This is a genomic window from Streptomyces sp. NBC_01549 (assembly GCF_026339955.1).
Taxonomy (GTDB): Bacteria; Actinomycetota; Actinomycetes; order Streptomycetales; family Streptomycetaceae; genus Streptomyces.
Genome location: NZ_JAPEPW010000002.1, coordinates 2161617 through 2276959, shown reverse-complemented (window position 1 = coordinate 2276959; position 115343 = coordinate 2161617). Strand labels below are relative to the sequence as shown.

99 protein-coding genes and 6 pseudogenes (2 of these 105 cut by a window edge) are annotated in these 115343 nt (G+C 70.1%); 60 read left to right on the top strand and 45 right to left on the bottom strand.

From position 1 onward, the window contains the following. The 4 genes in view from OG819_RS45580 to OG819_RS45565 are tightly spaced (at most 35 nt apart) and all read left to right on the top strand, a layout consistent with a single transcriptional unit that may run on beyond the window. On the top strand, nt 1-911 hold the 3' portion of the coding sequence (locus OG819_RS45580) for an extracellular solute-binding protein (RefSeq protein ID WP_266655260.1). Its footprint begins 487 nt before the window's first position; 911 of the gene's 1398 nt are visible here — the last part of the coding sequence; its start codon lies beyond the left edge, outside the window; its stop codon occupies nt 909-911. A 2-nt stretch (nt 912-913) separates the two neighbouring features. Further along, nucleotides 914-1840 carry a carbohydrate ABC transporter permease gene (locus OG819_RS45575; protein ID WP_266630446.1) on the top strand — a complete coding sequence of 309 codons (927 nt, stop codon included), beginning with the start codon at nt 914-916 and terminating at the stop codon, nt 1838-1840. Continuing rightward, nucleotides 1837-2772 carry a carbohydrate ABC transporter permease gene (locus OG819_RS45570; RefSeq protein WP_266655258.1) on the top strand — a complete coding sequence of 312 codons (936 nt, stop codon included), beginning with the start codon at nt 1837-1839 and terminating at the stop codon, nt 2770-2772. Before OG819_RS45575 ends, OG819_RS45570 begins: the two co-directional genes overlap by 4 nt. Nucleotides 2773-2807: 35 nt before the next feature. Continuing rightward, nucleotides 2808-4955: a beta-galactosidase gene (locus tag OG819_RS45565; protein WP_266655256.1), complete on the top strand. Its 2148-nt coding sequence runs from the start codon at nt 2808-2810 to the stop codon at nt 4953-4955. 151 nt (nt 4956-5106) lie between these two features. Here the strand turns inward: OG819_RS45565 and OG819_RS45560 are convergent. Next, nucleotides 5107-6021: pseudogene (locus OG819_RS45560) on the bottom strand (RNA-guided endonuclease InsQ/TnpB family protein); the annotation flags it as partial. 31 nt (nt 6022-6052) lie between these two features. Between OG819_RS45560 and OG819_RS45555 the strand changes: the two are divergent. Continuing rightward, on the top strand, nt 6053-6199 hold the full coding sequence (locus tag OG819_RS45555) for a hypothetical protein (protein ID WP_266630452.1): 147 nt from the start codon (nt 6053-6055) through the stop codon (nt 6197-6199). A gap of 319 nt (nt 6200-6518) precedes the next feature. Here OG819_RS45555 and OG819_RS45550 read toward each other — a convergent pair whose 3' ends face one another. Next, nucleotides 6519-6914, bottom strand: a complete 396-nt coding sequence (locus OG819_RS45550) for a ribonuclease domain-containing protein (protein ID WP_266655254.1) — start codon at nt 6912-6914, stop codon at nt 6519-6521. Nucleotides 6915-7256: 342 nt separating this feature from the next. Between OG819_RS45550 and OG819_RS45545 the strand changes: the two genes are divergently transcribed. Further along, the gene (locus tag OG819_RS45545; RefSeq protein ID WP_266655599.1) at nt 7257-8486 is read left to right on the top strand and encodes a histidine kinase; all 1230 of its coding nucleotides are present in this window, start codon (nt 7257-7259) and stop codon (nt 8484-8486) included. Nucleotides 8487-8510: 24 nt separating this feature from the next. Here OG819_RS45545 and OG819_RS45540 read toward each other — a convergent pair whose 3' ends face one another. Continuing rightward, complete coding sequence (locus OG819_RS45540) at nt 8511-9539, bottom strand: aldo/keto reductase (protein WP_266655252.1); 1029 nt, start codon at nt 9537-9539, stop codon at nt 8511-8513. 114 nt (nt 9540-9653) lie between these two features. Between OG819_RS45540 and OG819_RS45535 the strand changes: the two genes are divergently transcribed. Both OG819_RS45535 and OG819_RS45530 read left to right on the top strand, forming a co-directional pair. After that, complete coding sequence (locus OG819_RS45535; RefSeq protein WP_266630458.1) at nt 9654-10325, top strand: response regulator transcription factor; 672 nt, start codon at nt 9654-9656, stop codon at nt 10323-10325. 41 nt (nt 10326-10366) lie between these two features. After that, nucleotides 10367-11539, top strand: a complete 1173-nt coding sequence (locus OG819_RS45530; RefSeq protein WP_266655250.1) for a cytochrome P450 — start codon at nt 10367-10369, stop codon at nt 11537-11539. Nucleotides 11540-11585: 46 nt separating this feature from the next. On the opposite strand, the gene OG819_RS45525 is transcribed toward OG819_RS45530, so the two are convergent. Then, on the bottom strand, nt 11586-12596 hold the full coding sequence (locus OG819_RS45525) for a Gfo/Idh/MocA family oxidoreductase (RefSeq protein WP_266655248.1): 1011 nt from the start codon (nt 12594-12596) through the stop codon (nt 11586-11588). Between the two features lie 128 nt (nt 12597-12724). On the opposite strand from OG819_RS45525, the gene OG819_RS45520 reads away from it, so the two are divergent. From OG819_RS45520 to OG819_RS45485, 8 genes are all read left to right on the top strand, one after another. Continuing rightward, on the top strand, nt 12725-13462 hold the full coding sequence (locus tag OG819_RS45520) for a GntR family transcriptional regulator (protein ID WP_266591542.1): 738 nt from the start codon (nt 12725-12727) through the stop codon (nt 13460-13462). A 343-nt stretch (nt 13463-13805) separates the two neighbouring features. Beyond that, nucleotides 13806-14810, top strand: a complete 1005-nt coding sequence (locus tag OG819_RS45515; RefSeq protein WP_266428788.1) for a sugar ABC transporter substrate-binding protein — start codon at nt 13806-13808, stop codon at nt 14808-14810. Further along, a complete protein-coding gene (locus OG819_RS45510; protein WP_266655246.1) occupies nt 14807-15868 on the top strand; it encodes an ABC transporter permease in 1062 nt (353 codons plus the stop codon). Before OG819_RS45515 ends, OG819_RS45510 begins: the two co-directional genes overlap by 4 nt. 17 nt (nt 15869-15885) lie before the next feature. After that, on the top strand, nt 15886-16710 hold the full coding sequence (locus tag OG819_RS45505; protein WP_266655597.1) for an ATP-binding cassette domain-containing protein: 825 nt from the start codon (nt 15886-15888) through the stop codon (nt 16708-16710). A 173-nt stretch (nt 16711-16883) separates the two neighbouring features. Continuing rightward, complete coding sequence (locus OG819_RS45500) at nt 16884-18029, top strand: ROK family glucokinase (protein ID WP_266428782.1); 1146 nt, start codon at nt 16884-16886, stop codon at nt 18027-18029. After that, nucleotides 18026-18607, top strand: a complete 582-nt coding sequence (locus OG819_RS45495; protein WP_266630467.1) for a sugar kinase — start codon at nt 18026-18028, stop codon at nt 18605-18607. The genes OG819_RS45500 and OG819_RS45495 overlap by 4 nt, the downstream gene beginning before the upstream one ends. 106 nt (nt 18608-18713) lie before the next feature. Next, a complete protein-coding gene (locus tag OG819_RS45490; protein ID WP_266655595.1) occupies nt 18714-21572 on the top strand; it encodes a DEAD/DEAH box helicase in 2859 nt (952 codons plus the stop codon). A 26-nt stretch (nt 21573-21598) separates the two neighbouring features. Next, nucleotides 21599-23683, top strand: coding sequence for an SWIM zinc finger family protein (locus tag OG819_RS45485; RefSeq protein ID WP_266655593.1), 2085 nt, complete (start codon nt 21599-21601; stop codon nt 23681-23683). Between the two features lie 47 nt (nt 23684-23730). Here the strand turns inward: OG819_RS45485 and OG819_RS45480 are convergent, their stop codons facing one another. The 10 genes from OG819_RS45480 to dnaK form a co-directional block, all read right to left on the bottom strand. Continuing rightward, nucleotides 23731-25239, bottom strand: coding sequence for a CoA-acylating methylmalonate-semialdehyde dehydrogenase (locus OG819_RS45480; RefSeq protein WP_266630469.1), 1509 nt, complete (start codon nt 25237-25239; stop codon nt 23731-23733). A gap of 228 nt (nt 25240-25467) precedes the next feature. Next, complete coding sequence (locus OG819_RS45475) at nt 25468-25995, bottom strand: hypothetical protein (protein WP_266655244.1); 528 nt, start codon at nt 25993-25995, stop codon at nt 25468-25470. Nucleotides 25996-26065: 70 nt separating this feature from the next. Beyond that, complete coding sequence (locus tag OG819_RS45470; protein ID WP_266630473.1) at nt 26066-27853, bottom strand: FAD-dependent oxidoreductase; 1788 nt, start codon at nt 27851-27853, stop codon at nt 26066-26068. Beyond that, nucleotides 27853-28116, bottom strand: a complete 264-nt coding sequence (locus OG819_RS45465; protein WP_067378125.1) for a UBP-type zinc finger domain-containing protein — start codon at nt 28114-28116, stop codon at nt 27853-27855. Before OG819_RS45465 ends, OG819_RS45470 begins: the two co-directional genes overlap by 1 nt. Before the next feature lie 5 nt (nt 28117-28121). Further along, nucleotides 28122-28568, bottom strand: coding sequence for a thioredoxin (trxA, locus tag OG819_RS45460; RefSeq protein ID WP_266630476.1), 447 nt, complete (start codon nt 28566-28568; stop codon nt 28122-28124). Next, nucleotides 28565-31204 (bottom strand): ATP-dependent chaperone ClpB, encoded by a 2640-nt coding sequence (gene clpB, locus OG819_RS45455; protein ID WP_266655242.1) that lies wholly within the window; start codon nt 31202-31204, stop codon nt 28565-28567. The genes trxA and clpB overlap by 4 nt, the downstream gene beginning before the upstream one ends. After that, on the bottom strand, nt 31195-31602 hold the full coding sequence (locus OG819_RS45450) for a chaperone modulator CbpM (RefSeq protein ID WP_266630479.1): 408 nt from the start codon (nt 31600-31602) through the stop codon (nt 31195-31197). The genes clpB and OG819_RS45450 overlap by 10 nt, the downstream gene beginning before the upstream one ends. Next, nucleotides 31599-32552 (bottom strand): J domain-containing protein, encoded by a 954-nt coding sequence (locus tag OG819_RS45445; RefSeq protein WP_266655240.1) that lies wholly within the window; start codon nt 32550-32552, stop codon nt 31599-31601. Before OG819_RS45445 ends, OG819_RS45450 begins: the two co-directional genes overlap by 4 nt. 6 nt (nt 32553-32558) lie before the next feature. Beyond that, a complete protein-coding gene (grpE, locus tag OG819_RS45440; protein ID WP_266630482.1) occupies nt 32559-33170 on the bottom strand; it encodes a nucleotide exchange factor GrpE in 612 nt (203 codons plus the stop codon). A gap of 8 nt (nt 33171-33178) precedes the next feature. Continuing rightward, nucleotides 33179-35071: a molecular chaperone DnaK gene (dnaK, locus tag OG819_RS45435; protein WP_266655238.1), complete on the bottom strand. Its 1893-nt coding sequence runs from the start codon at nt 35069-35071 to the stop codon at nt 33179-33181. Between the two features lie 282 nt (nt 35072-35353). Here dnaK and OG819_RS45430 point away from each other — a divergent pair, with 282 nt between their 5' ends. Beyond that, nucleotides 35354-37135 carry a helix-turn-helix domain-containing protein gene (locus OG819_RS45430; protein WP_266655236.1) on the top strand — a complete coding sequence of 594 codons (1782 nt, stop codon included), beginning with the start codon at nt 35354-35356 and terminating at the stop codon, nt 37133-37135. A 327-nt stretch (nt 37136-37462) separates the two neighbouring features. Here the strand turns inward: OG819_RS45430 and OG819_RS45425 are convergent, their stop codons facing one another. Beyond that, nucleotides 37463-37618: a hypothetical protein gene (locus OG819_RS45425; protein WP_266655641.1), complete on the bottom strand. Its 156-nt coding sequence runs from the start codon at nt 37616-37618 to the stop codon at nt 37463-37465. Here OG819_RS45425 and OG819_RS45420 point away from each other — a divergent pair. The 4 genes and pseudogenes from OG819_RS45420 to OG819_RS45405 all read left to right on the top strand — a co-directional run bounded on the left by OG819_RS45420 (nt 37571) and on the right by OG819_RS45405 (nt 39910). After that, nucleotides 37571-37951, top strand: coding sequence for an NAD(P)H-dependent oxidoreductase (locus OG819_RS45420; protein WP_266655591.1), 381 nt, complete (start codon nt 37571-37573; stop codon nt 37949-37951). The two genes, OG819_RS45425 and OG819_RS45420, sit on opposite strands and share 48 nt — an antisense overlap. Before the next feature lie 381 nt (nt 37952-38332). Beyond that, nucleotides 38333-38782, top strand: a complete 450-nt coding sequence (locus OG819_RS45415) for a DUF1931 family protein (protein ID WP_266630488.1) — start codon at nt 38333-38335, stop codon at nt 38780-38782. A 139-nt stretch (nt 38783-38921) separates the two neighbouring features. After that, nucleotides 38922-39101 (top strand): annotated as a pseudogene (locus OG819_RS45410) (aldehyde dehydrogenase); the annotation flags it as partial. 302 nt (nt 39102-39403) lie between these two features. Continuing rightward, nucleotides 39404-39910 (top strand): type 1 glutamine amidotransferase domain-containing protein, encoded by a 507-nt coding sequence (locus OG819_RS45405; RefSeq protein WP_266630490.1) that lies wholly within the window; start codon nt 39404-39406, stop codon nt 39908-39910. 127 nt (nt 39911-40037) lie between these two features. On the opposite strand, the pseudogene OG819_RS45400 reads toward OG819_RS45405, so the two are convergent. Further along, nucleotides 40038-40283, bottom strand: a pseudogene (locus OG819_RS45400) (ABC transporter); the annotation flags it as partial. A gap of 607 nt (nt 40284-40890) precedes the next feature. On the opposite strand from OG819_RS45400, the gene OG819_RS45395 reads away from it, so the two are divergent. Beyond that, nucleotides 40891-43068 (top strand): FUSC family protein, encoded by a 2178-nt coding sequence (locus tag OG819_RS45395; protein ID WP_266630494.1) that lies wholly within the window; start codon nt 40891-40893, stop codon nt 43066-43068. Here OG819_RS45395 and OG819_RS45390 read toward each other — a convergent pair. Beyond that, on the bottom strand, nt 43042-43350 hold the full coding sequence (locus OG819_RS45390) for a phosphate-starvation-inducible PsiE family protein (protein WP_266655234.1): 309 nt from the start codon (nt 43348-43350) through the stop codon (nt 43042-43044). The two genes, OG819_RS45395 and OG819_RS45390, sit on opposite strands and share 27 nt — an antisense overlap. Here OG819_RS45390 and OG819_RS45385 point away from each other — a divergent pair. The 4 genes and pseudogenes from OG819_RS45385 to OG819_RS45370 all read left to right on the top strand — a co-directional run bounded on the left by OG819_RS45385 (nt 43333) and on the right by OG819_RS45370 (nt 46125). Next, nucleotides 43333-43752, top strand: coding sequence for an STAS domain-containing protein (locus OG819_RS45385; RefSeq protein ID WP_266655232.1), 420 nt, complete (start codon nt 43333-43335; stop codon nt 43750-43752). The genes OG819_RS45390 and OG819_RS45385 overlap by 18 nt on opposite strands. Before the next feature lie 451 nt (nt 43753-44203). Continuing rightward, a pseudogene (locus OG819_RS45380) lies at nt 44204-44518 on the top strand (CHAD domain-containing protein); the annotation flags it as partial. A gap of 309 nt (nt 44519-44827) precedes the next feature. Then, nucleotides 44828-45034: a hypothetical protein gene (locus OG819_RS45375; protein ID WP_266655230.1), complete on the top strand. Its 207-nt coding sequence runs from the start codon at nt 44828-44830 to the stop codon at nt 45032-45034. A gap of 755 nt (nt 45035-45789) precedes the next feature. Continuing rightward, on the top strand, nt 45790-46125 hold the full coding sequence (locus tag OG819_RS45370; protein ID WP_266630502.1) for a MerR family transcriptional regulator: 336 nt from the start codon (nt 45790-45792) through the stop codon (nt 46123-46125). 158 nt (nt 46126-46283) lie between these two features. Here OG819_RS45370 and OG819_RS45365 read toward each other — a convergent pair whose 3' ends face one another. From OG819_RS45365 to OG819_RS45355, 3 genes are all read right to left on the bottom strand, one after another. Beyond that, nucleotides 46284-46718 carry a DUF2267 domain-containing protein gene (locus OG819_RS45365; RefSeq protein WP_266655228.1) on the bottom strand — a complete coding sequence of 145 codons (435 nt, stop codon included), beginning with the start codon at nt 46716-46718 and terminating at the stop codon, nt 46284-46286. A 112-nt stretch (nt 46719-46830) separates the two neighbouring features. Next, entirely contained in the window at nt 46831-47220 is a 390-nt protein-coding gene (locus OG819_RS45360; RefSeq protein ID WP_266630504.1) for a DUF2267 domain-containing protein, read from the bottom strand. Between the two features lie 114 nt (nt 47221-47334). Further along, nucleotides 47335-47769, bottom strand: a complete 435-nt coding sequence (locus OG819_RS45355) for an Hsp20/alpha crystallin family protein (protein WP_266655226.1) — start codon at nt 47767-47769, stop codon at nt 47335-47337. Nucleotides 47770-47895: 126 nt separating this feature from the next. On the opposite strand from OG819_RS45355, the gene OG819_RS45350 reads away from it, so the two are divergent. After that, nucleotides 47896-48546 (top strand): type III effector protein, encoded by a 651-nt coding sequence (locus OG819_RS45350; protein ID WP_266630508.1) that lies wholly within the window; start codon nt 47896-47898, stop codon nt 48544-48546. A gap of 1043 nt (nt 48547-49589) precedes the next feature. Beyond that, nucleotides 49590-49804 (top strand): annotated as a pseudogene (locus OG819_RS45345) (B/F/G family RNA polymerase sigma-70 factor); the annotation flags it as partial. 255 nt (nt 49805-50059) lie between these two features. Here OG819_RS45345 and OG819_RS45340 read toward each other — a convergent pair. After that, nucleotides 50060-50341, bottom strand: coding sequence for a hypothetical protein (locus OG819_RS45340; RefSeq protein WP_266630510.1), 282 nt, complete (start codon nt 50339-50341; stop codon nt 50060-50062). A 1250-nt stretch (nt 50342-51591) separates the two neighbouring features. Between OG819_RS45340 and OG819_RS45335 the strand changes: the two genes are divergently transcribed. Then, nucleotides 51592-51981: a hypothetical protein gene (locus OG819_RS45335; protein ID WP_266655224.1), complete on the top strand. Its 390-nt coding sequence runs from the start codon at nt 51592-51594 to the stop codon at nt 51979-51981. Nucleotides 51982-52164: 183 nt separating this feature from the next. Here the strand turns inward: OG819_RS45335 and OG819_RS45330 are convergent, their stop codons facing one another. The 3 genes from OG819_RS45330 to kdpB (OG819_RS45320) all read right to left on the bottom strand — a co-directional run bounded on the left by OG819_RS45330 (nt 52165) and on the right by kdpB (OG819_RS45320) (nt 56412). After that, nucleotides 52165-52941 (bottom strand): GNAT family N-acetyltransferase, encoded by a 777-nt coding sequence (locus tag OG819_RS45330; RefSeq protein WP_266630536.1) that lies wholly within the window; start codon nt 52939-52941, stop codon nt 52165-52167. 178 nt (nt 52942-53119) lie between these two features. Next, nucleotides 53120-53929, bottom strand: coding sequence for an SDR family NAD(P)-dependent oxidoreductase (locus OG819_RS45325; protein ID WP_266655222.1), 810 nt, complete (start codon nt 53927-53929; stop codon nt 53120-53122). Nucleotides 53930-54264: 335 nt separating this feature from the next. Next, nucleotides 54265-56412 carry a potassium-transporting ATPase subunit KdpB gene (kdpB, locus tag OG819_RS45320; RefSeq protein ID WP_266655220.1) on the bottom strand — a complete coding sequence of 716 codons (2148 nt, stop codon included), beginning with the start codon at nt 56410-56412 and terminating at the stop codon, nt 54265-54267. 704 nt (nt 56413-57116) lie between these two features. Between kdpB (OG819_RS45320) and OG819_RS45315 the strand changes: the two genes are divergently transcribed. Then, on the top strand, nt 57117-58529 hold the full coding sequence (locus tag OG819_RS45315) for a hypothetical protein (RefSeq protein WP_266655218.1): 1413 nt from the start codon (nt 57117-57119) through the stop codon (nt 58527-58529). A gap of 177 nt (nt 58530-58706) precedes the next feature. Then, entirely contained in the window at nt 58707-60401 is a 1695-nt protein-coding gene (locus tag OG819_RS45310; protein ID WP_266652478.1) for an ISAzo13 family transposase, read from the top strand. Between the two features lie 13 nt (nt 60402-60414). On the opposite strand, the gene OG819_RS45305 is transcribed toward OG819_RS45310, so the two are convergent. Continuing rightward, nucleotides 60415-61989 (bottom strand): Na+/H+ antiporter, encoded by a 1575-nt coding sequence (locus tag OG819_RS45305; protein WP_266655216.1) that lies wholly within the window; start codon nt 61987-61989, stop codon nt 60415-60417. 235 nt (nt 61990-62224) lie between these two features. Here OG819_RS45305 and OG819_RS45300 point away from each other — a divergent pair, with 235 nt between their 5' ends. The 3 genes from OG819_RS45300 to OG819_RS45290 all read left to right on the top strand — a co-directional run bounded on the left by OG819_RS45300 (nt 62225) and on the right by OG819_RS45290 (nt 67698). Beyond that, nucleotides 62225-64810 (top strand): ATP-binding protein, encoded by a 2586-nt coding sequence (locus OG819_RS45300; protein WP_266655214.1) that lies wholly within the window; start codon nt 62225-62227, stop codon nt 64808-64810. A 62-nt stretch (nt 64811-64872) separates the two neighbouring features. Then, on the top strand, nt 64873-65646 hold the full coding sequence (locus OG819_RS45295; RefSeq protein WP_266655212.1) for a DUF4118 domain-containing protein: 774 nt from the start codon (nt 64873-64875) through the stop codon (nt 65644-65646). A gap of 174 nt (nt 65647-65820) precedes the next feature. Then, entirely contained in the window at nt 65821-67698 is a 1878-nt protein-coding gene (locus OG819_RS45290; RefSeq protein ID WP_266655210.1) for an NAD-binding protein, read from the top strand. Between the two features lie 13 nt (nt 67699-67711). On the opposite strand, the gene OG819_RS45285 is transcribed toward OG819_RS45290, so the two are convergent. Beyond that, a complete protein-coding gene (locus OG819_RS45285; protein WP_266655208.1) occupies nt 67712-68269 on the bottom strand; it encodes a hypothetical protein in 558 nt (185 codons plus the stop codon). Nucleotides 68270-68483: 214 nt separating this feature from the next. Here OG819_RS45285 and OG819_RS45280 point away from each other — a divergent pair, with 214 nt between their 5' ends. The 8 genes from OG819_RS45280 (at nt 68484) to OG819_RS45245 (ending at nt 78992) form a co-directional block, all read left to right on the top strand. Further along, nucleotides 68484-68612, top strand: coding sequence for a hypothetical protein (locus tag OG819_RS45280; RefSeq protein WP_266655207.1), 129 nt, complete (start codon nt 68484-68486; stop codon nt 68610-68612). A gap of 387 nt (nt 68613-68999) precedes the next feature. Beyond that, nucleotides 69000-69089 (top strand): K(+)-transporting ATPase subunit F, encoded by a 90-nt coding sequence (gene kdpF, locus OG819_RS45275; protein ID WP_266630554.1) that lies wholly within the window; start codon nt 69000-69002, stop codon nt 69087-69089. Nucleotides 69090-69097: 8 nt separating this feature from the next. Next, the gene (gene kdpA, locus OG819_RS45270; RefSeq protein ID WP_266655205.1) at nt 69098-70762 is read left to right on the top strand and encodes a potassium-transporting ATPase subunit KdpA; all 1665 of its coding nucleotides are present in this window, start codon (nt 69098-69100) and stop codon (nt 70760-70762) included. Continuing rightward, nucleotides 70759-72888 (top strand): potassium-transporting ATPase subunit KdpB, encoded by a 2130-nt coding sequence (kdpB, locus tag OG819_RS45265; protein WP_266655204.1) that lies wholly within the window; start codon nt 70759-70761, stop codon nt 72886-72888. Before kdpA (OG819_RS45270) ends, kdpB (OG819_RS45265) begins: the two co-directional genes overlap by 4 nt. A 5-nt stretch (nt 72889-72893) precedes the next feature. Then, complete coding sequence (locus tag OG819_RS45260) at nt 72894-73562, top strand: potassium-transporting ATPase subunit C (RefSeq protein WP_266655202.1); 669 nt, start codon at nt 72894-72896, stop codon at nt 73560-73562. A 124-nt stretch (nt 73563-73686) separates the two neighbouring features. Continuing rightward, nucleotides 73687-74370: a response regulator gene (locus tag OG819_RS45255; protein ID WP_266655201.1), complete on the top strand. Its 684-nt coding sequence runs from the start codon at nt 73687-73689 to the stop codon at nt 74368-74370. A 124-nt stretch (nt 74371-74494) separates the two neighbouring features. Next, nucleotides 74495-77041 (top strand): sensor histidine kinase KdpD, encoded by a 2547-nt coding sequence (locus tag OG819_RS45250; protein WP_266655200.1) that lies wholly within the window; start codon nt 74495-74497, stop codon nt 77039-77041. A gap of 136 nt (nt 77042-77177) precedes the next feature. Next, the gene (locus OG819_RS45245) at nt 77178-78992 is read left to right on the top strand and encodes an APC family permease (protein ID WP_266655198.1); all 1815 of its coding nucleotides are present in this window, start codon (nt 77178-77180) and stop codon (nt 78990-78992) included. A gap of 31 nt (nt 78993-79023) precedes the next feature. Here OG819_RS45245 and kdpA (OG819_RS45240) read toward each other — a convergent pair whose 3' ends face one another. The 8 genes from kdpA (OG819_RS45240) to OG819_RS45205 form a co-directional block, all read right to left on the bottom strand. Then, nucleotides 79024-80673, bottom strand: coding sequence for a potassium-transporting ATPase subunit KdpA (kdpA, locus tag OG819_RS45240; RefSeq protein WP_266655196.1), 1650 nt, complete (start codon nt 80671-80673; stop codon nt 79024-79026). A 2-nt stretch (nt 80674-80675) separates the two neighbouring features. Continuing rightward, entirely contained in the window at nt 80676-81563 is an 888-nt protein-coding gene (locus tag OG819_RS45235; protein ID WP_266655194.1) for a potassium-transporting ATPase subunit C, read from the bottom strand. A gap of 2 nt (nt 81564-81565) precedes the next feature. Continuing rightward, the gene (gene kdpB, locus OG819_RS45230) at nt 81566-83644 is read right to left on the bottom strand and encodes a potassium-transporting ATPase subunit KdpB (RefSeq protein WP_266655589.1); all 2079 of its coding nucleotides are present in this window, start codon (nt 83642-83644) and stop codon (nt 81566-81568) included. Nucleotides 83645-83730: 86 nt separating this feature from the next. Next, on the bottom strand, nt 83731-83820 hold the full coding sequence (kdpF, locus tag OG819_RS45225) for a K(+)-transporting ATPase subunit F (RefSeq protein ID WP_101403875.1): 90 nt from the start codon (nt 83818-83820) through the stop codon (nt 83731-83733). Nucleotides 83821-83953: 133 nt separating this feature from the next. After that, nucleotides 83954-85342, bottom strand: coding sequence for a diaminopimelate decarboxylase (gene lysA, locus OG819_RS45220; RefSeq protein WP_266630574.1), 1389 nt, complete (start codon nt 85340-85342; stop codon nt 83954-83956). 9 nt (nt 85343-85351) lie between these two features. After that, nucleotides 85352-85768 carry an SAV_915 family protein gene (locus tag OG819_RS45215; protein ID WP_266630576.1) on the bottom strand — a complete coding sequence of 139 codons (417 nt, stop codon included), beginning with the start codon at nt 85766-85768 and terminating at the stop codon, nt 85352-85354. A gap of 534 nt (nt 85769-86302) precedes the next feature. Further along, nucleotides 86303-86839: a universal stress protein gene (locus OG819_RS45210; RefSeq protein WP_266655192.1), complete on the bottom strand. Its 537-nt coding sequence runs from the start codon at nt 86837-86839 to the stop codon at nt 86303-86305. 136 nt (nt 86840-86975) lie between these two features. Then, nucleotides 86976-87836: a magnesium and cobalt transport protein CorA gene (locus OG819_RS45205; protein ID WP_266655587.1), complete on the bottom strand. Its 861-nt coding sequence runs from the start codon at nt 87834-87836 to the stop codon at nt 86976-86978. Nucleotides 87837-88490: 654 nt separating this feature from the next. On the opposite strand from OG819_RS45205, the gene OG819_RS45200 reads away from it, so the two are divergent. Continuing rightward, a complete protein-coding gene (locus OG819_RS45200) occupies nt 88491-88673 on the top strand; it encodes a hypothetical protein (RefSeq protein ID WP_266630582.1) in 183 nt (60 codons plus the stop codon). Nucleotides 88674-88983: 310 nt separating this feature from the next. Here the strand turns inward: OG819_RS45200 and OG819_RS45195 are convergent, their stop codons facing one another. The 8 genes and pseudogenes from OG819_RS45195 to OG819_RS45160 all read right to left on the bottom strand — a co-directional run bounded on the left by OG819_RS45195 (nt 88984) and on the right by OG819_RS45160 (nt 94479). Continuing rightward, nucleotides 88984-89442 (bottom strand): hypothetical protein, encoded by a 459-nt coding sequence (locus OG819_RS45195; protein ID WP_266655639.1) that lies wholly within the window; start codon nt 89440-89442, stop codon nt 88984-88986. Further along, nucleotides 89429-90118 (bottom strand): hypothetical protein, encoded by a 690-nt coding sequence (locus OG819_RS45190; protein ID WP_266655190.1) that lies wholly within the window; start codon nt 90116-90118, stop codon nt 89429-89431. Before OG819_RS45190 ends, OG819_RS45195 begins: the two co-directional genes overlap by 14 nt. Beyond that, nucleotides 90013-90501, bottom strand: coding sequence for an ATP-binding cassette domain-containing protein (locus OG819_RS45185; RefSeq protein ID WP_266655188.1), 489 nt, complete (start codon nt 90499-90501; stop codon nt 90013-90015). Before OG819_RS45185 ends, OG819_RS45190 begins: the two co-directional genes overlap by 106 nt. 205 nt (nt 90502-90706) lie before the next feature. Next, on the bottom strand, nt 90707-91549 hold the full coding sequence (locus OG819_RS45180) for a DUF4097 family beta strand repeat-containing protein (RefSeq protein WP_266630588.1): 843 nt from the start codon (nt 91547-91549) through the stop codon (nt 90707-90709). 86 nt (nt 91550-91635) lie between these two features. Then, nucleotides 91636-92154: a toxin-antitoxin system HicB family antitoxin gene (locus OG819_RS45175; protein ID WP_266630590.1), complete on the bottom strand. Its 519-nt coding sequence runs from the start codon at nt 92152-92154 to the stop codon at nt 91636-91638. Nucleotides 92155-92525: 371 nt separating this feature from the next. After that, nucleotides 92526-92795: pseudogene (locus tag OG819_RS45170) on the bottom strand (IS5/IS1182 family transposase); the annotation flags it as partial. 263 nt (nt 92796-93058) lie between these two features. Continuing rightward, nucleotides 93059-94174: a DUF5808 domain-containing protein gene (locus OG819_RS45165; RefSeq protein ID WP_266655186.1), complete on the bottom strand. Its 1116-nt coding sequence runs from the start codon at nt 94172-94174 to the stop codon at nt 93059-93061. Then, complete coding sequence (locus tag OG819_RS45160) at nt 94171-94479, bottom strand: GntR family transcriptional regulator (RefSeq protein ID WP_266630594.1); 309 nt, start codon at nt 94477-94479, stop codon at nt 94171-94173. The genes OG819_RS45165 and OG819_RS45160 overlap by 4 nt, the downstream gene beginning before the upstream one ends. Nucleotides 94480-94708: 229 nt before the next feature. On the opposite strand from OG819_RS45160, the gene OG819_RS45155 reads away from it, so the two are divergent. The 12 genes from OG819_RS45155 to OG819_RS45100 all read left to right on the top strand — a co-directional run bounded on the left by OG819_RS45155 (nt 94709) and on the right by OG819_RS45100 (nt 106041). Further along, nucleotides 94709-94855, top strand: coding sequence for a hypothetical protein (locus tag OG819_RS45155; protein WP_266630596.1), 147 nt, complete (start codon nt 94709-94711; stop codon nt 94853-94855). A gap of 43 nt (nt 94856-94898) precedes the next feature. Then, nucleotides 94899-95075: a hypothetical protein gene (locus OG819_RS45150; RefSeq protein ID WP_266630598.1), complete on the top strand. Its 177-nt coding sequence runs from the start codon at nt 94899-94901 to the stop codon at nt 95073-95075. A gap of 863 nt (nt 95076-95938) precedes the next feature. Then, nucleotides 95939-97804 carry a molybdopterin-dependent oxidoreductase gene (locus OG819_RS45145; protein WP_266655184.1) on the top strand — a complete coding sequence of 622 codons (1866 nt, stop codon included), beginning with the start codon at nt 95939-95941 and terminating at the stop codon, nt 97802-97804. 370 nt (nt 97805-98174) lie between these two features. Beyond that, nucleotides 98175-99305, top strand: a complete 1131-nt coding sequence (gene xerC / locus OG819_RS45140; protein ID WP_266655182.1) for a tyrosine-type recombinase/integrase — start codon at nt 98175-98177, stop codon at nt 99303-99305. A 95-nt stretch (nt 99306-99400) separates the two neighbouring features. Next, on the top strand, nt 99401-100627 hold the full coding sequence (gene pcaC, locus OG819_RS45135; protein WP_266655585.1) for a 4-carboxymuconolactone decarboxylase: 1227 nt from the start codon (nt 99401-99403) through the stop codon (nt 100625-100627). A 70-nt stretch (nt 100628-100697) separates the two neighbouring features. Beyond that, the gene (locus OG819_RS45130; RefSeq protein ID WP_266630606.1) at nt 100698-101333 is read left to right on the top strand and encodes an MBL fold metallo-hydrolase; all 636 of its coding nucleotides are present in this window, start codon (nt 100698-100700) and stop codon (nt 101331-101333) included. A gap of 70 nt (nt 101334-101403) precedes the next feature. After that, nucleotides 101404-102183 (top strand): exodeoxyribonuclease III, encoded by a 780-nt coding sequence (locus tag OG819_RS45125; protein WP_266587709.1) that lies wholly within the window; start codon nt 101404-101406, stop codon nt 102181-102183. A gap of 57 nt (nt 102184-102240) precedes the next feature. Next, a complete protein-coding gene (locus OG819_RS45120) occupies nt 102241-102681 on the top strand; it encodes a DUF6278 family protein (RefSeq protein ID WP_266630608.1) in 441 nt (146 codons plus the stop codon). Nucleotides 102682-102820: 139 nt separating this feature from the next. Continuing rightward, the gene (locus OG819_RS45115; RefSeq protein WP_266428765.1) at nt 102821-103564 is read left to right on the top strand and encodes an amino acid ABC transporter ATP-binding protein; all 744 of its coding nucleotides are present in this window, start codon (nt 102821-102823) and stop codon (nt 103562-103564) included. 16 nt (nt 103565-103580) lie between these two features. Then, a complete protein-coding gene (locus OG819_RS45110) occupies nt 103581-104498 on the top strand; it encodes a glutamate ABC transporter substrate-binding protein (protein WP_266630610.1) in 918 nt (305 codons plus the stop codon). An 11-nt stretch (nt 104499-104509) separates the two neighbouring features. Then, complete coding sequence (locus OG819_RS45105; protein ID WP_266630612.1) at nt 104510-105154, top strand: amino acid ABC transporter permease; 645 nt, start codon at nt 104510-104512, stop codon at nt 105152-105154. Further along, entirely contained in the window at nt 105151-106041 is an 891-nt protein-coding gene (locus OG819_RS45100) for an amino acid ABC transporter permease (protein ID WP_266630614.1), read from the top strand. The genes OG819_RS45105 and OG819_RS45100 overlap by 4 nt, the downstream gene beginning before the upstream one ends. 48 nt (nt 106042-106089) lie before the next feature. Here the strand turns inward: OG819_RS45100 and OG819_RS45095 are convergent, their stop codons facing one another. Together OG819_RS45095 and OG819_RS45090 are read right to left on the bottom strand one after the other, a co-directional pair. After that, complete coding sequence (locus OG819_RS45095; RefSeq protein ID WP_266655180.1) at nt 106090-107658, bottom strand: CocE/NonD family hydrolase; 1569 nt, start codon at nt 107656-107658, stop codon at nt 106090-106092. A gap of 135 nt (nt 107659-107793) precedes the next feature. Then, complete coding sequence (locus tag OG819_RS45090; protein WP_266655178.1) at nt 107794-108552, bottom strand: hypothetical protein; 759 nt, start codon at nt 108550-108552, stop codon at nt 107794-107796. Between the two features lie 104 nt (nt 108553-108656). Between OG819_RS45090 and ggt the strand changes: the two genes are divergently transcribed. Further along, nucleotides 108657-110468: a gamma-glutamyltransferase gene (gene ggt, locus OG819_RS45085; RefSeq protein WP_266655176.1), complete on the top strand. Its 1812-nt coding sequence runs from the start codon at nt 108657-108659 to the stop codon at nt 110466-110468. Between the two features lie 43 nt (nt 110469-110511). On the opposite strand, the gene map is transcribed toward ggt, so the two are convergent. Further along, nucleotides 110512-111279, bottom strand: coding sequence for a type I methionyl aminopeptidase (gene map, locus OG819_RS45080; protein ID WP_266655174.1), 768 nt, complete (start codon nt 111277-111279; stop codon nt 110512-110514). 32 nt (nt 111280-111311) lie between these two features. Here map and OG819_RS45075 point away from each other — a divergent pair, with 32 nt between their 5' ends. The 4 genes from OG819_RS45075 to OG819_RS45060 all read left to right on the top strand — a co-directional run. Next, complete coding sequence (locus OG819_RS45075) at nt 111312-111584, top strand: helix-turn-helix domain-containing protein (RefSeq protein ID WP_266630624.1); 273 nt, start codon at nt 111312-111314, stop codon at nt 111582-111584. Between the two features lie 56 nt (nt 111585-111640). Further along, nucleotides 111641-113158, top strand: a complete 1518-nt coding sequence (locus tag OG819_RS45070; protein WP_266655172.1) for a hypothetical protein — start codon at nt 111641-111643, stop codon at nt 113156-113158. Nucleotides 113159-113394: 236 nt separating this feature from the next. Continuing rightward, on the top strand, nt 113395-114237 hold the full coding sequence (locus OG819_RS45065; RefSeq protein WP_266655170.1) for a nitrilase-related carbon-nitrogen hydrolase: 843 nt from the start codon (nt 113395-113397) through the stop codon (nt 114235-114237). After that, nucleotides 114234-115343, top strand: the 5' portion of a protein-coding gene (locus tag OG819_RS45060; RefSeq protein WP_266587729.1) for an aspartate aminotransferase family protein. Its footprint extends 174 nt past the window's final position; only the first 1110 of its 1284 coding nucleotides appear in the window; its start codon is at nt 114234-114236; its stop codon lies off the right edge, out of view. Before OG819_RS45065 ends, OG819_RS45060 begins: the two co-directional genes overlap by 4 nt.

Below are 115343 nucleotides of genomic sequence, written 5' to 3'. Positions count from 1 at the left end.
GCGGCGAGGTCTGGGCGATCCCCCAGGACACCGGCCCGATGGGCATGCTGTACCGCGAGGACATCTTCGACAAGCACGGCATCGAAGTCCCCGGCACCTGGGACGAGTTCGCCGCCGCGGCGCGGGGGCTCCACAAGGCCGCCCCGGACGTCTACCTCACCAACCTCGCGGCCAACCAGGTCGCCGCCTGGCACGGCCTCCTCTGGCAGGCGGGCGCCAAGCCGTATGTGACCTCCGGCAAGAGCGACATCACCGTCAGCGTCGACGACGCGGTTTCCAAGAAGCTCGGCCAGTACTGGGGCGCGCTCGCGAAGGAGGGCGTGATCGGCGTCGAGCCGGACTTCACCGACTCCTGGTACGCCGCCCTCAACAAGGGCAAGTACGCCACCTGGCTCACCGGCGCCTGGGGCCCGGCCTTCCTCTCCGGCTCGGCCAAGGCCACCTCGGGCAAGTGGCGCGCGGCCCCGCTCCCGCAGTGGGACGCCGCGAAGCCCAGCTCGGGCAACTGGGGCGGCTCGACCACCGCGGTCATCCGCTCCACCAAGAACCCGATCGCGGCAGCGGTGTTCGCGCAGTTCCTCAACAGCGACCCCGTCAGCGCCAAGATGTTCGCCACCGAGCAGTTCTTCTTCCCGGCGACCAAGGCCCTGCTCGCCGAGGCGAGTTTCCTCGGGGACGCGCCCGCCTTCTACGGCGGTCAGAAGGTCAACCAGGTCTTCGCGGACATCAGCGCCCAGGTCGACCCCGCCTTCCAGTGGCCGCCGTTCCTCGACCGGGTGGCCACGGACTGGACCGAGACCGTGGGCAAGTCCCTCGCCGACAAGTCCGACACCGTCAGCGCGCTCGGTACGTGGCAGTCGCGCATCACGACCTTCGCCAAGAACCAGGGCTTCACGGTCAAGGGAGGCTGACGATGGCCACCCCCGCAGCGACCACCCCGACAGCGGTTGCCCGCACGAAGTCGCGCCCCCGTAGCCGCCACGGCACGGCCGGAGCACTCTTCATCGCCCCGTTCATGGCGCTGTTCCTCCTGCTCTTCCTCGCCCCGCTCGGCTACGCCGCCTACCTGAGCCTCTTCCAGGAACGGCTGATCGGCGGCTCGACGTTCGTCGGCCTGGACAACTACGTGACAGCCCTCAAGGACCCTCAACTCCTCAAGGGCATAGGCCGCGTAGCACTGTTCTTCGTCATCCAGGTCCCCGTCATGCTGCTGCTGGCCCTGTTCTTCGCGCTCGCGCTGGACAGCGGCCTGCTGCGGCTCGCCCGGGTGATCCGGCTCGGCATCTTCGTGCCCTACGCCGTCCCGAGCGTGATCGCCACCCTCATGTGGGGCTACCTCTACGGCCCCGACTTCGGCCCCTTCGCCCAGATCAGCCGCGATCTCCACCTGCCGGCCCCGCACTTCCTCAGCGACGGCTGGATGCTCGGCAGCCTCGCGAACATCGTGACCTGGGAGTTCGTCGGCTACAACATGATCATTCTGTACGCCGCCCTGCGTACCATCCCCGCCGAGCTGTACGAGGCGGCCGCCATGGACGGTGCCGGAGCCTGGCGGATCGCCTGGTCCATCAAACTCCCCGCGCTGCGCCCGGCGTTGACCCTCACCCTGCTGTTCTCGGTGATCGGCAGCTTCCAGCTGTTCAACGAACCGAGCCTGTTGATGAAGGTTGCCCCGGCCGTCATCGACAGCTCCTACACCGCCAACCTCTACGCCTACTCCGTCGCGTTCATCAGCCAGCAGACCAACTACGCGGCGACGGTGTCCTTCATCCTCGGGCTGGTCATCGTGATCGTGTCGTACGCCTTCCTGCTCACGGCGAACCGCAGGAGGACCTCATGACCACCGTGACACCCACAGCCACCACCACGCCGACGGTGAACCGGCTTCCCGCCGAGGCCCGCTCGCGGCGCCGGTCGCCGGCCCACCGCCGCAGCACCCCGCTCACGATCGCCATGCTGGCCGTCCTGGCGTACTTCCTGCTGCCGCTGTTCTGGCTGCTGGTCGCCTCGACCAAGAGCACCCAGGACCTGTTCAACAGCTTCGGCCTGTGGTTCTCGCACGCGCCGCAGCTGCTGTCGAACATCAAGGCCACCTTCACCCAGGACGACGGAGTGTTCGGGCGCTGGCTGCTCAACACGGTCCTGTACGCCGGGGTGAGCGCGCTCGGCGCCGCGCTGCTCGCGGCGGCGGCCGGGTACGGGTTCGCCAAGTACCGCTTCCGCGGACACGGCGCTGCCTTCAACCTCGTCCTCGGCGCGATCATGATCCCGACCACCGCCCTGGCGATCCCCACCTACCTGCTCTTCGCCAAGGCGGGCCTGGTCAACACCCCTTGGGCGGTGATCCTGCCCTCCCTCATCAGCCCCTTCGGCCTCTACCTCATGCGCATCTATGCCGAGGACGCCGTCCCGGACAGCCTCATCGAGGCCGCCCGCATGGACGGAGCCGGAGAGCTCCGGATCTTCTGCACGATCGCGCTGCGGCTGCTGGCCCCCGGCCTGGTGACCGTCGTCCTCTTCACGCTCGTCGCCACCTGGAACAACTACTTCCTGCCGCTGATCATGCTCAACGACCCGAACCTGTACCCCATTACGGTCGGGCTCTCCTCCTGGGCCGCCCAGGCCCAGAACGGCGGCGCCGGATCCAGCAGCGACATGCTCGCCCTCGTCGTGACCGGCTCCCTGATCTCGATCGTCCCGCTCGTCCTGGCCTTCCTGATGCTCCAGCGGTACTGGCAGAGCGGCCTGGCCACCGGCGGCGTCAAGCAGTAACCCCCCAATACCCCCTGCACTCCGGAGGTTTGTCCATGGCGGATCTGCCCGCCCGCGTTCTGTTCGGCGCTGCCTACTACCACGAGTACCAGCCCGGCTACGGCCCGGACGTACGGCCCGGCGAACAGCTCAAGACCGACCTCGACCTGATGGCCGATGCCCGCTTCACCGTCATCCGGATCGGCGAGTCGGTCTGGTCGACCTGGGAACCCGAGAACGGTCACTTCGAACTCGGCTGGCTCCAACCGGTGTTGGACGGCGCCCACGAACGTGGCATCTCCGTCATCCTCGGCACCCCCACGTACGCCGTACCGCCCTGGCTGGCCCGCCAGTACCCGGAGATCACCGGCGAGCGGCGCACCGGTGAGCGCATCGGCTGGGGCGCCCGGCAGGAGGCCGACTTCACCCACCCCGCCTTCCGCTTCCACGCCGAGCGGATCATCCGGAAGGTCGTCGCCCGGTACGCCGACCACCCGGCGGTCATCGGCTTCCAGGTGGACAACGAACCGGGCCTGGAGCTCTTCCACAACCACGGCGTCTTCCAGCGCTTCGTCGACCACCTGCGGGTCAAGTACGGCGACGTCGAGACCCTCAACCGCGAGTGGGGCCTGGTCTACTGGTCCCACCGGCTGTCAACGTGGGCCGACCTGTGGACCCCGGACGGCAACGCGCAGCCGCAGTACGACGTCGCCTGGCGGGAGTTCCAGGCCCGCCAGTGCACCGAGTTCATCGGCTGGCAGGCCGACATCGTCCGCGAGTACGCCCGCCCCGAGCAGTTCGTCACGACCTGTATCTCCTACACCCGCCCCGCCGTCGAGGACGACGAGCTCACCGACCGCCTCGACATCGCCACCGGCAACCCGTACTACGACATGCAGGACGGCCTGCTCCTGCCCGACCCCACACCGGACGGGCACGAGCAGAAGTGGAAGACCACCGGCGTCTGGTCGATGTACCAGACCGCCGACTGGATGTTCTCCTCCCGGCAGGAGCCGTTCCTGGTCACCGAGACGAACGCGTCGTCCATCGGCTTCGCGTGGGACAACCGCCCCGCCTACGAAGGCCAGTGGCGCCAGGCCGCCTGGGCTCTCGTCGGCCGCGGGGCCCGCATGATCGAATACTGGCAGTGGCAGACCCTGCGCTTCGGCGCGGAGACCTACTGGGGCGGAGTCTTGCCGCACAGCGGCCGACCGGGGCGCACCTACGCCGAACTCGCCCGGCTGGGCGAGGAGTTCGAGGCCGTGGGACCGCTCGTCGCCGGTCTCGAGCCGGACGCCGACATCACGATCGTCTACTCCACCCCCAGCAAGTGGCTGATGCAGAGGCACCCGCCGCTCGCGACCCCCGACGGCGAACCGGACCCGGCCGCCTACCACCGCATCCTCGACCCCTTCTACCGCGGCGCCTTCGACGCCGGCCGCCAGGTGCGCATCGTCCACGCCCGCCAGCTGCACGACCCGCGCGACGAACGGGAGGGCATGGCGCCCGAGGAGGCCGCGCGCCGCCACCCCGTCCTCGTCGTCCCCGCCCTGTACATCGTCGACGACACCACGCTCGACTGGCTCGCCGCCTACGCCCACGCCGGCGGCCACCTGGTTCTCGGCCCCCGCACGGGCTACGCCGACCACGAGGCACGGGCCCGGCACGAACCGGCTCCGGCACGCCTGGTCGACGCCGCGGGCGTCAGCTACGACGAGTTCAGCAACCTGGCGCGTGACATCCCGGTCCGCGCGGCGCCCGGGAGCGCGCTGACTCTCCCGGAGAACGCCACGGCGACGTGCTGGGCCGACGGCCTCACCGTCGCCGACGCCGAGGTCCTCGCCACGTACGAGCACCCGCACTTCGGCCGCTGGCCCGCCGTCACCACCCGCCGCCACGGAGAGGGCCGCGTCACGTACGTCGGCACCGTGCCAGGTCGCGACCTCGCCCGCACGCTGGCCGAGTGGCTGGCGCCGACCGCCCGCAGCGGCTGGCGCGACCTGCCGGCGTCCGTCACGACGACCACCGGCACGGCGCCCGACGGACGCCGTGTGCACATCGTCCACAACTGGAGCTGGGGGCCCGCCCGCGTGGACGCGCCGGTCGACCTCTCCGACGCCCTGAACGGCACGTCCCTGCCCGCGGGCACGGCGCTGGAGCTCGGCCCGTGGGACGTACGCGTACTCGTCTCCCCCAAGGAGTAGCTGTGCAACGAAGCAGAGCGGTGAAGGCGCTGGGTACGTTCCTCGCGGCATCCGCGATACTGGCGATCCCCATGACCAGTGCGCAGGCATACAACCCAACGGTGGGACCCTCTATCAGCTCGGCAGCGAACCGTGCGTCAACTACCCGGCGCTAAAGCGACGGGCTTGCACAACGGGCATCACTGGCGGTGATGTGTCGTTTGCGTCCAGCCCCGCTCCGAGGTGTTCGGGGTGGGGCGGGGGCCGTTGACGGGGCCCCGCGTCGCCACAACTCCCGCGCACGGGCGCGGATGTTGCGGGAGCCGTTCCGGTCCGCGTGATCAACGAATCCGCAGTTCCGGCAGGCGAACCAGGCCTGGGAGACCCGGTTCGCTTTGTCTACGTGGCCGCACTCGGCGCAGGTGCGGGAGGTGTACGCCGGATCGACGTGCACCACCGGTACCCCGGCCTTGCGGGCCTTGTATGCGATGAACGCTCCCAGCTGGGCGAACGACCAGCTGGAGTGGGTGGCCCGTTGGGGCTTGCGAAGCCGTACCCGTTCGCGGATCCCTGTCAGGTTTTCCAGGGCGATTCCGCGACCGGTGCGTTCTGCCTCGGCCACCACATGCTTGGCGATCTTGTGGTTGATGTCTCTCGCCCGCCGTGCTTCCTTGCGCCGCCGTTTCTTGGCGCGGCGTTTGGCGGACGGGGTGTTCTTCTTCTGCAGCTTGGCGCGCAGGCCGCGCTCCCGGGCCCGGATGCGGTTCAGCTCGCGTCCGGCCATGATCTCGCCGTGCGAGGTGGTGGCGATGTTCACGATGCCCAGGTCGATCCCGAGGAAGTCCACAGGGTCCGGGTTCAGCGGCGCTTCGGGGACCTCGCACGTGGCGTTGAGGAACCACATGCCGTCCCGCTGCAGCAGGTCGGACTCACCCCTGCGGTACAGGGCCAGCGTGGCCAGCTGTTCCGGTGAGGCGGTGAAGGCCACGTTCTTGACCCGGCCGCTGGTGGTCCAGATGGACACCGTCCGGTCCGGGATCTGCCAGGACAGCATCCGGTCGTCGTAGGGCTGCGCGCCCTGCGGGCGCAACCTCAACCCGGACGAGCCGGACCGCATCATGGACGCCAAGTTCGGCAAGACCGACGCCGGCCGAGTGCTCCTGGAGGCCGACCTCCAGATGAGGCACGACTTCTACAAGGCCATGGACCCCGATACCGACCTCGGCAAACGCTTTTGGGCGGCCCTGCCCAAGCGGAACGGCTAGCCGTGCATGCCCGGCCTGCGTAACTGGATCGAGCCGAAGACCGCGCAGGTCCGTGAGCAGGACGGCGGCGTCCCGCTCGCGGACGATGCCGATCAGTGCGGTGACGACGGGTCGGTGTTGTCGCGGCGCCAGGAGCTGACTCGGCCGTCGGCGACGACACGACGTGCCTCGCCCCGCGGCCCATGATCGTGGGGGGGGGAGCCGCGGGGCGAGGGTGGAACCGTGGAGCAGCTGGTCGGAGCTGGAGGTCCGGGTGAGCACGGACCGGACCTCTGGCTGGTCGCGCCGTTCCTTCAGCGGTCGTGCCTGATCGGTCGGTTCAGCAGTCGAAGTCGATCAGGTCGAACGTGACGTAGTGGTCCGAGGTGTAGTAGTCCTCCTCGGACTTCTTGCCGGTGACGATGCGGCGAGCTCCGCGCGTGGACGAACCAGGCGTCTTGACCGTGTACTCGTGGTAGTAGCCGGACTGCTGACTGGGCAGGACGCCCTCCGCGTTGCGGAAGACGATCCCGTCCTGCGAGTACGGGAAGGGGCCGTTCGACGCGATCAGGCCGAGCGTGTCGTACGCCTGGGACGGCAGGTCGCCGTAGCAGATGCTGCCGACCGAGGTGGCCGCGGCCTGCGACGTGGTGGCGGTGACCGTGCCGCCCACGACGAGGGCGGACAGGAGAGCGGCCGTGGCGCCGATGCGTGTTGCGCGTGGGGGGAATCTCATGGACCCATGATGACGCGCGTAGACAGTGGCATGTCAATGACAACTTCGGAGATTTTCTCGTCAAGTCCGATGAGTTTTCGTGGAGTTAACCTGGTGCGTGACGGCTCCATGGCGGCTGGGTGTTTCGGTCGCTGGAGCTCTTGGCGCGGGTCGTCGGCGCGGTCCGGCCCTCGGAGGGCTGGAGGCCCACGGATGCTCCGCGGGACCCTCGATCTTCGATCCTCGACGCTCGACCAAAGTATGCGGCGCCGCTACTTTCGTCGGTGATACCGGCCATGGGGAGGTGCCGGCCGCCAGGGCCTCGTAGATTTGTCGACCGTGAGTGGTGACAATCCGGTGCTGATGACACCCGTTCTCCCCGGGCGGCGCTGGCTGCTGCCGTCCGCCGTGGTCGCGGAGCTCGACCCCGAGCGGACAGGGCGGGGCGGACGGCCCCGGCGTACCGCACGGGACTGGGCGGTCGACTTCGGGTGCTTTCTGCTGGCCGTCGTCATCGGGGCGATGGCCGCGCACACACTGACCCGTGACCCGAACACCCCGCACGCGCTCGCCGTCGTCGACCAGTGGCTCGGCGGACTCGCCTGTCTCGCCGTGTGGTCGCGCCGCCGCCGGCCGCTGGGGCTGGCCGTGGCGATGATCCCCGTCGGAGTGCTCTCGAACACCGCGGGCGGCGCCGGCCTGGTCGCCCTCTTCACGCTCGCCGTGCACCGGCCCCTCAAGTACGTGGGCTGGGTCGGCGGTCTCCAGCTCGCACTGCTTCCGGTCTACTTCTGGCTGCGCCCCGACCCCGAACTGCCCTACGCCGCCGCCATCGCCGTCAGCGCGCTGCTGACCGTGGCGGTCGTCGGCTGGGGCATGTTCGTACGGTCCAAACGGCAGCTCATGCTGAGTCTGCGGGACCGGGCACGGCGGGCCGAGACGGAGGCCGAGCTGCGGGCCGAGCAGGCGCAGCGGCTGGCGCGCGAGGCGATCGCGCGTGAGATGCACGATGTGCTCGCGCACCGGCTGACGCTGCTGAGCGTGCACGCGGGGGCGTTGGAGTTCCGGCCGGACGCGCCCCACGAGGAGGTCGCGCGGGCCGCCGGGGTGATCCGGGAGAGCGCGCACGAGGCGCTGCAGGATCTGCGGGAGATCATCGGGGTGCTGCGGGCGGGTGACTCCGATGACGCAGGGCGGCCGCAGCCGACGCTCGGCGCGTTGGACGCGCTGGTCTCCGAGTCGCGTGAGGCGGGGATGAAGGTGGTCCTCGATCTGCGGGTCGCCGATGCCGCGGCCGTGCCCGCGTCTGTCGGGAGGACCGTGTACCGCATCGCCCAGGAGGGGCTGACGAACGCTCGCAAGCACGCTCCGGGCGCCGAGGTCACCGTCGGCGTCTCGGGCGCCCCGGGTGACGGTCTGAGCGTGTCCGTGACCAACCCCGCCCCTCCGGGGGAGGTGCCGCATGTGCCGGGTTCCGGGCAGGGGCTGATCGGGCTGACCGAGCGGTCCACTCTGGCCGGCGGACGTCTGGAGCACGGGTCCGACGGGGGTGGGGGCTTCACGGTGCGGGCATGGCTGCCGTGGGGTGGGTGACCGTGGGGTGCGCCTGCGGAGGTGTCAGGGCTTGCGGGGGATCACCCGGTGGCCCGCGGTGCCGTACACCCAGCTCGATGTCTCGTCGATGAAGTCCGTGGGGAAGCCTGTGCGGAAGGCCGTGGCCTCCTCCAGGCGCGTCAGTATGTGGTCGGGGAGGGTGAGTTCACTCGCGCCCAGGTTGTCGGTGAGCTGGGTGACGTGGCGGGCACCCACGATGGGGTGGACGGCGGGGGAGTGCGCCATGGTCCAGGCGATCGCCACCTGGGCGGGGGAGGCGCCGAGTTCGTCGGCCGCCGACTGGACCGCTTCGGCCACGGTCCGTTCGAGTTCCCCGATCGCCTCGGGGGAGAGGCGGGTCGCCGCGCCGGGGGCCACACCGCCCGGACGCGTGTACTTGCCCGACAGAACGCCGTTCTGCAGCGGGCTCCACGCGGCCACCGACATGCCGAAGGTCTCCGCCATGGGCAGGAGTTCACGCTCCGCGTCGCGGCTGAGCAGGCTGTAGGGCACCTGGAGCGCGGCGAAGGGGGACCAGCCCCGCCACTCGGCAAGGGTGTTGGCCCGTGAGACCACCCAGGCGGGCGCGTCCGAGATACCCACGTAGAGGACCTTGCCGGACCGTACGGCGTCGTCCAGGGCGCGCATGGTCTCCTCGACCGGTGTGTTCCGGTCCCAGATGTGCACCCAGTAGACGTCGACGTAGTCCGTGCCGAGGCGCCGCAGGCTCGTCTCCAGGGAGAGGGTGAGGTTCTTGCGGTGGTTCCCGGCGGCGTTCGGGTCGGTGCCGTCGCGGGAGACGGTGTACTTGGTGGAGAGGACGAAACGGTCGCGTCGGCCCTTGAGCAACTCGCCTAAGATCTCCTCGCTGGCGCCGCCGCGGTAGTTGACGGCCGTGTCCACCACGTTGCCGCCCGCCTCGGCGTATGCGTCGAGAATGCGCGCGCACTCCTCCTTCGGCGCTCCCACACCGCCCTGCTCCCCGAACGTCATGGCGCCGAGGAACAGCTCCGAGACACGCAGGCCGGTCCTGCCCAAGAGCCGATAGCGCACTGAACTCCTCACCCCCGGGAGAGACCCCGTCGAAACCGTCCTGTCGGCCGACGGTAGTCGTTCGTCGCTGCCGAGGCGTGGGTAATGCCCCGGCGGGCACCTACGGTAGGCACCATGAATGCGATCCGGCTGCTTCTCGTCGACGACGATCCGCTGGTCAGGGCCGGCCTGTCCTTCATGATGGGTGGCGCCGACGACATCGACATCGTCGGTGAGGCGGCGGACGGGGGCGAGGTCGAGGCGCTCGTCGACCGCACCCGCCCGGACGTCGTCCTGATGGACATCCGGATGCCGGTGGTCGACGGGCTCACGGCCACCGAACGGCTGCGGGGGCGCGAGGACGCGCCGCAGGTCGTTGTGCTCACCACCTTCCACGCCGACTCCCTGGTGTTGCGGGCCCTGCGCGCGGGCGCCGCCGGGTTCGTCCTCAAGGACACCCCGCCCGCCGAGATCCTTGACGCGGTACGCCGGGTCGCGGCCGGTGATCCCGTGCTCTCGCCCGCCGTCACCCGCCAGTTGATGGAGCACGCGGCCGGTGGGACGCCGGGTGGGCGGCGCACCGGCGCCCGGGACCGGATCGGCGCGCTGGGCGAGCGTGAACGCGAGGTCGCCGTGGCCGTCGGCCGGGGCTCCTCCAACGCCGAGATCGCCGCCGAGTTGTACATGAGCGTCGCCACCGTCAAGACCCATGTCTCACGGATCCTCGCCAAGCTCGGCCTCAACAACCGTGTACAGATCGCCCTGTTGACGTACGACGCGGGACTTCTGGAGGGAGACGGGCACTGAGCACGGGGCCCGCGCGTTGAAAGGACAACGGGAGGGGGACCATGATCGATCTGGGGGAGTACGGCGCGGGATTCACGAGGGACCCGTATCCGGTCTACGCGGCGCTGCGCGAGCGCGGCCCGGTCCACTGGGTGCGGACGCCGCAACCGGGTGCGTTCGAGGGCTGGCTCGTCGTCGGGTACGAGGAGGCGCGGGCGGCCCTTGTCGACCCGAGGCTCTCCAAGGACACGAGGAAAGCGGGGCCGAGCTCACCCGAAGAGGAGCTGATGGGCCGGCATGTGCTGAGCACCGACCCACCCGAGCACACCCGGCTGCGCTCCCTCGTCACGGGCGCGTTCACGATGCGGCGGGTGGAGGCGCTGCGCCCGCGCGTCCAGCAGATCACCGACGAACTGCTGGACGAGATGCTGCCGAAGGGGGGCGCCGACCTCGTCGACTCGTTCGCCTATCCACTGCCGATCACCGTCATCTGCGAGCTGCTCGGCGTCCCGGACATCGACCGGGTGGCGTTCCGCGCGATGTCGAACGAGATCGTGACGCCGACCGACGGAGATTCCGAGCGGGGCGCCTTCCGGCAGATGGCCGCCTATCTCGATGGCCTGATCGAGGACAAGCGGTGCACGGCACCCGGCGACGACCTGCTCAGCGGCCTCATCCGCACCCGGGCCGAGGACGGCGACCGGCTCTCCCGTGACGAGTTGCGCGGGATGGCGTTCATCCTGCTGGTCGCGGGCCACGAGACCACGGTCAATCTGATCACGAACGGTGTGCATGCTCTGCTCACCCACCCCGAGCAACTCGCGGCGCTGCGGGATGACATGACGCTCCTCGACGGCGCGGTGGAGGAGGTGCTGCGCTTCGAGGGACCGGTCGCGACGGCGACGTACCGCTATGCGGCGGAGCCGTTGGAGATCGGTGGCAGGGCCATCGCGGCCGGTGACCCGGTCATGATCGGGCTCGACGCCGGGAACCGGGACGCGGCGCGCTGCCCGGATCCGGACCGCTTCGACATCCACCGCGTCCCACAGGGCCATCTCTCCTTCGGGCACGGCATCCACTACTGCCTGGGCGCACCGCTGGCCCGCCTCGAAGCCCGGGTCGCGCTGCGTTCCCTGCTGGAGAGATGCCCGGACCTCGCCCTCGACGGACCCCCTGGCGACTGGCTGCCCGGCATGCTGATGCGCGGTCGGCGCAGCCTGCCCGTGCGCTGGTGAGCGGTGGTGCGGCTCGTCGGGCGGGGAGCCGCACCACCCTTTCCGCTCAGTCCTGTCTGCCGGGGATCTCCGCCAGGTACACCGGGCGCCGCTCCAGCCGCGACAGCTCGCAGGCCTCGGCGATGCGCAGCGCGTGCAGGGCCTCCTGCCCGTCGCAGGGGTTGGCGCGTTCGCCGCGCACGACATCGACGAAGGCGGCGAGCTCGGCCTCGTAGGCGGGGCCGAAGCGCTCCAGAAAACCGGTCCACGGCTTGTCGGCGGGCGGCGGTCCGGCCAGTTCGGTGGAGGCGATCGGCGTACGGTCGTCCAGGCCCACGGCGATCTGGTCCAGCTCGCCGGCCAGCTCCATGCGCACGTCGTAGCCCGCGCCGTTCAGCCGGGTCGCGGTCGCCGTGGCGAGCGTGCCGTCGTCCAGGGTGAGGACGGCGGCGGCCGTGTCGATGTCGTGTGCCTCGCGGAACATCGAGGGTCCGGCGTCGGAGCCCATCGCGTACACCTCGACGACCTCGTGGCCCGTGATCCAGCGCAGCATGTCGAAGTCGTGGACGAGGCAGTCGCGGTACATGCCGCCGGAGATCGGGAGGTACGAGGCCGGGGGCGGCGACTGGTCGGAGGTCATCGCGCGGATGGTGTGCAGCAGTCCGAGCCGCCCCGAGCGCACGGCCTCGCGCGCGGTCGTGTAGCCCGTGTCGAAGCGGCGCTGGAAACCCAGCTGCAGGACCGTGCCGGCCGCGTCGACCTCGGCGAGTGCGGACAGCGTGCCCGGCAGATCGACGGCGATGGGCTTCTCGCAGAACACCGGGAGCCCCAGGCGTGCCGCCCGACCGATCAGTTCGCCGTGCGCCGAGGTGGCCGCCGTGATGACCACGGCGTCCACGCCCCAGGTGAAGATCTCGTCCACGCTGGGCGCCGCCGTCGCGCCCAGCCGGTCCGCGACCGCATGTGCCCTCACCGAGTCCGCGTCCGTGACGATGAGGGAGCCGACCTCGCGGTGGCGGTTGAGAACGGTCGCATGAAATGTGCCGATACGGCCCGTTCCGATAAGTCCGATGCGCATGGGAACAAGCTGAGGGCCCGCCAGGTGCGCTGTCAATGCTTTGTCCGGACAACCAAACTTCACAACTTCCCGTCAACATCTCACGGAGCTACGCTCGGCGCGTGCCGAAACCAGATGAGGATCTGACCGTGTCGCTCCAGCTCAGTGTCGACCGCAGCAGTCCGGTCCCGCTGTACTTCCAGCTGTCCCAGCAGCTGGAGGCCGCGATCGAGCACGGGACCCTGACCCCGGGCAGCCTTCTCGGCAACGAGATCGAGCTCGCCGGGCGGCTCGGGCTGTCCCGGCCCACAGTCCGCCAGGCCATCCAGTCCCTCGTCGACAAGGGGCTGATGGTGCGCCGCCGCGGTGTCGGCACCCAGGTCGTGCACAGCCAGGTCAAGCGGCCCCTGGAGCTCAGCAGTCTGTACGACGACCTGGAGGCGGCAGGGCAGCGCCCCGCGACCCGGGTGCTCGTCAACACCGTCGTACCGGCGTCCGCCGAGGTCGCGGCGGCTCTGGGCGTGGCCGAGGGCAGTGACGTACACCGGGTGGAGCGGTTGCGGCTCGCCCATGGGGAGCCGATGGCGTACCTCTGCAACTATCTGCCCCCGGAGCTGCTGGAGCTGGACAGCGAGCAGATGGAGGCCACCGGGCTGTACCGGCTGATGCGGGCCGCGGGCATCACGCTGCACAGCGCCCGCCAGTCCATCGGCGCCCGCGCGGCCACCGCGGAGGAGGGGGAGCGGCTCGGTGAGCCCGAGGGGGCACCGCTGCTCACCATGCAGCGCACCACCTTCGACGACACCGGGCGCGCGGTGGAGTTCGGCAGCCATATGTACCGTGCCTCGCGTTACTCCTTCGAATTCCAGCTCCTCGTGCGGCCCTGAATGCCGAGCAGGCGGCGAGCAAGGACAACGTCGACTTCCTGTACTCGAGCGGCAAGGAAGCGGGTGGGCAGGCCCAGCTCGTCCAGGCCGCCATCCCGGTCGTCACGATCGACTCCGGTGCCGAGTTCCTGACCAGCCCCGCCGTCATCACTGAGAAGGACGCCTCGCCCCTCGAGAAATACACCGCGCGCGGGACCCGCTGGTGGGGTGCACGATCCCCGTGTTCGATAATGGGACGTTTGGGGCCGACGAGAGGTCGGCCCCCGGGGCCTGCGGAACGGCCCTCCGGGCCGCTTCGCGGGCCCCGGCGCACCAAAGAACACAGCAAGAAGGGCACGGCCTCGTGGCACGGACTCGGACCTGGGTAAGCATCGCGCTCGCAGGGGCGCTGGGGGTGTCCCTCGCGGGATGCAGCAGCACCGGCGGGAAGCGGGCCGAGGACGCCCGTAAGGCGGCGGCGGCCCAGGGCCGGGCCGCGGTGAACACGCCCAAGTGGACCTTCGCGATGATCACCCATTCGGGCGATGGCGACACGTTCTGGGACATCGTGCAGAACGGCGCGAAGCAGGCCGCGGTCAAGGACAACATCAACTTCCTGTACTCGCACAACGCCGAGGCGCAGCAGCAGGCGCAGCTCGTCGACGCCGCGGTGGACAAGCGGGTCGACGGCATCATCGTCACGCTGGCCAAGCCGGACGCGATGAAGGCGGCCGTCGCGCGCGCCGAGAAGGCCGGCATTCCCGTGATCACGGTGAACTCCGGCTCCGAGCAGTCCAAGGCGTTCGGCGCGCTCACCCACATCGGACAGGACGAGACGATCGCCGGTGAGGCGGTCGGCGACGAGCTGAACAAGCGGGGCCGCAAGAAGGCCCTGTGCATCCTGCACGAGCAGGGCAACGTCGGTCACGAGCAGCGCTGCGCGGGCGTCAAGAGCACCTTCCACGGCACCGTGGAGAACCTCTACGTCCAGGGCACCAGCATGCCCGACGTGCAGTCCTCCATCGGCGCCAAGCTGCAGGCCGACAAGTCCATCGACACGGTCGTCACGCTGGGCGCCCCGTACGCGGACACCGCGGTGAAGGCGAAGAACGACGCGGGCAGCAAGGCGGAGATCGACACCTTCGACCTGAACGCGAAGGTGGCCTCGGAGCTCAAGGACGGCACGCTCGGCTTCGCGGTCGACCAGCAGCCCTACCTCCAGGGTTACGAGGCCGTGGACCTGCTCTGGCTCTACAAGTACAACGACGATGTCCTCGGCGGGGGCAAGCCGGTCCTCACCGGCCCGCAGATCATCACCAAGGATCAGGCCGCCGCGCTCGAGGAGTACACCAAGCGGGGGACCCGATGAGCGCCACTGCGCCCGCACCCGCGCCGGCGCCCGACACCAAGGTCGACGAGCGCCTCCTGAAGACCTCGCCGCTGCGCAGACTCATGGGCCGGCCCGAGCTCGGGTCCGTGGTCGGCGCGATCGCGGTCTTCCTCTTCTTCGCGATCTTCGCGGACAGCTTCGTACGGGCCGCGAGCCTCAGCACGGTCCTGTACGCCTCGTCGACGATCGGCATCATGGCCGTACCGGTCGCGCTGCTGATGATCGGCGGCGAGTTCGACCTCTCCGCGGGTGTCATGGTGACCAGCTCCGCGCTGATCTCCTCGATGTTCAGCTACCAGATGACCGCGAACGTCTGGGTCGGTGTCGTCGTCTCGCTGATCGTCACGCTGGCGATCGGCGTCTTCAACGGCGTCATGCTGACCCGTACGGACCCGCCGAGCTTCATCATCACGCTCGGCACCTTCCTGATGCTGACCGGCATGAACCTCGGCTTCACCAAGCTGATCAGCGGCACGGTGTCCACGAAGTCGATCTCCGACATGCAGGGCTTCTCCTCGGCCAGGGACGTCTTCGCCTCGACACTCACCGTCGGCGGCGTGGACTTCAAGATCACCATCCTGTGGTGGCTGGCCCTGGTCGTCGTCGCCACCTGGATCCTGCTGCGCACTCGCTTCGGCAACTGGATCTACGCCGTCGGCGGCGGAGAGGCCGCGGCCCGCGCGGTCGGCGTTCCGGTCAACAAGACGAAGATCGGCCTCTACATGGGCGTCGCCTTCGGCGCCTGGATCTCCGGGCAGCACCTGCTGTTCTCGTTCGACGTCGTGCAGTCCGGCGAGGGCGTCGGCAACGAGCTGATCTACATCATCGCGGCCGTCATCGGCGGCTGTCTGATCACCGGCGGCTACGGCTCCGCGGTCGGCGCGGCGGTCGGCGCACTGATCTTCGGCATGGTGAGCAAGGGCATCGTGTTCGCCGAGTGGAACCCGGACTGGTTCAAGTTCTTCCTGGGAGTGATGCTGCTCCTGGCGACCCTGCTCAACCACTGGGTCCGCAAGCGCGCGGAGGCGACGGCATGACGACGGACGGCGACGGCATGACGACGGACGCGGGAAAGACGACCGGCGCGGCCGCCACGGAACGCACGGCGCTCGTCGAGCTCGACGACGTCAGCAAGTACTACGGCAACATCCGGGCCCTGGAGGGCGTCTCGCTGGTGGTGCACGCCGGGGAGATCTCCTGTGTGCTCGGCGACAACGGCGCGGGCAAGTCCACGCTGATCAAGATCATCGCTGGTCTCCACCAGCACGACGGGGGCACCCTGAGCATCGAGGGCGAGGAGACCCGGCTCACCTCGCCGCGCGAGTCCCTGGACCGCGGCATCGCCACCGTCTACCAGGACCTCGCCGTCGTCCCGCTGATGCCTGTCTGGCGGAACTTCTTCCTCGGCTCCGAGCTGTCGAAGGGCACGGGCCCCCTCAAGCGCATGGACGTCGAGCGCATGCGCAGGATCACCCACGCGGAGCTGCTGCGCATGGGAATCGACCTGCGTGACGTCGACCAGCCCATCGGCACCCTGTCCGGCGGTGAGCGCCAGTGCGTGGCGATCGCCCGCGCTGTGTACTTCGGCGCCAAGGTCCTCGTCCTCGACGAGCCCACCGCGGCGCTCGGTGTGAAGCAGTCCGGCGTCGTCCTCAAGTACGTGGCGGCCGCTCGGGACGCCGGCCTCGGCGTGGTCCTCATCACGCACAACCCGCATCACGCGTACCTGGTCGGCGACCGTTTCGTCCTCCTGAAGCGCGGTGCCATGTTCGGCAGCCACACCCGCGACGAGATCACCCTCGACGAGCTGACCCGCCAGATGGCGGGCGGCAGCGAGCTGGACGATCTCCGTCACGAGCTGGAGCGGAGCGCCCCCTGAGAGCCGCGGGGCCGTGACATTCGCGACTCCGCCGCGTGGGCGCGACCGGCCACACACGGCCCGCAGCTGACATATGTCCCAAAGCTCTCCGGGGCGCTCCAGCGGAGCGTTCCGGAGAGCTCAGGGGGACTCCGCCATGCGCCCCCCTGGCACGGTGAGGCAGAATCGGCCCGATGAGCACCTACCGCGACCTCGCACACCGCGGCTCCGCGCGGGCCACTGTCTTGCGGACCGTAGGGACGCGTGAACGGCGTTCCCACCTGACGGCTCCCCGCGTCCCCACCGTCGGTATCGACATCGGCGGCACCAAGGTGATGGCGGGCGTCGTCGACGCCGACGGCAACATCCTGGAGAAGCTCCGCGCCGAGACGCCGGACAAGTCCAAGAGCCCCAAGGTCGTCGAGGACACCATCGTGGAGCTGGTCCTGGACCTCTCCGACCGGCACGACGTGCACGCCGTCGGCATCGGTGCGGCCGGCTGGGTCGACGCCGAGCGCAACCGCGTCCTGTTCGCCCCGCACCTGTCCTGGCGCAACGAGCCGCTGCGCGACCGTCTCGCCGGGCGCCTCGCGGTCCCGGTTCTGGTCGATAACGACGCCAACGCCGCCGCCTGGGCGGAGTGGCGGTTCGGCGCGGGCCGCGGCGAGGACAACCTCGTCATGATCACGCTCGGGACCGGCATCGGTGGCGCGCTGCTCGAGGACGGCCAGGTCAAGCGCGGCAAGTTCGGCGTCGCGGGCGAGTTCGGTCATATGCAGGTGGTGCCCGGCGGACACCGCTGCCCGTGCGGCAACCGCGGCTGCTGGGAGCAGTACAGCTCCGGCAACGCGCTGGTCCGCGAGGCCCGGGAACTCGCCGCCGCGGACTCGCCGGTCGCGTACGGGATCATCGAGCACGTCAAGGGCAACATCGGCGACATCACCGGCCCGATGATCACCGAGCTGGCCCGCGAGGGCGACGCCATGTGCATCGAGCTGCTCCAGGACATCGGTCAGTGGCTCGGCGTCGGCATCGCCAACCTGGCGGCGGCCCTGGACCCCTCCTGCTTCGTCATCGGCGGCGGCGTCAGCGCGGCCGACGACCTCCTCATCGGCCCCGCGCGCGACGCCTTCCGCCGCCACCTGACCGGCCGCGGCTACCGGCCCGAGGCCCGTATCGCCCGCGCGCAGCTCGGCCCCGAGGCCGGCATGGTCGGCGCCGCCGACCTCGCCCGCCTCGTCGCCCGACGCTTCCGCCGCGCCAAGCGCCGCCGAGTGGAGCGCTACGAGCGGTACGAGCGCTACACCGAGTCCCGTCGTACGACCCAGGGGACGCTGTGACGGCCTCGCTGCCGCGCCAGGCCTCACCTCCCGACGAGCCCCGGCGGCCGCCGGAGGACCCGCGCCACAAGTTCCGCCGCCGTGCCCTGACCCTGCTGATCATCGTGCTGCTCATCGGCGTCCCGGCCGGCTACCTGGTGATCTCCGCCAACCAGAGCCGCGACAGCGGCAAGCAGAAGGAGGAGAAGTACTCGGCGACCGGCCTCACCGTGGGCTGGCCCTCGCGCGTCCAGCGCCGCCTCTACCAGGTGCCCATCCCGTTGAACGGCGTCTCCGTCGCCTACTACGAGACGAACAACTGGAAGACCAGCCGCCTCTACGTGCAGTTCGCCACCAACGGCCCGGGCCTGGAGCAGTTCCTCTCGGAGATCGGCACCAGCAGGGACAAACTGCGCAAGAACGACATCGCCATCGGCACCCGCGACCAGAAGGTCGTCGGCTGGAAGTTCACGGGCCCCGGCTCGTGGTGGGGTCTCACCCACGCACAGAAGGACCCGGCGCCCACCCAGGACATCGTCGTGAACTGGCCCCAGCCCGGGCGCGCCATGGTCTACGTCGTCTCCCGCACGGTCCCCTGAGACGCCCCGGCCCCGCGCCGGGGCCACCGCCGGGACCGATTGTCAGAGGCCGCCCGTAGAGTCGAAGACGACTGATTCGACCGAGGGGCGGGAGGTGACCGGACGTATGGGCGACGAGGCCGTGAGGACCGATACGGCTGTGCCGGTGCGGCTTGCCGCCGTCTTCCTGCCCGCTCCCCTGCCACGCGACGGGCGCGTCGCCTTCTGGGACCCGGACGGCGGGCCACTGCCGTCCGGCCACGGCGCCGGGAGCACGTCGTTCGTCGAGAGCACGTCGTCCGTCGAGCCGGTCGAGCTGACGGTGGTGCGAGCGCATGGCTCCGGAGCCCGCCGCGGCACCGTCCCCGCGCTGACCCTGCCGATCGCCGAAGCCCTGCCGCTGCTCGCCGGGGCCCGTCACGACCGCGCCGCGCATCCGGCCACGACTTGCTGGGGCGCGGCCGCGCTGCACGCGCTGCGGCTCGTCGCGCGGGGCCGGCTGCTGCCCGGACTCACCCCGGAGGGCCACGACGCCTGGCGCGCGGGCCCACTGGACCCGGACGACATCGCCCACCTCCGAGCCGTGGCCGCCGCCCTCCCGTACGAAGGGCATGCCGTCCCGCTCCCCGGCAAGGGCCCCCTCCGGCTGCCCGACCCGGAAGCGCTGATGCGCTCCTTCCTCGACGCGGTCGCCGACACCCTGCCGCGCACCCCCGCCGCTCCCCACACCTCCGGGAAACCGTTCGCGGCCAGAGAGCCGCAGCGACTGCCCGGAGCCCACGACTGGGCCGCCGAGGTCGCCGCCGGCATGGACGCGGGCGTGCGGATCTCGCTCCGTCTGGATCTTTCGGCGTACCAGCTCTTCGACGACGGCGAGAGCGCGCACCGCGCGGGCGCCGCCGTCGTCCAGGTGCACAGCCTCGCCGACCCCACCCTCGTCGTCGACGCCGCGGCCCTGTGGGCGGGCGACGCCGACGCGACCTTCGGACCCCGCGCGCGCGTCGACGCGGCGCTCGCCGTGCGCCGGGCGGCCCGCGTCTGGCCGCCCCTCGACCGGCTGTCCGAACAGGACGTGCCCGACGTCCTCGCACTCACCGAAGAGGAGCTCTCCGACCTGCTCGGCATCGCCGCGACCCGCCTCGGCGCGGCTGGCGTCGCCGTCCACTGGCCCCGCGACCTCGCCCACGACCTCAGCGCCGCCGCGGTGGTGCGCCCCGCGCCCGGCTCGGCCACGGACGGCACCGGCTTCTTCGAGAGCGAGGAACTCCTCCAGTTCCGCTGGCAGTTGGCCCTCGGCGGCGATCCGCTCACCGAGGCCGAGATGGACGCCCTCGCCGAGGCGCACCGCCCGGTCGTCCGGCTGCGCGACCAGTGGGTCCTTGTCGACCCCGTCCTCGTCCGCAAGGCCCGCAAGCGGGAGCTGGGTCTGCTCGACCCGGTCGACGCACTGTCCGTGGCGCTCACCGGCACCGCCGAGGTCGACGGCGAGACGGTCGAGGCGGTGCCGGTCGGAGCCCTCGCCGCGCTGCGCGACCGCCTGACGGCCGGCATCACCCCCGTGGAGCCGCCCCCGGGACTTCAGGCCCGGCTGCGGGACTACCAGCTGCGGGGCCTCGCCTGGCTGGACCTCATGACCTCGCTCGGCCTGGGCGGCTGTCTCGCCGACGACATGGGCCTGGGCAAGACCATCACCGTCATCGCCCTGCACCTGCGTCGGGCCCACAGCGAACCCACCCTCGTCGTCTGCCCGGCGTCGCTGCTGGGCAACTGGCAGCGGGAGATCACCCGGTTCGCGCCCGGCGTCCCCGTCCGCCGCTTCCACGGCCCCGACCGCACCCTGGAGGACCTCGACGGCGGCTTCGTCCTCACCACCTACGGCACGATGCGCTCGGCCGCGCCCCGGCTCACCCAGCAGACGTGGGGCATGGTCGTCGCGGACGAGGCCCAGCACGTCAAGAACCCCTACTCGGCGACGGCGAAAGCCCTGCGCACCATCCCGTCCCCCGCGCGCGTGGCCCTGACCGGCACCCCTGTGGAGAACAACCTCTCCGAGCTGTGGGCCCTGTTGGACTGGACGACCCCCGGCCTGCTCGGCCCCCTCAAGTCCTTCCGCGCCCGGCACGCGCGTGCGGTGGAGAACGGCGAGGACGAGGAGGCGGTCGCCCGTCTGGCCCGGCTGATCCGCCCCTTCCTGCTCCGCCGCAAGAAGTCCGACCCCGGGATCGTCCCCGAACTCCCGCCCAAGACGGAGACCGACCACCCGGTCCCGCTGACCCGCGAGCAGGCCTCCCTCTACGAGGCCGTGGTCCGCGAGTCGATGCTCGCCATCGAGACCGCCGAGGGCATCGCCCGCCGCGGCCTCGTCCTGAAGCTCCTCACCTCCCTCAAGCAGATCTGCAACCACCCGGCGCTCTTCCTGAAGGAGGACGCCAGGGCGGCCGCCCACGGCCCCTCCGCCCGCTCCGGAAAACTCGCCCTGCTCGACGAGCTGCTGGACACGCTGCTGGCCGAGGACGGCTCGGCGCTGGTCTTCACCCAGTACGTGGGGATGGCCCGGCTGATCACCGCCCACCTCACCACGCGCGCTGTCCCGGTGGAGCTCCTGCACGGCGGCACCCCGGTCGCCGAACGCGAACACATGGTGGACCGCTTCCAGAGCGGGGCCACCCCGATCCTGGTGCTGTCCCTCAAGGCCGCGGGCACCGGCCTGAACCTCACCCGGGCGGGCCACGTCGTCCACTTCGACCGCTGGTGGAACCCGGCCGTCGAGGAACAGGCCACCGACCGCGCCTACCGCATCGGCCAGACCCAGCCCGTCCAGGTCCACCGGCTCATCACCGAGGGCACGATCGAGGACCGCATCGCCGAGATGCTCGAAGCGAAGCGGGCGCTCGCCGACGCCATCCTAGGCTCTGGAGAGGCGTCCCTGACCGAGCTGACCGACCGCGAGCTGTCGGACCTGGTGTCACTGCGGAGGTCGTCGTGAGCGGTCCGGAGGAGAAGACGCGGCCGGTGAACGGGGACGCCGACGCGCCGGACACCGAGGCGTCACGTCCGGCGGCCGGGCCGCGCCCCGCCGACGAGGCGCGGCGCGCGCTGCGAGCCGCGCGGGAGCGCGACACGCGGGGTGCGGCGGCCGGGGACGAGCCGGGTTCGCGGTCCGACAGGACGGCCTCCCCGACGGCCCGACCGGGCGACGCGGCCAGGGAAGCCCTGCGCCGCGCCGCCGGGAGGGGGAGCGATACACACCCGGGCCCCAGTGCGGGTACGGACGCGGTGCCGGATCCGGAGACCGACCCAGATGCCGAACCCGACGCGGTTCGGCCGCCCGCCCAGGCGGAGGCGCCGGACGCCCCGTCCGCCGGCGCGCCCGCGACCGGCGCGCGCCCCGGTGACATCGCCCGCGAGGCACTGCGCGTGGCGCGCACGGAGGCCAGACAGGCGCGGACCGCGGCCGAAACCAAGGGAGTCGGGACCGCACACCGGTCCGCCGACCGTGCGTCGGCCGGTTCGCTGGCCCGGCGCGGCCGACCGGACCCCGACCGGGGAGGCCGGGTCCGCGACGTAGGAGAGGTGCTCGCGGAGGCCTTCGAACTGCCCGGCTCCAGGACGCCGCGCGAGGAAACCGCCACCGGACGTCCGGCGTACGCCCACGCCAGGACCGACGTCGAGACTGACGTCGAGACCGACGTCGACACCGATCTTGAGACCGGTACGGAGAGGGAAAGCCACCGTTCGGCGCACCCGGACGAGTCACGCGAGTCACCTGAGCCACCCGGGTCACCCAAGATCCTCGCGGACCCGCCACCCGCCGCCCTGCCACGCTCCATGGCATCCCCGCGCCGCGACGGCGAGCTGCGCCGCACCTTCGAAGCCCTCCCCGCCCGCACCTCGCACACGGACCCGGACGCCTTCGCGGAGACGTGGTGGGGCAACGCCTGGGTGAGCGCCCTTGAAGAGGGCGCCCTGGACGCGGCGCGGCTGGCGCGCGGACGGGCGTACGCCGACCGGGGGCATGTCGACGCCATCACGGTCACACCGGGACTGGTGCTGGCCTATGTCCACGGGAGCCGTCCACGGCCGTATCGCGTACAGGTCAGACTGCGGACGCTGGAGGACGCCGACTGGGACTGCTTCCTCGACGCGGCCGCCGAGCGCCCCGGGCACATCGCGGCGCTGCTCGACAAGGAGATGCCCAAGTCGCTCGCGGACTGCGGAGTCGATCTGCTCCCCGGCCCCGGGGATCTCGCACCGCAGTGCAGCTGCCCCGACTACGGCCATCCCTGCAAACACGCGGCCGCCCTCTGTTACCAGACGGCACGTCTGCTCGACGAGGACCCCTTCGTGCTGCTTCTGCTGCGCGGCCGGGGCGAGCGAGAGCTGCTCGACGCGCTGTCCCGCCGCAACGCGACCCGCGCGGCCCGCGCCGCCCAGGAACAGCCGTCGGCGCCGCTGCCCGGCATACGGGCCCGTGACGCCCTTGCGCTCCGGACGCTGCCGCTCCTCCCGGCACCGCTGCCCGCCCCCGCACACCCCGAGCAGCCGCCGACCTACCCGGGCGCGCCGGGCGGCCCGGATCCCTTCGCGCTGGACCAGCTGGCCATGGACGCGGCAGCCCGCGCGCACGCGCTGCTGACGACGGGCCGCGACCCGGTCGCGGAGCTGACGCTCTGGCAGGACGCGGTACGGCTCGCCGCCGCCCGCCCGGGTTCCGGTCTCACCGGCGCCACTCGCGCCCTCTACGCCTCGCTGGCCTCCGCCGCCGGACGCACCCCCGCCGACCTGGCGCGCGCGGTCGCCGCCTGGCGGCAGGGCGGACTCGAAGGGCTCTGCGTCCTGGAAGAGCCCTGGGACCCTCCGGCGGGCCGTTTCGACCGGGCCCGCCCACTCCTCCTCGCCGCCGACCTGCCCGCCTTCCGCCCCTGGCGCAATCACCTCACCCACCCCCGCGGCCACGTCCAGCTGCGCCTGGGCCACGACGGCCTCTGGTACGCCTACGAATCGGAACCGGGCCAGGAGGACTGGTGGCCCCGGGGCACCCCCGACCTCGACCCCGTCGGCGCCCTCACGGGCCTTGGCGCTCCCGGCGAGCTCTGACGCGCCCCAGGGGAGCCCGCGCGGCCGCGCGGGCGGGCCTGGGGCGGTCAGCGGGACGCGGGGAAGCCCAGGTCCGGACCGGCCGCCACCTCGGCCGGGTCCGGCCAGCGGCTCGTGATGACCTTGCCGCGCGTGTAGAAGTGGACGGCTTCGCTGCCGTACATGCGGTGGTCGCCGAAGGCCGAGTCCTTCCAGCCGCCGAAGGAGTGGTAGCCCACCGGCACCGGCATCGGCACGTTCACGCCGACCATGCCGGTCTCGACCTCCAGCTGGAACCGGCGGGCCGCGCCGCCGTCGCGGGTGAAGATCGAGCTGGCGTTGCCGAACGGGGAGCCGTTGATGATCTCCATGGCCTCCTCGTAGGTCTCCGCGCGGAGCACGCACAGGACGGGGCCGAAGATCTCGTTGCGGTGGACGTCCGAGCCCGTGCGGACCTTGTCGAGGAGCGAGACACCCATCCAGTGCCCGTTCTCCAGGCCCTCGACGGTGAAGTCCCTGCCGTCCAGTACGACGTCGGCGCCCTGGGCGGCCGCGCCCGCGACGTAGTCCGCGACCTGGTCGCGGTGCGCCTTGGTGATGAGCGGGCCCATCTCGGACGTCGGGTCGTTGCCCGGGCCGATCTTGACCTTCTTGGCCCGCTCGGCGATCCGGGACACCAGCGGGTCGCCCGCCGAGCCGACCGCGACCACCACGGAGACCGCCATGCAGCGCTGGCCCGCGGAGCCGTAGGCGGCCGTCACGGCGGCCTCGGCCGCCGCGTCGAGGTCGGCGTCGGGCAGCACCAGCATGTGGTTCTTCGCTTCGCCGAGGGCCTGGACACGCTTGCCGGCGGCGGACGCCCTGGTGTAGACGTGGCGGGCGACCGGCGTGGAGCCCACGAACGACACGGCCGCCACGTCCGGGTGGTCGAGCAGCGCGTTCACCGCGACCTCGTCGCCGTGCACGATGTTGAGCACACCGTCGGGCACGCCGGCCTCGGCCGCGAGTTCCGCGAGGAGCATGGACGCGGAGGGGGCCTTGCTGCTCGGCTTGTGGACGAAGGTGTTCCCGCAGGCGATCGCCATGGGGAACATCCACATGCTGATCATCGCGGGGAAGTTGAACGGTGAGATGCCGACGATCACGCCGAGCGGCTGGCGGATCGACGCCACGTCGACGTTGCTCGAGACCTCCGTGGACGTGTCGCCCTTGAGCGCCATGCCGAGCCCGCAGGCCAGTTCGACGATCTCCAGGCCCCGGGCCACCTCGCCCAGCGCGTCCGCGTGGACCTTGCCCTGCTCGGCGGTGATCAGCGCGGCGAGGTCGTCGCGGCGCGCGTTCAGCAGCTCCCGGTAGCGGAAGAGGATCGCGATCCGCTGGGCGAGCGAGGACGTGCGCCAGGTGGCATAGGCCTCCTTCGCCGCGGCGACCGCGGCGTCGACCTCGTCGGCGCCTGCCATCGCGACCTGTGCGGTGACCTCTCCGGTCGCGGGGTCGGTCACAGGGCCCCAGGTGCCGGAGGCGCCCGCGGCGCCTCCGAAGGGCTTGCCACCGATCCAGTGGGTGACGGTCTTCATCGGCGGAACTCCTTCAAAGGTGGGCGGCGGGCAGTGAGGTTCCTGTCGTTCACCTCACGGGCCTGGACTTCAGCCGGACGGTCCGCGGCCTCGGCCGCGGGCACGCCTCCCATGCCGGGAGGCCTGACTGCTGATATCGAAGCTACCGTTCTGATCCGCACGCACAGGCGCTTCGGAGCGTCAGGGCTCGAAGTGCCTCCCTCAGGTCCCACACTGTCGTGGCGTGGATCACTGGGTGTCGGCAGACCTGGTCGTTGTCACTTGCTGGGCTCGGTTCTGCTGTCGGTCCAGGTGAGTCGGACGCGGCGACGGCGGGCATCGCGTCGCCGGTCTCGACAGGTTCTCTGGTCGGCGCCGCCCCGATTGTGTCGGCAGTCTCTGAACCTGGCCCCCCGCCGGGTGCGACCCGAGCGCCGTTTGCCGTCCGAGGCGTTGTTGCCCGGGCAGACCCGCCCAGGAGGCAAGGTGCCCGGAGGAGGGGAAGATCGACATGTCCAGGCCGATCTCGGCCGCCAGCAGTCGGCGGGCGAGTACCCCGCGGTGTTCGACGCGGAAACGGTGCCCGAGTGCCTCCTCCAGCCTCTCCCTTGTGGACCGCAAGCGGCCCTTGACCAGCGAGGCCAGGACCTTTGGATCGCGCTCTCCCTCCACCAGTGCGTCCAGGATCGCCCGCGCGGACTTCGAGTACGCCTGGGAGGCCACCGATGCCAGCTTGATCCCGGCGTCCTGGAGCACCTTCTCCAGTCGCTGGATCATCCGAGCCCGTTCCTGCGTCATCGGTGTCCGTGACCGCGTCAGATCCCGCAGGTCCCGCAGCTCCTGGGCGTCATGCGAGCCAAGCGGACTCCTTCGGACGGGTGTGCGGTGAGCTGTCGGTGCCGCCGTGCGCGGCCGTGCGGCCCAGGTAGCGGTGCACGAAGTGGATACTCATCGCGCCTTCGCCGACCGCGGAGGCCACCCGCTTTACCGAGCCGCTACGGACGTCCCCTACCGCGAAGACCCCGGGCAGGCTGGTCTCCAGGGTCATGCACGAGCGCCCGCGGCCGTGCCACACCTCGGGGTAGGCGCAGGCTTCCTGGGCCTCCGGGCCGGTGAGGACGAAGCCGCGGGAGTCGAGGGCGATGATGCCGGCGAGCCACTCGGTGTGGGGGTCGGCGCCGGTGAAGACGAACAGGCCCCGTACCGCGAGTCGGCGGTGCCCGCCCGTGCGGTTGTCGACCACGTCGAGCCCCTCCAGCACCTCCTGGCCGATGACCTCGGTGACCTCGGTGTGCAGCATGACCTCCACCCGCGGATGGCGTTCGACCTGGTCGACCAGGTAGCGGGACATGTTGGCCTCAAGGCTGGGTCCTCGGACCAGCAGGTGCACCTTCGGCGCGTACCCGGCGAGGAACAGCACCGCCTGGCCCGCCGAGTTGCCTCCGCCGACGACGGCCACCGGGTCGGTGCGGCACTGCTGGGCCTCGTAGACGGTCGCCGAGTAGTGGACGCTCGTTCCCTCCAGGCGTTCGATGCCGGGCACCTGGAGCCGGCGGTAGCGGGCGCCCGTGGCCAGGACGACGGCGCGGGCGGCGATCTCGCTGCCGTCGGCGAACGCCACCACGTAGTGGTCCTCGTCCTTGGGATGGAGACCGGTCGCCTCCAGCGGAATGCTGATCCTGGCGCCGAACTTGTCGGCTTGGAGCACGGCGCGTTCGGTGAGTTCGGCGCCTGAGATGCCGGCGGGGAAGCCGAGCAGATTCTCGATGCGGGACGACGTGGCGGCCTGGCCGCCGGTGGCCATCGCCTCCACCACGGTGGTGCTCAGGCCCTCGGAGGCGGCGTACACCGCGGCAGCGAGGCCGGCGGGTCCGGAGCCGACGATGAGGACGTCGCCGTGACGGATTCCGGCGGGTAGTGACGGCAGGCCGATGAGCCGGGCCAGTTCCGCGTTGCTGGGGTTGCGCAACAGGGTGGTGTCCCGCCAGATGACGAGCGGTGTCTCCTCCGGGCCGACGCCGAAGCGGCGCAGCAGGTCCTCGGCCTCCTCGTCGGTCTCCAGGTCGATCCAGCGGTGCGGCAGCCGGTTGCGGATGGCGAACTCGCGCAGCCGCCGGGTGTCGGGCGAGTAGCGCGAGCCGATGATGCGGAAGCCGGCGCCCTGTCCGACGAGCAGCGCGCGACGGCCCAGACAGGCGCGCAGCACGAGGTCCCCGATGGTGGAGTCCTGGGACACCAGGTGGCGCAATTGGGCCAAGGAGACGACGAGGACCTCGCCCGGGTCCCTGGCGACAGCGGTGTAGAAGGCCACCTGTCCGTGCAGCAGCCCGAGTTCGCCGATGAAGCGACCGGGGCCGTGTACGCGCAGCACGTGTTCCGCGGGAGTGCCGTAGTCCTCGACGACGGCGACGGTACCGCTGAGGACGACGAAGAACGTCTCGCAGCGCTCCCCCTCCTGGATCAGCACGTCGTTCGGAGCCATGCTCCGGCGTTGCCCGTGCTCCGCCAGACGTGCTATCTGGTCTTCCGTAAGGCGCGGATACGCGCCGTAGATGTCCGGGGTCTCCCAGAAGACGGCCTCGTCCGCTTCCTCCGGCACCGGTTCTCCGCCCGGCAGCGGCTGGTCGCCGGACATCAGACGAACGCCTCGTGAACGTAGCACCAGCGCCATTCCTCGCCGGGCTGGAACGACTGCACGATCGGATGGGCGTCGGCAGCTGCGTGCCTACGCGCGTGCTTGTTCGGCGAGGAGTCGCAGCAGCCGACGTGCCCGCAGGTCAGGCAGAGCCTCAGGTGGACCCACGGGGAGCCGAGCAGCAGACACTCCTGACACCCTTCTGGGGTCAGCGGCTGGACCGGCCGGACAAGCGCGAGGTGGGGGTCTGCGTGCAGGGTCATCCGGATCACCCTTCCCGGGCCGTGATCGACTGTTCCACCCACTGGCGCAGAGCGGGGGCGGGTGCCGCCCCCGCCTGCCGGGCGACCGTCTCGCCCTGGTCGAGGACGAGCAGTGTCGGTACCGCCTGTACCTCGAAACGCTGCGACAGCCGCGGGTTCTTGTCGATGTCGACCTTGACGAGTTTGATGCGGCCGGCGAGGTCGGTGGCGACCTTCTCCAGCGCGGGGCTGACCATGCGGCAGGGGCCGCACCAGGTGGCCCACAGGTCGACGACGACGGGCACGGTGGCCTGCTCGACGACCTCGGTGAAGTTGTCGTCGCTCGCGTCGGCCATCCACGGTAGGGGCTGCTTGCAGTTGCCGCACCTGGGGCGGCCCTCGGCGGCCACGGGTACCCGGTTGGCGCGCCCGCAGTGCGGGCAGGTGACGTTGGTGGCTTGCAAGGTACTCATGCCGCCCTCGCTCCCTTCACGTCCCCGGGCTGGTCGTAGGTGACCACCAGCTCTGCGTGCTCGGCGTCGACGCGGACCGTCGCGCCGTCCTGGACGTCGCCGCGCAGCAGGGCGCGTCCGACCAGTGTCTCGACCTCGTGGGAGATGTAACGCCGCAGCGGCCGGGCCCCGTACACCGGGTCGTAGCCTTGGTGGGCGATCACTTCCCGGGCAGCGGCGGTGAGTTCGACGGTGATGCGGCGTTCGGCGAGCCGCTGCCGCAGTTCGTCGAACTGCAGCTCCACGATCCGCTCGATCTGCCGCTCGCCGAGCGGTTTGAACAGCACGATGTCGTCGACGCGGTTGAGGAACTCCGGGCGGAAGTGCCCGCGCAGCTCGCCCATCACCAGGGCGCGGGCGTCGGGCTTGATCTCACCTTCGGCGGTGGCGCCGTCGAGGAGGTGCTCGGAGCCGATGTTGGACGTCATGATGATCACGGTGTTGCGGAAGTCGACGGTGCGGCCCTGGGCGTCGGTGATGCGGCCGTCGTCGAGGATCTGCAGCAGGGTGTTGAAGACATCGGTGTGCGCCTTCTCGATCTCGTCGAACAGCACGACCGAGTACGGCTTGCGGCGTACGGCCTCGGTGAGCTGGCCGCCTTCCTCGTAGCCGACGTATCCGGGCGGTGCGCCCATGAGCCGGCTGACGGTGTGCCGCTCCTGGTACTCGCTCATGTCGAGGCGGACCATGTTCTCCTCGGAGTCGAACAGAGTCCGGGCGAGGGTCTTGGCCAGCTCGGTCTTCCCGACGCCGGTGGGGCCGAGGAAGATGAACGAGCCGATGGGGCGGCGAGGGTCGCGGATGCCGGAGCGGGCGCGGATGATGGCGTCGGTGACGAGTTTGACGGCTTCGTCCTGGCCGATGACGCGCTCGCGCAGGATCTCGTCGAGGCGCAGCAGTTTCTCGCGTTCGCCCTCCTGGAGGCGGGCGACGGGGATGCCGGTCCAGGCGGCGACGATCTCGGCGATCTCCTCCTCGGTGACGACCTCGCGCAGCAGCCGGTTCTGCCCTTGTTTGACGGCCAGTTGCTCCTCTTCTGCGGCGAGTCGGCGCTCCAGTTCCCGGAGTCGGCCGTAGCGGAGTTCGGCGGCGCGGTTGAGGTCGTAGGCGCGTTCGGCCTCCTCTGCCTCGTGGCGGACCTGCTCCAGTTCCTGGCGCAGTTCCTGCACGCGGCGGATCGCCTGCCGTTCGGCCTCCCACTGCGCGTGTTTGGCGTCGGCCTCGCCGCGCAGGTCGGCCAGTTCCCTGCGCAGCTCCTCCAGGCGTGTTTTGCTGGCGGGGTCGGTCTCCTTGGACAGGGCCGCCTCCTCGATCTCCAGGCGGGTGACGCGGCGGGTGATCTCGTCGAGTTCGGCGGGCATCGAGTCGATCTCGGTACGCAGCCGGGCGCACGCCTCGTCGACGAGGTCGATGGCCTTGTCGGGCAGGAACCGGTCGGAGATGTAGCGGTGGCTGAGGGTGGCCGCGGAGACCAGCGCGGTGTCCTGGATCTTCACGCCGTGGAAGACCTCGAGGCGTTCGCGCAGTCCGCGCAGGATGGAGATGGTGTCCTCCACGCTCGGCTCGTCGACCAGGACCTGCTGGAAGCGGCGTTCGAGGGCGGCGTCCTTCTCGATGTGCTTGCGGTACTCGTCGAGGGTGGTGGCGCCGATCATGTGGAGTTCGCCGCGGGCGAGCATCGGCTTGAGCATGTTGCCAGCGTCCATGGCCCCTTCGGCGGCGCCTGCGCCGACGACGGTGTGGAGTTCGTCGACGAAGAGCAGGATGCGCCCTTGGGCGGCCTTCACCTCGGACAGCACGGCCTTGAGGCGTTCCTCGAACTCGCCGCGGTACTTGGCGCCGGCGACCAGGGAGCCCATGTCGAGGGCGAACACCGTCTTGTCGCGCAGGCCCTCGGGGACATCGCCGCGGACGATACGCTGGGCGAGGCCCTCGACGATGGCGGTCTTGCCGACGCCGGGGTCGCCGATGAGGACGGGGTTGTTCTTGGTCTTGCGGCTGAGGATCTGGGTGACGCGGCGGATCTCCGCGTCACGGCCGATGACCGGGTCCAGCCGCCCGGACCGAGCCTCGAGGACCAGGTCGCGGCCGTACTTCTCCAGAGCCTCGTAGGCCACTTCAGGGTTGGCGGAGGTGACGCGCTGGTTGCCGCGGACCTGGGTGAGCGCGCTCAGGAACGAGTCCCTGGTGATGCCGGCCTGTTTGAGCAGTCGCCCGGCGGCGGTTGAAGAGCTCTCCTCAGCCAGGGCGAGCAGGAGGTGTTCCACGGACACGTACTCGTCCTTGAGGCGTTTGGCCTCCCGTTCGGCGGCGTCGAGCAGGTGGGCGAGGCGCTGGGTGACGAAGACCTGGCCGGGTGCCGCGCCGGGGCCGGTGACCTTCGGGCGGCGGGAGAGTTCCTCGCGCACGGCCGCGCGCAGTTCCTTCGGCTCGGTGCCGGCCTGTTGCAGCAACCGCGGGATCAGACCGTCCTCCTGATCGAGAAGTGCGAGCAGCAGGTGTTCCCCGTCGACCTCGGTGTGCCCCATGCGGCCGGCCGCGGTCTGGGCCTCCTGGAGGGCTTCCTGGGACTTCTGGGTGAGACGGTTCATGTCCATGGGGGTGTTTCACTCCTCATGCCGCGGCCGCGCAGGGCGGCTTCGAGCAGGCTGATGCGGTCGAGCAGGTCGAGCACCAGGCCGATGGATGCGTAGTTGAGGCAGAGTCCGGTGCGCAGCCGCTGGATGCGGGCAAGGACCGCCGGGGCCGTGGGGCCGAACACCAGGCGCCCCGCGGCGTCGCGTTCGGTGTCGATCAGGCCGAGGGCGACGAATCGGCGGATCAGATCGGGGTGGAGGCCCGAGCGACGGGCCACGGCGTTGAGGGAGAGCCTGGGGGCGGGCACGAGCGGGTACCGGACAGCCGACGAGGCGGTGAGGTCGGCGCCCGTTCGTACCGGACGGTTGCCCACGCCGGCCCGGCCGATGCCTGCCGCTCCCGCGGGTCGGTCGTTCATCGCGTCCTCCTGGGGTCGTACGAGGAGGTGGCGGCGAGCTCCTCGAACAGTTCGCGCTCCCGGTCGCTGAGCTTGGGCGGCACCATGATCCGGAGCTCGGCGTACAGGTCGCCGTTCGCGCCGCGCGGGTTCGGCATGCCCTCGCCACGCAGCCGCAGCCGCCGGCCGCTGGACGAACCCGCGGGCACCGTGACCTTGGCCGTGCCGCCGCCGGGCGTGGGCACCGGCACGGTCGCGCCCAGGGCCGCCTCCCAGGGGGCGACCGGGACCTGGACGTGCACGTCGCGGCCGTCCAGCCGGAACCGGGGGTGGGGCTGGATACGCACCCGCAGGTACAGGTCGCCCGCGGCGGCGTCACCGCTGCCCCGGCCGCCCTCGCCCGCCAGCCGGATGCGCTGCCCGTCGGTGACGCCCGGCGGCACGTCGACCTCGTACCGCCGCGGCTGCCCGGTGGGACCGGCGAGCGTGACGGTGCGACGGCCGCCTCGGTACGCCTCCTCGACGGTGAGCGGCAGCTCGGCCTCCTGGTCCGCTCCGGGGACGCCGCCTCGGGCGGCGCCGGCTCCGAACATGGAGCCGAGCAGGTCCTCGATATCGATGCCCTCCGCGCCGAAGTCGTCGCCGAAGCCGGTGGTGTACCGGACGCGAGGACCGCCACCGCCTGCGGTCCTCCGACCGCGGAAGCCGCCGCCCGCTCCGGCCGCGACCCGTTCGTCGAAGTCCTCGGGGATCTTGCGGAAGTCCTCGCCGAAGCGGTCGTAGCGGGCCCGGGTCTTGGGATCGGACAGGACGCTGTGTGCCTCGTTGAGGTCCTTGAAACGCTCCTCCGCCCCGGGGTCCTTGTTGACGTCGGGGTGGTACCTGCGGGCGAGTTTGCGATACGCCTGCTGGATCTCGTCCTGGCTCGCGCTCCGCGACACGCCCAGCACCTCGTAGTAGTCCCGTGCCATGACCGGTCACTCCCGCTTCGCGACGGTCACCGCGGCCGGCCTGAGCTGCCTCTCGCCGTCCCCGTAGCCGGGGCGCAGCACCTCGACGACCGTGCCCGGTGGGGCGTCTGGGTCCTGGACGACGCCGACCACCTCGTGCCGGGCCGGGTCGAAGGCGACGCCGGTCTCCGCGTGCCGCGGGTAGCCGAGCAGTTCCAGGACGTTCACTGCCTGGTCGCGCACGGCCCGGATGCCCTCCACGATCGCGCCCGGATCGGCGCCGGCGTGGGTCAGGGCGAGTTCGAGGTTGTCGAGGACGGGCAGGAAGGCGGCCGCCGTGCGGGACCGCTCGACCGCCCGTTCGCGCTCCAGTTCCCTGGCGTGACGCTTGCGAAGGTTGTCGAGGTCGGCGAGTGCGCGCCGCCAGCGGTCCTCCAGTTCCTGGATCGCGGTCGTGTACTCGTCCTCGGCAGGCGCGGGGCCGGCGGCGTCGGGCCCCGGCTCGCCGTTCGCCGCTTCCGGCCGGGTCGGCGGGCCCGGTTGCGGCAAATCCCCGCGAGGAGGGCGTACGGCGCCTTCCGGGACCGGTTCGACCGGATCCGACCCGGCCCGGCCGGGTTCCTGGGGGTGGGTGGGCATGGCGCGCCTCAGCCCTTGTCGAACTCGGCGTCGATGACGTCATCGGCACCGCCACTCGTGGGACCGCCGGTGGCGGCGTCCTGGCCGGGACCGCCCGTGGCAGCGGCGCCCTGATGGGCCGCCAGCCCGGCGAGCACCTGCTGGAGTTCGGAGGTCAGGGGCCGCACGCGCTCCACGCCCGCCTCTTCCTTGACCGCCGCCCGGGCGTCGGACACGAGCATCTCGGCGCGTGCCTTCTCGTGCGCCGGCGCTGCGTCGCCCAGTTCGGCGAGGCGCTTCTCGACCTGGTACGCGACGGCGTCGAGTTCGTTGCGGGCGTCGACGGCCTCGCGGAGTGCATGGTCCTGGCCCTGGTTGCGCTCGGCCTCCTGGACCATGCGTTCGACCTCACTGCGGTCCAGGTTGGAGCTCTCGCTGATGGTGATGCCCTGTTCCTTGCCGGTGTCCCGGTCGCGGGCCTTGACGTTGAGGATGCCGTTGGCGTCGATGTCGAAGGTGACCTCGACCTGCGGTTCGCCCCGCGGCGCCGGCCGGATGTCGGTGAGCTGGAACCGGCCCAGCACCCGGTTGTCGGCGGCCCGCTCGCGCTCGCCCTGGAGGACCACCACATCGACGGCCGGCTGGTTGTCCTCGGCGGTGGAGAAGGTCTCGCTGCGACGCACCGGGATGGTGGTGTTCCGCTCGATGATCTTCGTCATCACTCCGCCGCGCGTCTCCACGCCCAGCGACAAGGGTGTGACGTCGAGCAGCAGGACGTCCTTGACCTCGCCCTTGAGCACCCCGGCCTGGATCGCGGCGCCCAGGGCCACGACCTCGTCTGGGTTGACGCTCATGTTGGGTTCCTTGCCGCCGGTCAGTCGGCGGACCAGAGCCTGCACCGCCGGGATACGTGTGGAACCGCCTACGAGGATGACCTCGTCGATGTCGCTCTCGCCGACCTTGGCGTCGGCCATCGCCTGCTGCACCGGTCCCAGGCAACGTTCCACCAGGTCGCCGGTGATCTGCTCGAACGTGGACCGCATGATCGAGTCGGTGAGGTGCTTGGGGCCCGAGGCATCGGCGGTGATGAACGGCAGGCTGACCTGCGTCTGCGTCACCGAACTCAGCTCGGTCTTGGCCTTCTCCGCCGCCTCGAACAGTCGTTGCAGCGCCTGCGGGTCCTTCCGCAGGTCGATGCCGTTCGCCTTCTGGAAGTCGTCCGCGAGGTAATCCACCAGACGCCGGTCGAAGTCGTCGCCGCCCAGGTGGCTGTCGCCGGCGGTGGAGCGCACCTCCACCACGCCGTCGCCGACGTCGAGGATGCTCACGTCGAAGGTGCCACCGCCCAGGTCGAAGACGAGGACGGTCTCGTGCTGCTTCTTGTCCATGCCGTACGCGAGGGCGGCCGCCGTCGGCTCGTTGATGATCCGCAGCACCTCCAGTCCCGCGATCCGTCCGGCGTCCTTGGTGGCGGTGCGCTGAGCGTCGTTGAAGTAGGCGGGCACCGTGATGACCGCCTCCGTGACCCGCTCCCCGAGCTGCTTGGAGGCGTCGTCGGCGAGTTTCCGCAGCACCTGTGCGCTGATCTCCTCAGGCGCATAGAGCTTGTCGCGCACCTTGAAGCGGGCCGCCCCGCCGTCGCCCTCGACGACGTCGTACGCCACCGCCCTGGCCTCGTCGGAGATCTCGTCGAAGTGCCGGCCGATGAACCGCTTGGCCGAGTAGATGGTGCCCTTGGGGTTGAGGATCGCCTGGCGCCGGGCCAGCTGGCCCACCAGGCGTTCCCCGGTGTCGGTGAAGGCCACCACAGACGGTGTCGTGCGGTTGCCCTCGCTGTTGGGTACGACGGACGGCTCGCCGCCCTCCCACACGGCGATCACCGAGTTGGTGGTGCCCAGGTCGATGCCCACTGCCTTGGCCATGAGGAACTCCTCCCGGTACGGCGCCCGCGTCGACTCTCCGGATCACATTCGTTCAGGTAGGGGTGGGACCTCCGCCGGTTTCCCACCCGTGCGCACGGAGGGTCTCGCGCACTCCCCAGAGTGACGAGCCGGGTGGCTCCACGCCTGCGCCTGGCGAGTCAGGAATGCACGGGTCCGGTCGCCCCACGAGTACGAGAGGAAGAATCCGAACATCTCGGATGAGCCGGCCCAGGAGCGGGTACCACCGCTCGCCTGTAGGCTCGGGGAGAACGGAGTGATCCCATGGCCAGCAGCCGTGCGCACAACGTGTACCGCCGCTGCTCCGACCGGGAGGGCAGCCTTCGGCGGGGCAGCGGCGGGCGGCACCCCACGGCCGCGCGGAGAGGGCCCCGCCCACCCGCTCCAACCACAGCCGATCATGCCCTCCGCGAACTGATGGTGCTCTCCCGCGCCCTGTTCGACACCCCGGACGAAGGCGAGATCCTGCGCCTGGCCATGGACCACATAGCCGCCGCAGGGCCATACAGCGCCGAGGCCGGATACCTCAAGGTGGACGGCGACCTGGTCCCCAGCCCGAGGAACCGGCAGACGCATGCCTCGGCCGTGAACCGGAGGGTGCGGGAGCTGGCCGGGCAAGACGGCCCTGTGACCGTACCGGGCAGGCCCTGGGGCCGGGCCCTGGGGCTACGCGGACTTGACAGACTCCACGGCTACCTCGTGGTGACGTCCCGCTCCCGGCCCACCGAGGCCGAGCGCTCCCTGCTCGCCACACTCGTCCGGCACACCGCTGCTGCACTGTCAGTCGGCTTCGCACACCGCCGCCAACGCGAGGACGCGCTGGAGCTGCACCGGCTGAGGGACGAACGCACAGCCCTCCAGCGGCAGCTGATCTCCGTCGTCGCTGAGCTGGGATTCCAGAAGGCCGTTCACGCGCTCATGGCCGACGTCGCTGCCTCGGGCGGCGGCGAGGAAGCCATCACCCACGCACTGCACAGGCTCACTGGATTCCCCGCGCTGGTCGAGGACCGCTTCGGTCGGCTGAGGTCCTGGACCGGCCCCAGCCGCCCCGACCCCTATCCCGAGCCTGACCCCGTGCGCCAGGACGAAATGCTGCACGCCGCCGCCCGTCAGGCCGGGCCGGTGCGTATAAAGGACCGGCTGATCACCCTGGTCCGCCCGCACGGCGAGATCCTGGGCGTGCTGGCCCTGGTCGATGCCCGGGACGAGGCCGACGAGCACACCGTGCTCGCGCTGGAACACGCCGCCGCGTCGCTCGCCCCGGAGCTGGCGCACCTGCGCAATCTGGCCGAAGTGGAGCTGAGGCTGCACCGCGGGCTGGTCGACGACCTCCTGGCAGGGACGGACGAGGGGAGCGCCTACGCCCGGTCCGAGGCAGTCGGACACGACCTGCACCGCAGCCACTACATCGTCGTGGTGCAGTGGCCGAACCGGACTGCGGACGATTCCTTCGCGCAGACCGTGGGACGGGCGGCCTCTGCCGTGGGCATGCGCTCGCTGCTGACCCGACGTTCCGACCACGTGGTCTTGGTCGCCGACGACAGGCCGCACGCCCGCGCGTTGTACGAGGCGCTCGCCCGGGAGACCGGGACACGGTCCGGGACGATCGGGGTGAGCGCCCCTTGCGACTCCCTGGACGACATCCCCCACCACTACCAGGAGGCGCAGCGCGCCCTGGAAGTACGCCGCCACTCCCGCGAGCACTACGGCACGACGTTCTTCGACGAGCTCGGCCTCTACCGCATCCTGGGGCCTGGCAACGATTACCGGGAACTGGAGACGTTCGTCCAGGAGTGGCTCGGGCAGCTCATCGACTACGACTCCCGGCACCACACGGCCATGGTGGAGACCCTGTCCCGGTACTTCGACTGCGGCGGCAACTACGACGAGACCGCGGACTCCCTCGCGATCCACCGCAGCACGCTGCGCTATCGGCTCCAGCGCATCCGCGACATCAGCGGCAACGACCTCGCGAACGTCGAGGACCGGCTGAACCTCCAGGTGGCGACCCGAGTGTGGAAGATCGTGCTGGGCGGCCCCGGCTGATGCCTCGCTAGAACTTTCGTGCGATCGGTGTCAGTGACGGCAGTTGGGCGGGCTGCCCTGTTACAGAGCTGCAGTGGGTGGGTGGCCCTTCCTCGGTTGATCAACGTCGCGCCAGAAGACGGGGGCCTTGGTTCATCACCGCCATCGCGATGATCGGCGGGGCCTTCGGCACCAGCCTCGAAGGGGCCGAGAAGGTGTCCGACGCCGCCTGTGGACGACGGCAGCCTGAGCGTCAGCGGATGCTGCGGCAGATGTCGCGGCCGGAGCGAGGCGAACGCAGGGGGCCGGACACCACCGACGGGTGACGCCCGGGCCGCGGCCCGGGCGTCACAGGGCGATGACGTGGAGGTCGACCAGGTCGAGCAGCGCCCCCAGGGCCGAGCTGGGCGGCCGGTGGCGGTCGAGGGGGCCGCCGAGGCGGGCGCCGACACCCAGGTGATCGACCTCAAGCGGTTGGATCTTCCGTTCTACACGTCCGAGCACGGGATCTCTCCGTCCGCCCGCCGGCTTGCGGACACCGTTCAGGCCGCCGACGCCCTGCTGTGGAGCAGCCCGACGTACCACGGGTCGACTGTGTGGAGGGTGGTTGGGTTGTTGTGGGTGGTGTCTGGGCCGGAAGGGTCGGTGTGTGTCTGTGCTGGTTGTCCGGTCTCGCGTGTGCGGGGGATGACGTCTCTGATGGACGGCTTCACCGTCCGCGCGGTGCAGGGATCGCCGGCCTTGCGCTGCGCCTCGAGCACCCGTCGTCGTTTCGTGGTGTTCGGGTGGGTACGTGGCAGCACCATCTCCTGCACGAACGTTCCGGGGCGTGTCTGAAGAAGGACGGCTACCGCCGCCGCCCACTCTTTAGCCCGGCCCCTGCGCCGGGCCCGGTCCTGTTCCATTCTCGGCGGGGTGCCCTAATGCGGGGTGCCCTAATACAGTCCCGCTTCCCCGAGCTGGTCGCGTCGTCCGGTCAGCAATTCTCGTTCGAGGCGTTGCAACGCCGTGCAGCCTCCTGCGGACGGCCGTACGGCTGGCCGAGGGATGCCTGCGCACTTCATGCTGCTCTGCCAGGGGAAGAGGGGGTGCCCTTTTTCGGCCTGGGGTGCGGAGGCGCTCAGCAGGGGGCTGTGCGAATCTCGACCGGGTAACAGCCGATGGCGGCGCGGGCGGGAGCGAACGACGTCGTCCGTTCCCGGTGAGGAGGCGAGAGGCATGACCGTGATGGGTGTGTCGAAGTTCGAGAGGTTCTTCCGCGCTGCCGCAAGCCTCGACGTGGACAGGAACGACCTGAAGCGGTACGGCGACTTCGTCGACGCCAAGCTCTACGACCTCCTGGTCGTCGGCCAGGCGTCAGCCAAGGCCAACGGCAGGGATACCGTCGAACCGTGGGACCTGCCGATCACCAAGGGCCTCCAGGAGTGCATCCACCGGTTCCGGCGGCTCGACGAGGAGGTCGAGCTGAAGCCGATCCTGGAACAGCTCGCCGGGCATCCTCCCCTCGACAGGACACCTACCCAGGAGGCCGAAGAGCGCTACCCCGAGATCATCGGCGGTCTCAGTGTCGCCCTCGCCGAGACGTTCAAAATCATGTATCCGGATGTGAAGAACCCGCAGACCAGTCACTGGGAGGGCGTGACCGCGGTGTTCGACCGGCTGCTGTAGCAGTGCCCCGGTGCGATGCCGGACGGGGGGCGGAAGGTGGAGACTGGGAACCTTCACCGAGGCCCGGGTCGCGCCGCAGGTGCTCGGGGATTCGCGATCGCGGTTTCAGCGCGACTGGTCGCCTGGCCAGGAAATGGCCGGCGCCGCCTACGGTTTCGCCGACGTGGGTCCCTACAACGGCGGGCGGGCCGAACTGCTGCGCGTTACCTGCGGCGACCACAACTGCCTGGTGTTGCCGGAAGAGGCCAGGGAGCGGCGAACCGACTACGTGATGCTCTCCGGCATGTTCCCCACCGTCTGGCACGCCGCCGAGCTCGCCCGGCGGCCTGGTCCAGGCCGGGAAGGCCGAGCCGTCCTGGATCGTCTCCCACGAACTCATACTGGACAAGGCAGCAGACGGATACACGGATACCAGCACTTCGACGCCCGCGACGACGGCTGGACGAAGGTCGTCCGCCCACTCGGACGGCAGCTTTCACTGACCGCGCGCAGACAGTGCTCGGGGCATCTTCGGCCGGGCCTTGCAGTCCCCGGTCCGGAAAAGAGATGCGGACAGGCCCTGGCGGGTGTCCCTACCGCTCGCGTCGTACAACCAGCGACTCGTGAAGGGGCGTCGAGCGCGTGGAACTTGACGAGCCGCGCGGTGCGTTGCAGGGCGCAGGGGCGAAGACCGAGATCGTCTCGCTCCACCCCGGCGAGATCCAGGCCCGCCGGTTCGACTTCAACGCGGCCGGAACCTTCCGCGTGGACCGCCTGGTCGCCGACGCCTCCGTCGACGATTACCACGCCCTGCTCCTGCCCGGCGGCACCATGAACCCTGACCAGCTGCGCATGGACCGCGACGCGGTGCAGTTCGTCAAGGACTTCATGGCCAGCGGGAAACCGGTCGCATCGATCTGCCACGGCCCGTGGACCCTGGCGGAAGCCGACGCCGTGCGCGGCCGTCGCCTGACGTCCTGGCCCAGCATCCGCACCGACCTGCGCAACGCCGGCGCGGAGGTCGTCGCCGATCAGGAGGTGGTCGTCGACGGGCAGCTGGTCACCAGCCGCAGCCCGGCCGACCTGCCCGCCTTCTGCGCCGCCGTCGTGGAGCAGTTCGCCCGGGCGCACCACCCCATGCCCAGCTGACCCGGCGGAATGGGCCCAGACGGGGCACCTCGCGAGCGATATCCGCCACAAGCTGGAACGCAGCATCGACGCGCGCGACCCTGCGCCCCGAACCCGGCTGACCGATGCTCAGCCCCTCGCGCCGTCGTCATGAGCGCGCGAGCCGGGCCGCGAGATAGGGCGCGGTGGCGCTGGGGCGGGCCCTCGCCACCTTGGCCGGCGGGCCCGCCGCGACCACCCGCCCGCCCGCGTCGCCGCCGCCCGGCCCGAGGTCGATGACCCAGTCGGCGGTGGCGATCGTGTCCAGGTCGTGCTCGACGAGGACGACCGTGTTGCCGGCGTCGACGAGCCGGTGCAGCTGTCGCAGCAGCAGCGCGATGTCCGAGGGGTGCAGTGCCGTTCCACCTGAACCGGGTGAACGAGGCATGCCGGAGCCATGGACCCCGTCGCACCAACTCCCGGGAGTCAGGCTCGGTACGCCGTCTCCATCGCACCCGTGCTGCGGTCATGCCGCGGCACCGAAGGAAGCGATCATGAAAGCAGCGGTATATGAAGGCCCGCGAACGGTCACGGTGAAGGACGTACCGGACGCGAAGATCGAACACCCCTGCGACACTCAGCCTGGACGAGGCCCCCACCGCCTACGAGCACTTCGACGCACGTGACGAGGGCTGGACCAAGGTGGTCCTGCATCCGAGTGGACACGGGAACGGCCACAAGCGGTAGGCGACCCGGGGCCGCCGTCCCGCCCGTCCTCCGGCCGGGGCTGGGGGCAATCGCCCGCGCTCCGGTCGGACCTGAACCAACGGCGATTGCCAGCGCTCCGGCCCGGTAGGACGGACGGCGGACGCTCAGCAGTGTCCGCAGTGGCTGCACCCCGTCCAGCGGCTGCGGCCGCCGGCCTGTTCGCGGGGCGTGTGGGAGGGTTCCCTGCCCGACGGTTGCCGCACCTCAACCAGGCCGATGCGACCCGGCGGGGTGTTCCGGCTAGGCTCACACCCGTGACGTGGCTGCGGGCCTTCGGAGAGGTCGTGCGATCCGGGCTCACGATCGAGGAGACGCGGCTGGAGCCCCTGCTCGCGCTGCGCACGGCCGCTGGGGTGGCGATCGTCGTCGGGGCGGCGCTGTGGCTCGTCTCCCCTGCGTATGCCGCGTCCGCCGCCCTCGGTGCCTACTCCGCGGGTGGGGCCACCTTCCAGCGCACCTGGCGTCCACGCAAGGTGATCGCGCTCGGCGCGGGCGCGGGTCTGGCGCTCAGCACCTTCGTGGGCTACCTGGCCGCGGGGCGACTCGTCACGTTCCTCCCGCTGCTGGCCGTATGGGCCTTTGCCGCGGGAATGGCGTGGGCCGTCGGATCGACCGCTGGGATCGTCGCAGCGACGACCGTGGGCAGCATGCTGGTGACCATCACCCTGCCCACGAGCGTCGGGCGAGCCCTGGAGCACGCCGGGGTCATCGCACTCGGGGGCGTGACGCAGGCCGTGCTGATCTTGCTGTTCCCGATCCGGCGTTGGGGAGCGCATCGTGACGCGCTCGCCGACGCCCTGGCCGCCGTGGCGGACTACGCCCGCCGGTTGCGGCACGACCCGACCGCCCCGTTCGACCCGGAGCCGTTGATGACGGCCCGGGACGCGGCCGCCGTGACGCCGTCACAGGCCCGCACCCGTCCCCCCGTCCTCCACGGCCCCCGAGGACTCGCCGAGCGCATTCGGCCGGTCGTCGCCGCGCTCGCCGACCCGGACGTCGGCGCCCCGGCGGAGGGACCCGGGAGGGACCGCGCGCGGGAGTTGCTCGACGCGGCCGCCGACGTCCTGGATGCGGCCGCTCGTTCGATCCGCCGCGGCACTCCCGCCGAGGTGCGGCCCGGGAGCACGGACGTCCTGCGTGTCGACGAGGAGCACGAGGTGCTGGAGGGCCCCGCGCGGCAGGCCGCCGAGCGGCTCGTGGAACTGCTCGGCGAGGCGTTGGAGATCGCCGGGAGCGGCAGCGTCTCCGGGAGGACGCCCATGCCGCCCGGCTCGACGAGCGCCCAGTTCCTGGTGCGCCCGACAATGTTCCGGCTGGTCCCGGTCGTCGTCCGGGCGGTCCGCCGTGAGCTCCGCCGGGACTCGCCCGTGTTCCGGCACGCCGTCCGCCTGGCGGCGGTGGCCACGCTCGGCTACCTGATCGCCGCCCGGCTACCCCTGGGCCACGGCTACTGGGCGCCCATCACCTCGGTGATGGTGATGCGGCCGGACTTCCACCGGACGTACGCGCGCGCGGTGGCCCGTCTCGCCGGGACCCTGGCGGGGGTCGCGCTCGCCACCGGGATGGTGCGGGCCCTGGGCCCGGACGCCCATGTGTTCGGCGCGCTGGCGGTGGTCTCGGCGGGCCTGTCGTACACGCTGAACCGTACCGGCTACGCCTACTCCCAGTGCTTCACTGCCGCGTACGTCGTCTTCCTGCTCGGCATGGGCGGCCAGGCATGGGAGCAGACGGTCCCGGAGCGGGTGGTGCTCACCCTGCTCGGCGGGGCCCTGGCAATGCTGGCGTACGTGGTGTTCCCCGCATGGGAGACACCCCGGCTGCCGGGCCGGCTTGCGGACTGGCTCGCCGCCAACGGCCGCTACGCGGCCGCGGTGCTCCGCAGCTACGCCGAACCGACCCGGGAGCATCACGCCGACATGCGCAGGGCACTGCTGGCGAGCAGGGAGGCACGTGCCGCCTGGCAGGAGGCATACGACCGGGCAAGGCAGGAACCGGTCCGCCCCAGGGGTCTGACGTCGCGCGAGGCGCAGGAGGCGCAGGAGGCGCTCAAGGGGTTCGGCCGGGCGGCGATGCTCATGGAGAGCCACGTCCCGCGGGCCGACAGCCGTTTCGTCCCCGAGGCGGAGCGGTTCGCCGAGGCCCTGGAGGCGGACACCGCGCAGGCGGCGGTCGACGTGCGCGAGCACAGGAATCCGGACTGGGGGCGCGTGGAGGAGGCGCTCCACGCGTGGGAGGGCTCCGCCGCCGGGGACCGGAGCCCGGCGGTGCGGCGCGGGGCGGAACTGCAGAAGCAAGCCTTGGAGGACCTCGCGACGGCCGTGAGCCGCACACCCCTGGAACGGGACGTCGGCTCCGCTCGCGAGGAGCAGCGGGTGCGGGCGGCCGAGGCGGCGGAAGGTGACGGATCAGGACCCGCGCCCCGGGGTGGGTGACGGCGCCGGCGACGGGGAGCGCCGAGCCTCCAGGAGCGGGAAGTAGTCTCCCGGCCGCGTCGAGCGCCGCCACACGTACGCCGCTGTCGCCATCACGAGGATCAGCCCCGCCAGGATGAGCAGTTCGATCCCCTCGACGTTCCACCGGAAGGACTTCTCCGCCTCGGCCGTCACGATGAGCACCTTGCGGATGCCGGCAATCAGGCCGACGACGAGGAACGGCTCCGCGTCGAGGGTCTGGTTCCTGATGGTGAGGCGGACGGTGTGGAGCAGCTCGGCCACGATGAACTGCTCGCGGGGCTCCTGACCGTCGGGGTCGTCCACGACGTCATCAGGTCGGTGCAGGGTCCGTACCGCGAGGAGACGGTCGTTCTCTCCGCCCTGGACAACGGCCTTGTGCTGCGTGGCGAAGTCGACCTCACTACCGGCGCGGAGATCCAGCGCGCGCTCCTGGGCCCCGACGGCGAAGCTACCCGGCACACCGTGATGGACCTGAGTCAGGTGACCTTCATGGACTCCACGGGCATCAACGCCCTGATCGGGGCTCGCCAGGCCGCCACTGCCATCCAGGGCTGGGTACGCGTGGCCGGCCCCACCGCCTACATCCTGCGCGTCCTTCAGCTCGTTGGCCTCGACACTGTGATGCCCTGCTATCCCATGCTCCAACAGGCCCTGAGCGGCTAGAACATCGTTCCAGTCCCGGCGGCCCGAGCCCACCGGCGGTCGTCGCTTCCCTCAACATCTGGAGGCCCCGTCGAGGTCGCTCGGACGCCCTGGCTGGGAGGCTGCGCGCGGCACCGCCGACGATCAGGGCTGGCCGAGGTTCGGTGCCTGGCTCTGCCTCCGCCCTTGAGCCAGGGTGTGGTCAGCCCACCTTGTGCCTCTGGAGCGGCTCCGTGTTCGCTCCGGCTCTCTGTTGCACACCGTGGAGGAAATACCTCGAGTGGGTGGCGCGCGCCCGACGGTCGCCCGGTGGCCGGCCCGCGGCGGGTCGCCCCGAGCATGCCGGCCGGGCGGGGCGCCGGGCGCGAGCGGGGCCTCACGGGACGCCGGAGCGGTCACGGGGGCGACGCCTCGCCGCTCTCTGGGCGCGTTCATTCCGGCGGTGGGACGTCGCTGGCCTCGCCGGAGCCGCCAGGCCCGCAAGGCGGCGAAGAAGACACGGTACGCCACCGAACCGGCGCGCGCCTCGCTCGGCAAACCCGCCAAGCGGCTCGGCAAGCGCGTCAAGGCCGTACAGAAGGTGCTCGGGGACCATCAGGACACCGTCGTCGCGCGGGACGCCCTGCGGCACCTGGCTCTGGCGGCGCACGCGGCAGGCGAGCCCGGTTTCACCTGGGGCCTGCTGTACGGCCAGGAGCAAGCCGTGGCCAAAGGGCGCGAACGGGAACTGCCGGCCGCGTGGGCCGATGCATCGAAACCCGGGCTGCGCAAAGCACTCGTTCACTGAGAGGTCGTTGACTTCCCGTTTGGTGGGCCGTGAGTGCTCGGCGTCGAGGGCTGCGTACCGCCGGCCGCTGCCGTTCACCGGGCGGTCGGCGTAGAGGAGCACGCCCGGCTTTGCCCAACGTGCCTCTCGCCCTGGGCAGCGTTGATGAGATCCCGCCGACCCTCGGCCGGCTCGGCGAAGGTATCGAGCGCACCCTTCGTACGCGTGTTCAGGCGAACCAGCACGCCTCCTGGAACAGCACAGCGTCCGGTAAGGCACCGCGGGCTACGTCCGGATGCGCGGGGTGTGACTGCGGGCGATGCTTGCCGAATGACCGAACGTTCCGTGATCGTTTGCCCGCCCATCAAGGGGGAGGGGCGCCAAGCGCGCGTGGACGGGCAGAACGTGGAGGCGGCCTGCAGTCTGCGTGGTTTGGCCGAGATCATGCGGCGGCCGGGCTGGGCTGGTATGGATGAGATCGATGTGGCGGACTCACCGGTCATCGAGTGGCACGGCGGCGGGCCTGAGGTGTGGTGACGGCACGCTTGAATCTCCAGCGCCAGTTTGCGCCGAGGGCAGTGTTCCGTGAGATCGATCCCCAATCATAGGGGCGTCCGTGAGAGGCGCGGAAGCCCCGCCGTCTCACGCCGTCCTCGGAGCAAGCTTCGGCCGCCACTCGTGTCCTGGTGTATCGGTTGTCCTGCTTTGCAGTGCCAGGTGGTATGCCCCCTGCTCCCCGCTTCCACGCGTCCCGGTGCAGCTTTTCGGCGTACCTGGACGACAGAACACCATCATTGCGGCATGCAGAAAATCTGTCATGGCGGGAGTAGACATTCGGAATCACGGGGGTTAATGTCTTGCCCGTAGCCAGGAAGTCAGGAAGGCGCGGCAGACACGAAACTGCCGCGCACCAGCAGGTATTGGCACGGCAGTAGAGCGGCGGGGCCGACGGAATCTCGGGGTCCTCTCGCTGACTGCCGGGCTGGGCGGCTCACAGGGGCCGCCAGCGGTACGCAGGTGCAAGGAGATGGATCAGGAAGAGGAGAAGGAGGCAGACGCCATCAGGATCGCCCGGGCAAGGACGTAGTCGGCCCGGGTACCGCAGGCCCCGGAACGGAAGGTGGTCCCACGGTCACGCATACGCGATCCCCGCACGCATCCCCCTCTCCCGGGAGAGCGAGCGGAAACAGAAGGCCGGCACCGCAGTAGGCCGGCAGATGGTGTTATCCCTCGGGGCCCTGGTGCCGTACGGCACCAGGGCCCCCCGATGCGTTCCCACGACAGAGGTGCGAATGACCGCAGAAAACTCTCTGAGTCGTCTCGATGACGACGACTACCCTGCCTACACCATGGGACGGGCCGCCGAAATGCTCGGCACCACACCCGCCTTCCTGCGGGCGCTCGGTGAAGCCCGCCTGATCACGCCCCTGCGCTCGGAGGGCGGCCACCGCCGCTACTCCCGCTACCAGTTGAAGATCGCCGCTCGCGCCCGCGAACTCGTCGACCAGGGCACTCCGGTCGAGGCCGCCTGCCGCATCGTCATCCTCGAAGACCAGCTCGAAGAGGCCCGGCGCATCAACGAAGAACACCGGGCCGGTGTCGAACCGCGCCGCACGGCGGACGCCTGACCCGCAGGCGATGGCAGCTGGCGACAGGATTCCCAGTTGGCTTCACACGGCTGTTGGCGCCCGCACAGGGCTCCGGCGGCGACATCGCCGGAGCCCCTTCACCGTAAGCCACGTCCTGAACTACGGCTGCTGTCCCCGCTTGTTCCCACCCGGAACGGTCAGGCGGCCTGGGTGAGTTCGGCGCGGCCGAACAGGAGCGTGTATCCGGACGGGAGCTGGGTGAGGATGCGGTCCAGGAGACCGGGGCCGGCCAGGCGGCCGAGGACGGCGAGGACGGCTCCGGTGTCCCAGCGCGCGACCGCGGGGGTGGCACCCGTGCGGGTGGCCAGGTCCTTGACGAAGCCCCAGCCGGTGAGCGGTTGAAGGTCGGGGATCTGGCTGGTGAACACGAGGGCGGCCTCGGAGGGGAGACAAGCGGTGAGGTCGACGCGTTCGTCGCCGGAGAGCTGACGGCCCAGGGCCCCCAGCACGGCACGCGTGACGTCCTCGGCCCGCTCCCGGGTCGGATACGCGCCTTCGTACCGGATTCTTTCCAGCATCTGGTGAAACGTCATGCCGGGTCGGGCAGTCGCCGGTTCACGCAGCGGAAGCATCGGGAGTGGTTGCCTTTCTCGTGCAAAGGCGTTGTCGCCTGTGGGAAGAGCCGGCGGGGGTGGGCGCCGGCCGGCCCTGCTGAATTGATGAGCGGGTCACGCGTTCCTGGGCTCAGGCGCGCTCGGGACGGCCGAAGAGGAGGTCGTACCCCGGGGGGAGCTGGAGCAGGATGCGGCGGGTGAGTTCCTCGCCCGCCGCATCGGCGGTCACGCTCAGTACGGCACTGACGTCCCAGGCCGCGGTCCGTTCGGTGGCTCCCTCGATCCACGCCGCGGTCGCCCGCAGGAACCGCTCCGGCGGGAGCGGCTCGGTGGCCTGCAGCGGGTTGAGAAGAACCAGGGCGAAGGTCTCCGGGAGCCGGGCGGCCAGCTCGGCCCGGACCTCACCCACCAGATGCGCGCCCAGCAGCGCCAGAACGGTACGCGCGGCCCGCTCGGCTTCCTGGGGTGTGGCGTACTCGCCGCGTTCCTGCACGTGGTCGAGGAATGCTTCCCATCGCATGGCCACCACTGCCCCCTTCACGTCGTTGTGCGATGGACGTAGGGCGGAGGACGGGACCAGAGGGGGAGATCGATGCCCGTCCTCCGCCGTCGGCGCGGCCGGGGAACTGGCTCCTCAGCCGCTGATCTGCTTGTGCTCGGACTCCCCGCCGATCGCGATCTTGCGGGGCTTGGCGCGCTCGGCGATCGGGATCCGCAGGGTCAGCACCCCCGCTTCGTAGTCGGCCGTGATGCGGTCGGTGTCCAGGGTGTCCGCCAGCACCAGCTGGCGGGAGAAGACACCCAGGGGCCGCTCGGAGAGCTCCATCTGTACGTCGTCGGCCTTCACGACCGGGCGGCGCTCGGCCTTGACGGTGAGCATGTTCCGCTCGACATCGATGTCGATCGCGTCCTTCGCGACACCGGGCAGGTCGAGGGCGATCACGTACTCCTCGCCCTCACGGTAGGCGTCCATCGGCATCGCCGAGGGCCTGGACCAGGTACCGGTCACACCCGTCAGCTGCTGAGCGAGCCGGTCGAGTTCGCGGAACGGGTCGGTGCGCATCAACATCGCGAAAACACCTCCACAGGTCTGGCAGGAACTGCCAATGCGCTTCGTCTGACACCGTTGTAACATGTCATCCAAACGATGACAAGTGAAGTGTCGTCCAAAGGGTGACAGTCCGAGAGGATCTCCATGAACGCCTCCCCCGAGCCCCGTGACCCCACCTCGTTCTTCGCCGCCGCGGCAGCGCTGAACACGATCAACGAAGCCGTCCGCACCGCCCAGACCCCCCAGACCGGAGCGCAACCGCAGGACGGACAAGCCAGTGCGGACCAGGCCCTGGCCGCGCTCCTCCTGCTGCGTGAACTGCGCGACCAACTCGCAGGATGGGAACCTGGACTGATCGAGGCAGCCCGGGCAGCAGGCTCCAGCTGGGCAGACCTCGCCCACCCCCTGGGCGTCGCCAGCCGCCAGGCCGCCGAACGCCGCTACCTGCGTGTACGCCCCGGAATACCCGGCACCACCGGCGAACAGCGCGTACAAGCCACCCGCAACCGCCGCGCCGCCGACCGCACCATCACCGCCTGGGCCCGGACCAACGCCGCCGAACTACGCCAACTCGCCGGCCAGATCACCGCCCTCACCGACCTCCCCACTCGTGCCCGCACACCCCTGGCCCGGCTCGCCGACGCCCTCGCCGACAACGACGCCGCCAACCTCATCGCCCCACTCGCCGACACCCACCCACACCTCAAGCCCAACCACCCCGACCTCGCAGCCCGCATCGCCACCATCACCCATCACGCCGACCAACTCCGCCAGACCAGCGACGCCCACCACTGAACAGCGGACGGTGATTTCGCTGCGTGATCAGCGGCTGCCTCTGATTCGCGGACTGCCGCCAGAAGTCTGTAGCCCCGGAGGGACCAGTATCGGCGGCGGTCAAGGCTTGGGTGGCGCCTCTACTGAGCAACTCCGGCACCCCAATCAATCCATAAAGGATTGAAGAACAACTTCCTGGCGTATGGGTGGGCTGCTCGGGTGCCCGTGTGTGCGATGCCGGAACTGGAGAAGCGCGCGAGGCAGGCGCACGCCCAACGGCTGGCATATCGTCATACGTCAGAGGACGGCATACTCGTTGACCGCGCTGGCGGCCAAGGGTCCCGTCCGGCCGGATCGGACTCAAGCGCATGACGTCCGACCACGCGTGCATCACCGGCATCAAGAACCAGGCCCCGCGGATGGGAAACGCTGCGCGGAACACGGAGGCTGCCGTGGCCAAGGGGATGAGCGCGGCTCCCAGCCCGGGTGACCAGGGTGACGGCGGTCGCGTAAGCCGCGACGGCGGCCGCGTGCCCGGTCGGCAACGCCCGGGTAGCGGGCCGGGGTGGAAGCCGTTGGCCGGAGGCCGACTTGGCGGCGATGCCGACGGCGGAGGCCAGGGCGAGTGAGCTGGTGGTGCGCAGGGCGCACGGCATGCTCCACGGTTGCCGGACAGGCCCATGACGGCCCCGCCGGTCAGCCACGGCAGCTGGGTGTGGGAGGAGGCGGCGCGCGAGGGCAGCCGTGCATCGAGTGCGCGGGGTGTCTCATGCCCGACTGTGTATCTGCGGCGATGCCGACCACGCGGCCGCCGGCCTACACGAACTGGTCAACGGTGCCTGCCACGTTGCCTGTTAGGCATCCGGTTCAGACGTGACCGACCAGGGGCGTCGCCCACGGGACGCGCGGTCGGCGAACGTGGAGATAGGTCCCAGGCAGCCCGCTTTCAAACAAGCTCTGTGCCACGCAACCGCGGCTGTCCCGAGGTGCTTCGCACCGGAGGCACGCCCGCGGGAGCAGCTGTCGCTGCTCTCTTGTGTGCGGTCTGCCGGCTCCCACGGTGAGTGACGCCACCGAAGTGGGAGACACGTTGCCGGACGTACGCACGCAGGGCTTGCGGAGCGCGTGACCGCTACGACGACGCGCCGGACACCGCCGCGGCGTTCCGCCGTATCGCCGCCCTGCCGGACGGCCCGGAGAGGTCCGCGCTGCGGCAGGAGGTGGTGTGCGCCTGGATGCCGATGGCGCACGGCTCGCCCGGCGCTTCCGCCATCGCGGCGGCCTGCTGTCTGTTCGGCGCTGGCCTTGTCGTAGGTGACGGCGGCTGCCCGGGGTGTGGCGTCGGGGTCGGGCATCATCGCTGCTGGCACTGACAGCCCTTTCGGGCCCTGCCGTTCACTGCGAGCGGCGGGCCCGCCGCTCCTCCCGGCTCCCCGCGGGAGGCTTCGCGCCTGTGCTGCGCCCCGTGTTTGCCGCACCCTCGGAGGCGCGACTGCTCACTCCTGGCGAGACGAGGACGAGCAGTCGCGTGTCGTCAGCCGACCTTCTGCTTCTGCTGTTCGCGGATTTCGTGGACGGTGGCGTTGAGGGTGCCGTCCTGCTGTTCGTAGTGGGAGAGGGCGAGGCCGAGGCCGAAGAAGGTAGGCGCCCATTCGCCGACGAAGAGCCCCCACCGGTCGGCGCGGTCGAGGCCGAGGCTGGGTTCGACTTTGAGTGAGGTTACCCAGGCGGCGACGCTGAGACCGATGGATGCCATGCCGGCGAGGTAGGCGTGTTCGCTGCGGATGCCCATGTCGTGCATTGATTTGATGATCACGGCGCGCTCCGTTCATTGGATGGCTTTCCCTGGACGCAGTTCCCAGACCGGCGCGCCCTATTCAAATCTTTTGAGAGATATGCCCATTACGGTGTCAGCTCGTAGGCTGGCTGTAGGGTCTCGGGCTTCGCGGCATACGCCGATGCTGTGACCTGCGGCTTCTTGCGGCGTCTCACGCTGCTTCATCTGCGGTTGTCTCAGCTCCTGGTGCATCCCCGCCAGATTCACTGAGGTCGCTGCCGCTGACCTGCGGTGTCTCACGGTCCGCTTAATAAGTGCAGTCGATATGAGGCGGGCGGTGAGATTGTGCAGCCGACCTGATGCCGCGCCGTCGACGCCGAGGAGATGAACTCCCCGCTTCGGAAACGGAACACAACCATGCCGGGCATCGCACGCCTGCACAATCTCGCCCCGCTGACCGCGGCCTTGTCGACCTCAAGATCAGTTATGGGACAGCTCTGACTAGGATCCGGCCTTCGACAGCGCCTCGAACTCGTCGTCGGTGAGCTCGATGGGCACGAGGGCCCTTCTGTCGCCGGGCGTAGACGTCGCAATCCACACCAGGCCAGAAGGCCCTCACCCATTTCAAGATCCCTCAGCCGAGACCTGCGTCACCTGTCCACAACCTCCCGGGACAGAACACCGTCCACCGGGCCCGGGAATCGGCACTGCGCGCATCGCGCGCCGGCGTGCTGCCGGCCCCCCTGGGCCGGGTGGCAGCGCGGGCCCGGGTCTTGCCGCGTTCGGCGTGTGCGCGTTGGGAGCTGGGACGCAGGACCGAGCAGTCAAGTTTGATACTTGCCTGTCCCGGCTGCTGCTGCGCGGCGGACGGAATTTCCCCCCGCGGTTGGGTGACGATCCCGTTGCGCCTAACCCCAGCGTCATCGCTGGAAGCGCATGGACTTGTACCGCGACCGTGAATCTGCCCTGATGACCGGCCCATGGCTGACGGGCGCGTACCGGCTTGAGGTCAACGTCTGGCCTGTCCGTGGCCGGGTACCGCTCATCCGCCTCGCACAAGCGCAGGCGATTCACGCCGCTTTACGAAGATCACGTCACTGAGAAAACCTCACTCGTTTGCCGGTGGAGGCGGCAATCCGAACGCGGTAACGGGGGGGAGCCGGTCTTCCGATTGCGGTGGAGTCGACACCAACCTAGCGTTCAGATCCTCAAGCCTATCGGACAAAGACGGCATAAATTCCTATGCCGTCTTCCCGTTGATGGCCTCGAATGGAGGATTCATGTCGGCGATGACCGGTACTCAACCCATGCAGCAGGCCGGCCCGCAGATGGGTGGTCAGCAGCAGCTCGCCCAGGTGGTCCAGCAGGTGATCCAGCAGGCCTGTCAGCAGGCGAGCCAGGAGGTCGCGCAGCGAGTGGAGCAGACCTTCCACCAGATCCAGCAGATCCAGCAGCAGCTCCAGCAGCAGGGCACGGCCCAGCAGGCGCACCCATACCTCGCTCTCGCGCTGCACCGCTCGCTGCACACCGGCATCCAGCATGCGGTGGAGCAGTCCGTGCAGCAGGCGCTGCCGACAGCGATCGTGGCGCTGCTCCAGCAGGGCGGCGGGTTCGGCCAACAAGGCCAGCAGGGCGGCGGGTTCGGCCAACAAGGCCAGCAGCCGTTCGGTATCGGCTGACGCCTGGGCGGCGTGATGCGGTGTGCCCGGAACAGTTCCCGGGCACACCGCATCACCGTGGAAGCGCGAGCCTCCCCCTGTCGCCTCTGTGAACGCGCGAGCCGTCACCGGTGCTCTGCACGGGTGTCTTTCGGATCTCTTGCCTGCGCGCGCGGTGTCCGGGGTCGTGCGGTGATGCGGCGGCTATGCGGTGAGGTGGTCGTGCTGTGCGGGACTTCCGGCCGCGTAGTGGACGTACTCGCGTTCCAGTCTGAAGCCAGCGGTCCAGGCGAGCAGGCGGCTGGGGCGGTTGTCGCTGGAGCAGGACCAGCTCGGGGTGTGGCCGCGGGCCGCGATGTCCGTGCACAGGGCGGTGACGCAGGCGACGGCGAGGCGTTCGCGCCGGTGCTCGGGGACCGTGACGCAGGCGATGTCCTCGTACGTGCTGCTCAGGAAGTAGGCGCAGGCGATGGCGAGGACGCGGTCCTTGTGGAAGGCGGCCCAGCCGAGGCCGGAGGCCGCGAGCGCGGTCGGTCCGCCCCATGTGCCGTGGATCCAGGCCGCGTCGGTGCCGAGTTCGGCGAGGGCCGGGGCGTGCTCGGGTGCCAGCCGTCGCACCGTCACGCCCCACGGGAGACGGGGTGTCGAGGAGGGCGTCGTGCGCTGTACGTACACCATGCGCTCCCACGGGGTGACCTGGTCGAAGGTGGTGGCGAGGGCGGGGAGGAAGCGGTCGGGCGCGTCGATGTAGCAGTCGGCCAGCGGCGTGAGATCCCCGGTGGTGAGGGCGTCCGGGTCACCGCGCAGCAGGGCGTGGTCGGCGCAGCGTATGGCGACGGTGCGTGGGTGTACCGCCCGGTCGGCCCACCATTGCCCGGTTCCGGTGGCCAGGGCGTGCTCGGCGAGGGTGGCGGGGCCGGGTGCCGCGGCGGGGAACCATCGGGAGAGGGCGGGAAGTTGGTCGGGGAGGAGCTGGATCACGAGGTCACCCTTCACTGGTAATGGGGCGACCCCGGTGTGTGGTGGGGTCGCCCCTGGGGCTCAGCGCTGACCGGCCTTGCGGCCGTGGTTCGCCTTCTTCTTGCGGCGGGCCCTCTTCTTGCGGGCGCGCTTCGACATGGGCATCAACTCCATCGTGTGGAAGGGAAGTCAGGGAAGTTCAAGCGGCGCGGCCGATGAGCAGGTCGGCGAGTTTGTTGAGGCGCTTGATCGTGCGGTCCTCGGTGGCGGCCGGGGCTGGTTCGACGCGCTCGGCGCGGTCGTAGTACGCGCCGTTGACGATCTCGATGGCCGGGTCGCAGAGGCGGACCACGTTCGTCGCGCCCTCGGCTGGCGTGACGCCTTCGTGCGCGTACAGGGGCATCAGCGCCGTGTCGCAGATACCGGGGTGGACGGAGACCGCGGTGACGCGCGGGTCGGCGGCGAAGACGGTGAGCGCCAGCTGCGACTGGGCGTACGCGGCGAGCCGGGAGTAGCGGCGGGCGCGGTTCGGGTCGTTCCACTGGATGTTCGCGGTGCGGTGCAGGGACGACGAGACGTTGACGACTCGGCCGCCGGGGTCGCTGGTGAGCGCGGGTTCCAGCAGGCATGTCAGGAGGTAGTGGGCGAGGAAGTTGACCTGGAAGGCGATCTCGTTGCCGTCCGTGGTGACGGTGTGCCGCTCAGGTGCCGCGATGCCCGCGTTGTTGACGAGGACGTCGAGGTGCGGGTGCTCGGCGACGACCTTGTGAGCGAGTGCCTCGACCTCGTCGAGACGGGTGAAGTCGGCTGCATACGTGCACAGTCGGTCCGTGTCGACGCCGGCGATGGCGACGAGACGGTCGGCGGCGGCGCGCGCCTCCTCGGCGGTACGGCCGTGCAGCAGCACGATGGCACCGCGCTCGGCGAGTTGCCGGGAGGTCTCGTAACCGATGCCGGAGGTGGCGCCGGTGACGAGGACGGTACGGGAGGAAAGGGTGGAGTCGGGCATGGCTCATCCAGGGGTACGAGCACGCGCACAGCCCCGGCGAGGGGGCGGCGCACGTGCGGGCAGGTGAGGAGGAAAAGGGGCGCCGGATCGGATCACGACGCCCCTCGGTTCACGGAAAAGCGCGTCAGAAGGACGCGGGCGTTTCCCGGCAGCGCGGCGCACGACGGAGCGGCCGAGCGGGACTCGGCGGCCGGTCGAAGAGGAGCCAGGCGCTGTTCACAGGCTCCATCGAAACGGTTCCGCACGCTCCGGACAAGCCGGAACCCCGTTCTCTGATGTGCTTCTGACGTGCGCATACGTGTCCTTGACGGCCGGGGCGCGGGAGCGTGCGCGGTTCAGCCAAGACCCGGCACCCCGGAGATCAGCAGGTCGATCAGCTTGATACCGACGAAGGGCAGGACCAGCCCGCCGAGGCCGTACAGCATGAGGTTGCGCCGCAGCAGGTCGTGCGCCGAAGACGGCGTGTAGCGCACGCCCCGCAGTGCGAGCGGGATCAGCGCGACGATGATGAGCGCGTTGAAGATGATTGCCGAGGTGATCGCGGAGGTGGGGCTGTGCAGGCCCATGATGTTGAGCGACTTCAGACCCGGGTAGGCGCCCGCGAACATCGCCGGGATGATCGCGAAGTACTTCGCCACGTCGTTCGTGATGGAGAACGTCGTCAGCGCGCCCCGCGTGATGAGCAGTTGCTTGCCGATTTCGACGATCTCGATGAGCTTCGTCGGGTTGGAGTCCAGGTCGACCATGTTCCCGGCCTCCTTGGCGGCCGAGGTGCCGGTGTTCATGGCCACACCGACATCGGCCTGCGCCAGCGCCGGCGCGTCGTTCGTGCCGTCCCCGGTCATCGCGACAAGCTTGCCGCCCTCCTGTTCCCGTTTGATCAGCGCGAGCTTGTCCTCGGGTGTCGCCTCGGCCAAGTAGTCGTCCACGCCTGCCTCTTCGGCGATGGCGCGGGCGGTGAGCGGGTTGTCGCCGGTGATCATCACCGTGCGGATGCCCATGCGGCGCAGCTCGGCGAAGCGCTCGCGGATGCCGTCCTTGACGACGTCTTTCAGATGGATCAGGCCCAGTACCCGCGGCCCGTTCCAGTCGTGCACGGCCACCAGGAGTGGAGTGCCTCCCGAGGCGGCCACGGAATCCGCTGACCAGCGTGCCTCGGGCGGGACGTGGCCGCCGTACATCTGCACCCACTCGATCACCTGCTGGGCGGCACCCTTGCGGATCGCGCACACCGCGCCGTTGTCCCAGCGCAGGTCGACGCCGCTCATCCGGGTCTGCGCGCTGAACTTCACCCACCGGGCATGGCTCAGCTCGCCCTCGGCGGGAGCCCGTAGCCCGTACCGGTCTTTCGCCAGTACGACGACGGAGCGGCCCTCCGGTGTCTCGTCGGCCAGGGACGACAGCTGGGCGGCGCCGGCGAGTTGGTCTTCCGCGATGCCGGGCAGCGGGACGAAGGCGGCGGCCTCGCGGTTGCCGAGGGTGATGGTGCCGGTCTTGTCGAGGAGGAGGGTGCCCACGTCGCCTGCGGCCTCGACCGCACGGCCGGACATGGCGAGCACGTTGCGCTGGACGAGCCGGTCCATGCCCGCGATGCCGATCGCGGACAGCAGCGCGCCGATCGTCGTCGGGATGAGGGTGACGAGGAGGGCGACGAGGACGGTGGTGGACTGGGCGGCGTCGGCGTACTCGGCCATCGGCTGGAGGGTGACGACGACCAGGACGAAGATGATCGTGAGCGCGGCGAGCAGGATGTTCAGCGCGATCTCGTTCGGGGTCTTCTGCCGGGAAGCGCCTTCGACGAGCGCGATCATCCGGTCGAGGAAGGAGTGTCCCGGGCGGGCGCTGACGCGGACGACGATGTGGTCGGAGAGGACGGTCGTGCCGCCGGTGACGCCGCTGCGGTCGCCGCCCGACTCGCGGATGACGGGCGCGGATTCCCCTGTGACCGCGGATTCGTCGACGGCCGCGACGCCGTCGATGACATCGCCGTCTGCGGGGATGAGTTCGCCCGCCTCGACCAGGACGACGTCGAGCGGTTTGAGGTCGGTGGCGGCCACGGCCTCCGTCTCGGCGTGCCGCAGGTCGGCTCCGTAGTTCCAGTGGCGCAGGCGTAGCGCGACCGTGTCCGTACGGGCTCTGCGCAGCGACTCGGCCTGTGCCTTGCCGCGGCCTTCGGCGACGGCCTCGGCGAGGTTGGCGAAGATCACCGTCAGCCACAGCCAGGCACTGATGACCCAGGTGAAGACGGCGGGGTGGAGTACCGCGGACAGGGTCGTGAGGACGGCTCCCACAGAGACGACGAACAACACCGGGTTCTTCACCAGGACCCGCGGGTGCAGTTTGCGCAGCGCCTCGGGGAACGACTGCACGAGCTGGGCGGGTTCGAACAGCCCGCTCGGCGCCCGGCGTTTCGTCTCTCCCCCCGATCCGGGGGCGCGCTGAAGGCGGGACGGCGGGGCCTGATGGGGAGCGGCGGGAATCATCGGGACCTTCGAGCCTCGGTGGGGAACCGGCCCGAGCGCACCGGGGCACGCCGACGACCGGTCGAGCTGACACGGGAACTGGTGGCCGCCGGGCTCTGCGGTACCGGGGTTCCCGGCACCGCAGAGCTGCGCACGGACATCGGCGGCGCGATGACGACGAGAACGCCGCCGCGTGCTCGGCCGCCGGGAGGCCATTCGTACGCCTTCGGGGAGGAAGGCGTACGAGGATGCTTCCGGGGCGAAGCCGTCATGTCACTGACGTCCGAAGCCTCTCCGGCGACCGAGGGGAAATCTAGTCCGGCCGCACCTTCGAAATGCCCGGCCGCGCGCGGAATTTGCGCCTCTCTTACGGCCGGCCGGAGGGCGACGTCAAGGCGTCGTCAAGGTCACCTGAGAAAGCGTCAGGAGATCATCAACGGACGACGCCGTTGGCCGAAACCGGTCCCAGACTGAGCGACACGGGGGACACGGGCGACCGTCCGTGGCGTGACGTCGGAGGGCTTGTGGCCTCCCCCAGGTTCTCGGCTTCGCTGAACAGGGGGACTCCCATGGCCGTCACCACGCGCCGTCCTGAGGCGGGGGCCGGGACCGGCGCACAGCCACACCCCGGACCGGTCGTCCGGCCCGGGGGTGGACCCGGCCTGCGGCCCGGAGGGGGGCCGCGGCCGGGTGTCCCGGGGCGTCGTCGCCTCCGTCGCGAGGCCGTGGCCGCGTGGGCCGCTCTGCGCCGCCGCTACTGGGCTTCCCTGCCCGGGCGGCTGCGTCTCCTGCGCGTGGCCACGGTCTCGCTCGCCGCGGCCCTGGTCCTGCTGTTCGCGCTGGCCGGACTCGCCGCGGCCAGCACCTGGGACAGCGTCGCCGACAGTGACGCGCCGCGCACCACCAGCGCCGCCGACCTCGACCTCGCCCTGAACGACATGGACGCGCAGGCCGCTAACATCCTGCTGTCCAGCGGGAATGCGGGCCAAGGGCGCCTGGCGACGCCGTATGCGAAGGCGGTCGGGTTCTACGGGGACGCGCGCCGCACCATCGGCCACGATCTGCGCACGCTCGCCGTCGCCGCCCAGGGCGACCGCACCGACGAGCACACCGTGGAGTCCCTGACCGACGACTTCGCCGAGTACCAGGAGCTGATAGGACGCGCCCTGGAGAACGACGCCCGCACCGGCGGCAAACCGGCCGCACTCGCGGACTACCGCAAGGCCACCGACCTGCTGCAGAACCACCTCCTGCCAGGCGCACGGAAGTTGGTGGACTCCAACAACAGTGCGTTCAACGCGCGGTATGCACAAGCCCGTTCGACCCTGGCGACCCAGCTCGTTGTCGCCGTCGTCCTCGGCGTACTGCTCCTCGTCTCGCTCGGCGTCCTCCAGTGGTACCTGGCGCGCCGTTTCCACCGGATCCTCAACCCCGGCGTCCTGGCCGCCACGGTCTGCGCGGTGCTCGCCGTCTTCCTCGGTGTCCAGGCGCTGTCGGCCACCGCTGAGCACCTGCGCGGGGCACGGCGTGATGCGTTCGACTCCGTCGTGGCGCTCTCCCGCGCCCGCGCGATCGCCTACGACGGGAATGCCGACGAGAGCCGCTATCTCCTCGACCCCGAGCGCCGGGACCAGTACGCGCAGAGCTTCCTCACCAAGTCGCAGGAGCTGTATGGGATCAAGGGCGCGACCCTCGCGACGTACGACGACGAGCTGGCCACGACGTGGCAGTCGTACCGCTCCGACCACGGCGACCTGCGCTTCACCGGCGAGTTCCGGCGAGAACTCGACAACATCACCTTCGCCGGCGAGCGGGACGCGGCGGAGCAGACGGTTGAGACGTACGCCGTGTACGAGCGCGACGACCGCAAGATCCGCGCCCTGCTCGCGCAGGGCAAGGAACGCGAGGCCGTCGCGTTCTGTATGGGCTGGGAGGCGGGCACGTCCAACGCGCACTTCGGGGCGTGGATGACGACGCTGGACCAGGTCACCGACATCAACCGCCGGCACTTCACCGCCTCGGTCCAGGCCGGCCGCTCCGCCGTGGCGGATCTGCTGCCGGGGGCCCTGGGAGCCCTGGTCTCGGTGGCAGCGCTCACCGCCCTCGGGCTGCGGCCGCGGCTCGCCGAGTTCCGCTGAGGCGCGCGGAGCGCTCGGCGCTGACGTATGGATACGCCTTGACGGGCTGCCCCACGATTGGTTTTGAGGTGTGCCGGCCTGAGGACTGCCGGTGCCTGGCCTCAATCGCGGGGTGGCCCGTAAGGGCTCGCAGAGAATCAACATGTTGCCTCCCGTGATTCGGTTCGTTGGCGTGGTATGCGCATCCCCGATGAGATTCGTGTTCAACTCGCGGTGAAGTTTGAGGTGTTGTTCCCTCACCTGGACGAGCGGCAGCAGCGTCTGCTGATGGGAGCCGAGGCCCGTCTCCTGGGCCACGGTGGGATCCGGGCCGTTGCTCGGGCAGCCGACGCCAGCGAGACGACGGTCCGGAAGGGGGTGGATGAGCTGGAGGCGGGAGTAGAGCCGCTGGGGCGGGTCCGCCGGCCCGGTGGCGGCCGGAAGAAGGCCGCTGACCTTGATGCGGGGCTGCGGCCCGCGCTGCTGGCCCTGGTCGAGCCGGACATGCGCGGGGACCCGATGTCGCCGCTGCGGTGGACGACCAAGTCGACCCGGAACCTGGCCGCCGAGCTGACCCGCCAGGGGCACAGGGTCAGCGCCGACACGGTCGGTGACCTGCTGCGGGAGGAGGGCTTCAGCCTGCAGGCCAACTCCAAGACCCTGGAGGGCAAGCAGCACCCGGACCGGGATGCCCAGTTCCACTACATCAACGAGCAGGCCAAGGACCACATCGGCGCCGGGGACCCGGTGGTCAGCGTGGACAGCAAGAAGAAGGAGATGGTCGGCGAGTACAAGAACGCGGGGCGTGAGTGGCAGCCCACGGGCGATCCAGTGAAGGTCAAGACGCATGACTTCCTGGACCGGGAGGGGCCCGGCAAGGCGATCCCGTACGGGATTTACGACATCGCCGGGAACTCCGGCTGGGTCAGTGTCGGCACCGACCACGACACCGCCGCTTTCGCGGTCGCCTCGATCCGCCGCTGGTGGCGCGGGGCCGGACAGGGCGACTACCCTCACGCCCGGCGTCTGCTCATCACCGCCGACGCCGGAGGCTCCAACGGCTACCGCACCCGGGCGTGGAAGACCGAACTTGCCGCCCTGGCCGCCGAGACTGGCCTTGAAATCACCGTCTGTCACCTACCTCCGGGCACGTCGAAGTGGAATCGGATTGAGCACCGGCTGTTCTCCCACATCTCCATGAACTGGCGCGGCAGGCCCCTGACCAGCCATGAAGTCATTCTGCAGTCCATTGCGGCGACCACCACCCGCACCGGACTGACGGTCCGCGCCGAACTCGACACCGGCGCCTACCCCACCGGAGTGAAAGTCGACGACGCCCAGGTCGACGCGCTGGCGATGACCCGCCACCGCTTCCACGGCGACTGGAACTACACGCTCGACGCCCAGCAGCGCGGCCCCACAACCACCGGCACTCCACACGGAGCGGAACCGCGGCAATGGGGTGCCCGCCAGCACGCCCGGCTCACCGACCCGGAACTCACCGGCCTCACCCGCGCACAACTGGACGCCCTGATCAGCAGGTTGGCGCCAATCCAGGCCGCCCAGCGGGAACACCAGCGCCGTCACCGACGCGGCCACGAACGACAGCGGGCCCCCGGGGCGGGCCCCAGGCAGGCGTTCACTGACCCCGACCGGATCCTGGCCACCGTCCTCTATCAGCGCGGCTGCTTCACCCACGCCCTCCTCGGCGCACTCTTCGAGACCAGCTCGCAAACCATCACCCGCACAATCCAGGAGACCCAACCCCTCCTGGACCAGCACGAATACACCGTCCCCCGCTCCACAGCACGATTCACCACCCCCGCAGACGTGGCCGCCTACCTCGACGCCTACGGCACCGAATCCCCGGACAACATCAAACACGCATGTTGATTCTCTGCGAGCCCTAAGCGTCCGCGAGTCGGGCCTCCTCCAGGTCCAGCGAGCGTTGCAGGCGGCGGCGGGTCGTGTCGCTGATGCGGTGCTGGTCGTAGAGGCGCTGGAGCTCGGTCTCCTCGACCGTGATCAGATCGCGTCGTAGCTGGCGGTAGGTGAGGTCGGCGGATTCCGTCGGAGTGCCGTCGCCGTAGGCCTGCCCGAGGCGATCGCTCGCGTCGTCGAGGCGGGCCGTCAGGCCGCGGCGGAGCCGGTCGAGGACGACGTCGGGAACGGCTTCCAGTTCGGAGATCTCGTCCAGACGGCTCAGGCCCGCGCTCGCCAGGCTGCAGCGGGCCTGAGCCTCCTCGCGTTCGGTGTGGTCGGGTTCGAGGGCGATGCCCGAGCGGCGTACGACGGGAGCCAGTGTGAAGCCCTGGACGACGAGCGTGACGACCACCACCGAGGTGGTCAGGACGAGGACCAGCGGGCGTTCCGTGAGTGTGGCCCCATCCTTCATGGTCACTGGGATGGACAGGGCGGCTGCGAGGGGGACCACACCCCGGGTACCCGCCCAGGTCAGTACGACCGGCACTCGCCAGTTCATGCGCTGGATCCCGCCCTTGCGCTGCACCACCGCGGACAGCGGCGCCAGCCACAGCAGGCGCATGGTGATCAGCGTGGCGGCGACGGCGAGCGCGTACAGCGGCCAGGCCCGGCTGCCGTCGGACAGGGCCCGCACCTGGGCCGGCAGAGCCAATCCGATGAGCGAGAACACCACGCTCTCCAGCAGGAAGACCACCGTGCCGTAGACGGCGTGCAGCTGGAGGCGGATGCGGGCGTTGGTGAGGCGGTCGCCCCGGCCGCCCAGGACGACTCCGGCCACCACGACCGAGGTGACACCCGAGGCGTGCACGGCCTCGGCCAGGACGTACGCCGTGTACGGGGTGACGAGGGCGATCACGGTCTCCAGGACCGGGTCCTCCGTACGCCGCCGGATCAGCGTCACCACGCCGGCAACCGCGGCACCGATGACCATGCCGCCACCGGCCAGCAGCGCGAACTCACCCGCTGCCGCACCCCATCCGGCCGCTGCCGATGCCACGGCGACGCTCACCGCGACCCGAAAGAGGACGAGGGAGGTCGCGTCGTTGAAGAGGCTCTCGGCCTGGACCAGCACCTGCACCTTGGGCGGCAGCGCCAGCCGTCTGCCGAGCGCGGTCACCGCCACCGGGTCGGTGCTCGCCAGCACAGCGCCGAGCACGAACGCCATCTGCCATGACAAGGGCGTGACCAGGGAGGCGACCGCCCCGACCGCGGCAGCCGAGGCCAGGACCAGACCTATCGACAGCACTCCGACCGGTTTCCACACGGCGCGCAGTTCGCGCCAGGGCAGTTCTTCGGCGCTTGCGTACAGGAGTGGTGGCAGTACGACGAGGCCGATGATCTCGGGGCTGATCTGGATCTCAGGGGTGCCCGGCAACAGTGCGACGGCGAGGCCCGCGACCACGAGCAGGGAGGGCGCGGGGATCCGCCAACGGCGCGCGAAGGTCGCCACCACGGTGGCGAGCACCACGAGAGCCAGTACTGTCCCTACGCCACGCATGCCGTCTCCTTGGCCATGAGAAGGAGACCTTGTGGCTCCCTGCCGACCAGACTTCCCGGCACACCGCTTTCACCCTATCGGGCCAGGGCCCGTCAAAGCAGTGTCAACGTCCACGTGACCGGCGCCAAAGTTGCGTCAAGAAGCGTGCCGAGCGGCTCGGACAAGCGCTTCGGTAGGGGAAGTAACCCTTCCCCCTGGGGAATTGATCGCCAGTGAGCGGAGCGCGTCGGCTGCGATGAGTGACGTACGGACCGATATGAGTGACGTACGGACCGGCAGGGGTGAGGTGCGGCCCCTTGAGGGCGACGTAGCCTCCGGTGCGGGTGACGTACGGCAGGGTCGGCTGAAGGTCTACCTGGGGGCGGCCCCGGGGGTCGGCAAGACCTACCGCATGCTCGACGAGGCGCGCCGCCGGGCGGCGCGCGGCGCGGATGTGGTGGTGGGGTTCGTGGAGTGCCACGGGCGGCCGGGCACGGAAGCGATGCTCGACGGCCTGGAGGTCATAGGGCGTGCGCCCTGCGCCTATCGCGGCGGGGAGTTCGAGGAGATGGACCTGGCCGCGGTCCTCGCGCGCCGGCCGCAGGTCGCGCTGGTGGACGAGATCGCCCACAGCAACGTGCCGGGCGGCGGCCGCAACGCGAAGCGCTGGCAGGACATCGAGGAACTGCTCGCGGCCGGGATCGACGTCATCACGGCCCTTAACATCCAGCACCTGGAGTCCCTCAACGACGTCGTCGAGAAGATCACGCGGGTGCCGCAGCGCGAGACGGTGCCCGACGAGGTCGTACGACGGGCCCGGCAGATCGAGCTGGTGGACATCCCGCCCGAGGGGCTGCGCCGCCGGATGGCGCACGGCAACATCTACGCCCCGGAGAAGGTGGACGCGGCGCTCGCGAACTACTTCCGGCCCGGCAATCTGACCGCGCTGCGTCAGCTGGCCCTGCTGTGGGTGGCCGACCGGGTGGACGAGGCGCTCCAGTCGTACCGCTCGGAGCACGGTATCGGCGGGGTGTGGGAGATCCGGGAGCGGGTCGTGGTCGCGCTCACCGGGGGGCCCGAGGGGGACACCCTCATCCGGCGGGCCGCCCGGATCGCCGACCGGTCCGCGGGCGGCGATCTGCTCGCCGTGCACGTGACCCGCAGCGACGGCCTCGCCGCGGGTGCCTCGCACGCCTCACTCGCCCGGCAGCGGCGGCTCATCGAGGACCTGGGCGGGAGCTACCACTCGGTCGTCGGCGACGACGTGCCCAGCGCCCTGGTGGAGTTCGCCCGCGCCGAGAACGCCACCCAGCTCGTCCTCGGCACCAGCCGCCGCGGCCGCCTCGAACGCTTCGTCACCGGGCGTGGCACCGGCGAGACGGTGGTCGAACTCTCCGGCGACATCGATATTCATATGGTCACGCACGAGCGCGCCGGCCGTGGCACGCTGCTGCCCTCGCGGCGGCGCACCCTCTCGACCGCGCGCCGGGTCGCGGGCCCGGTCGCCGGACTGCTGCTGCCCGTGGCACTCACCTTCCTGCTCGATCTCGGCTGGGCCCGGGACCGGCTCAACCTCACCAGCGAGGCGCTGCTGTTCCTGCTCACCGTGGTGGGGGTGGCCTGCATAGGCGGGGTCGTCTCGGCGGTGATCGCCTCGGTGACGGCGTCCCTGCTGCTCAACTACTGGTTCATCCCGCCCGTCGGGCAGTTCACGCTGGACGACCCGAACGCGCTGCTGGCCCTGGCGGTCTTCGCGGTGGTCGCCGCCGTCGTGGCCACGGTCGTGGACCGCTCGCTGCGCCTGTCGCGGCGCTCGGCGCGGGCCACAGCGGAGGCGGAGACCATGTCGTCGCTCGCCGGCACCATCGTGCGGGGTGGAGCGACGATCCCGGCGCTGGTGGAACGCACGCGCGAGACGTTCGGCATGGACTCGGCGGAGCTGGTGGACGATCCGCCCGGAGACGATGGCGCGACGGTCGTGCCCGCAGGGCCCGGCGCCTTCCTCGTTCTGCGCGGCCGCACCCTTCCGTCGTCCGAGCGGCGCGTGCTTGCCGCCTTCGCCGCCCATGTGGGATCCGCCGTCGAACGGGCCAGGCTCGCGGAGGCGGCCGCCGAGGTCGAACCGGTCAGGGCCGCCGACCGGATGCGTACGGCGCTGCTGCGGGCGGTCGGCCACGACCTGCGCACGCCTCTCGCGGCGGGCTGGGCCGCGGTCTCCTCGCTGCGCAGCCGGGACGTCGAGTTCTCCGACGAGGACCGGGACGAACTCCTCGCCACCGCCGATGAATCGATGGCGAAGCTCAACCGGCTGGTGGAGAACCTCCTCGACCTCAGCCGCCTCCAGGCCGGCGCCCTCACCCTCAATCTGCGCGCCACCACGTTGGAGGAGGTCCTGCCGGCCGCGCTCGCGGACACCCCCGAGGTCGAGGTGGCGGACCTGGAGGAGGTTCCTGCCGTGCTGGCCGATCCGCCCTTGCTGGAGCGGGTGATCGCCAACCTCGTGGCCAACGCCCACCGGCATAGTCCGGCCGGGCGCAAGGTGCTGCTGACCGCGAGCGCGCACGCGGGCCGCGTCGAAGTGCGGGTCGTCGACCGCGGCCCTGGCCTGCCGCCTACCGACCGCGACCGGCTCTTCGAACCCTTCCAGCGACAGGGCGACACCGACAACACCACCGGCCTCGGCCTGGGCCTGGCCCTGTCCCGGGGACTGACCGAGGCGATGGACGGCACCCTCACCCCGGAGGACACTCCCGGAGGTGGCCTGACCATGGTGTTGTCCCTGCCCTTCGCCGAGCGGGCCGAGCACCTCAGTGATACGCAGAGCGTGGGAGGCGGCGTATGAGCCCCGAGAGCGGCGTACCAGGATTTGTGAGCACCAGGACGCGGGGGCTGGGAGCCGTCGCGATGAGCGCAGGAGGTGACGGCGTGATGATCGGATATCCGATGCGGGACCGGCTCGCCCTGGGGGCGGGCCTGGTGGGCCCCTTCCTGGTGGCGCTCGTCCTCGTGCCCTTCCGTACGGATCTGTCGCGTACGAACACGGCGCTGATCCTGGTCGTGGTGGTCGTCGCGGTCGCGGCGATCGGCAGCCGTACGGCGGGGGCGCTCGCGGCGCTGTCGGCGGCGGCCTGGTTCGACTTCTTCCTCACCCGCCCGTACGAGACCTTTGACATCACCGCGTCCTCGGACATCGAGACGGCTGTCCTGCTGCTGATCGTCGGCCTGATCGTGTCCCAGCTCGCGGCCCGCGCCCGCCGCCTCGAAGTGATCACCGTGACGGACGCGGGATACCTGGCGCGGATCCACGAGACGGCCGACCTCGCCCAGTCCGCCAAGTCCTCGGACACCGTGGTCGACCACGTCCGCCGCGAGCTGACCGAGCTGCTGGGCCTGCGAGGCTGCCGCTTCGAGTACGGCACCCTCATGGGGCAGCCGCCACGCCTCGAACAGGACGGGAACGTGGCGGTCGGGCGGCGGCACTGGGATCTCGACGCGAGCGGCTGGCCGGACGGCGAGATCGAGCTGCGGACGTACGGCAACGGCCGCTACCTCGGCCGATTCATGCTCGCCCCCGGACCGGGTCCCGTACCGCCGCTCCAGGCCCGCCTGGTGGCGGTCACCCTCGCCGACCAGACGGGCGCGGCCCTCGACACGGCGGGGCCGGTGAAGGACGTCTGACGGACGCATACGGGACGGGATGACGGACGCATACGGGACGGGATGCAGACGCATACGGAACGTTGACGCCGAACGGGCGCCCCCCAGGAACCGGTTGTGTCCACGCGGCCGTTCTTGACTGATGTGACGTCAACTCTCCATCTCCGCTCGGAACTTGGCCCTCGCTCCCAGCACATGGTGATCTGCGGTGACGACGGGCTCGCGCACCGGCTCGCCGTCGAACTGGACGCTGTGTGCGGCGAGGCCGTCACCGTCGTATTACCCTCCCGGCGCGACGAGCACGGCGCCGAGATCGCCGCGCTGCACCGTGACCCGCACTCGCCCATCGAGCTGCTGGTGTCGGCGCTCCCCGATGAACAGACCCTGCGGGCCGCCGGCGTGCAGCGGGCCGCGGCCCTCGCGCTGACCTACGGCGACGACCAGGTCAACATGACCGCGGCGCTCCTGGCACGGGGCCTCAACCCGTCCATACGTCTGGTCATCCGCATGTTCAACCGCGAGCGCGGCCGCCATCTGGAGCGCCTGCTCGACCGCGCGGCCGCCGAGGTCACGGGCGGGGGCGACGACGATCCCCGGCCGGACATGTCCACCACGGTGCTTTCCGACGCCGACACCGCCGTGCCCGAGCTGGTGGCCGCCGCCACGGTCGGCCACGGCCACACCCTCCAGATCGAGGGCAAGGTCTTCCGCGGCGTCGTACGGCCCGCCGGGTCGGCGTCCCGATCGACCGATCTGGCGACGCTCGCCGTGCTCTCCGGCGCGCACGAGGACGACCCGGCGAGCGAGGACAGCGCCGAAACGCCGGGCGAGGACGGCACACAACTACTGCCGGACACCCGCACCGCCTACCACCGCCAGTTCACACACGGCCGACTGATGTTCGAGGAAGTCACCCATCACCACGCGCCGGAGCCGGCCGCCAGGGAGCGGCGTGGCTCTGTCGGCGGCTGGCTGCGGGCGCGGTTCGCGCACCTGCCTTGGCGGGTCTTCCTCTCCCGCGACGTCCTCGCGGTCTTCGGGGCGCTGGCCGCGATCGTGCTGGCGCTCACGGCCGCCACGGCGCTGTTCGCCGACGAGCATCCGTGGTGGAAGAACGTCTACCTGCCGCTGCTGGACATTTTCACCATGGGTGATCCCGCCACCGGGGAGGTCGTGGCCCGCCGGGTGCTGCAACTGATCGCGGGCTTCGTCGGGCTCGCCGTACTGCCGCTGGTCGTGGCCGCGACCATGAACGCCACCGAGGCGTTCCGCACCGCCTCCGCCGGCCACCCGCCCGCCGACGACCTCACGGATCACATCGTCGTGGTCGGCCTCGGCAAGATCGGCATCCGGGTGCTCGCACAGCTGTGCACCACCGATCACGAGGTCGTCGCGGTCGAACGGGACCCGCACGCGCGCGGCGTCGCCCTCGCCCGCGAACTCGGCGTACCCCTGGTACTGGAGGACGCCGGAGCGCCGGGTGTCCTCGACCGGGCACGTATCCGGCACAGCAAGTCGCTGCTGGTCCTCACCCGTGACGACGGCGAGAACCTCGACATCGTGATGGCCGCACGGGAGACCAATCGGGGTGTACGGGTCGTGATGCGGCTGTACGACGACGACTTCGCCGCCACCGTGCAGCGCACCCTGCGCGCGTCCTACCCCGACGCGCCCACCCGCAGCCGAAGTGTGTCGGCGCTCGCCGCGCCCTCCTTCGCCGCCGCGATGATGGGCCGCCATGTGCTGGGGGTGATGCCGGTCGAGCGGGGCTCGTTGCTGTTCACGGTGGTCGATGTGGCCGGGCATCCAGAACTCGAGGGACGCTCGGTCCATGAGGCGTTCCGGGAGCACGAGTGGCGGGTCCTGGCCGTCGGCTCGACATCGGGGCACCCCGCGTCGTCCTCCGGGGACACCCTCGCCGGGATCCGGTTCCGTCGGCCCGGCTTCGACTGGCGTCCGCCGCACGGGCGGGTGCTCCGGGCGGGCGACCGAGTCGTGCTGGCGACGACGCGGCGCGGTCTGGACATCCTCATGACCGGGGTACAGCCGCATCCGGTGGACAGACGGGGATGAGGGCGGTGTGGGCTCAGTCCAGGCCGGAGACCTTGAAGACGGTGAGGGCGGTCTCGCGATCGACCCGCTCGGAGACCTGGCGCAGCGCGGTCGCTCCGCAGGTGAGTGATCCGGACGCCGCCGACTTCTGGGCGTCCTGGGCCAGGCGGTGCCACAACTCGGGGTTGCGCACCAGGACCTGGGGGTCGATCTGGACCCGTACATCGAACATGTCCCGCAGGAGGAGCCGCTGCGAGACGCCGTCCAGACAGCGCACCGACACCAACAGGTCGGTGCGTACCCGCTGCTGCCGCAGCAGCCCGTGGGAGGCCAGCCAGCCTTCGCCCGCGCTGACCCTGGGCGGGTACAGCACCAGGAACAGGAGCACGCCGAGCCCGGCCCAGAGCGCGCCGCGTAGGGCGGTGAGGGTGCCCTCTCCCCAGTCGATCAGCAGGAGAAGGGCGAGGAGTACGGCCGCGCAGCGGATCGAGCTGCGCAGATCCCCCGCCCAACGGTGGTCGTGCGCCACTTCCGCGGGCGGCTCTGCAGGAGTGTGGACCGCGTCGTCTCGCGCGTCGTTGCGGCGTCCCATACTGCCGAAGGTAGAGACCCGGGAGGCCAGGACCCCATGTCTTGACGCGACTCTGATGGGCACCCTGCTCATCCTTGACGCCCAGGGTGTGGCGCGTGCCGTGGGATACCGGCGAGCGCCACCGTCTCGCCGGCGTCACGGGTCTGGGGCCGGCACCGACGGGGGAGCAGGGGAAGGGGCGGCGGGCAAGGCTCTGCCGAGTGGTTTCGGTGCGGTGCTCACCGGTGTCTCGGCGGTCGTCGTGACGGCGACCTGGTTCGAGGAGGGCGCCTGTCTGATAGTGATCGCCGTCCCGCTGCTGGTGGCCACAGCGAGTGAAGCCGAGTGCGGGGCGGGAGGCTGAGCAGACCAGCGGGGCGCGGTCGTCGCCCACGAGGTGCGCCGTGACGCGGACGCGGTGATCTGCCGGCTGCGGTTCCGCGTCTCCTGACGCCGCACCTCGGCGGCCCGCACCTCACTGGTGCGGGCCGCCGACGTTTCAGGCGGATGGGGGCTTGGTTCCCGCAGATGGATGAGTCGGCCGTAAGAGTTCCGTCAAAGGTGTACGACGCTCCGTATGGGAGGCGTCAACGACGCTCGAATTCGGCCAGAGAGGCGGTTTCCTCTATCCGTCCGCTCCATTCATTCCGAACCTCTTCTAGGAGATCACGATGGCCGACGTGGCCTTCGTCGTCACCACGATCGCGGTGTTCGCGCTGGTGGCCCTCGTCGCCAAGGGGGTGACGAAGCTGTGACCGCCGAGAACATCGTCGGCCTGGTCGTGGCCGTCGCCCTGCTGGGCTATCTCATTGTTGCCCTCGTCTTCCCGGAGAGGTTCTGAACCTCGATATGAGTCCCGTCCTCGCCGGCGTGCTCCAGCTGCTCGCGCTCATAGCGGCGCTGGCCCTCGCCTATGTCCCCCTTGGCGACTACATGGCCAAGGTCTACTCCTCCGACAAGCACCTGCGCGTCGAGAAGTGGATCTACAAGGGCATCGGTGCCAACCCGAACACCGAGATGCGCTGGCCCGCTTACCTGCGCGGCGTCCTGGCCTTCTCCGCGGTCAGTGTCCTCTTCCTCTACCTGCTGCAGCGCCTCCAGGGCCATCTGCCCGGCTCGCTCGGCTTTGCCGCGATCGACCCGGACCAGGCGTTCAACACCGCCGCGTCCTTCGTGACGAACACCAACTGGCAGTCGTACTACGGCGAGCAGGCCATGGGCCACGTCGTGCAGACCGGCGGCCTGGCGGTGCAGAACTTCGTCTCGGCCGCGGTCGGCATCGCCGTCGCCGTGGCGCTCGTACGCGGCTTCTCCCGCTCCCGCACCGGTGAGCTCGGCAACTTCTGGGCGGACCTGGTGCGCGGTGTCGTGCGTATCCTGCTGCCGCTCTCCGTCGTCGCCGCGATCATCCTGGTCGCCTGTGGCGCGATCCAGAACTTTGCCGGGATCCACTCGGTGGGCCAGTTCATGGGCGGCTCGCAGCAGTGGAACGGCGGTGCGGTCGCTTCGCAGGAGGCCATCAAGGAGGTGGGCACCAACGGCGGCGGCTACTTCAACGCCAACAGTGCGCACCCCTTCGAGAACCCGACCCCGTTTACGAACCTCTTCGAGATCTTCCTGCTGCTGGTCATTCCGTTCGCGCTGACCCGCACCTTCGGCCGCATGGTCGGCTCGATCAGGCAGGGCTACGCGATCCTCGCGACGATGGCCACGATCTGGCTCGGCTTCATCGCCCTGATGATGTGGACCGAGTTCGCCCACCACGGTCCGGCGTTCGACATCGCCGGCGGTGCGATGGAGGGCAAGGAGAACCGCTTCGGTGTCGGCGCCTCGTCGATCTTCGCGGTCTCCACCACCCTGACCTCGACGGGTGCGGTGGACTCCTTCCATTCCTCGTTCACGGGCCTCGGCGGCGGTATCACCATCCTGGGCATGCAGCTGGGCGAGATCGCACCCGGTGGTACCGGCTCCGGTCTCTACGGCATGCTGATCATGGCAGTCATCGCGGTGTTCATCGCCGGTCTGATGGTCGGCCGCACGCCGGAGTACCTGGGCAAGAAGATCGGCACCCGCGAGATCAAGTTCGCGGCCTGCTACATCCTCATCACCCCGGCGCTGGTGCTGATCTTCACCGCGGCGGCGATGGCCCTGCCCACCCCGGGCAACTCGATGACGAACTCGGGCGCGCACGGCTTCTCCGAGATCCTGTACGCCTACTCCTCCGGCGCCAACAACAACGGCTCGGCCTTCGCGGGTCTGAACGCGGACACGCAGTGGTTCAACAGCACCATCGGTATCGCGATGCTGCTCGGCCGCTTCCTGCCGATGGTGTTCGTGCTGGCGCTGGCTGGTTCGCTCGCCGAGCAGAAGCCGGTCCCGGCGACCGCGGGCACCCTGCGCACCGAGAAGCCGCTGTTCACCGGCCTGTTGGTGGGCGCCATCCTGATCATCACCGGTCTGACCTACTTCCCGGCGCTCGCGCTGGGTCCGCTGGCCGAGGGGCTGGCGTCATGACCACACGTATAGACAACCAAGAGGACGCCGTGTCCACGACTACTCCCACTCGGGCGCCGCACAGCGATGTGCCGACCGGCCACAAGGACGAAGGAAAGGTCGGCGCCGGTCTGTTCGACCCCAAGCAGCTGATCAAGTCGCTGCCGGACGCCTTCCGCAAACTCGACCCGCGGGTGATGGTCAAGTCGCCCGTCATGTTCGTGGTCCTCATCGGCTCGGTCCTGACGACGGTCTTCTCCTTCAAGGACCCGGGTGACTGGTTCGGCTGGGCGATCAGCGCCTGGCTGTGGCTGACCGTGATCTTCGCCAACCTGGCGGAGGCGGTGGCCGAGGGCCGCGGCAAGGCGCAGGCGGACACCCTGCGCAAGGCCAAGACCGACACGGTGGCCCGCCGTCTCGTCGGAGACGTGGAAGAGCAGGTCCCCGGCACCGAACTGCGCGTCGGTGACCTGGTCGTCTGCGAGGCGGGCGACATCATCCCCGGCGACGGTGACGTCGTCGAGGGTGTGGCGAGCGTCGACGAGTCGGCCATCACCGGTGAATCGGCCCCGGTCATCCGGGAGTCCGGCGGCGACCGCAGTGCTGTGACCGGCGGTACGAAGGTCCTCTCCGACCGGATCGTCATCAAGATCACGACGAAGCCCGGTGAGACCTTCATCGACCGGATGATCGCTCTGGTCGAGGGCGCGGCTAGGCAGAAGACGCCGAACGAGATCGCGCTGAACATCTTGCTCGCGTCGCTCACGATCGTCTTCCTGCTCGCGGTCGCCACGCTGCCGCCGTTCGCGGACTACGCGGGCACGCACCTGACGATGGTCGTGCTGGTGGCCCTGCTGGTCTGCCTGATCCCGACGACGATCGGCGCGCTGCTCTCGGCGATCGGTATCGCGGGCATGGACCGGCTGGTGCAGCGCAACGTGCTGGCCATGTCCGGAAGGGCAGTTGAGGCGGCGGGTGACGTCTCGACCCTGTTGCTCGACAAGACCGGCACCATCACGCTCGGCAACCGTCAGGCGTCGGAGTTCGTGCCGGTGACCGGGACGACCGAGGCCGAGGTGGCCGACGCGGCGCAGCTGTCGTCGCTGGCCGACGAGACGCCCGAGGGCCGCTCCATCGTCGTCCTGGCGAAGGAGAAGTACGGACTGCGCGAGCGGCACCAGGGCGAACTCGCGGGGGCCGAGTGGATCGCCTTCACCGCCCAGACCCGTATGTCGGGTGTGGACGTCGACGGACGCAAGATCCGCAAGGGCGCGGCCGGTTCGGTCATCACCTGGGTCAAGGAACAGGGCGGCACTGTCTCCGAGGACGCCGACACGCTCGCCAACCGGATTTCGGAGGCCGGTGGCACCCCGCTCCTTGTCGCCATTGAGGATGGCGAAGGCGCCCGCGTCCTTGGCGTCATCCACCTCAAGGACGTCGTCAAGGAAGGCATGCGCGAGCGGTTCGACGAGCTGCGCCGGATGGGCATCAAGACCATCATGATCACGGGTGACAACCCGCTGACGGCCAAGGCGATCGCGGACGAGGCGGGCGTCGACGACTTCCTCGCGGAGGCGACTCCCGAGGACAAGATGGCGCTGATCAAGCGGGAGCAGGCGGGCGGCAAGCTCGTCGCGATGACCGGTGACGGCACCAACGACGCCCCCGCGCTGGCGCAGGCGGACGTGGGCGTGGCGATGAACACGGGTACGTCGGCCGCCAAGGAGGCCGGCAACATGGTCGACCTCGACTCGAACCCGACCAAGCTCATCGAGATCGTCGAGATCGGCAAGCAGCTGCTGATCACCCGGGGCGCGCTGACGACGTTCTCCATCGCCAACGACGTCGCGAAGTACTTCGCGATCATCCCGGCGCTGTTCGCGGCGGTGTACCCGGGCCTGGACAAGCTGAACATCATGCACCTGTCCTCGCCCGACTCGGCGATCCTGTCCGCGGTCATCTTCAACGCGCTGATCATCATCGCGCTGGTGCCGCTCGCCCTGCGGGGTGTGCAGTACCGGCCGGTGAGCGCCGACAAGATGCTGCGGCGCAACCTCGGGATCTACGGCATCGGCGGCCTGATCGCCCCCTTCATCGGCATCAAGATCATCGACCTGCTCATCTCCCTCATCCCCGGAATCGGCTGATCCCCATGAACAACTCGGTTACCAACACCGCCCGGTTGCTCTGGGCCGGACTCCGTGCCCTCCTCGTGCTCACCGTCATCTGCGGTGTGCTGTACCCGCTGGCGATCACCGGGGTGGCCCAGGGCCTGTTCTCCGACCAGGCGAACGGCTCGGAGATCAAGGCGAACGGCACTGTCGTCGGCTCCTCGCTGATCGGCCAGTCCTACAACCTGCCACTGAAGAAGGGCCAGGAGACCCCGGATGCCGACCTGAAGTGGTTCCAGGGCCGCCCCGCCAACGGACTGGGCGCCAACAGCGTCAACACGCAGTACAAGCTGATCCTGTCCGGTGCCACCAACCGTTCGGGTGACAACGCCGACCTGATCAAGTGGGTCAAGGATGCCAAGGCCGCCGTCATCAAGGACAACTCGGTGAACGGCTACACGGTCAGGCCCTCCGACGTGCCCGCCGACGCGGTGACGTCCTCCGGCTCCGGCCTGGACCCGGACATCTCCCCGGACTACGCGGACATCCAGGTGCACCGGATCGCGGAGAAGAACGGCCTGCCCGTCGCCCAGGTGCAGAAGCTGGTCGACGAGCACACCGACGGCCGCACCCTCGGCTTCATCGGCGAGCCCCGCGTCAACGTCCTCCAACTCAACATCGCGCTCAAGGAACTCGCGGCGAAGAGCTGATGGGCTTACACGCACCACGCGGGAGTCGGCGGACGGGGACACACCCCCAACCGCCGACTCCCGTGGCCATGAGGCCGGTTCCGACCGCTCCGGCCCTCCGCATGCTCAGGAAAGGCGCACACCGATGACCCGGGTACTGGTGGTGGAGGACGACCCTCAGCTCGTCCGGGCCCTCGTGATCAACCTGCAGGCCCGCAAGTACGGAGTCGACCCGGCCCCCGACGGCACCACCGCACTGCGCCTCGCCGCCGCCCGCCAGCCCGACGTGGTCCTGCTCGACCTCGGCCTGCCCGACATGGACGGCACGGACGTCATCAAGGCCCTGCGCGGCTGGACCCGCGTACCGATCCTCGTCCTGTCCGCCCGCCGGGCCTCCGACGAGAAGGTCGCGGCCCTCGACGCGGGCGCCGACGACTACATCACCAAGCCGTTCAGCATGGACGAGTTGCTCGCCCGGCTGCGCGCCGCCGTCCGCCGCACCGACGACGCTGCGCCGGCCTCCGAGACGACGCTCGTCACGACGGACGGCTTCACCATCGACCTGCTCGCCAAGAAGGCCACCCGCGCCGGGCACGACGTACGCCTCACACCGACCGAGTGGCATCTGCTGGAGATCCTGGTCACCAACCCCGGCCGGCTCATCACACAGAAGCACCTGCTGGCGGAGGTGTGGGGAGTCAGCCAGAGCAACAAGACCAACTACCTGCGGGTCTACATGGCCCAACTCCGCCGCAAACTGGAAGCGGACCCCGCCCACCCCCGCTACCTCATCACCGAACCCGGCATGGGATACCGCTTCGAAGCCTGAGTCCCTGGATGAGCCCCCGGCTGACATCCTGGCTGGATCCCCGACCGCGTCCTCGACCGAATCCCTTTCGAGACCACCGCCTGGCACCCCACGGCCCCGCCCGTAGAGACGAAGAGAAGAGAAGATGGCACGCGGCAAGCTTCGGATCTACCTCGGTGCGGCACCGGGGGTCGGCAAGACGTACGCGATGCTCTCCGAGGCGCACCGCCGGGTCGAGCGGGGCACCGACTGCGTGGTCGCGTTCGTGGAGCACCACCACCGGCCGCGCACCGAGGTGATGCTGCACGGTCTGGAGGAGATCCCGCGCAAGGAATTGGAGTACCGCGGCACCGTCTTCACGGAGATGGACGTGGACGCGGTGCTCGCACGGCAGCCCCAGGTGGCCCTGGTGGACGAGCTGCCCCACACGAACATCCCCGGCTCCCGCAACGCCAAGCGCTGGCAGGACGTCGAGGAACTGCTTGCCGCCGGCATCGACGTCATCTCCACGGTCAACATCCAGCACCTGGAGTCGCTGGGCGACGTCGTCGAGTCCATTACCGGTATCCGGCAGCAGGAGACCGTCCCGGACGAGGTCGTACGCCGGGCCGACCAGATCGAACTGGTCGACATGTCACCACCTGCGCTGCGCCGCCGGATGGCGCACGGCAACATCTACAAGCCCGACAAGGTCGACGCGGCCCTGTCCAACTACTTCCGCCCCGGCAACCTCACCGCACTGCGCGAACTCGCCCTGCTGTGGGTCGCCGACCGGGTCGACGAGTATCTGACCGAGTACCGCAGCGAGCACCGGGTCTCGAAGATCTGGGGCTCGCGCGAGCGGATCGTCGTCGGACTCACCGGCGGCCCCGAGGGACGCACCCTGATCCGCCGTGCTGTGCGGCTCGCGGAGAAGGGCGCGGGCGGCGAGGTCATGGCCGTCTACATATCCCGCAGCGACGGACTGACCAACGCATCGCCCAAGGAACTCGCCGTCCAGCGCACCCTCGTGGAGGACCTCGGCGGCACCTTCCACCACGTCATCGGCGACGACGTCCCCACGGCGCTCCTCGACTTCGCGCGCGGGGTCAACGCCACCCAGATCGTCCTCGGGGTGTCCCGCCGCAAGGGATGGCAGTACGTCTTCGGACCGGGCGTCGGCGCGACGGTGGCCCGCGACTCGGGTCCCGACCTCGACGTCCACCTGATCACCCACGACGAGGCGGGCAAGGGACGCGGACTGCCCGTGACCCGGAGTACGCGCCTCGGCAGGTCCCGCGTCATCTGGGGCTGGTTGGCCGGCGTCGTCGGCCCCGCCCTCCTCACGCTGCTGCTGACCAGCGTCACGCCCGAAGTCGGCCTGGCCAACGACATGCTGCTGTACCTGGCGATGACGGTGGCCGCCGCCCTGCTGGGCGGGCTGTACCCCGCCCTGGCCTCGGCCGTGGTCGGCTCCCTGCTGCTGAACTGGTTCTTCACCCCGCCCGTCCACACCTTTACCATCGCCGACCCCGAGAACATCGTCGCCATCGCGATCTTCGTCGGGGTCGCCGTGTCGGTGGCCTCGGTCGTCGACCTGGCGGCCCGCCGCACCCATCAGGCGGCCCGGCTGCGCGCCGAGTCGGAGATCCTGTCCTTCCTCGCGGGCAGCGTCCTGCGCGGCGAGACCAGCCTGGAGGCCCTGCTGGAGCGGGTCCGGGAGACCTTCGCCATGGAATCGGTGGCGCTGCTGGAGCGCGAGAGCGACGTGGCCCCCTGGACATGCGCCGGCAGTGTGGGCCCGCGCCCACGTGTCGAGCGGCCGGAGGACGCGGACGTCGATGTGCCAGTCGGCGACCGTATGGCGCTGGCCCTGTCGGGTCGGGTCCTGCCGGCGGAGGACCGCCGGGTGCTGGCCGCCTTCGCCGCCCAGGCGGCGGTGGTCCTGGACCGGCAGCGGCTGCAGTCCCAGGCCGACCAGTCACGTGCGCTGGCCGAGGGCAACCGCATCCGTACCGCGCTGCTCGCCGCCGTGAGCCACGACCTGCGGACCCCGCTGGCCGGGATAAAGGCGGCCGTCTCCTCCCTCAGGTCCGACGACGTGGCCTGGTCGGAGGAGGACCGGACGGAGTTGCTCGAAGGCATAGAGGAGGGCGCCGACCGCCTCGACCACCTGGTGGGCAACCTGCTCGACATGTCCCGCCTGCAGACCGGCACGGTCACCCCACTCATCCGGGAGATCGACCTCGACGAGGTGATCCCGATGGCGCTGGGCGGCGTACCCGAGGGCAGCGCCGAGCTGGACATCCCCGAGACGCTGCCCATGGTCGCCGTCGACCCCGGCCTGCTGGAGCGCGCGGTCGCCAACCTCGTCGAGAACGCCGTCAAGTACAGCCCCGCCGACGAACCGGTCCTGGTGTCCGCGAGCGCCATGGCGAACCGGGTGGAGGTACGGGTGGTGGATCGCGGCCCCGGAGTCCCGGACGAGGCCAAGGACCGCATCTTCGAGCCGTTCCAGCGGTATGGAGACGCGCCCCGTGGCGCCGGGGTCGGGCTGGGCCTGGCGGTGGCGCGCGGCTTCGCCGAGGCGATGGGCGGCACATTGAACGCCGAGGACACGCCTGGCGGCGGACTCACCATGGTGCTCACCCTCCCGGCCGTGTCCGATCTCCTGCCGGTCCGCCCTGATCTTCCGGCGACCGCCACTTCCTAGGGTCTGACCGGCAGGTAGGACTCCCTGGCGAGGCGCGAAGCCTTGGCGCGTCCGTGACGCGCCTCGTCGTGGTGGCCCGGTCACACTGGCCTCGAACAGCCCTGATCCCCCCGCTCCCTGTACCGTGAGGTCCCTGATGGCGTACGGCTTGGCCCGCCGCGAACTGCGGCCGAGAGTTCCGTTGCTGCCCGGGGAAGGTGAACGGCACCACCTGACCAGTCTTGAGGGGCTCGCCGCCTTGTCCCTGGACGCGTTGAGCTCGGTGGCGTACGGGCCCGAGGCGATCGTGCTCGTCCTGATCGCCGCCGGGACCGGGGCGCTGACCGCCACGCTGCCGGTGACATTGGTCATTGCTGCGTTGTTGGCGGTGCTCGTCGTGTCCTACGGCCAGGTGATCGCCGTTCACCCGGATGGCGGTGGCGCCTACGCGGTGGCCAAGAAGGATCTCGGCCCCAAGACGAGTTACCTCGCGGCGGCCAGTCTCGTCGTGGACTACGTGCTCACCGTGACCGTCAGCCTGGCGGCCGGAGCGGCCAGTCTCGCGTCCGCCTTTCCCTCGCTCGGCTCGCATCTGCTCGAGATCTGTCTGGCCGGGCTTGCTCTGCTCACGGTCGTGAACCTGCGGGGTGTGGCCGAGAGCGCGCGGGTGTTGATGCTGCCCACGGTGCTGTTCATCGTGAGCATCCTCGGCATCATCGTGCTCGGGCTGCTGCACTCCCACCCGGCGGCCGTCGTCGGGACCGCCCAACCCGTGCACGCGACCGAGGCGTTGGGCGTACTGCTGCTCCTGAAGGCGTTCTCCTCCGGCTGCTCCGCGCTCACCGGAGTCGAGGCCATCGCCAACGGGGTACCCGCCTTCCGCGAGCCGCGCGTCAAGCGGGCCCAGCGCACCGAGCTGATGCTGGGCGCGCTGCTCGGGCTGATGCTGATCGGGCTCGCGGTGTTGATCCGCCGCGACCATGTCGCCCCGCGCGGCGGCGTGACCGTACTCGCGCAGCTCACTGCGGGCGCGTACGGGACGGGCTGGGCGTACTACGCGACCAATCTCATCGTCACCCTGGCCCTTGCCTTCGCCGCGAACACCAGCTTCGGTGGGCTGCCCGTCCTGATGAGCCTGCTGGCCAAGGACCACCGTCTGCCCCATCTCTTCGGGCTGCGCAAGGAACGCCCTGTCTACCGCTGGGGAGTGGTGGCTCTCGCCCTGCTCGCGGCGCTGCTGCTGATCGCTGTGAACGCGGACACGCACCGGATGATCCCGCTCTTCGCGATCGGGGTGTTCATCGGCTTCACGATCAGTCAGATCGGGCTCGTACGGCACTGGGCGCGGGAGCGGCCGCCCGGCTGGCTGCGGCGCGCGGTGCTCAACGGGGTCGGCGCGGTGCTGACGGCCGTGGCGGGCATCGTTCTGCTGGCCACCAAGTTCCTGGAGGGGGCGTGGGTGGTGGTGGTCGCCATTCCGTTGCTGATGCTGTTGTTCGCCCGCGTTCAGCGGTACTACACGGCGGTCGGACTGGAACTCGGGCTGGGGGAGGTCCCGCCGCCGGTGCGTATCACCGACTCGCTTGTCATCGTGCCGGTGGGCGAGGTCAGCAAGCTCACCCAGCACGCGCTGTCGGCCGCCCGCGCCCTCGGTCACGACGTCGTCGCGGTCGCCGTGCACGGTGACCCGGCCAAGGCGCGCTCGTTGGAGGAGAGTTGGGCGCGCTGGAATCCTGGCGTACGTCTGGAGGTCATCGACAGCCCGCAGCGCTCGCTCGTGGAACCGATCGTCGACTACGTCCGCAGGGCGGAGGAGGGAGGACGGCAGATCGCCGTCCTCATCCCCGAGGTCGAGCCGCAGCACCGCCGCTACCAGATCCTCCAGAACCAGCGCGGTCTGCTCCTCGCCGCCGCGCTGAGAGCCCGTACCGATGTCGTCGTCTGCGTCGTGCCGTACCGGCTGAGTCTGTGAGGGGCCACAGGCTCAGCCGGTGCTCGGGCCGCTACATGAGTCCGTCGGCGATGGTGCCGAGGGACAGCGCCGGAAGGAAGTTGAGCAGCGCCAGGATGACGGCCGCGGCCGTGGCGAGGACGACGAAGTTGACGCCCTGGGCGCGCAGCGTGCCGACCGTGACGACGCCCGGCTGCTGTTTGGCGAGGCGTCCGGCCAGGGCCAGCACGGCAACCATCGGGAGATACCGCCCTGCCAGCATGGCGAACACCATCAGCAGGTTGTGGAAGTCGGTGGCGCCGTTGAAGCCGGCCATCGCGCTGCCGTTGCTGTTGGTGTTGCTGGTGTACGCGTAGATGAGTTCGGTCAGGCCGTGTGCTCCAGGGTTCCCCATCGAGGTCTGGCCGTCGTCGAAGGCGAGCGCGACACCCGTGCACGCGAGGATCACGGTCGGCGGGATCAGCGCGTACACGACGACCCACCGCATCTCCCCGTACCCGATCCGCTTGCGCAGGTACTCGGGCGTGCGGCCGACCATCAGGCCGCCGATGAAGACGGCCACCAGGACCACCATGATCAGGCCGTAGAGTCCGCTGCCGGTGCCGCCGGGGGCGATCTCGCCGAGCATCATCGCGGACAGCAGCACACCGCCGCCGAGGCTGGAGAAGCTGTCGTACGAGGAGTTGGCCGCGCCGTCCGCCGATCCCGTGGCCCCCACACCGAAGAGTGTCGAGCCGGGGATGCCGAAACGGGTCTCGGTGCCCTCGTACGGTCCGCCGACCGCCTGGGTGACCGTGCCGGTGTGCGCGCTCTGCGCGAGTGTGCCCGCGGCGAGGAGCAGGCCGAAGAGGATGCCGACGACCGTGAGCAGGGTCCAGCTCTGCTTCAGGCTGCCGATCATCCGGCCGAACATGCGCACGCAGGCCGTCGGGATGAGCAGCATCAGCACGATCTCGAAGGCGTTGGTCCAGGCGCTCGGGTTCTCGAAGGGGTGGGCGCTGTTGGCGTTGAAGACGCCGCCGCCGTCACCGGTGAACAGCTTGATCGGTTCCCAGGAGCCCACCGGCCCGTCGAGGATCGTCTGCTTGGCACCCGCGACCGTGGTGACGGTGTGTCCGCTGCCGAGGCTCTGGATGACACCGCCCGCCATCAGGATCAGGCCGCCGACGACCGCCATCGGGACCAGGATGCGGAAGATCGTGCGCAGCAGGTCGACCCAGAAGTTGCCGAGGTCGTCCGTGGACCGGCGGACCAGGCCCCGAACCAGGGCGAGAGCCACGCAGATGCCGACCGCCGCCGACGCGAACGCCTGGACACCCAGGCCCGCCATGACGGCGAGGTGTCCGGTGGTCGACTCACCCGCGTAGTTCTGCCAGCTGGTGTTGGTCGTGAAGGAGACGGCGGTGTGCAACGCGAGCCGCCACGGCATGCCTTCGTGCCCCGTCGACCAAGGCAGCTTGCCCTGCAAGGTGAAGAGGGCGAAGAGCGCCGCGATGCTCATGACGGAGAAGGCGAGCAGGGCGGTGAGGTAGTGCCGCCAGGTCTGTTCCTTGTCCGGGTCGATTCCGCAGACGCGGTAGAGGGTCTTCTCTCCCCGCCCGTGCTTACCCCCGTCGAGGGCGCGGGCCATGTAGTCGCCGAGCGGGACGTGCAGCCCCACGACCACGGCGAGAATGATCGATGCCTGGATCCAGGCCGCCATGATCAGGCTCCCTGCTTCGGAGACGACACGGATGTCGCGGTCGTCGGGTACTTACGGTCGAGCGCGATGTTCAGCTCGACGACATTGACGCCCGGCTCGCCGAGCACACCGAGCGCACGCCCGGTGGTGTACTTCGCGATCAGCCCTCGCACGTCGGCCACGCTCGCGCCTCGCTCACGTGCGACGCGCGGCGCCTGGAGCTTCGCGTACGCCGGGCTGATGTGCGGGTCGAGGCCGCTGCCGCTCGCGGTGACCGCGTCGGCGGAGACGACCGGGTTCGCCGAGGCGTCTCCCCGTACGGGGACGGTCACGGCGTGGCTGTAGTCCGCGCCGGGCCTGGCGCACGTGACACGAACTCCCTTGTACGTGGCGAGGAACGGCTTCGCCGGGCACGCCTGGTTGAGGCTGACGACCCGGGTGACATGGCCGCTCGTACCGCCGTCGTAGAAGACGCCGAGGACCGCTCCCACGCCGTCCGGTGTGCAGAACGGGCGGGAGCCGTCGACGCCTTCGAGGTCGCCGACCGCCTTGCTGCGCCCGCACACCAGGGTGAGCAGGCTCGGCTTGTCCAACGCGTCGACGACGGACTCGGGGCCCTGGTTTCCGGCTCCGGACGCCGTGGCGTCGTATCCCGTACCGGCGTTGGAGGGCCGGGACTGGAAGTACCGCTTGAGCGGGTTGCCCTTGGCGTCGGTGAAGGACTGGCCGATCAGGGAGGAGCCGGCGTCCTTGCCGTTGGCGGCGGTGACCTCGGACCTGCCGTCCAGGCCCGGCACTTGGGCGAAGGCCGTCATGGCCAGCGGATAGGCCAGGCCGGTCAGGAGAGTCAGGACGAGGACCACCCGGAGTGCTGCGATGTGCTGGGCGAGCCAGTGTGGGATGCGTGTCATGGTCAGATCCCCGGGATGAACTGGACGAGGGCGAAGTCGATGAACTTGATGGCCAGGAACGGGGCGATCACGCCGCCGAGTCCGTAGATCCACAGGTTGCGGGTGAGCAGGGCCGAGGCGGAGGACGGCCGGTAGCGGACACCGCGCAGGGCGAGCGGGATCAGCGCGACGATGACCACCGCGTTGAAGACGACCGCGGAGAGGATCGCGGACAGCGGTGAGTGCAGGGCCATGATGTTGAGCCGGTCGAGGCCCGGGTACACCGCGGCGAACATGGCGGGCAGGATCGCGAAGTACTTGGCGATGTCGTTGGCGATCGAGAAGGTCGTGAGCGCGCCCCGGGTGATGAGGAGTTGCTTGCCGATCTCGACGATCTCGATGATCTTCGTGGGGTCGGAGTCGAGGTCGACCATGTTGCCGGCCTCCTTGGCTGCCGACGTACCCGTGTTCATCGCCACGCCCACGTCCGCCTGTGCGAGCGCCGGTGCGTCGTTCGTTCCGTCGCCCGTCATCGCGATGAGATGACCGCCGGCCTGCTCCCGCTTGATCAGCTCCAGCTTGTCCTCGGGCGTGGCCTCGGCCAGGAAGTCGTCGACGCCCGCCTCCTCGGCGATCGCCTTGGCGGTCATCGGGTTGTCGCCGGTGATCATCACCGTACGGATGCCCATGCGGCGCAGCTCGTCGAAGCGCTCACGCAGACCGGGCTTGACGACGTCCTTGAGGTGGACGACACCGAGTACTTCGGCCCGGCCGTCGTGCGTGGACTGCGCCACGGCCAGCGGAGTACCGCCTGACGCGGAGACCTGCTGGACGGTCGCCTCCAGCGCGAGCGGAACCTCGCCGCCCTGCTCGCGCACCCACGCCGCGACCGAGGCCGCCGCGCCCTTGCGCAGCCGCTGGCCGCTGGGAAGGTCGACTCCGGACATGCGGGTGGCTGCGGTGAACGGCACCCACTCGGCGCCGTTGGCGACCCGTTCGGTCAACTCGTGCTTCTCGTAGGCGAATTCGACGATGGAACGGCCCTCGGGCGTCTCGTCGGCCAAGCTGGAAAGGAGCGCGGCCTGTGCCAGCCGCTCCATGGGGACCGCCCCGACCGGCAGGAACGCGCTCGCCCGCCGGTTGCCGAAGGTGATCGTGCCGGTCTTGTCGAGCAGCAGGGTGTTGACGTCACCGGCCGCCTCGACCGCCCTGCCGGACATGGCCAGCACGTTCCTCTGCACCAGCCGGTCCATGCCCGCGATGCCGATCGCCGAGAGCAGCGCGCCGATCGTGGTCGGGATCAGACAGACCAGCAGCGAGACGAGGACGATGGCGGTGACACCGTTCGCGGTGAGCGCCGCGGTGTCGTGCGCGGCGGCCATCGCGTCCTTGGAGAAGATCGCCATCGGCTGCAGGGTCACGACCGCGACCAGGAACACGAAGGTCAGCATGACCAGCAGCAGGTTCAGCGCCAGCTCGTTGGGGGTCTTCTGCCGGTTGGCGCCCTCGACCAGGGCGATCATCCGGTCCAGGAAGCTCTCCCCGGGCTCCTGGGTGATCCGTACGACGAGGTGGTCGGAGAGCACCCGCGTGCCGCCGGTGACCGCGCTGCGGTCGCCGCCCGACTCGCGGATGACCGGCGCGGACTCACCGGTGATCGCCGACTCGTCGACGCTCGCCGCGCCGTGGATGACGTCGCCGTCACCGGGGATCAGCTCCCCGGCCGGTACGGACACGATGTCGCCGCGCCTCAACTCGGACGCGGCGACGGCCTCTTCGAGGTAGGCGTCCTGAGTCGCCCCGGGCTCCCAGCCCGCGAGGCGCCAGGCGGTGGTCTGCTGCCGGGTCCTGCGCAGCGAGTCGGCCTGCGCCTTGCCGCGGCTCTCGGCCACGGCCTCGGCGAGGTTGGCGAAGACCACCGTCAGCCACAGCCAGCCGGTGATCAGCCACGCGAAGAGGCTGGGGTGGACGACAGCTATGCCGGTGGTGAGCGCGGCACCGACCTTGGTGACGAACATGACCGGATTGCGGAACAGGGTCACCGGATTCAGCTTGCGCAGTGCCTGGGGGAGCGCGCGCCACAGCTGCGTCGGATCGAGCATTCCGGCGCCGACCCGGCGCGGCTGCCCGGGGCCGGGCGGAGGGGAGTCCGGCACGGGCGCGGGCCGGGTCTCGGCGGGAGCGGACATCAGAACTTCTCCGGCTTGATCAGGGCTACCACTAGGTAGGCGAGCAGTGAGACGGCCACGATCAGGCCGACGGTGTTTTCGACGGTCATCGAGACCTCGTCCTCACACATAGAGGTATGCAGATAGGGGGTATTCAGAGATCTTTCGGACTGCCCGTGGCGAACAGCGGGCAGTCCTCCGCCGAGGGGAAGCTCGGCGGAGGTCCAGGGAAGGGACTCGGCGCTACAGGCCGACGTCCCGGCGGCTCATGTCGTCCAGCGACTCACGGCGTACGAGTACGCGTGCGATGCCGTCCGACACCGCGACCACCGGCGGGCGTCCTACGAGGTTGTAACCGGAGGCCATGGACAGGTGGTAGGCGCCGGCTGCCGGGACGGCGAGGAGGTCGCCGGGGCGTACGTCGCCGGGGAGGGCCACTTCGTCGGCGAGGATGTCGCCGGCTTCGCAGTGCCGGCCGACGACGGTGACGAGGCGGGGTGGTGTGGAGGAGGGGCGGCCGATGAGCCGGGGCGCGTACCGCACCCCGTACAGGGCGGGTCTGGGATTGTCGCTCATACCGCCGTCGACCGCGACGAACGTACGCCCCGCTGTCCGCTTGACCGCGAGGACCCGGTAGACGGCGACGCCCGCCGGTCCGACGATCGCCCGCCCCGGCTCCAGGGTGAGCCGGGGCACGGGCAGTTTGGCGCGGGCGCAGCCGTCCTCCAACTCGGCGCGGACCCGGCCGGCCAGCACGCCCACGTTGAGGCTCTCCTCGCCGGGGCGGTAGGCGATGGCGTGGCCGCCGCCGATGTTCAGCTGGGGGAGGGCGATGCCGTGCTGGTCGCGGATGCGGGCCATCAGCCCGACCATGCGCCGTACCGCGGCGACGTACGGCTTGACGGTGGTGACCTGTGAGCCGATGTGGCAGTGCAGGCCGACGAGTTCGAGATGCGGCTGGTCGAGTATCCGGGTGACGGCGTGCTGTGCGGAGCCGTCCGTGAGCGACAGGCCGAACTTCTGGTCGTCGGTGCCGGTGCGCACCTTGGCGTGCCCACCTGCCGCGATGCCGGGCACCACCCGCACCATGACCGGCTGGCGGGTGCCGGCCGGAGTGATCGCGGCCAGCCGGGCGATCTCCGAGGTGCTGTCCACGACGATGCGGCCGACGCCGAGCCGGAGGGCTGTACTGAGGTCCTCGGGGCTCTTGGCGTTGCCGTGCAGCACGATCTTCTCCGGTGGGAAGCCGGTGGTGACGGCGAGCGCCAGCTCTCCGGCCGAGCAGACGTCGAGGCCGAGGCCCTCTTCCTGCACCCAGTGGGCCATGGCCCGGCACAGGAACGCTTTGGCCGCGTAGACGATGTCGGCGTCGGGGAACGCGGTGCGGTAGGCACGGCAGCGCTCGCGGACCTCCTGCTCGTCGAGGACGTACACGGGGGTGCCGAAGCGGTCGGCGGCCTCGGCGAGGGAGACGCCGCCGACGGAGACGTCGCCGTGGGGTTCGGGGCGGGCGGAGCGGGGCCAGACGGACAGGCCGTCGGTGCCGCCGAGGATCCGGGACAGCTCCTGGGGATCCGAGGGCAGGGACGGCGGAAGAGAGGCCGGGATGGACGACGAAACGGAAACTGACATGGCGTCTCCTCAGCCGATCAGCAGGTTCAGGCACGCGACGACGGCGGCGGCGCCGGTCACTCGCAGGGCGCCGACGTGCTGGGGATGCCAGCGGCGCCAGGAGTTCTCGCGCTCACGGACCGTGGCCGCGGTGCGGTCGGCAGCGGGGGCGGAGAACGACGGGTCGACAGTGAGGGCGGTGACGCCCAGAGGCGCGGCGAGAGCGCGCAGCGCGGGTTCGGAGAGCCTGATACTGGCCTGGTTCGTGCCCAGAGTGGCGGTCAGCCTCGCCACCGAGGTGAAGCCGACGGCCGTACGGCCGCCCAGCGGGGTGCGGAAGAACCGGGCCGTACAGCCCGCGGGCCCCGACCGGACGGGGACGAAGAGAAGTCCGGCCGGGAAGCGTTCACAAGGCTCGGGGTCCTCGGAATGCTCGACTGGAGACATGGTGCGGCTCCTCGAAGAAGGCGACGTGCGCCGCCCGGTCGGATCGGCCGGGCGCTTCGATGAAGCTATGCCCGCCCGACCGGGTACGGGGCCCCTCACTGACGGATGCTTGACGGGAAGCCGCCGACCCATAACGCGACGCTGACGGCCAGGAGGATGCCTGGTCAGCGGCGCGTCCGAGGCTGCGGGCAGAACCGCACCAGGGCCGCCGTCGGCCGTTGACGGGCAGGACCGGCAGGACGGGGGAGCGGCCGGAAGCGAGGGGCGTGCGGAGTGCTGAATCCGGGGGTCGCGCAGGGAAGGCCGAAGGTGTGTCGGTGCGGGACTGTCAAGCAGATCACCGAGGTGCCACGGCACGACAGGGCGCCCGACGCAGTGGCCCGCAGCGCGTACGGGATCGAACCGCGGACATGTCGGCCGGAGCGTCGCCTCGCGGGCGGCATACGACGCCGCCCGCTCTCGCTTGCCTGCACCGGACAGCGGGCCCCCGCACACACGCATGGCACACACGGGTTGCCGACACGTCCGGGTCGGTCAGGGCCTGCCGTCCGTCAGCTCCCGGGCGTCGAGCGGCATCCGCAGGCTGATGCGACGGTGCACGGAGGCGAGCTCGCTCTCCAGGGGCGAAGGCGGCACCGCCAGCACGGGGCAGGCGGCGTGTGCGAGGCAGTACCGGGCGACGGACGGGAACAGAGCGCGGCGCAGCCTTCCACGGCACCCCACGCCGACCACGAGGAGGTCGTCGCCCTGGTCAGCGGTCTCGACCAGCGCGCGCCCCGGTGTGCCCCAGACGACCAGCCCCTGGTACGGAACCCCGGGCCCGGTGTCGCCGAAGGCCGTGTCGAGAGCGGCGAGCAGCCGCTGGCCCGCATCCCGCCGGAGGTCGGCCACCGACACCGGGCAGATCGAGCGCCGGTTGGCGAGGTCACCACCGGGCGGTTCCCAGGCGAGTACGACCAGCAATTCGGCATCGGTACGACGAGCCGCGTCCGCGGCCCGGTGCAGAGCCGCCAGACTCCCCAGCGAACCACTCACTCCGGCAACGACGCGCCGCCCCTCGGCATCGCTCATGGCTCGATCACCCCTCGGCATGCATCCAGACAGACATCCGAATCCCATGGAAGTGCCCGAGGACGGGCACGGACCGCTCTATTGGCGTTTGCCTGATGCCAGGGGGGCCGTTCGTAACGCTCCTCTGACGCCGCGCTCAGAGCCAGTCGTTGCGGCGGAAGGCCCGGTAGATCACGGCGCAGACGACGATGATGCCGATGAGCACCAGCGGGTAGCCGAAGGTCCAGTGGAGTTCGGGCATGTGGTCGAAGTTCATGCCGTAGACGCCGACGATGCCGATGGGTACGGCGATGAGGGCGCCGATGGCGCTGATGCGGCGCATGTCGGAGTTCTGCTGGACGCCGGTCTGCGCGAGGGTGAGGGACAGGGCGGTGTCGGTCACCTCGCAGAGTGTCGTGATGCGTTCGGCGGCCTGGGTGAGGTGGTCGTGGACGTCGCGGAGGTACTTGGCGATGTCCTTGTCCACGCCGGGCAGCCGGCCTCCGGCCAGTTCCTGCATCGGCCCCGCGAGCGGGGCCACCGCGCGGCGAAGTTGCAGGAGCTCGCGTTTGAGCTGGTAGACGCGGCGGATGTCGTGGACCTGCTGAGGCGCGAAGGTGGAGCCCTCCGCTTCGTCCACGTCCGTCTCGACGGCGGTGACGACCTCGAGGTACTGGTCGACGACGGTGTCGGCGATGGCGTGCAGCACGGCGGCGGGGCCGTGCGCGAGCAGTTCGGGACGGCTTTCCAGGGCACGGCGGACGCCCGTGAGCTGGCGGGAGGGTCCGTGGCGTACGACGACGATGAAGCCCTCGCCCATGAAGACCATGATCTCGCCGGTGTCGACGATCTCGCTGGTGGCCGTGAGGTGTTCGTGCTCGACGTAGAGCGCGGTCCGCATGACGAGGAAGAGGGTGTCGTCGTAGCGCTCGAGCTTGGGGCGCTGGTGGGCGTTCAGGGCGTCCTCGACGGCCAGGGGGTGCAGGCCGAAGGTGTGAGCGACCGGTCTGGAGCTGATCCTCGGTGGGTTCGTGCAGGCCGATCCAGACGAAGCTGTCCGGGGTGGCGTGGCAGGCGGTCATCGCCTGGTGGAGGGGGAGGAGGCCCGGTCGGCGCTTGCCGTGTTCGTAGAGGGCGCAGTCGACCACGGACTCCGGGTTCGACCGCGGCGGTGGAGGTGTCGGTGGTGTACTGCTGGCCGTCATGGCGTCTCCTCGCGACGGGCGCGGCCTGGTGCGCGTACTGCCGGTTACTAGATTTGCATGGGGACGCAAGTTACGTCGTGGGGGACGCAGCCGGTGCCGACCGGGCGGTCGCCGTGCGCAAGGCGGTGGCCGATCCGTCGCGCTACCGGCTGCTGTGCGCGCTGAGCGGCTCTCGCGGAGATACCCGGCGCGCACGTCGCTGCGCCCTCCCAACGTCTGGCGAGACTGCGGGCAGCCGGCCTGCTCGACTCCCGGCGGGAGGGTACGCGTACCTACTACCAGGCGACCGCGCGGGCGCGGGGTCTGCTGGAGGAGGCGACGCCGGTGGCGAACGCCTCCGTGGAGCCGGCTGCTGGGGAGGCCGACGCATCGCCTGAGGCCGCGGCAGTCGCGCAGAACAGCCCGCGCGCTCCCGGTGGGCGGCGCGGACTCCGCGACCGGCCACCGAGTGCGGTGCCCTGGAGGCTGTGCGGGAGTCGGCATCCGTCGATGCCACCAGGGAGAGCATCACGTCGGGCAGCGTCGCCCCGGGGACGTTCTTCGACTTCGGCCAGGTCCGTCTCGTCACCACGGCGGCCCTGGCCCGGATGCGAACCGTGTACCCCGCCGGGGATTCGACGCACGCCACTTCCGGCCGAACCCTGTCGTGAACACCCATGAAGGGCTGGGCTTTCCCGAGGGCGCCTGGCTGGGATCACGCTTGCGCGTGGGGAAGCGCTGTTCCGGGCTGTCGTGCCCACGCCTCGCTGCGTGATACCCACGCTCGGCCATGACGAACTGCCGCCGGACCCCGGCATCATGCGTGCCGTTGCGAGTGACCACCGCATACCGGTGTTCGACCTGGGTCGGCTTTCGTGCCTCGCCGTGTACCTGGACGTTCTTGAAGCAGGGACGGTCCGAGTGGGCGACTCGGTCGCGTCGCAGGAGGCTTCGTGACCACGTGCGGAGCAAGCGAGTCCCTCAGTTCACGATCAGGGGGGGCGCAGGCTCTGGTGGCACGGCGGAGCCCACCTGCGACGCCGTGCTCACCTCCACCCTCCAGGCCCACCTCGCCCAGGTGTCCGTTGCCGAGAACGAGGACACGCGGAAGATCACCGCCCAGGCCGCGATTATCGCTGGGCGCGGGTTCGACGCCTGATCTCTGACCGCACCATCGCCTATCCACCCAGCCAACTCCCGGGCTACTTCCAGATCGAGGAGGTCCACCAGGACGAGCTCAGGCGATGCCTCAACGACGCCTCGCTGCCGCTGGAGGAGCGCATCGCCGGTGCCCTGATCCGCCTCTACGCCCTTCCAGTCACCCGGAGAGTTCGACTCACCGACGGGCATCTCCACCGGGACGACCACCACGCGTACTTGACGCTCCACCGCCAGCCGGTGGTGCTGCCACCGAAGCTCGCCCGGCTCATCGAAGACCACCTCCGCGCGTCCGCGTTGCTCCATCACCAGCTGCCCGACGCCGCGGCATTTCTCCTGCCTGGCCAAACCCCAGGTCGCGCACGCAACCCGGTCGGGCTTTTCCCAGACACTTAAGCGCTTTGGCCTGCCCGTTCGCGCTGCGCGGAACACCGCCATGATGGAGGCGCTCGCAGACCTGCCGCCCATCGTGATCTCGGATTACTGCGTGGTGCTCGAGGCGCAGGGCGAACGGCCGCGGGTGCAGCGCGAGTTCCAGCCGACGATGTCGGCGGCGCGGGCCCGGCAGGCGGCACGGCGAGAACACGTCGTCGAGGTCGGGGGTGTGCACGGTCAGCTCGTCCGCCTCGATGCCGACCGAGTCCAGCCAGTCGAGGATGGAGCGCAGCTCGCGCTGAGTGCCGTCGCTGGGGATCTGCAGCGACAGCGCCTCATCGTCGCGGGTGGTCTCGCGCAAGGCGACGGCGGCGGACTGGTACGCACCCGGGTCGGAGAAGTGGAGTCGCACGTGTCCGCCGGAGATGAACCGCTTCAGCTCGTCGGCGCTCCCCTCGGCGGCGATCTTGCCGTCATTCAGTACCGCGATACGGTCGGCGAGCTCGTCGGCCTCCTCCAGGTACTGGGTGGTGAGGAAGACGGTGACCCGCCACCCGTGACCAGCTCGCGGATGATCTGCCACATGTTGTGCCGGGAGCGCGGGTCGAGGCCGGTGGTGTGCTCGTCGAGGAAGATGATCCACGGGTCGCCGACCAGGATCATGGCGATGTCGAGGCGGCGCTTCATACCGCCGGAGAAGGTGGAGGCGGGCTTCTTCGCGGCCTCGGTGAGGTCGAACCGCTCAAGGAGCTCGGCGGCGACCCGCCGCCGCCCCTCACTGCGGGAGAGGCGGTGCAGGTCCGCCTGAGGAGCATGTTCTCCTCGCCGGTGATCAGCCCGTCCACGGCGGAGAACTGCCCGGTGACCGATCGCGGCACGCACCCCGTCCGGTGACGTGGCGACGTCGTGGCCCGCGACCTGGGCCTGCCCGCCGTCGGCGGCGATGAGCGTGGACAGGATCTTCACGGCGGTGGTCTTGCCGGCGCCGTTAGCTCAACGGTCACCCCTCACCGGTCGCCGTCTCCACCGTCGGTCTGCGCAAGTCGTACGGGCGACAAGACCGTCCTCGACGGCATCGATCTGCGCATCCTGGCCGGTTCCGTGTTCGCGCTGCTCGGGCCGACGGCTGGGGGATCGGATGAGATGAGGCTGGTGCGGGGGATGAGGGTGCTCAGGCTTTGGCGCGGCGGACGTCGATGTTGCCCCAGTTGGTCCGGGCGCGGATCTTGACGGTGTCCTCGGTCTGCTCCGGGGCCTCGGACGAGGCGAGCGCGTTGCGTACCTGCCCGCGGTTGGAGCTGACGTCGAGCCAGGCGGCGGTGCCCTCGCGGATACCGACTTCGATGGAGCCGTTGGAGGTCTCCAGCTGGACGTTGCCGCGGGCGACTTCGGCGACGCGAAGGACGCCGTTGGTGGTGGTGCCGGTGACCGACGCCTCGGCGCGCGCGATGTCGATGGCGCCGTTGACGCCGTTCACCCGCAGCTCGCCGGTCACGGCGCCGACGGTCGTGGTGCCGTGCGAGTTCCTCAGGACGGCGGGGCCGTCGACGAGGCCGACGCGCACGTTGCCGGTGCTGCTGGTGATCTCGGCCATGCCCTCGACCCGGTCGATGGTGCTCGAGCCGTGCGACGCCTTCAGGTGCAGCGGACCGGTCGTGTCGAGTCGGACGTCACCCGCCGAAGTTGTCACACGGACTTCGCCGAGCCGGCCCTCGCCGAGCACCCTGGTCCCGGCGCCGGTCATGTCGATGTTCGAGCCCGTGGGCAGTTCCACCGTCACGTCGACGGTGCCGCCGCGCCCGAGCAGATTGGCCTTGGGCGTGGTGACGGTCAGGATGCCGCTCGCGTAGGCGACCTCGGCCTGGTCGGCCGTCCGTACGTCCAGGTCCTTCTTCGGGTCGCGGGGCCGCACCTCGACGACGGTGTCGAGGCGGTCGCCCGCGGTGAACTGGATGGAACCGGCGTACACGTAGGCGGTGACCGAAATCGGTTCGGGAGTGTCGAAAGAAGGCATGGCTGTCCCGTCCTCTTGAGTCTTGTCTTTGGGGCGTCCCCGCTGGTGGGACGTGGTGTGGGTAGAGTCGTCGGGCGGGGGCGCGGCTAGCGCACCCAGCCCGTGATGCTCTGTCCGACGGTCTGGGTCTTCTCCGTCGTACGCGGCCGGGTGCCGCCGTCGACCGCGGCCGACACGGCGCGCACCAGCCACGCGTTGACCGACAGGCCCTCGCGGGCCGCGGCCTCCTCGGCACGGGCCTTGAGGTGAGCCGGCAGACGCAGATTGACGCGGGCGGTGCCGCCCTCGTCGCCGTCGGCCGGGACCAGGGCCTTGAGCGGTTCGACGGGCGCGGCCGGCTCCGCGGGGGCGCCCCGGTCGGTGGGTGGCGGTGTCACCACGAAGTCGGGGTCGAGCCCGCGCAGCCGTACGTCGACCGAGCCGGGGGCGAGTTCGCGGGTGATCTCGTCCGTCGCGGCGGAGAGCACATTGAGCATGATCAGCCGGGTCGCCGACTCCAGGGGAGCGGTGAGCCTCTCTGCCAGCTCGCGGGCTTCGTCGCCGCCGGCCTCGGCGGCGACCGCGAGTTCACGGCGGAGGGTGTCGACGTATGGGGTGAGGTCCATGACGCCATAGTGGCACCACAATGGCCCCACATGCAAGCCTCGGGATGACATCTCTGGGTCGGTAACTTACGTAACCACCCTGACCTGCGAAAACATACTAGCGCCTACCTGAGTGATTGTGGCGCCATGCATGCTTACGCGCTTTTGGGGGCGTGGAATGGCGCTGGGTGGCACCGGGTGGCGCCAAGTCGCGTCATCCGACGCCATACGATGTCGCAAGGGGGTGGCCTGCCCCGCCTCGCGGTCTGCCGCTGGGCCGGGCCCACCCGAGGCGGCATGATCGAGCCCGCCTCGCCTAAAAAGGGCTGTCCCGCAAATGATCTTTGAGTCGGCTGGGGGTGCGGTCGGTCGTTGTCCGGTCCGCTCGCTTGTCCGGCGAGGATGAGGTTGTGCAGCCGCGATGCCGAGCATGACGTGGTGGACTCCATGACCATTGAGGCGGCAGTCGCGGAGGATCTGACTCGAAAATGGCTGGGCGCGAAGGTGTGCTCGACGCGGGCGCGGACCCGCTTGTGGGATTGGTTGTGCGCCTGCTCCCACTCAGGCAGGTCTTCGCCCTTGCGCTGGCGGTGGGGCATGGGCAGTCCGGTGCCGGGATAGCCGCCGTCGGCGATCGTGGTTGTCCGACCGACGGCGGCTTCACCGTGCGGCTGCGGGAAGCCGGGCTCGGAGGCATCGGCGATCTGGGCTTCACCGGCCTGGACGACGACCCGGACGTCCCGGTGATCGTCACCGGCCGTAAGGCAGTCCGCAACCACCTGTTGACCGCCCCCGAGAAGGAGGCGAACAAGCTCGTCTGGCGCGCCGCGCCGCCAACGAGTGATCACGGCTTCCCGCCGGCGGGCTCATGCCGAAACACCGCCAAACCAGGGCCTCCCACCTGCGGATTCAGAATGCAGAGTGCTCAATGAGTGAGCCCCACCGCCAGCCCCACCGGCACGGCGGTCAGGGCCAGAAGGGCGAGAATGCCCGCGGGGCGGCCGAAGTTGACGGTCCAGCCGATGCCGAACCGCTTGGGCACGAATACCGAGCTGTCGTCCCGGTTCACATAGATGAGGCCGCCTTTCCAGTAGCGGTCGTCATCGCGGTTGACGACCCGGGCCCCGCCTGCCTCGCCGACGCTGATGGGCAGGCGGCTGCCCTGCGCTCCCGTACGGACGGCCACGGCGAAGACGAACGCGACACCCGCCAGGATCGGGAGGCCGATCGCCACCGCTCCCACCGCGCGGTTCCCGTACACCTCCCACGTGATCAAGGCCGTCCCGAGGAGCGACAGGTCTACGCAGGCGGCCAGCACGAGCAGGCCGCGTGTCGTCCAGCGTACGAACGCCCGGTGTTGTGCGGCGGAGGCGCGCGGCCGTTCGGCGTCGAGTGACTGCCGACTGCGCAGCGCGAACACAGCCGTGCCGGCTAACAGTGCGCTCGACGCGATCTGCAGGAACACGGGCGTGAAGGCGATGGCGACGGTGGTGCGGACGTGCCCGTCGGCACGGCCCGCCGCGTTCCAGTGGGTAGTGAGCGTTGCGGGCAGCGACGGATAGCGCAGCGCTCCGGCGACCGCGGTCGCGGCGGTGACCAGGAGCGAGGGCAGCGCCCACAGCCAGGGAAAGCGCTCAGGGTCGGTACGGATGGAGATGTCGACGGCGACGCCCTGCCGCACGTCGTCGTACCAGCCGCCCTCGGCCTTCGCGGCGGCGACCGCCCGGTGGGCGCGGTAGTACGCGGCCCAGTCGAGCCCAGCGAGGAGCGCCGCCGCGCACGGAGGCGTGATCGCATTCGCGACGGTGGTGCGCCCGGCCAGCAGGAGGACGCCGGTGGCAGAGGCGGTAACGGCGGCTCCTGCGGTCATGACCCGGCGGCGGTAGGGGCGTACGGCTGCGGTGACGGCCGGTTCACCGGCGCGCTCTCGCGGGACGCGGACGCCGAAGGGCAGGGTGGCCTGCGCGAGCGACGGCATCGCCCATGCCATGGCGGTGAACAGCAGCAGGGCGGTCGCCTGGAGGAGGAGCAGCGCGGTCATGTGGTGGATTCCCTTCCTCTGGCGAGGAGTTCGGCGCACAGCTCCTGGATGGCGTCGGCGTCGAGACCTTGTGCGACGGCTTCGGCGAGGAGAGTGCGGGCGCGCGTTTTCCAGTCGTCGACGAAACCCGGTGGCGGGGGCCCGGTGTCGTGGTCGCGGGCGACGACGGCCCCGTGCTTGCGAGTGAGCTGGATGAGGCCTTCCTGGCGCAGCAGGTCGTAAGCCTTGTTGACCGTGTGGAAATTGATGCCGCAGTCGGCGGCGAGGCCCCGGGTGGAGGGCAGTGAAGTGCCGACGTCGGCCACCGGGCGACAGTCTCCCAGATTTGACGGTACGTCAGAATGTTGAATTCTGGGCGGAGTTACGCCACACCGATCCCGTCGTACGGGCGGACCGGCAGCCCGGAGTGCTTCGCCATCGAGGCCCGAAGAGACCGGCGGACAGCATCTGCCACAGGGCACCGGTTCGGCGCCGGCCAGGCAGGTCGACGGGCGCGAGCAGCTGGCTGCCTGGACCGCCGCCCACGAGCGCCGCATGGACGCCGCGCTCGCCGCCCTCGACGACGCCGAGCGCCTGGCGATCTCGGGCGCACTGCCGGCATTCTTCCGGCTCGCCGAGAACCTTGGTGAGCCGGCCGACGGCACGGCGGAGCACGACCCTGGAGACGATGCACTGCAGTAGACGCGCTGACGGCGGTGTGCCGCGGCCTCCGCGCAATACCGAGTTGAACGTCGGTGCGTCCTCCCTCGCCGCTCTCCTCGCCCCTGAGAGGGGCCGTGATGCTGGGGCGCCGCCCCGGCGTTCCAGCGGCTACGGGGCTTTGGCCGTCGTGTTGGCCCTGCGGCTCGCCGGCATCGTCGCGATCTACGTCGTGCTCAGCCACGTCACGATCATCTTCTGAGGAAGCGAGACCGTGGCTGCGCGTGCCACTATCGGAGTTCGAGGCGACCGCTGGTGTACGTCATGGAACGCGCCGGTGTCTGTGCGGCACCCCTCGGCCCGCTCCGTGCTGTTACGTCGGCTGCCGTCGCAGGCGTCCGCGCCGCGGTTCGCGTTCGACATGCCTGTCGGAAAGCCGGCCGCGGAGCCGTCGTAGACCTCACAGGCGTCGCCGGTGACCGCCTGGGGCAGCGGGCGGTAGCGGTTCCGGTGGCGGGGGCGATCAGGGAGTGGCCCTCGTCCCCCAATTGCTTCCCACCTGGCACTACTTCCCCTGGAACCTGTCCCAGTCCCCAGGTGTCGTCGATCAAGGGGAAGGTTCACTTCTCCAGGAAAGGCAGCACTGGACACTTTTCGTGTCGGCCCCGTGGCGTGATCGTGGACGTCTGCTTGCCCGGGGCCTTGAGGGAGGACCGATCGAGTGGTGCGCCGTGTGGGACTGTCTTGTATCACCGCACGAATCCCACGGCCCTGGGGCCCGCGCACGCTCGCAGCCAGAGTGCCCGCACACCTGACGGGTGAAGCACAGCATGGCGCACAAGAAGCTTAGTGGTCAGCTCCGGAAGTCCTTCGGGGGTGACTCTGGGGCCGTTGTCGTTTGTGGCGTGCGATTGGGTGAGACACACCGCTGTCGGAGGTAGGAGCCGGGGTGGGTCAATTGGCCGTGTCACGCTGAAGTCCGTACACACGGTTCTTGAGGGCACCGGAACGCCCCGGTCACGGAAGTGGCTGGCCAGCGATCCACTGGGTCAGCTGCAACGCGGTCGCCAAGTCCCTCGACTCGTCGGTCCGGGCGAGGAGGGGGAAGTTCTGCCGTGCACGAGGGTGCTGGAGTCGGTGGAGGGCTCTATTGACGGCATGCGGAGTGAGGACCTGACGTACCTTGGGAGGCTGAGGGTTGTGTCGGACGAGGCGGGTTCGATGGGTGCGGAGGACCGTCCGCACGCGTCGGGGGCCTCCGACCGGATTCCACCCGGCTTCCGCGCGGGGTTGGCGAAGGGCACGGATGCCGTCGATGTGGTGACATGGTCGGGTTCGGTGCCGGCTGCGGGCGGGGTGGCGCCGAGGGCGCGTCTGGGCAACCGGTGGTTCAACCTGTTGTGGCTGCTCCCGCTCGGCTTCGTTGTCTTGCTTGTGTGCGTCGCCGTGGCCAAAGGGCTGCGGGGCATGCCGTCGATCCAGCGGTTCATCACCGAGCATCCCGGCACTGGTCCCAGCGCGGGCCATCACGAATATGCGGGCCTTCCAGTGTGGGCACGCTGGTCGCACTTCTTCAATCTGTTCTTCATCCTGTTCATCCTGCGGTCGGGGCTGCAGATCCTGAGCGACCATCCGCGCCTGTACTGGACCCGGCACTGCACCCCGGGACGGGAATGGTTCCGCATCCAGAAGCCCGTGCCCACCGACCCGCTGTGGACCGCGAAGCAGGACTCGATCAGTCTGCCCGGCCAGGTCGGGCTGCCCGGGATCCGGCACTCGATCGGCCTGGCCCGGTGGTGGCACCTCGGAGTGAACACGCTGTGGATTCTCAACGGACTCGTCTTCTACGTGCTGCTCTTCACCACCCCGCAGTGGAAACGCCTCGTCCCCACGAGCTGGACGGTGTTCCCCAACGCTTTGTCGACAGCCATCCAGTACCTCTCGCTGGACTGGCCACGGAACAACAGCTGGGTGGCCTACAACGGGCTGCAACAGCTGGCCTACTTCGTCACCGTTTTCGTCGCGGCACCCCTGGCCCTGATCACTGGGCTGGGCATGTCGCCGGCGTTGTCGACCCGGTTCCGGCGGATCAGCCGGGTGCTGAGCATCCAGACCGCGCGGTCGCTGCATTTCCTGGTCTTCAGCTGGTTCCTACTGTTCATCGTGATCCACGTGAGCCTGGTTTTCACTACCGGGCTGCTCACCAACCTCAACCTCGCCAGCAGCGGCCGCAACGACAACAGCTGGCTGGGATTTTGGATCTTCGTCGGATGGATGGCGGTGGTCGTTGCCGGATGGGTCGCGGCAACACCGTTCACTCTGCGCCATCCGCGGGTCGTGCAGCGCGTCGGATACGCCCTAATCGGCGGCGTGCAACGCTGGTTCGAGCATGTGGACGTCCGCCCCGGCGCCTACACCACCAAAGACATCTCCACCTATTTCTGGCACAACGGCCGCTACCCCGACTCCGCCGAGTACAAGGCTCTGCAAGAAGGCGGGTTCGCCGACTACCGGCTGCGCATCGGCGGCCTGGTTGCCCACCCGGCCGAGCTGTCCCTCGATGACTTGCGGAAACTGCCCGTCCATGAGCAGATTACGCAGCACTTCTGCATTCAGGGATGGTCGGGAGTCGCCAAATGGACGGGCGTTTCCATGTCCGTGATCCTCGACCTGGTCACGCCCGATCCGCAGGCCAGGTGGGTGGTGTTCTACTCCTTGGGGGAAGGCGCCGACGGCGGTACCTACTACGACGCCCATCCCATTGAGCACATGCGCAGCCAACTCACCATGCTCGCCTACGGCATGAACGACCGGGCGCTGCCATTCGGTCACGGCGCCCCGCTGCGGCTGCGCAACGAGATCGAACTCGGCTTCAAGCAGGTCAAGTGGATCAAGGCGATCGAGTTCGTCGCCGACTTCTGCGACATCGGCTGCGGATTCGGCGGCTACAACGAGGACCACGAGTTCTTTGGTTACCGGCAGTCTCTCTGACGCTGATGATCGATAGGCTGCCGAGCGCTGCGGCAAACTGCGGCCGGATCCCAGGCGGTGGCGAGCGCAACATAGACCATGATCGCCGGTTGGCCAAACCGGCGATGGTGACGACCATTGAAGGTGTTCGCATTCGGCTGAGCTCGGCAGGGGAGCCGTACCGGACAGGGTGGACAGAGCCGCGGGCCCATGGGAGAAGCGAACGGTCCTGTCGCCTGTTGCCCTGATGACCGCGGCGCCCTTCGCTGAAACGCAGCGGCGCCTATGCCTGCGTGGAAGTTTTCCACGCCCTCAAGGAGAGTGAGCAATTCTGTCCGTTTCGATCAAGAAGCTCCCCCCGAATACGAAGGGGCAGGCCCGGTATCGGTTTGTGGTCGATGTAGGGAGCGATCCCGCTACCGGGAAGCGCAAGCAGTTGACCCGTACCTTCGGCACGCTGAGGGAAGCGAAGGTCGAGTACGCCCGCATCACGAACCATCGCTACGAGGGGACGTTCGTCGAGCCCAACAAGATCACGGTGAACGAATGGATCGATCAGTGGCTCGCGAAGAAGGCGGATGACCTGGAGGAGAGCACCGTCTACAGCTACACGATGACCGTGGGTCGTGTCCGGGGGAAGCTTGGGCACATCCGGCTACAGGAACTGACCGAGGACCACGTCGAGGCGTGGATGAGGTGGGCGCTTCGGGAGGGCCGTGGTGCCAAGACGGGGGTGGGCCTGGGGGTGACCTCGGTGGAGATGTCCCTGGCGCGGCTGAAGGAGGCACTGAACCGGGCGGTGGCCCGGCGCCTGGTCGCCGTGAACGTTGCCCAGGAGGTCACGATCCCTCGGAACGTACGCAAGGCCGAGCGCAGGGCCAAGGCAGTGGTGCAGCCCTGGAACGTCGAGGAGGTTCATGCCTTCGTGCGCGCGGTGAAGGACGACCGCCTCTACGCCCCTTTCCTTCTCTCCCTGATGGGCCTGCGGCCGGCGGAGATCTGCGGCATGCGCTGGGCCGACGTCGACCTGGGCAAGGGAACCCTGGCCGTTGCCAACACGCGGACGCTGATGGGGAACAAGACCGTGGTGGAGAAGGACACGAAGTCTCTGGCCGCTGAGCGGCAGCTTCCCCTGCCCGATCTGGTCGGGGAGGCGCTGACGTGTTTCAGGGCCATGCAGGTGGCCGAGACGCTGACGGCGGGGGAGAGGTACGAGGACAGCGGGTACGTACTCGTGGACGAACTCGGCAGGGCGCTCAACGGGCGGCAGCTGCGTGAGCGGGCGTACAAGGTCATGGACGAGCACGGGCTGCGGCGGGTGCGGTTGTACGACGCTCGCGCGAGCTGTTTCACGTACCTCGCGAACAACGGGGTGCCGGATCACCTGCTGGCCCGGTGGGCCGGGCACACCAACGTCAAGACCACGAAGCGCTGGTATGTGAAGCCGGATGTGGAGGATCTTCGTCCGGCGGCGGATACCTGGGGAGGTCTGGCGAGTGTCTCCACCCCCGCTCCTGCATAGGGTGTGAGATGTGGGAGCGTAAGCGGGTGAGTGAGAAGAACGTCGAAACCCTGCAATACCGCTTTGACGGGCCAGAACAGGCTCCGGTCCTGGTCATGGGATGCTCCCTCGGTGCTACATGGCACATGTGGGACCGGCAGATACCCGAGCTGTCCAAGAACTGGCGGATCTTCCGGTTCGACCTGCCGGGCCACGGCGGCGCCCCCGCCTACCCGACGGGTTCCATCACCGAACTCGCGGGTCGGCTGCTCGCCACCCTCGACGCGCTCGGCGTGCAGCGCTTCGGTTACGCCGGCTGCGCGTTCAGCGGCGCCATCGGCATCGAACTGGCCCTGCGCCATCCGGAGCGGATCGCCTCGCTCGCCGTGATCGCCGCCTCGCCCCGCTTCGGTTCGGCCGACGAGTTCCGGCAGCGTGGAGTGATCGTGCGCAGCAACGGGCTGGACCCGATCGCGCGATCCTCGCCCGAGCGCTGGTTCACGAGCGGCTTCGCCGCCGCGCAGCCCGCGATCACCGAGTGGGCCGTGCAGATGGTGCGCACCACCGACCCCGGCTGCTACATCGCCGCCTGCGAGGCGCTCGCCGCCTTCGACGTACGCGCCGAACTGGGCCGCATCGGCGTGCCCAGTCTCGTCCTCGTCGGCTCCGACGACCAGGTCACCGGGCCCGCCGAGGCCCGCACGCTGGTCGCGGGGATACCGGACGCCCGCCTCGCCGTCGTACCCGGCGCCTCGCACCTGGTCCCCGTGGAGCAGCCCGCGGCGGTCACCGACCTGCTGGTACGGCACTTCTCCACCGCCTGGCAGCCCGCCTACGACTCGACCACAGGCCAGATGGCCATCCTCGCCGCCCCAGTCAAGCCGGTGCTCACGGCGCCGCCGCCGGTCGCGCCTGTCGCCGAGATCGCCCCGGCCGTCGTACAGCCCGAGGCCCTGGGCAGGCCGGACCCCTACGACGCCGGGATCAAGGTGCGCCGCGAGGTGCTGGGCGACGCGCATGTGGATCGGGCGCTGGCCTCGGCGGACGCGTTCTCCGGGGACTTCCAGGAGTTCATCACGCGCTACGCGTGGGGCGAGATCTGGGACCGGCCCGGCCTCGACCGGCGTGCGCGCAGCTGTGTCACGCTCACCGCGCTGGTCGCGGGCGGCCATCTCGACGAGCTCGCCTTCCACACCCGCGCCGCCCTCCGTAACGGCCTCACCCCGGACGAGATCAAGGAGGTGCTCCTCCAGGCGGCCGTCTACTGCGGTGTCCCGGCCGCCAACAGCGCCTTCAAGGTGGCGCAGCAGGTCATCCGGGAGGAGACCACCCCCCAGGAGTGATCTTGAGCCTGGTACCGGGAGCACCTGTCTCAGCGGCCCTCGGTGGCACCGGGAGGGGGAGGATGGACCCATGAAGCTCACGAAGAAGTCGCATGCCTGCATCCGCCTCGAGAAGGACGGGCGCGCGCTCGTCATCGACCCGGGGACCTTCACCGAGGAGGACGCGGCCGTCGGCGCGGACGCGATCCTGGTCACGCACGAGCACCTCGACCACTTCAACGAGGACCGGCTGCGGGCAGGGCTGGAGTCCAACCCGGGCGCCGAGATCTGGACCCTGAAGTCGGTCGCGGAGAAGATCTCCGCGGCCTTCCCGGGCCGGGTGCACACCGTCGGCCACGGTGACACGTTCACCGCCGCGGGCTTCGACGTCCAGGTGCACGGCGAACTGCATGCCGTGATCCACCCGGACATCCCGCGCATCACGAACGTCGGCTATCTCATCGACGGCGGCCGCGTCTTCCACCCGGGCGACGCCCTCACCGTCCCCGAGCAGCCGGTCGAGACGCTGATGCTCCCGGTCATGGCGCCGTGGAACAAGATCGCCGAGGTCATCGACTACGTCCGCGAGGTGAAGCCGCAGCGCGCCTACGACATTCACGACGCGCTCCTGACGGACCTCGCGCGCCCGATCTACGACCACCAGATCGGCTCCCTGGGCGGCTCCGAGCACCTGCGGCTCGCACCGGGGGCGTCGGCGGAGCTCTGAGCATCCGCGGATGGGGGCACCGGGCGGGCACGGCGACCCGTTGTCGTACCCGCCCGGTAGGTTGTGAGGCATGCGCATCGCGACCTGGAACGTGAACTCGATCACCGCTCGCCTCCCGAGGCTGCTGGCCTGGCTGGAGAGCAGCGGCACGGATGTGCTGTGCCTCCAGGAGGCCAAGGTCGCCGCCGAGCAGTTCCCCGTCGACGAGCTGCGTGAGCTGGGCTACGAGACGGCGGTCCACGCGACCGGGCGGTGGAACGGCGTGGCGGTGATCTCCCGCGTCGGCCTCGAGGACGTGGTCAAGGGGCTGCCCGGCGGCCCCGGTTACGAGGGCGTCGAGGAGCCCCGGGCGGTCTCCGCCACCTGCGGCCCGGTCCGCGTCTGGTCGGTGTACGTGCCGAACGGACGCGAGGTGGACCACCCCCACTACGCCTACAAGATCCAGTGGTTCGAGGCCCTCAAGGCCGCGGTCGCGGGCGACGCGGCGGGCAGCCGGCCCTTCGCCGTGCTGGGTGACTACAACGTGGCGCCGACGGACGACGACGTCTGGGACATCTCCCTCTTCGAGGGGGCCACCCACGTCACCCCGGCCGAGCGCGCCGCCCTCGCCTCGCTGCGTGAGTCGGGCCTGTCGGACGTGGTTCCGCGGCCCCTCAAGTACGACCACCCGTTCACGTACTGGGACTACCGTCAGCTCGGCTTCCCCAAGAACCGCGGTATGCGCATCGACCTGGTCTACGGCAACGAGCCGTTCGCCAAGGCGGTCACCGACGCCTATGTGGACCGCGAGGAGCGCAAGGGCAAGGGGGCGTCGGACCACGCGCCCGTCGTGGTGGACCTCGACGTGTGAGGGCCCGCCGGGGCGCGCCTGTGGTGCGACCTGGAGTGCGAATGTCACGCTGGGCGTATGAACATCCCTTTCCTGGGCACCTGGCGCAAGAAGCACGGTCCCGCCTTCGGCGTCGCGGTGTTCTCCGACGGTGATCATGACTTCGAGGGCGTCGCCGAACTCCTCTCCGAATGCGAGCTGCTGCGCTCGCAGGCGTATCAGGCGGGTGTCGAACTCGACGACTCCGTGGCCTCGTTGGAGGCGCTGGACCAGTTGCTGCCGCGTTGGCGCGACGACGAGGAGAGCCTGCCGTGGCTCGGCAACGACGCGGGGCTCTATCTGGGTTCGGTCATCGTGCGCACGGTCACCGGCGCCCGCTGGGAGATCTGGCCCAACGGCCACCCGGCGGTGCGGCTGGCCTCCGGCCGGGAGATCGATGTCGTCGCCTCCGGCCACACCTGGGCGTCCAGCGGCGCCCCCGAACTCTCGCAGCTGTACGCGGAGGTGGCGGAGGGATAACCCACCGACCGTGACGCCATAAACCATAAACTTCATAAATACGGCTAATGCCCGAAAAGTGCGTGTCGTGTATTTGGCTACTCCTTACCCGGATAGTTTGCGGCTTCTGCGACACAGCTGAGAGTGGGTGGGGCCGGGCATGGCTGTCGATCCTTTGATCGAACTCCAGGACGTGAACAAGCACTTCGGCGAGCTCCATGTCCTCCGGGACATCAACCTCACCGTCGGCAAGGGGGAGGTGGTCGTGGTCATCGGCCCCTCGGGGTCGGGCAAGTCAACCCTGTGCAGGGCGATCAACCGGCTGGAGACCATCGAGTCCGGAGCCATCAGGCTCGACGGGCAGCCGCTGCCGGACGAGGGCAAGGCACTCGCCAGGCTCCGTGCCGAGGTCGGGATGGTCTTCCAGTCCTTCAACCTCTTCGCCCACAAGACGGTCCTGCAGAACGTCTCGCTGGCCCAGATCAAGGTCCGCGGCCGCAAGAAGGACGAGGCCGACCGGCGCTCCCTCGAACTCCTGGACCGCGTGGGCCTCGCCTCCCAGGCCCCGAAGTACCCGGCGCAGCTCTCCGGCGGCCAGCAGCAGCGTGTGGCCATCGCCCGCGCCCTCGCCATGGACCCCAAGGCCCTGCTGTTCGACGAGCCGACCTCGGCACTCGACCCCGAGATGATCAACGAGGTCCTCGAAGTCATGCAGCAGCTCGCGCGCGACGGCATGACCATGGTCGTCGTCACCCACGAGATGGGCTTCGCGCGCTCCGCCGCCAACCGCGTCGTCTTCATGGCGGACGGCCGTGTCGTCGAGGACCGCGCCCCCGAGGAGTTCTTCACCAATCCGCGCAGCGACCGCGCCAAGGACTTCCTCTCCAAGATCCTCAAGCACTAGGCGGGGGAGTACGACCATGATCCGTACGACACGTACGCGCCTCGCCGTGGCCGTCCTCGTGTGCATCGCGCTGCTGACGGCCGCCTGCGGCAAGGAGGGCAGCCCGCCCACCAAGGGACCCGCCGCCGGCAAACTGCCCCACTACCAGGTGGCAGAGGGCTTCGAGCTCCCCTCCTCGCCCACCTGGCAGAGGGCCAGGAAGCGCGGCTACCTCAACATCGGCGTCAAGGAGGACCAGCCGTACCTGGGCGAGAAGGACCCGGCGAGCGGCACCTACTCCGGCTTCGACATCGAGATCGCCAGGATGATGTCGGCCTCGCTCGGCTTCGACCCGAGCACCATCCGCTTCAAGACGATCGCCTCGGCCAACCGCGAAACCGCCCTGCAGAACGGCCAGATCGACTTCTACGTCGGCACCTACACCATCAACGACAACCGCAAGAAGCTCGTCGGCTTCGCGGGCCCCTACTACATGGCCGGTCAGTCGTTGCTCGTACGCAAGGACGAGAACGACATCCACGGCCCCCAGGACCTCGCCGGCAAACGCGTCTGCTCGGCGGCCGGTTCGACGCCGTACCAGCGCATCCAGACCGACTACCCGAAGGCGACGCTCGTCGCCTACGACACCTACTCGGTCTGCGTCGACAACCTGCTCACCTACCAGGTCGACGCCGTCACCACCGACGACGCGATCCTGATCGGCTACGCGGCGAAGGTGCCCGACGAACTCAAGGTCGTCGGCAAACCGTTCTCGAAGGAGCCGTACGGCATCGGCGTGCCGCGAGACGACAACGCGCTGCGGTTCGCGCTCGACGACGCGTTGGCGGCCCGCGAGAAGAACGGCGACTGGAAGAGGGCGTACGAGGCGACGCTCGGGCTCTCCGGAGTGCCTGCGCCCACCCCGCCCGCCATCGACCGCTACCCGGCGAGCTGAGCGAGGCCGATGTGAACGTACTGATCGACAACTTCCGCACCTTCGCCGAGGGATTCCTCGGCACGGTCGAACTCACCGTCTACGCGAGCGTGCTGGCCCTCGTGCTCGGCTTCCTGATGGCGTCGTTCCGGGTCGCGCCGGTCGGCTCCCTGCGGGCCTTCGGCACGGTGTGGGTGACCGTGCTGCGCAACACCCCGCTCACCCTGCTGTTCTTCGCCGTGCTGCTCGGGCTGCCCCGGTTCGGACTCGTGCTGCCCTTCAAGGTGTTCGCGGTCCTGGCGCTCGGCTGCTACACCTCCGCGTTCATCTGCGAGGCGCTGCGCTCGGGCATCAACACCGTGCCCAAGGGGCAGGGCGAGGCGGCCCGCAGCCTCGGCATGACCTTCAGCCAGACGCTGTCCGTGGTGGTCCTTCCGCAGGCCTTCCGCTCCGTCATCCCGCCGATCGGCTCCACGCTGATCGCCCTCGCCAAGAACTCGGCGATCGCCGGGGCGTTCAGCGTCAGCGAACTGCTCGGCACCTACAAGACGCTGAGCGAGCTCGGCTACAACATCGTCTGGACCTTCGTCTGGATCGCCGTCGGCTATCTGATCATCACCCTCACCATCAGCGCGATCTTCAACTACCTCGAACAGCGCTGGGGAGTCGCCCGATGACCGCCACCGCCCCCGAATCCACCGCCCTGTACGACGTCCCCGGACCCAGGACCCGGCAACGGCACCGGCTCTACGCGGCCGTGTCCACCGTCCTGATCCTCGCCCTGGTCGGCTGGATCCTCTATCTCCTCTTCGACACCGATCAGTTCACCTACACGAAGTGGATGCCGTTCGAGTACAAGGGCATCCAGGAACTGCTGCTACGGGGACTGGGCAACACGCTGAAGGCCTTCGCGATGGCCGCGGTGCTCTCGCTGGCGCTGGGCACCGTGCTCGCGACGGGGCGCCTGTCCGACCACCGTCCGGTGCGCTGGGTCTCCGCGCTGGTCGTCGAGTTCTTCCGCGCCATGCCCGTACTGGTGATGATCTTCTTCATCTTCGTGGCGCTGAAGGTGCAGCCGCTGCCCGCGCTGGTCGCGGGGCTGACCCTCTACAACGGCTCGGTGCTCGCCGAGGTCTTCCGCTCCGGCGTCAATTCGGTCGAACGCGGTCAGCGGGAGGCCGCGTTCGCGCTCGGCATGCGCAAGACCCAGGTCATGACGTACGTCCTCGTCCCGCAGGCCGTGCGGGCCATGCTGCCCGCCATCATCAGCCAACTCGTGGTGGCCCTGAAGGACACCTCGCTCGGTTATCTCATCACCTACGAGGAGTTCCTCCACGCCGGGAAACTGATCGCCTCCAACCTCGACTACGATTTGCCGTTCATCCCCGTGGTGATGGTGATCTCGCCGATCTACATCGGGATGTGCATGCTGCTCTCCTGGTTCGCCCAGTGGGTGTCCCGGCGGGAGCAGCGCAGTCCCAAGACCGAGGCCGTGCATGTGGCACCGGCCGAACCAGGGACGCTGCTGCCGGGTGGGGGTCCCCCCACAGCCCCGAGACCGTAGGGGGACCAGCAGCTCACAGGGACAGCCCCGGCCGGCAGCAGCCGGAGATCACTGCTCGCGCAGGGGAACGGACACGTAGGACGGGTCGTTCGCCGGTGAGGAGAAGGTCAGCTGCGCGCCGGACGGGTTGTGCTCGATGTAGAGCGGGTCGACCGTGTCGACGACCAGGGCGAGCCGATGCCCTGCCGGGACGTCGTAGGCCGTGGAGTACAGCTCCAGGTCGACGCCGAACGGCTCTCCGGGCGTCTGCCCGTGGAAGGTGTACGGCGCGTTGCTGACCAGCTTGCCGAGGCCGAGCGGGCCCACGTCGTAGAGGTAGGCGACGAGGGTGCCGCTCTCCTTGGTCGGAGTGAGCGTGGTGTGCAGCGTGGTGGTTCCACGCACTCGCTGGACGCTCGGGTACTTCTCCGACTGCCAGACGGCCGCCCAGCGGCGCGGCAGCAGCGGGATCGACGCCATCGGGGGCACCTGGGCGATCTGGTCGAGGATGCTGGAGAGGAAGATGATCCCGCCGTCCGCGCCCGAGTCGACGTTGGTGTGGATCGTGGTGGTGCCCGCGAGGGCGATCTTCTTCCTGGTCGCGCCGACCGACTTCCAGTCGGGGTAGCCCTCGTAGGCGCCGGTGGTGCGGGGTTTGAGCTGGACGGGCTGCTCACGGTCGATGCCGTTGTCGACGCCCCTGAGGTAGTGGTCGAACCAGCGGCCGGTGTCCGTCCACACGTCGTTGGGGAGTCCGAACAGGCCGGTCACCTCGGCGGTGGCGTGGTCGCCGGGGCGGAACTCCAGCCGCTTGGGGCCGGTCAGCTCCTCGTAGAACCTGGCGTACTGGTTGGGCGGGAAGATCGTGTCGCCCCAGCCGTTGGCCATGAAGACGGCCGCGCCGTTCTTGTTGAGCTGGTCGACATAGGTCTCGGGGGAACGTTTCTTCCCCCAGGCGATCATCTCCTGCTCCTTCGACATGTTCGAGGCGAAGAAGTCCAGAAGCGTCTGTTGGAGTTCGGCGCTCGGGCGTCCGGTGATGGTCCCCGCGACGCCGAGCAGGGCGGTGGCCTGGGAGTGCTGGGTGCGGCCCGAGTAGATCGAGTCGATGAGGTCGGCCCAGCCGCTCATGGCGGAGACGGCCTTGATCCTCTTGTCGTGCGCGGCGGCGAGCAGACTGATTCCGGCGCCGTACGAGACGCCTGCCATGCCGACCTTCTGGGCGTCGGCCGGGGTGTTCGCCAGCGCCCAGTCGATCACCTTGGAGGCGTCGGCCACGTCGGGTGGTCCCGCCACTTCTATCTCGCCGCCGGACTGCCAGAAGCCGCGCACGTTGTACGTGAGCACCACATAGCCGGAGTCGGCGAGCTTCTGGGCCTGGGCGAGGTACTCGACCTGGGGCAGGCCCCAGCTCGTCGGCATGACGAGGAGCGGGTACCTGCGGCTGCCGTCGGCGCCCGCGGGGGTGACGACGTTGGCCTTGAGGACCGTGCCGCCGTCTCCGGCGATGTCGACGAAGCGGACGCCGGCGGAGGCCGCCTGGGCGGTGGGGGCGAGCCCGAGGGCGGTACCGGCGATCAGGGCCGCGGACACGGCACCGACGGCGGATGTGCGCAGGGCATGGCGATGCTGTCCCACGGGCCACTCCTCACTCGTGTCAGTAGAATGTGACCCGACGGTAACCTCGCCGCCTTACCGGAAGTAACCCGTCGGTAAGTTACGCACGGGTAAAGATTGTCGGAGGACGGTGAAATCTGCGACGCGTGGTGAAATCTACGAGGCGCGATGGGAGTTGTGGGCCGGCGCCGGTGTGGGCAGCGGGGTCTGGGCGGCCCGGGTCACGTCCGCGACGAGTTCGACGACATCGGGCCCGTACGCGTGCGAGTTCACCACCTTCAGCAGCAGTACGAAGGAGTTGCCGCCATGCTTGCGTGCCAGCCGTTCGTGGTTGCGGGCGAGATAGCGGGTCGCCGCCTGGTTGGTGATCGCGCGCTGCCCGCAGAAGAGGAAGACGGGCCGCGTCCCGCGCTCCTGTCCCGCGATCAGCCGGGCGAGGATCACGTACTCGCCCTTCCCCGACTCCAGGCGGTAGCGCTCGCTGCCGATCTGGAAGGCGCCGCGGTCCGGGCCCGGTTCGGCGTCGGTGTTGACCTGGATGCCCGGGAGCAGGCTGTGAAGATGCGCGGCCATGCGGCGATTCGACGACGGCCCGCCCACGCAGAACTCGGTCCGCTCCCCGAACCCCTGCTGCGCGGCGTCGTGCGCGACGACCTGGGCGTGTGCGCCGCAGTCCTTGATCAGCGCGGCGAGTTCGAGCAGCGCGAACACGTCGTAGCGCATCACCGTGAGCTCCGGGCCGCCCGCCTCGCGGTTCACCACCAGGAGCGACTCGGAGTTGTCGGGCAGCCCGAAGAACGCCTGCTTGCGCCGGAGTCTGCGCTTCCAGAGGTAGGTGCGGGCGAGCCAGCCGAGCGCGGCGCTGATGGCGGCGGCGACCACGCCGAGAACGATGTTGCGCACGTCGTCATTCATGGGCGCGCATGGTAGCGGGAGTGCGGACCGGTGTTCGAGGGGGTCCTGACGGAAGGGCCGCGGTGAAGTTACGCTGCGCGGACGGCTGTTGACTGGAGGTACGGATGCGTCGCCCTGTTGCGTGGAATCTGGCGGTCTTGGCGGTTTCGGTCGCGGTGGTGTCGGTCGGCGCGGCGGCGCCACCCACCGCCGTGACGGCCTCCTCCCGTACCACCCCGGCGAAGGTGCCGGTCGCCGTCGGCTACGGCGGCGCCGTGGCCAGCGTCGACGCCGACGCCTCCGCCGCCGGGATCGAGGTCCTGAAGAAGGGCGGCAACGCGGTGGACGCGGCGGTCGCCACGGCGGCGGCCCTCGGCGTCACCGAGCCGTACTCCTCCGGCGTCGGCGGGGGCGGCTACTTCGTCTACTACGACGCCAAGTCCCGTACGGTGCACACGATCGACGGCCGTGAGACGGCGCCGCTGACCGCCGACTCGGGGCTCTTCCTGGAGAACGGCCGGCCGCTCGCCTTCGCGGACGCCGTCACCAGCGGGCTGGGCGTGGGCACACCGGGCACGCCCGCCACCTGGCAGACGGCACTGGACAGCTGGGGCAGCAAGCGGCTCGGGAGCGTACTGAAGCCCGCCGAGCGGATCGCGCGCGACGGGTTCACGGTCGACGCGACCTTCCGCTCGCAGACCGAGTCCAACCAGGCCCGCTTCAAGAACTTCCCCGACACCGCGAAACTGTTCCTGCCCGGGGGCTCGCTCCCCGTGGTCGGCTCGACCTTCACCAACCCCGATCTCGCCCGCACGTACGAGGAGTTGGGCAAGAAGGGCGTCGGCGCGATCTACCACGGCGACCTCGGCAAGGACATCGTCGCCACCGTGAACAAGCCCCCGGTGGACCCGGGTTCGGGCTACAACGCCCGCCCCGGCAAGCTGTCCTCGAAGGACCTGGCGGCCTACCGGGCGAAGCGGCAGGCGCCCACGGAGACGTCGTACCGCGACCTGAAGGTCTACTCGATCGCTCCCTCCTCCTCCGGCGGCACGACGGTCGGCGAGGCGCTCAACATCCTTGAGAAGACGGACCTTTCGAAGGCGAGCGAGGTCCAGTACCTGCACCACTACATCGAGGCCAGCCGGATCGCGTTCGCGGACCGGGGGCGCTGGGTGGGTGACCCCGCCTTCGAGGACGTCCCCACGAAGGAACTCCTCTCACAGAAGTACGCCGACTCGCGCGCCTGCCTGATCAAGGACGACGCGGTCCTGACGAGCCCGCTCGCGCCGGGCGACCCGCGTCATCCGGCGGCCTGCTCCACCGGCGGCACGGCCGCCCCGACGACGTACGAGGGCGAGAACACCACCCATCTCACGGTGGCCGACAAGTGGGGCAACGTCGTCTCCTACACCCTCACCATCGAGCAGACCGGCGGCAGCGGGATCACCGTCCCGGGACGCGGATTCCTCCTCAACAACGAGCTGACCGACTTCTCCTTCACCCCGGCCAACCCGGCCGTCCACGACCCGAACCTGCCCGGCCCCGGCAAGCGCCCGCGCTCGTCGATCTCCCCGACGATCGTCCTGGACCGGCACAACCGGCCCGTGGTGGCGCTCGGTTCGCCCGGCGGCGCGACCATCATCACCACCGTCCTGCAGACGCTCACGGAGTTCCTGGACCGGGGACTGCCCCTGGTGGACGCCATCGCCGCCCCGCGCGCGAGCCAGCGCAACGCGGCCCAGACCGAACTCGAACCCGGCCTGTACGACAGCGCCCTGCGGACCCAGCTCGAGTCCCTCGGCCACTCCTTCAAGCTCAACCCCGAGATCGGCGCCGCGACAGGCGTCCAACGCCTCCCGAACGGCCAGTGGCTGGCAGCGGCCGAGAAGGTGCGGCGCGGCGGCGGCTCGGCGATGGTGGTGCGACCGGCGTCGTAGAGCGGCGCCCGCGCGCTCGTCGACGCCGGTGCGCCGGTGGGGATCAGCGTGCCGTGAGGATGCGCGGGCCCGTCCGGGTGATGGCCACGGTGTGTTCGATGTGGGCCGCGCGGGAGCCGTCGTCGGTGCGCAGGGTCCAGCCGTCGGGGGCCGCGTGGAAGCCGTCGCTGCCGCCGCCGATGAGCATGGGCTCGATCGCGAGCACCATGCCGTGGCGGAGGGGGAGGCCGCGGCCCGGGCGGCCCTCGTTCGGGACGGGCGGGTCCTCGTGCATGCGGCGGCCCACGCCGTGGCCTCCGAAGCCGTCCGGGACGCCGTACCCCGCCGCGCGGCACACCGTGCCGACGGCGTGTGCGATGTCCCCGATTCGGTTGCCGACGACGGCCGCCTCGATGCCCGCCGCGAGGGCCCGCTCCGCGGTCTCCACGAGCCGCACGTCGGCCACACGCGGCTCGCCCACGATGAAGCTGATCGCCGAGTCGCCGACCCAGCCGTCCAGTTCGGCCCCGAAGTCGATGGAGACCAGGTCGCCGTCCCGCAACCGGTAGCCGGTCGGGATGCCGTGCACGATCGCGTCGTTCACCGAGGCGCAGATGACCGCGGGGAAAGGGGTGGGCGCGAAGGAGGGCCGGTAGCCGAGGAAGGGGGAGCCGGCGCCCGCCTCGCGCAGCACCTGGTGGGCGACCTCGTCCAGCTCCAGCAACGAGGCGCCCACGTCCGCCGCCTCACGCACCGCCGTGAGCGCCCGGCCCACGACCTGCCCCGCCTCGTACATCGCGTCGATCGACGTGTCCGTCTTGAGTTCCACCATGCCAATTACTATACCGGTATTAGAATGGGGCCATGGTACGTAACCCCCTGACTCCCGAAGAGCGCGAACGCGGCGAGTGCCTCGGGCGGTTGCTGCGCGAGGCGCGCGGCGGCCGCAGCATGGTGGAGGTCGCGGCGACCGCCGGGATCTCGGCCGAGACCCTGCGCAAGATCGAGACGGGACGGGCTCCCACCCCCGCCTTCTTCACTGTCGCGGCGCTGGCGAGGGCGCTCGGGCTGTCCATGGATGACCTGGATCACAGGACTCTGCGTTCGGTCCGAAAACTCCCCGTAGCGATTCCGTAACACGGAGGGTGTTTTCTACCCGACCGGAGCACTCCAGTCGGGCGGGGAGTTGTGTGATGGTGGTGGAACAACTCCCGGATCAAGTACGGGAGTTCGCGAATTACCTGAGCGGGCTGATGAAACGGCTCGATCAGGACGGCGGCTGGTGCGCGGTCTTCTGGCAGCGTGACCCCGACGGCATGCGAGCCTGTCTGGACGGTTGGGAAGTGCCACCGTGGGACGTCGTGGAGTCGCTCCTCCAGGACCTCACCGCGGAGCAGGGCCCCCAGATCGCGGCCCAGGAGGCCCAGCGCGCCCGTTCCCTGCACGGCGCCTCGCTCGCCGCGTACGACGGCCGCCCGGGCGGCCGGGACGCCCTCGGTGACCGTCTCGACGTCATGCTCCGCGAACAGCGCTACGCGACGGAGCGCCAGGCCGAACTGAGCCGACAGCTCCAAACGGCCACCATCCACGAGGAGGCCGACGCCGTCCGGCTCGACCTGGCCTGGGCCCACGACGACCACGAACGGGCCACCGCCCGATGCGTCGAACTCCGCCACCGGATGGAGAACCTGGACCGCCGCGCCCTGCGTACCCACGCATCGGGCGCGTTCGACTTTTCCGGGGGCGCGGGCGGCGGTGTCGTCCGCGTGGCGCCGCCGGACCCGGCGCCCCCCGGTTCCGGGCCGTACGATCCGGCGGCCGCCCGATCCGCCCGAAGCGACTCGGCAGCCGCCCGTCCCGGTCCGTACGACCAGGCAGGTACCAGCACCAGTGCTGGTACCGGTGCCGGTGCCGGTACCGCCCTCGGCCCGGGCGCCGAACCCACCCCGACTGCCACCCCCGTCCCCAAACAGCGCTCCAGGCGTCGCCCCCGCGGCGGCGCCCGCTTCGCCGGGATGACGGAGGCCGAGGCGGCCCCTGTGGCCGTCCCGGAGGCGGCGACCCCGCCCGTGTCCGCCCCGGCCGCGCCGGGCGGCCGTACCCCCCGTGGCGCCCGTTTCGCGGGTGCTGCCGAGGCGTCGGCGCAACCGCGGACCGAGGGACGGGCCGAGGCGCTGGACGAGGACGCGCGGCGGGTCACCGCCGAGACCGTGCAGACCCTGATCCGGCTGCGTCGCGAGGGCCGCGGCGGCGAGGCGCACGGCGTGCTCGTGGAGGCCGCGTACTGGCCCTCCGACCGCTTCCCGCTGCTCGCCGCCGAACTGCACCGGGCGGGCCTCGACGCGGACTGGGCCACCCTGCTGTGGGAGGCCGCCTCGCTCCCCGCCGACCGGCTGGTCGGCGCCGCGGACGCGCTCGTCGCGGCCGGCCGCGACGCCGACGGCCGGCAGATGCTGCGCCAGGGCGTCGCCCGCCCCGCTCCCGAGATCGGGACCGCCGTGCTGAGCCTGGCGGAAGAGGGGCGGCAGCGTGAGATCCGGGCGCTGCTCGACGCGTACGTCCGCGTCCGCACCCCGGGGGAGGCGGCCCGCAGCGCGGAGGCCGACCCGGGGCGTCTGGTACCGCTGCTGCTGGCGGCCGCCAAGGGTGTCTCCGAGGAGCGCCACTGGGACCTGGTGCACGCGTTGAGGGTGGCCGGGTTCACGGCCTGAGAGCGTGAGGGCGTGGCCGGTTTCGCCGCCCGATTGATCCGGGAAGGCATTCCTGAGCCCGTCGAGCCGCGGCCCACCGGATCGACCGCTCACCCACAGGGGTGCGAAACGTGATCGACTCAGCGGGTTAACGGCGATGGTCTTGGCAAGGCTGTCCGCTGGGCTTACTTTCGAGCCTCTACCGCCTTTGTCTACGGGCGTAGAGGCTCTCTGACGTCTCGTCGAAGGAGCAGCTCATGGCCAACGTCGTACGCGCCGCTCTGGTCCAGGCCACCTGGACCGGCGACACCGCATCCATGGTCGCCAAGCACGAGGAGCACGCCCGCGAGGCGGCCCGGCAGGGCGCCAAGGTGATCGGATTCCAGGAAGTCTTCAACGCCCCCTACTTCTGCCAGGTCCAGGAACCCGAGCACTACGGCTGGGCGGAGCCGGTGCCCGACGGGCCCACTGTCACTCGTATGCGGGAGCTCGCGCGCGAGACCGGCATGGTCATCGTGGTGCCCGTGTTCGAGGTCGAGCAGTCCGGCTTCTACTTCAACACCGCGGCCGTGATCGACGCCGACGGCACCTACCTCGGCAAGTACCGCAAGCACCACATCCCGCAGGTGAAGGGATTCTGGGAGAAGTACTACTTCAAACCGGGCAACCTGGGCTGGCCCGTCTTCGACACCGCGGTGGGCAGGATCGGCGTGTACATCTGCTACGACCGCCACTTCCCCGAGGGCTGGCGACAGCTCGGCCTGAACGGCGCCCAGCTCGTCTACAACCCCTCCGCCACCTCCCGTGGCCTGTCCGCCCACCTCTGGCAGCTGGAACAGCCCGCCGCGGCCGTCGCCAACGAGTACTTCATCGCCGCGATCAACCGGGTCGGGCAGGAGGAGTACGGCGACAACGACTTCTACGGGACCTCGTACTTCGTTGACCCGCGCGGCCAGTTCGTGGGGGAGACGGCCAGCGACAAGGCTGAGGAACTGATCGTCCGCGACCTCGACTTCGACCTGATCGAGGAGGTCCGCCAACAATGGGCGTTCTACCGCGACCGGCGGCCCGACGCATACGAGGGGCTGGTGCAGCCGTGAGCGACCTGTACGCACGTCACAAGGCCGTCCTGCCCGACTGGCTGGCCCTCTACTACGAGAACCCGATCGAGATCACCCACGGCGAGGGCCGCCACGTCTGGGACGCCGAGGGCAACAAGTACCTCGACTTCTTCGGCGGCATCCTGACGACGATGACCGCGCACGCCCTGCCCGAGGTGACGAAGGCCGTCAGCGAGCAGGCCGGACGGATCATCCACACCTCCACGCTCTACCTCAACCGGCCGATGGTCGACCTCGCCGAGCGGATCGCCCAGCTGTCCGGCATCCCCGACGCCCGCGTCTTCTTCACCACCTCCGGCACCGAGGCCAACGACACGGCCCTGCTGCTCGCCACCGCCTACCGGCAGAGCAACCAGATCCTGGCGATGCGCAACAGCTACCACGGCCGTTCCTTCAGTTCGGTCGGCATCACCGGCAACAAGGGCTGGTCGCCGACCTCCCTCTCGCCGCTCCAGACGCTGTACGTCCACGGCGGCGTCCGCACCCGCGGCCCCTACGCCGAGCTCGGCGACGCCGAGTTCATCGCGGCCTGCGTCGACGACCTCAAGGACCTGCTCGGACACGTCCGCCCGCCCGCCGCCCTCATCGCCGAACCCATCCAGGGCGTCGGCGGCTTCACCACCCCGCCCGACGGCCTGTACGCGGCCTTCCGCGAGGTCCTGGACCAGCACGGCATCTTGTGGATCGCCGACGAGGTGCAGACCGGCTGGGGCCGCACCGGCGAGCACTTCTGGGGCTGGCAGGCGCACGCCGCCGCCGGCCCGCCGGACATGCTCACCTTCGCCAAGGGCATCGGCAACGGCATGTCCATCGGCGGCGTCGTCGCCCGCGCCGAGATCATGAACTGCCTCGACTCCAACTCCATCTCGACCTTCGGCGGCTCGCCGGTCACGATGGCCGCGGGCCTGGCGAACCTCACGTACCTCCTCGAACACGACCTCCAGGGCAACGCCCGGCGCGTCGGCGGCCTGCTCGGCGAGCGGCTGCGAGCGATCTCCGTACCGCTCGACCACGTACGGGAGGTACGCGGGCGCGGGTTGATGATCGGCGTCGAGCTGGTCAAGCCCGGCACCGACGAGGCGAAC

Bases quoted from the DNA above. Each gene is read 5' to 3' on its own strand.
- OG819_RS45235 (WP_266655194.1), bottom strand. From the start codon at position 81,563: ATGACACGCATCCCACACTGGCTCGCCCAGCACATCGCAGCACTCCGG.
- OG819_RS45155 (WP_266630596.1), top strand. From the start codon at position 94,709: ATGGACGCCGCGCTCGCCGCCCTCGACGACGCCGAGCGCCTGGCGATC.
- OG819_RS45115 (WP_266428765.1), top strand. From the start codon at position 102,821: ATGGCTGTCGATCCTTTGATCGAACTCCAGGACGTGAACAAGCACTTC.
- lysA (WP_266630574.1), bottom strand. From the start codon at position 85,342: ATGTCAGTTTCCGTTTCGTCGTCCATCCCGGCCTCTCTTCCGCCGTCC.
- kdpB (WP_266655220.1), bottom strand. From the start codon at position 56,412: ATGATTCCCGCCGCTCCCCATCAGGCCCCGCCGTCCCGCCTTCAGCGC.
- OG819_RS45490 (WP_266655595.1), top strand. From the start codon at position 18,714: ATGGGCGACGAGGCCGTGAGGACCGATACGGCTGTGCCGGTGCGGCTT.
- OG819_RS45120 (WP_266630608.1), top strand. From the start codon at position 102,241: ATGAACATCCCTTTCCTGGGCACCTGGCGCAAGAAGCACGGTCCCGCC.
- OG819_RS45210 (WP_266655192.1), bottom strand. From the start codon at position 86,839: ATGAGCGATGCCGAGGGGCGGCGCGTCGTTGCCGGAGTGAGTGGTTCG.
- OG819_RS45575 (WP_266630446.1), top strand. From the start codon at position 914: ATGGCCACCCCCGCAGCGACCACCCCGACAGCGGTTGCCCGCACGAAG.
- OG819_RS45180 (WP_266630588.1), bottom strand. From the start codon at position 91,549: ATGCCTTCTTTCGACACTCCCGAACCGATTTCGGTCACCGCCTACGTG.
- OG819_RS45370 (WP_266630502.1), top strand. From the start codon at position 45,790: ATGACCGCAGAAAACTCTCTGAGTCGTCTCGATGACGACGACTACCCT.
- ggt (WP_266655176.1), top strand. From the start codon at position 108,657: ATGCGTCGCCCTGTTGCGTGGAATCTGGCGGTCTTGGCGGTTTCGGTC.
- kdpA (WP_266655196.1), bottom strand. From the start codon at position 80,673: ATGGCGGCCTGGATCCAGGCATCGATCATTCTCGCCGTGGTCGTGGGG.
- OG819_RS45175 (WP_266630590.1), bottom strand. From the start codon at position 92,154: ATGGACCTCACCCCATACGTCGACACCCTCCGCCGTGAACTCGCGGTC.
- trxA (WP_266630476.1), bottom strand. From the start codon at position 28,568: ATGAGTACCTTGCAAGCCACCAACGTCACCTGCCCGCACTGCGGGCGC.
- kdpA (WP_266655205.1), top strand. From the start codon at position 69,098: ATGAGTCCCGTCCTCGCCGGCGTGCTCCAGCTGCTCGCGCTCATAGCG.
- OG819_RS45285 (WP_266655208.1), bottom strand. From the start codon at position 68,269: ATGGGACGCCGCAACGACGCGCGAGACGACGCGGTCCACACTCCTGCA.
- OG819_RS45570 (WP_266655258.1), top strand. From the start codon at position 1,837: ATGACCACCGTGACACCCACAGCCACCACCACGCCGACGGTGAACCGG.
- OG819_RS45375 (WP_266655230.1), top strand. From the start codon at position 44,828: ATGACCGAACGTTCCGTGATCGTTTGCCCGCCCATCAAGGGGGAGGGG.
- OG819_RS45470 (WP_266630473.1), bottom strand. From the start codon at position 27,853: ATGTCCGGCGACCAGCCGCTGCCGGGCGGAGAACCGGTGCCGGAGGAA.
- kdpB (WP_266655589.1), bottom strand. From the start codon at position 83,644: ATGCTCGATCCGACGCAGCTGTGGCGCGCGCTCCCCCAGGCACTGCGC.
- OG819_RS45310 (WP_266652478.1), top strand. From the start codon at position 58,707: ATGCGCATCCCCGATGAGATTCGTGTTCAACTCGCGGTGAAGTTTGAG.
- kdpF (WP_101403875.1), bottom strand. From the start codon at position 83,820: ATGACCGTCGAAAACACCGTCGGCCTGATCGTGGCCGTCTCACTGCTC.
- OG819_RS45365 (WP_266655228.1), bottom strand. From the start codon at position 46,718: ATGCTTCCGCTGCGTGAACCGGCGACTGCCCGACCCGGCATGACGTTT.
- OG819_RS45070 (WP_266655172.1), top strand. From the start codon at position 111,641: ATGGTGGTGGAACAACTCCCGGATCAAGTACGGGAGTTCGCGAATTAC.
- map (WP_266655174.1), bottom strand. From the start codon at position 111,279: ATGGTGGAACTCAAGACGGACACGTCGATCGACGCGATGTACGAGGCG.
- dnaK (WP_266655238.1), bottom strand. From the start codon at position 35,071: ATGGCCAAGGCAGTGGGCATCGACCTGGGCACCACCAACTCGGTGATC.
- OG819_RS45360 (WP_266630504.1), bottom strand. From the start codon at position 47,220: ATGCGATGGGAAGCATTCCTCGACCACGTGCAGGAACGCGGCGAGTAC.
- OG819_RS45565 (WP_266655256.1), top strand. From the start codon at position 2,808: ATGGCGGATCTGCCCGCCCGCGTTCTGTTCGGCGCTGCCTACTACCAC.
- OG819_RS45245 (WP_266655198.1), top strand. From the start codon at position 77,178: ATGGCGTACGGCTTGGCCCGCCGCGAACTGCGGCCGAGAGTTCCGTTG.
- OG819_RS45530 (WP_266655250.1), top strand. From the start codon at position 10,367: ATGATCGATCTGGGGGAGTACGGCGCGGGATTCACGAGGGACCCGTAT.
- OG819_RS45355 (WP_266655226.1), bottom strand. From the start codon at position 47,769: ATGTTGATGCGCACCGACCCGTTCCGCGAACTCGACCGGCTCGCTCAG.
- OG819_RS45250 (WP_266655200.1), top strand. From the start codon at position 74,495: ATGGCACGCGGCAAGCTTCGGATCTACCTCGGTGCGGCACCGGGGGTC.
- OG819_RS45305 (WP_266655216.1), bottom strand. From the start codon at position 61,989: ATGCGTGGCGTAGGGACAGTACTGGCTCTCGTGGTGCTCGCCACCGTG.
- OG819_RS45110 (WP_266630610.1), top strand. From the start codon at position 103,581: ATGATCCGTACGACACGTACGCGCCTCGCCGTGGCCGTCCTCGTGTGC.
- OG819_RS45065 (WP_266655170.1), top strand. From the start codon at position 113,395: ATGGCCAACGTCGTACGCGCCGCTCTGGTCCAGGCCACCTGGACCGGC.
- OG819_RS45325 (WP_266655222.1), bottom strand. From the start codon at position 53,929: ATGCCCGACTCCACCCTTTCCTCCCGTACCGTCCTCGTCACCGGCGCC.
- OG819_RS45255 (WP_266655201.1), top strand. From the start codon at position 73,687: ATGACCCGGGTACTGGTGGTGGAGGACGACCCTCAGCTCGTCCGGGCC.
- OG819_RS45090 (WP_266655178.1), bottom strand. From the start codon at position 108,552: ATGAATGACGACGTGCGCAACATCGTTCTCGGCGTGGTCGCCGCCGCC.
- OG819_RS45465 (WP_067378125.1), bottom strand. From the start codon at position 28,116: ATGACCCTGCACGCAGACCCCCACCTCGCGCTTGTCCGGCCGGTCCAG.
- OG819_RS45300 (WP_266655214.1), top strand. From the start codon at position 62,225: ATGAGTGACGTACGGACCGATATGAGTGACGTACGGACCGGCAGGGGT.
- OG819_RS45260 (WP_266655202.1), top strand. From the start codon at position 72,894: ATGAACAACTCGGTTACCAACACCGCCCGGTTGCTCTGGGCCGGACTC.
- OG819_RS45510 (WP_266655246.1), top strand. From the start codon at position 14,807: ATGAGCGCCACTGCGCCCGCACCCGCGCCGGCGCCCGACACCAAGGTC.
- OG819_RS45550 (WP_266655254.1), bottom strand. From the start codon at position 6,914: ATGAGATTCCCCCCACGCGCAACACGCATCGGCGCCACGGCCGCTCTC.
- OG819_RS45415 (WP_266630488.1), top strand. From the start codon at position 38,333: ATGACCGTGATGGGTGTGTCGAAGTTCGAGAGGTTCTTCCGCGCTGCC.
- OG819_RS45430 (WP_266655236.1), top strand. From the start codon at position 35,354: ATGGCCAGCAGCCGTGCGCACAACGTGTACCGCCGCTGCTCCGACCGG.
- grpE (WP_266630482.1), bottom strand. From the start codon at position 33,170: ATGCCCACCCACCCCCAGGAACCCGGCCGGGCCGGGTCGGATCCGGTC.
- OG819_RS45505 (WP_266655597.1), top strand. From the start codon at position 15,886: ATGACGACGGACGCGGGAAAGACGACCGGCGCGGCCGCCACGGAACGC.
- pcaC (WP_266655585.1), top strand. From the start codon at position 99,401: ATGGGATGCTCCCTCGGTGCTACATGGCACATGTGGGACCGGCAGATA.
- OG819_RS45215 (WP_266630576.1), bottom strand. From the start codon at position 85,768: ATGTCTCCAGTCGAGCATTCCGAGGACCCCGAGCCTTGTGAACGCTTC.
- OG819_RS45335 (WP_266655224.1), top strand. From the start codon at position 51,592: ATGACCGGTACTCAACCCATGCAGCAGGCCGGCCCGCAGATGGGTGGT.
- OG819_RS45500 (WP_266428782.1), top strand. From the start codon at position 16,884: ATGAGCACCTACCGCGACCTCGCACACCGCGGCTCCGCGCGGGCCACT.
- OG819_RS45290 (WP_266655210.1), top strand. From the start codon at position 65,821: ATGGTGATCTGCGGTGACGACGGGCTCGCGCACCGGCTCGCCGTCGAA.
- OG819_RS45125 (WP_266587709.1), top strand. From the start codon at position 101,404: ATGCGCATCGCGACCTGGAACGTGAACTCGATCACCGCTCGCCTCCCG.
- OG819_RS45450 (WP_266630479.1), bottom strand. From the start codon at position 31,602: ATGAACGACCGACCCGCGGGAGCGGCAGGCATCGGCCGGGCCGGCGTG.
- OG819_RS45555 (WP_266630452.1), top strand. From the start codon at position 6,053: ATGGACGCCAAGTTCGGCAAGACCGACGCCGGCCGAGTGCTCCTGGAG.
- OG819_RS45535 (WP_266630458.1), top strand. From the start codon at position 9,654: ATGAATGCGATCCGGCTGCTTCTCGTCGACGACGATCCGCTGGTCAGG.
- OG819_RS45445 (WP_266655240.1), bottom strand. From the start codon at position 32,552: ATGGCACGGGACTACTACGAGGTGCTGGGCGTGTCGCGGAGCGCGAGC.
- OG819_RS45475 (WP_266655244.1), bottom strand. From the start codon at position 25,995: ATGATCCAGCGACTGGAGAAGGTGCTCCAGGACGCCGGGATCAAGCTG.
- OG819_RS45545 (WP_266655599.1), top strand. From the start codon at position 7,257: ATGACACCCGTTCTCCCCGGGCGGCGCTGGCTGCTGCCGTCCGCCGTG.
- OG819_RS45100 (WP_266630614.1), top strand. From the start codon at position 105,151: ATGACCGCCACCGCCCCCGAATCCACCGCCCTGTACGACGTCCCCGGA.
- OG819_RS45525 (WP_266655248.1), bottom strand. From the start codon at position 12,596: ATGCGCATCGGACTTATCGGAACGGGCCGTATCGGCACATTTCATGCG.
- OG819_RS45295 (WP_266655212.1), top strand. From the start codon at position 64,873: ATGAGCGCAGGAGGTGACGGCGTGATGATCGGATATCCGATGCGGGAC.
- OG819_RS45165 (WP_266655186.1), bottom strand. From the start codon at position 94,174: ATGACCGCGCTGCTCCTCCTCCAGGCGACCGCCCTGCTGCTGTTCACC.
- clpB (WP_266655242.1), bottom strand. From the start codon at position 31,204: ATGGACATGAACCGTCTCACCCAGAAGTCCCAGGAAGCCCTCCAGGAG.
- OG819_RS45480 (WP_266630469.1), bottom strand. From the start codon at position 25,239: ATGAAGACCGTCACCCACTGGATCGGTGGCAAGCCCTTCGGAGGCGCC.
- OG819_RS45075 (WP_266630624.1), top strand. From the start codon at position 111,312: ATGGTACGTAACCCCCTGACTCCCGAAGAGCGCGAACGCGGCGAGTGC.
- OG819_RS45350 (WP_266630508.1), top strand. From the start codon at position 47,896: ATGAACGCCTCCCCCGAGCCCCGTGACCCCACCTCGTTCTTCGCCGCC.
- OG819_RS45130 (WP_266630606.1), top strand. From the start codon at position 100,698: ATGAAGCTCACGAAGAAGTCGCATGCCTGCATCCGCCTCGAGAAGGAC.
- kdpB (WP_266655204.1), top strand. From the start codon at position 70,759: ATGACCACACGTATAGACAACCAAGAGGACGCCGTGTCCACGACTACT.